General features: G+C 70.2%; 109 protein-coding genes and 4 tRNA genes (2 of these 113 cut by a window edge). 73 read left to right on the forward strand and 40 right to left on the reverse strand.

The window, feature by feature from the left end; genetic code table 11:
- Together SM116_RS07750 and def are read left to right on the forward strand one after the other, a co-directional pair.
- Positions 1–693, forward strand: partial view of a MinD/ParA family ATP-binding protein gene (locus SM116_RS07750; protein WP_320943870.1) — the 3' portion only. The gene continues 1,269 nt to the left of window position 1, outside the view; the window shows 693 of its 1,962 coding nt (coding positions 1,270–1,962); its start codon lies beyond the left edge, outside the window; its stop codon occupies positions 691–693.
- A 4-nt stretch (positions 694–697) separates the two neighbouring features.
- Positions 698–1,186, forward strand: coding sequence for a peptide deformylase (gene def, locus SM116_RS07755; protein WP_320943871.1), 489 nt, complete (start codon positions 698–700; stop codon positions 1,184–1,186).
- A 59-nt stretch (positions 1,187–1,245) separates the two neighbouring features.
- Here the strand turns inward: def and SM116_RS07760 are convergent, their stop codons facing one another.
- A complete protein-coding gene (locus tag SM116_RS07760) occupies positions 1,246–3,078 on the reverse strand; it encodes an AMP-dependent synthetase/ligase (RefSeq protein WP_320943872.1) in 1,833 nt (610 codons plus the stop codon).
- A 108-nt stretch (positions 3,079–3,186) separates the two neighbouring features.
- On the opposite strand from SM116_RS07760, the gene SM116_RS07765 reads away from it, so the two are divergent.
- The 3 genes from SM116_RS07765 to SM116_RS07775 are packed head-to-tail and all read left to right on the forward strand — an operon-like array spanning position 3,187 to position 6,248.
- The gene (locus tag SM116_RS07765; RefSeq protein ID WP_320943873.1) at positions 3,187–4,122 is read left to right on the forward strand and encodes an ROK family glucokinase; all 936 of its coding nucleotides are present in this window, start codon (positions 3,187–3,189) and stop codon (positions 4,120–4,122) included.
- A gap of 24 nt (positions 4,123–4,146) precedes the next feature.
- Positions 4,147–4,869, forward strand: a complete 723-nt coding sequence (locus SM116_RS07770; protein WP_320943874.1) for a lysophospholipid acyltransferase family protein — start codon at positions 4,147–4,149, stop codon at positions 4,867–4,869.
- Positions 4,870–4,910: 41 nt separating this feature from the next.
- Positions 4,911–6,248, forward strand: a complete 1,338-nt coding sequence (locus tag SM116_RS07775; RefSeq protein WP_320943875.1) for a class II 3-deoxy-7-phosphoheptulonate synthase — start codon at positions 4,911–4,913, stop codon at positions 6,246–6,248.
- Between the two features lie 42 nt (positions 6,249–6,290).
- Here SM116_RS07775 and pknB read toward each other — a convergent pair whose 3' ends face one another.
- Both pknB and SM116_RS07785 read right to left on the reverse strand, forming a co-directional pair.
- Positions 6,291–8,243 carry a Stk1 family PASTA domain-containing Ser/Thr kinase gene (gene pknB, locus SM116_RS07780; protein ID WP_320943876.1) on the reverse strand — a complete coding sequence of 651 codons (1,953 nt, stop codon included), beginning with the start codon at positions 8,241–8,243 and terminating at the stop codon, positions 6,291–6,293.
- 88 nt (positions 8,244–8,331) lie between these two features.
- On the reverse strand, positions 8,332–9,504 hold the full coding sequence (locus SM116_RS07785) for a muramidase family protein (RefSeq protein WP_320943877.1): 1,173 nt from the start codon (positions 9,502–9,504) through the stop codon (positions 8,332–8,334).
- A 149-nt stretch (positions 9,505–9,653) separates the two neighbouring features.
- Here SM116_RS07785 and SM116_RS07790 point away from each other — a divergent pair, with 149 nt between their 5' ends.
- Positions 9,654–10,004, forward strand: coding sequence for an Rv2175c family DNA-binding protein (locus tag SM116_RS07790; RefSeq protein ID WP_345136873.1), 351 nt, complete (start codon positions 9,654–9,656; stop codon positions 10,002–10,004).
- Between the two features lie 11 nt (positions 10,005–10,015).
- Here SM116_RS07790 and SM116_RS07795 read toward each other — a convergent pair whose 3' ends face one another.
- On the reverse strand, positions 10,016–11,095 hold the full coding sequence (locus tag SM116_RS07795) for a polyprenyl synthetase family protein (protein WP_320943878.1): 1,080 nt from the start codon (positions 11,093–11,095) through the stop codon (positions 10,016–10,018).
- Positions 11,096–11,161: 66 nt separating this feature from the next.
- Between SM116_RS07795 and SM116_RS07800 the strand changes: the two genes are divergently transcribed.
- From SM116_RS07800 to murG, 10 genes are all read left to right on the forward strand, one after another.
- Positions 11,162–11,530: a DUF3040 domain-containing protein gene (locus SM116_RS07800; protein WP_320943879.1), complete on the forward strand. Its 369-nt coding sequence runs from the start codon at positions 11,162–11,164 to the stop codon at positions 11,528–11,530.
- Between the two features lie 223 nt (positions 11,531–11,753).
- On the forward strand, positions 11,754–12,185 hold the full coding sequence (gene mraZ, locus SM116_RS07805; protein WP_320944128.1) for a division/cell wall cluster transcriptional repressor MraZ: 432 nt from the start codon (positions 11,754–11,756) through the stop codon (positions 12,183–12,185).
- Between the two features lie 101 nt (positions 12,186–12,286).
- Positions 12,287–13,258 carry a 16S rRNA (cytosine(1402)-N(4))-methyltransferase RsmH gene (gene rsmH / locus SM116_RS07810; protein ID WP_320943880.1) on the forward strand — a complete coding sequence of 324 codons (972 nt, stop codon included), beginning with the start codon at positions 12,287–12,289 and terminating at the stop codon, positions 13,256–13,258.
- On the forward strand, positions 13,255–13,875 hold the full coding sequence (ftsL, locus tag SM116_RS07815; RefSeq protein WP_320943881.1) for a cell division protein FtsL: 621 nt from the start codon (positions 13,255–13,257) through the stop codon (positions 13,873–13,875). Before rsmH ends, ftsL begins: the two co-directional genes overlap by 4 nt.
- 4 nt (positions 13,876–13,879) lie before the next feature.
- Positions 13,880–15,667 (forward strand): peptidoglycan D,D-transpeptidase FtsI family protein, encoded by a 1,788-nt coding sequence (locus SM116_RS07820; RefSeq protein WP_320943882.1) that lies wholly within the window; start codon positions 13,880–13,882, stop codon positions 15,665–15,667.
- Between the two features lie 24 nt (positions 15,668–15,691).
- On the forward strand, positions 15,692–17,104 hold the full coding sequence (locus SM116_RS07825) for a UDP-N-acetylmuramoyl-tripeptide--D-alanyl-D-alanine ligase (protein ID WP_320943883.1): 1,413 nt from the start codon (positions 15,692–15,694) through the stop codon (positions 17,102–17,104).
- Positions 17,101–18,204, forward strand: a complete 1,104-nt coding sequence (mraY, locus tag SM116_RS07830) for a phospho-N-acetylmuramoyl-pentapeptide-transferase (protein ID WP_320943884.1) — start codon at positions 17,101–17,103, stop codon at positions 18,202–18,204. Before SM116_RS07825 ends, mraY begins: the two co-directional genes overlap by 4 nt.
- The gene (murD, locus tag SM116_RS07835) at positions 18,201–19,778 is read left to right on the forward strand and encodes a UDP-N-acetylmuramoyl-L-alanine--D-glutamate ligase (RefSeq protein ID WP_320944129.1); all 1,578 of its coding nucleotides are present in this window, start codon (positions 18,201–18,203) and stop codon (positions 19,776–19,778) included. Before mraY ends, murD begins: the two co-directional genes overlap by 4 nt.
- Positions 19,741–20,988 carry a peptidoglycan glycosyltransferase FtsW gene (locus SM116_RS07840; RefSeq protein ID WP_320943885.1) on the forward strand — a complete coding sequence of 416 codons (1,248 nt, stop codon included), beginning with the start codon at positions 19,741–19,743 and terminating at the stop codon, positions 20,986–20,988. Before murD ends, SM116_RS07840 begins: the two co-directional genes overlap by 38 nt.
- 40 nt (positions 20,989–21,028) lie before the next feature.
- On the forward strand, positions 21,029–22,105 hold the full coding sequence (murG, locus tag SM116_RS07845; protein ID WP_320943886.1) for an undecaprenyldiphospho-muramoylpentapeptide beta-N-acetylglucosaminyltransferase: 1,077 nt from the start codon (positions 21,029–21,031) through the stop codon (positions 22,103–22,105).
- Between the two features lie 3 nt (positions 22,106–22,108).
- Here murG and SM116_RS07850 read toward each other — a convergent pair whose 3' ends face one another.
- Positions 22,109–22,480 carry a GntR family transcriptional regulator gene (locus SM116_RS07850; protein WP_320943887.1) on the reverse strand — a complete coding sequence of 124 codons (372 nt, stop codon included), beginning with the start codon at positions 22,478–22,480 and terminating at the stop codon, positions 22,109–22,111.
- 124 nt (positions 22,481–22,604) lie between these two features.
- Between SM116_RS07850 and murC the strand changes: the two genes are divergently transcribed.
- The 15 genes from murC to SM116_RS07925 all read left to right on the forward strand — a co-directional run bounded on the left by murC (position 22,605) and on the right by SM116_RS07925 (position 38,492).
- Positions 22,605–24,017 (forward strand): UDP-N-acetylmuramate--L-alanine ligase, encoded by a 1,413-nt coding sequence (gene murC / locus SM116_RS07855; RefSeq protein WP_320943888.1) that lies wholly within the window; start codon positions 22,605–22,607, stop codon positions 24,015–24,017.
- Between the two features lie 3 nt (positions 24,018–24,020).
- On the forward strand, positions 24,021–25,019 hold the full coding sequence (locus tag SM116_RS07860; RefSeq protein ID WP_320943889.1) for an FtsQ-type POTRA domain-containing protein: 999 nt from the start codon (positions 24,021–24,023) through the stop codon (positions 25,017–25,019).
- Between the two features lie 185 nt (positions 25,020–25,204).
- Entirely contained in the window at positions 25,205–26,371 is a 1,167-nt protein-coding gene (ftsZ, locus tag SM116_RS07865) for a cell division protein FtsZ (RefSeq protein ID WP_320943890.1), read from the forward strand.
- Positions 26,372–26,418: 47 nt separating this feature from the next.
- The gene (locus SM116_RS07870) at positions 26,419–27,105 is read left to right on the forward strand and encodes a YggS family pyridoxal phosphate-dependent enzyme (protein WP_320943891.1); all 687 of its coding nucleotides are present in this window, start codon (positions 26,419–26,421) and stop codon (positions 27,103–27,105) included.
- 33 nt (positions 27,106–27,138) lie between these two features.
- Positions 27,139–27,603: a cell division protein SepF gene (locus tag SM116_RS07875; RefSeq protein ID WP_320943892.1), complete on the forward strand. Its 465-nt coding sequence runs from the start codon at positions 27,139–27,141 to the stop codon at positions 27,601–27,603.
- A 19-nt stretch (positions 27,604–27,622) separates the two neighbouring features.
- Positions 27,623–27,922, forward strand: a complete 300-nt coding sequence (locus SM116_RS07880) for a YggT family protein (protein ID WP_320943893.1) — start codon at positions 27,623–27,625, stop codon at positions 27,920–27,922.
- Positions 27,923–28,011: 89 nt separating this feature from the next.
- Entirely contained in the window at positions 28,012–28,569 is a 558-nt protein-coding gene (locus SM116_RS07885) for a DivIVA domain-containing protein (protein ID WP_320943894.1), read from the forward strand.
- A gap of 9 nt (positions 28,570–28,578) precedes the next feature.
- Positions 28,579–29,148: a signal peptidase II gene (gene lspA, locus SM116_RS07890; protein ID WP_320943895.1), complete on the forward strand. Its 570-nt coding sequence runs from the start codon at positions 28,579–28,581 to the stop codon at positions 29,146–29,148.
- A gap of 1 nt (position 29,149) precedes the next feature.
- The gene (locus tag SM116_RS07895) at positions 29,150–30,070 is read left to right on the forward strand and encodes an RluA family pseudouridine synthase (RefSeq protein WP_320943896.1); all 921 of its coding nucleotides are present in this window, start codon (positions 29,150–29,152) and stop codon (positions 30,068–30,070) included.
- Positions 30,071–30,166: 96 nt separating this feature from the next.
- Entirely contained in the window at positions 30,167–33,637 is a 3,471-nt protein-coding gene (dnaE, locus tag SM116_RS07900; protein WP_425563277.1) for a DNA polymerase III subunit alpha, read from the forward strand.
- A 74-nt stretch (positions 33,638–33,711) separates the two neighbouring features.
- Positions 33,712–34,875: a hypothetical protein gene (locus tag SM116_RS07905; protein WP_320943898.1), complete on the forward strand. Its 1,164-nt coding sequence runs from the start codon at positions 33,712–33,714 to the stop codon at positions 34,873–34,875.
- Complete coding sequence (locus SM116_RS07910) at positions 34,868–35,641, forward strand: type 1 glutamine amidotransferase (RefSeq protein ID WP_320943899.1); 774 nt, start codon at positions 34,868–34,870, stop codon at positions 35,639–35,641. The genes SM116_RS07905 and SM116_RS07910 overlap by 8 nt, the downstream gene beginning before the upstream one ends.
- Before the next feature lie 17 nt (positions 35,642–35,658).
- The gene (gene hisD / locus SM116_RS07915; protein ID WP_320943900.1) at positions 35,659–36,960 is read left to right on the forward strand and encodes a histidinol dehydrogenase; all 1,302 of its coding nucleotides are present in this window, start codon (positions 35,659–35,661) and stop codon (positions 36,958–36,960) included.
- A 1-nt stretch (position 36,961) separates the two neighbouring features.
- A complete protein-coding gene (gene nrdR, locus SM116_RS07920) occupies positions 36,962–37,459 on the forward strand; it encodes a transcriptional regulator NrdR (RefSeq protein WP_320943901.1) in 498 nt (165 codons plus the stop codon).
- 10 nt (positions 37,460–37,469) lie between these two features.
- Positions 37,470–38,492 carry a quinone-dependent dihydroorotate dehydrogenase gene (locus SM116_RS07925; protein ID WP_320943902.1) on the forward strand — a complete coding sequence of 341 codons (1,023 nt, stop codon included), beginning with the start codon at positions 37,470–37,472 and terminating at the stop codon, positions 38,490–38,492.
- 12 nt (positions 38,493–38,504) lie between these two features.
- Here the strand turns inward: SM116_RS07925 and SM116_RS07930 are convergent, their stop codons facing one another.
- Positions 38,505–39,077, reverse strand: coding sequence for a DUF3043 domain-containing protein (locus SM116_RS07930; RefSeq protein ID WP_320943903.1), 573 nt, complete (start codon positions 39,075–39,077; stop codon positions 38,505–38,507).
- Between the two features lie 45 nt (positions 39,078–39,122).
- Here SM116_RS07930 and SM116_RS07935 point away from each other — a divergent pair, with 45 nt between their 5' ends.
- The 6 genes from SM116_RS07935 to SM116_RS07960 all read left to right on the forward strand — a co-directional run bounded on the left by SM116_RS07935 (position 39,123) and on the right by SM116_RS07960 (position 44,964).
- Entirely contained in the window at positions 39,123–40,517 is a 1,395-nt protein-coding gene (locus SM116_RS07935; RefSeq protein WP_320943904.1) for a dipeptidase, read from the forward strand.
- A 29-nt stretch (positions 40,518–40,546) separates the two neighbouring features.
- The gene (erpA, locus tag SM116_RS07940; protein ID WP_320943905.1) at positions 40,547–40,912 is read left to right on the forward strand and encodes an iron-sulfur cluster insertion protein ErpA; all 366 of its coding nucleotides are present in this window, start codon (positions 40,547–40,549) and stop codon (positions 40,910–40,912) included.
- Positions 40,913–41,068: 156 nt separating this feature from the next.
- Positions 41,069–41,968, forward strand: a complete 900-nt coding sequence (gene ctaC, locus SM116_RS07945) for an aa3-type cytochrome oxidase subunit II (protein WP_320943906.1) — start codon at positions 41,069–41,071, stop codon at positions 41,966–41,968.
- Between the two features lie 2 nt (positions 41,969–41,970).
- Positions 41,971–43,713: an aa3-type cytochrome oxidase subunit I gene (ctaD, locus tag SM116_RS07950; RefSeq protein ID WP_320943907.1), complete on the forward strand. Its 1,743-nt coding sequence runs from the start codon at positions 41,971–41,973 to the stop codon at positions 43,711–43,713.
- A complete protein-coding gene (locus SM116_RS07955) occupies positions 43,714–44,130 on the forward strand; it encodes a cytochrome c oxidase subunit 4 (protein ID WP_320943908.1) in 417 nt (138 codons plus the stop codon).
- A gap of 99 nt (positions 44,131–44,229) precedes the next feature.
- Positions 44,230–44,964 (forward strand): PP2C family protein-serine/threonine phosphatase, encoded by a 735-nt coding sequence (locus SM116_RS07960; protein ID WP_320943909.1) that lies wholly within the window; start codon positions 44,230–44,232, stop codon positions 44,962–44,964.
- A gap of 99 nt (positions 44,965–45,063) precedes the next feature.
- Here SM116_RS07960 and qcrB read toward each other — a convergent pair whose 3' ends face one another.
- The 4 genes from qcrB to ctaE are packed head-to-tail and all read right to left on the reverse strand — an operon-like array spanning position 45,064 to position 49,567.
- Positions 45,064–46,953 carry a cytochrome bc1 complex cytochrome b subunit gene (qcrB, locus tag SM116_RS07965; protein ID WP_320943910.1) on the reverse strand — a complete coding sequence of 630 codons (1,890 nt, stop codon included), beginning with the start codon at positions 46,951–46,953 and terminating at the stop codon, positions 45,064–45,066.
- A gap of 35 nt (positions 46,954–46,988) precedes the next feature.
- On the reverse strand, positions 46,989–48,068 hold the full coding sequence (qcrA, locus tag SM116_RS07970) for a cytochrome bc1 complex Rieske iron-sulfur subunit (protein WP_320943911.1): 1,080 nt from the start codon (positions 48,066–48,068) through the stop codon (positions 46,989–46,991).
- A 31-nt stretch (positions 48,069–48,099) separates the two neighbouring features.
- Positions 48,100–48,906 (reverse strand): cytochrome bc1 complex diheme cytochrome c subunit, encoded by an 807-nt coding sequence (gene qcrC, locus SM116_RS07975; protein WP_320943912.1) that lies wholly within the window; start codon positions 48,904–48,906, stop codon positions 48,100–48,102.
- Between the two features lie 19 nt (positions 48,907–48,925).
- A complete protein-coding gene (ctaE, locus tag SM116_RS07980) occupies positions 48,926–49,567 on the reverse strand; it encodes an aa3-type cytochrome oxidase subunit III (RefSeq protein WP_320943913.1) in 642 nt (213 codons plus the stop codon).
- A gap of 127 nt (positions 49,568–49,694) precedes the next feature.
- On the opposite strand from ctaE, the gene trpD reads away from it, so the two are divergent.
- The 3 genes from trpD (at position 49,695) to SM116_RS07995 (ending at position 52,468) form a co-directional block, all read left to right on the forward strand.
- Positions 49,695–50,756 carry an anthranilate phosphoribosyltransferase gene (trpD, locus tag SM116_RS07985; protein ID WP_320943914.1) on the forward strand — a complete coding sequence of 354 codons (1,062 nt, stop codon included), beginning with the start codon at positions 49,695–49,697 and terminating at the stop codon, positions 50,754–50,756.
- A gap of 128 nt (positions 50,757–50,884) precedes the next feature.
- A complete protein-coding gene (locus SM116_RS07990) occupies positions 50,885–51,403 on the forward strand; it encodes an aromatic ring-opening dioxygenase LigA (protein ID WP_320943915.1) in 519 nt (172 codons plus the stop codon).
- A gap of 6 nt (positions 51,404–51,409) precedes the next feature.
- Positions 51,410–52,468, forward strand: a complete 1,059-nt coding sequence (locus tag SM116_RS07995; protein WP_425563273.1) for a PHP domain-containing protein — start codon at positions 51,410–51,412, stop codon at positions 52,466–52,468.
- A gap of 15 nt (positions 52,469–52,483) precedes the next feature.
- Here the strand turns inward: SM116_RS07995 and SM116_RS08000 are convergent, their stop codons facing one another.
- From SM116_RS08000 to SM116_RS08015, 4 genes are all read right to left on the reverse strand, one after another.
- Positions 52,484–52,768: an SHOCT domain-containing protein gene (locus SM116_RS08000; RefSeq protein ID WP_320943916.1), complete on the reverse strand. Its 285-nt coding sequence runs from the start codon at positions 52,766–52,768 to the stop codon at positions 52,484–52,486.
- Between the two features lie 115 nt (positions 52,769–52,883).
- Complete coding sequence (locus tag SM116_RS08005; protein WP_320943917.1) at positions 52,884–53,537, reverse strand: response regulator transcription factor; 654 nt, start codon at positions 53,535–53,537, stop codon at positions 52,884–52,886.
- Complete coding sequence (locus SM116_RS08010; RefSeq protein WP_320943918.1) at positions 53,534–54,706, reverse strand: sensor histidine kinase; 1,173 nt, start codon at positions 54,704–54,706, stop codon at positions 53,534–53,536. Before SM116_RS08010 ends, SM116_RS08005 begins: the two co-directional genes overlap by 4 nt.
- A gap of 58 nt (positions 54,707–54,764) precedes the next feature.
- Positions 54,765–55,727 carry a 5'-3' exonuclease gene (locus SM116_RS08015; RefSeq protein WP_320943919.1) on the reverse strand — a complete coding sequence of 321 codons (963 nt, stop codon included), beginning with the start codon at positions 55,725–55,727 and terminating at the stop codon, positions 54,765–54,767.
- Positions 55,728–55,767: 40 nt separating this feature from the next.
- On the opposite strand from SM116_RS08015, the gene SM116_RS08020 reads away from it, so the two are divergent.
- The 3 genes from SM116_RS08020 to ligA are packed head-to-tail and all read left to right on the forward strand — an operon-like array spanning position 55,768 to position 59,691.
- Positions 55,768–56,178 carry a YchJ family protein gene (locus SM116_RS08020; protein ID WP_320943920.1) on the forward strand — a complete coding sequence of 137 codons (411 nt, stop codon included), beginning with the start codon at positions 55,768–55,770 and terminating at the stop codon, positions 56,176–56,178.
- A 36-nt stretch (positions 56,179–56,214) separates the two neighbouring features.
- Positions 56,215–57,327 (forward strand): tRNA 2-thiouridine(34) synthase MnmA, encoded by a 1,113-nt coding sequence (gene mnmA, locus SM116_RS08025; RefSeq protein ID WP_320943921.1) that lies wholly within the window; start codon positions 56,215–56,217, stop codon positions 57,325–57,327.
- A 42-nt stretch (positions 57,328–57,369) separates the two neighbouring features.
- A complete protein-coding gene (gene ligA / locus SM116_RS08030) occupies positions 57,370–59,691 on the forward strand; it encodes an NAD-dependent DNA ligase LigA (RefSeq protein ID WP_320943922.1) in 2,322 nt (773 codons plus the stop codon).
- A gap of 10 nt (positions 59,692–59,701) precedes the next feature.
- Here ligA and SM116_RS08035 read toward each other — a convergent pair whose 3' ends face one another.
- From SM116_RS08035 to SM116_RS08050, 4 genes are read right to left on the reverse strand one after another with little or no spacing between them, the layout of a single operon-like run.
- Positions 59,702–61,405: a long-chain-fatty-acid--CoA ligase gene (locus SM116_RS08035; protein WP_320943923.1), complete on the reverse strand. Its 1,704-nt coding sequence runs from the start codon at positions 61,403–61,405 to the stop codon at positions 59,702–59,704.
- Between the two features lie 53 nt (positions 61,406–61,458).
- On the reverse strand, positions 61,459–64,920 hold the full coding sequence (locus SM116_RS08040) for an error-prone DNA polymerase (RefSeq protein WP_320943924.1): 3,462 nt from the start codon (positions 64,918–64,920) through the stop codon (positions 61,459–61,461).
- 42 nt (positions 64,921–64,962) lie between these two features.
- A complete protein-coding gene (locus SM116_RS08045; RefSeq protein WP_320943925.1) occupies positions 64,963–66,492 on the reverse strand; it encodes a DNA polymerase Y family protein in 1,530 nt (509 codons plus the stop codon).
- 3 nt (positions 66,493–66,495) lie between these two features.
- A complete protein-coding gene (locus SM116_RS08050) occupies positions 66,496–67,194 on the reverse strand; it encodes a hypothetical protein (protein ID WP_320943926.1) in 699 nt (232 codons plus the stop codon).
- A gap of 118 nt (positions 67,195–67,312) precedes the next feature.
- Between SM116_RS08050 and gatC the strand changes: the two genes are divergently transcribed.
- The 6 genes from gatC to SM116_RS08080 are packed head-to-tail and all read left to right on the forward strand — an operon-like array spanning position 67,313 to position 72,908.
- Complete coding sequence (gatC, locus tag SM116_RS08055; RefSeq protein ID WP_320943927.1) at positions 67,313–67,612, forward strand: Asp-tRNA(Asn)/Glu-tRNA(Gln) amidotransferase subunit GatC; 300 nt, start codon at positions 67,313–67,315, stop codon at positions 67,610–67,612.
- Positions 67,609–69,129 carry an Asp-tRNA(Asn)/Glu-tRNA(Gln) amidotransferase subunit GatA gene (gene gatA / locus SM116_RS08060; protein WP_320943928.1) on the forward strand — a complete coding sequence of 507 codons (1,521 nt, stop codon included), beginning with the start codon at positions 67,609–67,611 and terminating at the stop codon, positions 69,127–69,129. Before gatC ends, gatA begins: the two co-directional genes overlap by 4 nt.
- Entirely contained in the window at positions 69,129–70,643 is a 1,515-nt protein-coding gene (gene gatB, locus SM116_RS08065) for an Asp-tRNA(Asn)/Glu-tRNA(Gln) amidotransferase subunit GatB (RefSeq protein ID WP_320943929.1), read from the forward strand. Before gatA ends, gatB begins: the two co-directional genes overlap by 1 nt.
- A 50-nt stretch (positions 70,644–70,693) precedes the next feature.
- Positions 70,694–71,956: a DNA polymerase IV gene (locus SM116_RS08070; protein ID WP_320943930.1), complete on the forward strand. Its 1,263-nt coding sequence runs from the start codon at positions 70,694–70,696 to the stop codon at positions 71,954–71,956.
- Positions 71,957–71,998: 42 nt separating this feature from the next.
- A complete protein-coding gene (locus tag SM116_RS08075) occupies positions 71,999–72,337 on the forward strand; it encodes a hypothetical protein (protein ID WP_320943931.1) in 339 nt (112 codons plus the stop codon).
- Positions 72,315–72,908 (forward strand): nucleoside/nucleotide kinase family protein, encoded by a 594-nt coding sequence (locus SM116_RS08080; protein WP_320943932.1) that lies wholly within the window; start codon positions 72,315–72,317, stop codon positions 72,906–72,908. The genes SM116_RS08075 and SM116_RS08080 overlap by 23 nt, the downstream gene beginning before the upstream one ends.
- Positions 72,909–72,928: 20 nt before the next feature.
- Here SM116_RS08080 and SM116_RS08085 read toward each other — a convergent pair whose 3' ends face one another.
- From SM116_RS08085 to yczE, 7 genes are all read right to left on the reverse strand, one after another.
- Complete coding sequence (locus SM116_RS08085) at positions 72,929–73,423, reverse strand: DUF2017 family protein (RefSeq protein ID WP_320943933.1); 495 nt, start codon at positions 73,421–73,423, stop codon at positions 72,929–72,931.
- Positions 73,420–73,710: an ATP-dependent Clp protease adapter ClpS gene (gene clpS / locus SM116_RS08090; RefSeq protein WP_320943934.1), complete on the reverse strand. Its 291-nt coding sequence runs from the start codon at positions 73,708–73,710 to the stop codon at positions 73,420–73,422. The genes SM116_RS08085 and clpS overlap by 4 nt, the downstream gene beginning before the upstream one ends.
- Positions 73,707–74,057, reverse strand: a complete 351-nt coding sequence (locus SM116_RS08095) for a metallopeptidase family protein (RefSeq protein ID WP_320943935.1) — start codon at positions 74,055–74,057, stop codon at positions 73,707–73,709. The genes clpS and SM116_RS08095 overlap by 4 nt, the downstream gene beginning before the upstream one ends.
- A 53-nt stretch (positions 74,058–74,110) precedes the next feature.
- Positions 74,111–74,186, reverse strand: a tRNA-His gene (locus tag SM116_RS08100).
- Between the two features lie 37 nt (positions 74,187–74,223).
- Positions 74,224–74,850, reverse strand: coding sequence for an oligoribonuclease (gene orn, locus SM116_RS08105; protein WP_320943936.1), 627 nt, complete (start codon positions 74,848–74,850; stop codon positions 74,224–74,226).
- A 62-nt stretch (positions 74,851–74,912) separates the two neighbouring features.
- Positions 74,913–74,985: transfer RNA gene (locus tag SM116_RS08110), tRNA-Arg, on the reverse strand.
- Positions 74,976–75,608 carry a membrane protein YczE gene (gene yczE, locus SM116_RS08115; protein WP_320943937.1) on the reverse strand — a complete coding sequence of 211 codons (633 nt, stop codon included), beginning with the start codon at positions 75,606–75,608 and terminating at the stop codon, positions 74,976–74,978. Before yczE ends, SM116_RS08110 begins: the two co-directional genes overlap by 10 nt.
- Positions 75,609–75,670: 62 nt before the next feature.
- On the opposite strand from yczE, the gene yczR reads away from it, so the two are divergent.
- Positions 75,671–77,101 carry a MocR-like transcription factor YczR gene (gene yczR / locus SM116_RS08120; protein WP_320943938.1) on the forward strand — a complete coding sequence of 477 codons (1,431 nt, stop codon included), beginning with the start codon at positions 75,671–75,673 and terminating at the stop codon, positions 77,099–77,101.
- Positions 77,102–77,123: 22 nt separating this feature from the next.
- Here the strand turns inward: yczR and SM116_RS08125 are convergent, their stop codons facing one another.
- Positions 77,124–77,384 carry a hypothetical protein gene (locus SM116_RS08125; protein WP_320944131.1) on the reverse strand — a complete coding sequence of 87 codons (261 nt, stop codon included), beginning with the start codon at positions 77,382–77,384 and terminating at the stop codon, positions 77,124–77,126.
- 234 nt (positions 77,385–77,618) lie between these two features.
- Here SM116_RS08125 and SM116_RS08130 point away from each other — a divergent pair, with 234 nt between their 5' ends.
- Genes SM116_RS08130 through SM116_RS08145 form a run of 4 tightly spaced genes read left to right on the forward strand, consistent with a single transcriptional unit; the run spans position 77,619 to position 81,003 of the window.
- Positions 77,619–78,194, forward strand: coding sequence for a single-stranded DNA-binding protein (locus SM116_RS08130; RefSeq protein WP_320943939.1), 576 nt, complete (start codon positions 77,619–77,621; stop codon positions 78,192–78,194).
- Positions 78,195–78,245: 51 nt separating this feature from the next.
- Positions 78,246–78,785 (forward strand): DUF6993 domain-containing protein, encoded by a 540-nt coding sequence (locus SM116_RS08135; RefSeq protein ID WP_320943940.1) that lies wholly within the window; start codon positions 78,246–78,248, stop codon positions 78,783–78,785.
- A 36-nt stretch (positions 78,786–78,821) separates the two neighbouring features.
- A complete protein-coding gene (ettA, locus tag SM116_RS08140; protein WP_320943941.1) occupies positions 78,822–80,501 on the forward strand; it encodes an energy-dependent translational throttle protein EttA in 1,680 nt (559 codons plus the stop codon).
- Positions 80,494–81,003, forward strand: coding sequence for an acyl-CoA thioesterase (locus SM116_RS08145; protein ID WP_320943942.1), 510 nt, complete (start codon positions 80,494–80,496; stop codon positions 81,001–81,003). The genes ettA and SM116_RS08145 overlap by 8 nt, the downstream gene beginning before the upstream one ends.
- 9 nt (positions 81,004–81,012) lie before the next feature.
- Here SM116_RS08145 and SM116_RS08150 read toward each other — a convergent pair whose 3' ends face one another.
- Complete coding sequence (locus SM116_RS08150; protein ID WP_320944132.1) at positions 81,013–81,861, reverse strand: acyl-CoA thioesterase; 849 nt, start codon at positions 81,859–81,861, stop codon at positions 81,013–81,015.
- Between the two features lie 101 nt (positions 81,862–81,962).
- On the opposite strand from SM116_RS08150, the gene SM116_RS08155 reads away from it, so the two are divergent.
- Positions 81,963–82,634: a DUF8185 domain-containing protein gene (locus SM116_RS08155; protein ID WP_320943943.1), complete on the forward strand. Its 672-nt coding sequence runs from the start codon at positions 81,963–81,965 to the stop codon at positions 82,632–82,634.
- A 76-nt stretch (positions 82,635–82,710) separates the two neighbouring features.
- A complete protein-coding gene (locus SM116_RS08160; protein WP_320943944.1) occupies positions 82,711–83,739 on the forward strand; it encodes a magnesium and cobalt transport protein CorA in 1,029 nt (342 codons plus the stop codon).
- Between the two features lie 43 nt (positions 83,740–83,782).
- Here SM116_RS08160 and SM116_RS08165 read toward each other — a convergent pair whose 3' ends face one another.
- The 6 genes from SM116_RS08165 to SM116_RS08190 form a co-directional block, all read right to left on the reverse strand.
- Complete coding sequence (locus SM116_RS08165; protein ID WP_320943945.1) at positions 83,783–85,447, reverse strand: FAD-binding dehydrogenase; 1,665 nt, start codon at positions 85,445–85,447, stop codon at positions 83,783–83,785.
- The gene (locus SM116_RS08170) at positions 85,444–85,878 is read right to left on the reverse strand and encodes a globin (RefSeq protein WP_320943946.1); all 435 of its coding nucleotides are present in this window, start codon (positions 85,876–85,878) and stop codon (positions 85,444–85,446) included. Before SM116_RS08170 ends, SM116_RS08165 begins: the two co-directional genes overlap by 4 nt.
- Positions 85,875–86,969, reverse strand: coding sequence for a mechanosensitive ion channel family protein (locus SM116_RS08175; RefSeq protein ID WP_320943947.1), 1,095 nt, complete (start codon positions 86,967–86,969; stop codon positions 85,875–85,877). The genes SM116_RS08170 and SM116_RS08175 overlap by 4 nt, the downstream gene beginning before the upstream one ends.
- An 83-nt stretch (positions 86,970–87,052) precedes the next feature.
- On the reverse strand, positions 87,053–89,629 hold the full coding sequence (gene pepN / locus SM116_RS08180) for an aminopeptidase N (protein WP_320943948.1): 2,577 nt from the start codon (positions 89,627–89,629) through the stop codon (positions 87,053–87,055).
- Between the two features lie 147 nt (positions 89,630–89,776).
- Entirely contained in the window at positions 89,777–91,417 is a 1,641-nt protein-coding gene (locus SM116_RS08185; RefSeq protein ID WP_320943949.1) for a SulP family inorganic anion transporter, read from the reverse strand.
- Positions 91,418–91,428: 11 nt separating this feature from the next.
- Positions 91,429–91,794 carry an ArsR/SmtB family transcription factor gene (locus SM116_RS08190; RefSeq protein ID WP_320943950.1) on the reverse strand — a complete coding sequence of 122 codons (366 nt, stop codon included), beginning with the start codon at positions 91,792–91,794 and terminating at the stop codon, positions 91,429–91,431.
- A gap of 55 nt (positions 91,795–91,849) precedes the next feature.
- On the opposite strand from SM116_RS08190, the gene SM116_RS08195 reads away from it, so the two are divergent.
- From SM116_RS08195 to SM116_RS08215, 5 genes are read left to right on the forward strand one after another with little or no spacing between them, the layout of a single operon-like run.
- A complete protein-coding gene (locus SM116_RS08195) occupies positions 91,850–92,389 on the forward strand; it encodes a ribose-5-phosphate isomerase (RefSeq protein ID WP_320943951.1) in 540 nt (179 codons plus the stop codon).
- Positions 92,389–93,402 (forward strand): Fpg/Nei family DNA glycosylase, encoded by a 1,014-nt coding sequence (locus tag SM116_RS08200; protein ID WP_320943952.1) that lies wholly within the window; start codon positions 92,389–92,391, stop codon positions 93,400–93,402. Before SM116_RS08195 ends, SM116_RS08200 begins: the two co-directional genes overlap by 1 nt.
- Positions 93,403–93,411: 9 nt before the next feature.
- On the forward strand, positions 93,412–94,056 hold the full coding sequence (locus tag SM116_RS08205; protein ID WP_320943953.1) for an FMN-binding negative transcriptional regulator: 645 nt from the start codon (positions 93,412–93,414) through the stop codon (positions 94,054–94,056).
- On the forward strand, positions 94,053–95,537 hold the full coding sequence (locus SM116_RS08210; RefSeq protein ID WP_320943954.1) for an amidohydrolase: 1,485 nt from the start codon (positions 94,053–94,055) through the stop codon (positions 95,535–95,537). Before SM116_RS08205 ends, SM116_RS08210 begins: the two co-directional genes overlap by 4 nt.
- Position 95,538: 1 nt before the next feature.
- Positions 95,539–96,216 (forward strand): GAP family protein, encoded by a 678-nt coding sequence (locus SM116_RS08215; RefSeq protein WP_320943955.1) that lies wholly within the window; start codon positions 95,539–95,541, stop codon positions 96,214–96,216.
- 35 nt (positions 96,217–96,251) lie between these two features.
- Here the strand turns inward: SM116_RS08215 and SM116_RS08220 are convergent, their stop codons facing one another.
- Entirely contained in the window at positions 96,252–96,737 is a 486-nt protein-coding gene (locus tag SM116_RS08220) for a Dps family protein (protein ID WP_320943956.1), read from the reverse strand.
- A gap of 119 nt (positions 96,738–96,856) precedes the next feature.
- On the opposite strand from SM116_RS08220, the gene SM116_RS08225 reads away from it, so the two are divergent.
- Positions 96,857–97,393 (forward strand): gamma carbonic anhydrase family protein, encoded by a 537-nt coding sequence (locus SM116_RS08225; RefSeq protein WP_320943957.1) that lies wholly within the window; start codon positions 96,857–96,859, stop codon positions 97,391–97,393.
- Between the two features lie 7 nt (positions 97,394–97,400).
- Here the strand turns inward: SM116_RS08225 and SM116_RS08230 are convergent, their stop codons facing one another.
- Positions 97,401–98,705, reverse strand: coding sequence for an MFS transporter (locus SM116_RS08230; RefSeq protein WP_430691821.1), 1,305 nt, complete (start codon positions 98,703–98,705; stop codon positions 97,401–97,403).
- Between the two features lie 150 nt (positions 98,706–98,855).
- On the opposite strand from SM116_RS08230, the gene SM116_RS08235 reads away from it, so the two are divergent.
- On the forward strand, positions 98,856–99,701 hold the full coding sequence (locus SM116_RS08235) for a LysR substrate-binding domain-containing protein (protein ID WP_320943959.1): 846 nt from the start codon (positions 98,856–98,858) through the stop codon (positions 99,699–99,701).
- 15 nt (positions 99,702–99,716) lie between these two features.
- Here the strand turns inward: SM116_RS08235 and SM116_RS08240 are convergent, their stop codons facing one another.
- Entirely contained in the window at positions 99,717–100,619 is a 903-nt protein-coding gene (locus SM116_RS08240) for an alpha/beta fold hydrolase (protein WP_320943960.1), read from the reverse strand.
- 103 nt (positions 100,620–100,722) lie between these two features.
- A tRNA-Gly gene (locus SM116_RS08245) sits at positions 100,723–100,796 on the reverse strand.
- Positions 100,797–100,946: 150 nt separating this feature from the next.
- On the opposite strand from SM116_RS08245, the gene SM116_RS08250 reads away from it, so the two are divergent.
- The 7 genes from SM116_RS08250 to SM116_RS08280 all read left to right on the forward strand — a co-directional run bounded on the left by SM116_RS08250 (position 100,947) and on the right by SM116_RS08280 (position 107,812).
- Positions 100,947–101,020: transfer RNA gene (locus SM116_RS08250), tRNA-Pro, on the forward strand.
- Between the two features lie 71 nt (positions 101,021–101,091).
- The gene (gene tig, locus SM116_RS08255) at positions 101,092–102,525 is read left to right on the forward strand and encodes a trigger factor (RefSeq protein ID WP_320943961.1); all 1,434 of its coding nucleotides are present in this window, start codon (positions 101,092–101,094) and stop codon (positions 102,523–102,525) included.
- Positions 102,526–102,678: 153 nt separating this feature from the next.
- Positions 102,679–103,263, forward strand: coding sequence for an ATP-dependent Clp protease proteolytic subunit (locus tag SM116_RS08260; protein WP_320943962.1), 585 nt, complete (start codon positions 102,679–102,681; stop codon positions 103,261–103,263).
- A gap of 28 nt (positions 103,264–103,291) precedes the next feature.
- Positions 103,292–104,011 carry an ATP-dependent Clp protease proteolytic subunit gene (locus SM116_RS08265; RefSeq protein ID WP_425563271.1) on the forward strand — a complete coding sequence of 240 codons (720 nt, stop codon included), beginning with the start codon at positions 103,292–103,294 and terminating at the stop codon, positions 104,009–104,011.
- A 152-nt stretch (positions 104,012–104,163) separates the two neighbouring features.
- Positions 104,164–105,432 (forward strand): ATP-dependent Clp protease ATP-binding subunit ClpX, encoded by a 1,269-nt coding sequence (gene clpX, locus SM116_RS08270; protein WP_320943963.1) that lies wholly within the window; start codon positions 104,164–104,166, stop codon positions 105,430–105,432.
- A gap of 4 nt (positions 105,433–105,436) precedes the next feature.
- Positions 105,437–106,639: a benzoate/H(+) symporter BenE family transporter gene (locus SM116_RS08275; protein ID WP_320943964.1), complete on the forward strand. Its 1,203-nt coding sequence runs from the start codon at positions 105,437–105,439 to the stop codon at positions 106,637–106,639.
- A gap of 42 nt (positions 106,640–106,681) precedes the next feature.
- Positions 106,682–107,812 carry an epoxide hydrolase family protein gene (locus SM116_RS08280; RefSeq protein WP_320943965.1) on the forward strand — a complete coding sequence of 377 codons (1,131 nt, stop codon included), beginning with the start codon at positions 106,682–106,684 and terminating at the stop codon, positions 107,810–107,812.
- 33 nt (positions 107,813–107,845) lie between these two features.
- Here SM116_RS08280 and SM116_RS08285 read toward each other — a convergent pair whose 3' ends face one another.
- Complete coding sequence (locus SM116_RS08285; protein ID WP_320943966.1) at positions 107,846–109,912, reverse strand: M3 family metallopeptidase; 2,067 nt, start codon at positions 109,910–109,912, stop codon at positions 107,846–107,848.
- Between the two features lie 94 nt (positions 109,913–110,006).
- On the opposite strand from SM116_RS08285, the gene SM116_RS08290 reads away from it, so the two are divergent.
- From SM116_RS08290 to SM116_RS08300, 3 genes are read left to right on the forward strand one after another with little or no spacing between them, the layout of a single operon-like run.
- Positions 110,007–110,678, forward strand: a complete 672-nt coding sequence (locus tag SM116_RS08290; protein ID WP_320943967.1) for a helix-turn-helix domain-containing protein — start codon at positions 110,007–110,009, stop codon at positions 110,676–110,678.
- Between the two features lies 1 nt (position 110,679).
- Positions 110,680–110,898, forward strand: a complete 219-nt coding sequence (locus tag SM116_RS08295; RefSeq protein WP_320943968.1) for a hypothetical protein — start codon at positions 110,680–110,682, stop codon at positions 110,896–110,898.
- Positions 110,895–112,223 (forward strand): MFS transporter, encoded by a 1,329-nt coding sequence (locus SM116_RS08300; protein WP_320943969.1) that lies wholly within the window; start codon positions 110,895–110,897, stop codon positions 112,221–112,223. Before SM116_RS08295 ends, SM116_RS08300 begins: the two co-directional genes overlap by 4 nt.
- Before the next feature lie 43 nt (positions 112,224–112,266).
- Here SM116_RS08300 and SM116_RS08305 read toward each other — a convergent pair whose 3' ends face one another.
- Complete coding sequence (locus SM116_RS08305; protein ID WP_320943970.1) at positions 112,267–112,506, reverse strand: hypothetical protein; 240 nt, start codon at positions 112,504–112,506, stop codon at positions 112,267–112,269.
- A 1-nt stretch (position 112,507) separates the two neighbouring features.
- A protein-coding gene (gene valS / locus SM116_RS08310) for a valine--tRNA ligase (protein WP_320944134.1) crosses the window boundary here: on the reverse strand, positions 112,508–112,851 show its 3' portion. The gene runs 2,242 nt beyond the window's last position; the window shows 344 of its 2,586 coding nt (coding positions 2,243–2,586); its start codon lies beyond the right edge, outside the window; the stop codon is at positions 112,508–112,510.

The raw sequence follows: 112,851 nt of genomic DNA on the forward strand, positions 1-112,851 counted from the left end.
CTCGGGATGGCGCTCGCCGACGCCCGCGACGACCGGGTGATCGCGATCGACGCCAACCCGGACCGGGGCACGCTGGCCGAGCGCATCGCGCGCACGAGCGGCCGGACGGTCCGCGACCTCGCACGCCTGAGCGGCGCGGTCAACGGCTTCAACGACATCTCGACGATCGTCGCCCGCGACGAGACGCGCCTCGACATCATCTCGTCGGATTCCGACCCGCACGTCTCCGAGGCGTTCAGCGACCACGACTACCGAGATGTCGCGGCCGTCGCCGCGCACTACTACTCGATCGTGCTCACCGACACCGGCACCGGCATCGTGCACTCCGTCATGGGGGCGACCCTCGACATGGCCGATGAGCTCGTCATAGTGGCCGGTCTGAGTGTCGACGAGGCGCGACTGGCGTCCGAGACCCTGACGTGGCTCGAGGCGAACGGCTTCGCCGACAAGGTGCGCCGCGCGGTCGTCGTCCTGAACAACGCGCGTCCCGGCTCGCCGCTCGTGCTCCCGAACGAGCTCGAGGCGCACTTCCGCTCGCGCGTGCGCGCCGTCGTGCGCATGCCCTACGACCCGCACATCGGCGCCGGCACCGCGATCTCGTACCGAGAGCTGCAGCCTGCGACGCGGGAGGCGGCGCGCCAGCTCGCGGCGACGATCATCGAGGGACTGCGTTCGCTCGACGCGGCGGCCTGACGCCATGGCGGTCCGCCCCATCCGTGTCTTCGGCGACCCCGTCCTGCGCTCGGCGAGCGCGCCCGTGGCGAGCATCGACGACGGCGTGCGCGCGCTCGTGCGCGACCTCGTCGACACCGTGGAGCTGCCGGGGCGTGCCGGAGTCGCGGCGCCGCAGATCGGCGTCGGCGTGCGCGCCTTCAGCTACAACATCGACGGCGACATCGGCTACGTGCTGAACCCCGTGCTCGTCGAGGTCGGCGGCGAGCCGACGCTGACGGGCGAGGGGTGCCTCTCCGTCCCGGGTCTGTGGCATGACGTGATGCGCTACCCCCACGCCAAGGTCATCGGCATCGATCTGGACGGCAACGAGGTCATCCTCGAGGGCGAAGGCCTGTTGGCGCAGGCGCTCCAGCACGAGACCGACCATCTCGACGGCAAGCTGTACCTCGACCGACTCGACCCCGAGCGCCGCCGCGTGGCGATGCGCGAGATCCGCGAGGCGAGCTGGTGACCACGCGCGAATGAGCGAACGGCGGTCGGCTCGGCCGACCGCCGTCCTCGTCGGCGGACTCAGCCGACGGCGTTGTTGGTCGTCTTGACCGGGACGTTGTAGAGCTCGTCGACGGCGCCCGAGTAGTCCGACAGGATCACGTGGCGCTTGATGCTCATCTTCGGCGTGAGGTGGCCGCTGGCCTCGGTCCACTGCGTCGGCAGGATCGTGAACTTGCGGATCGACTCGGCGCGCGACACGAGCTTGTTCCCCTCGTCGACGGCGCGCTGCACCTCGGCGCGGACCTGCGCATTGGTCGCACAGTCGTCGAGCGGCATATCGGCGGGCAGTCCGTTGTTGGCGAGCCACGTGGGAAGCATCTCGGCGTCGAGCGTCACGAGCGCGCCGATGAACGGTCGCTGATCACCGACGACGACGACCTGGCCGACGACCGGGTTCGCGCGGATCGCGTCCTCCAGCAGGGCGGGCGAGACGTTCTTCCCGCCGGCGGTGACGATGATCTCCTTCTTGCGACCGATGATCGTGAGGAAGCCCTCGTCGTCGAACGAGCCGAAGTCGCCGGTCCGGAACCATCCGTCGTCCATCGCGTCCGCGGTCGCGGCCTCGTTGTGCCAGTACTCGCGGAAGACGTTGATGCCGCGCACCTCGATCTCACCGTCCTCGGCGAGACGGATGCCGACGCCCGGCAGCACCGGACCGACGGTGCCGATCTTCGACTTGGTCGGCAGATTGACCGTCGCTGGCGCCGTGGTCTCGGTGAGGCCGTAGCCCTCGAGCACGGTGATGCCGAGCGAGTGGTAGAAGTGCCCCAGGCGCGCGCCGAGCGGCGCCGAGCCGGAGACCGCGTACGAGACGTTGCCGCCCATCGCCGCGCGCAGCGTCTTGTAGACGAGGCGATCGAAGAGAGCGAACCTGAGCTTGAGCATGAGCGGGATGCGGCGCCCCTCCTGCAGCCGGGTCGAGTGCTCGACCGCCGTGTTCGCCGCCGCGCGGAAGATCTTGCCCTTGCCGCCGGACTCCGCCTTCTGCTCGGCGGAGTTGTAGACCTTCTCGAACACGCGCGGGACCGCGAGCAGGAACGTCGGCTTGAACGAGCCGAGCGCGGGCAGCAGGCGGCTCGTGTCCGGCTGATGCCCGGTCTTCACGCCGGCGTGGATGGCGAGCACCGAGATGAACCGGGCGAAGACGTGCGCCGTCGTGATGAACAGGAGTGTCGAGGCGCCGGGCACCTGCACGACCTCGGACAGCGCGACCGCGGAGTTGCGCGAGAGCTCGACGAAGTTGGCGTGCGTGAGCACGCAGCCCTTCGGACGCCCGGTCGAGCCCGACGTGTAGATGAGGGTGGCGATGTCGGCACCGTTCGCGATGGTGCGGCGGCGCTCGATCTCGGCGTCGGGCACGTCCGTGCCGGCCGCGACGAGCTTCTCGAGCGCGCCGTCCGCCATCGACCACGTCGTGCGCAGAAGCGGAAGGTCGACGGCGGCCTCGGCGAGACGCTCGGCGTGCGACGGCAGCTCGGTCATGCACGCCACGGCGCCGGAGTCGGACAGGCACCACGTGATCTGCGCGGTGGAGCTCGTCTCGTAGATCGGCACCATCACCGCACCCGCGTAGAAGAGCCCGAAGTCGACGAGCGACCACTCGTAGGTCGTGCGGGCGATGAAGCCGACCTTGTCGCCGGGCTCGATCCCGGCAGCCGCGAACCCCTTGGCCAGCGCGATGACCTGCCGCTGGAACTCGGCGGCCGACACGTCCTTCCAGCCGTCGCCGTCCGGCACGGCGAACAGGGCCCGGTCCGGCGTCTCCTTCACCCGCTCGGAGAGCAGGTCGGTGATGTTGGCGCTCGGGTCGGCCGGGACGACAGCGGGCACTTCGAACTGGACGGCGCTCACTTCGGCAACTCCTTCGGTACCGCTCCATGCGGTGGCGTATCGAGTCTATGGCAGGCGCTCGGAGGCCCTGAGGCGGGCCGCCGACGGCCGCGCCACTAGACTTCAGCGGTGCTCACAGTCGGAATCGACATCGGCGGAACGAAGATCGCAGGAGGCGTCGTAGACGCAGGCGGCAGCATCCTGGAGAAGCTTCGCGTCGACACCCCTGCAGACCCGGATGCGCTGACGGATGCCGTGGCCGCCATGGTGCGCCACTTCGGCGAGCACCACGAGATCGCCGCCGTCGGCGTCGCTGCGGCCGGGTTCATCGACCGCGATCGGGCCGTCATCCTGCACGCCCCGAACATCGACTGGCACGACACCCCGCTGCGCGACCAGCTGCAGGACCGGCTGTCCATGCCGATCACGCTCGAGAACGACGCGAACGCGGCGGGGTGGGCCGAGTTCCGGTTCGGTGCCGGCCGCCGCACCCACGACATGGTGATGCTCACGATGGGAACGGGCGTCGGCGGTGCGATCGTCACGGGCGGCAAGCTCTTCCGCGGCGGCAACGGCATCGCCGGCGAGCTCGGCCACGTGCGGCACGTGCGCGACGGACTGCTGTGCGGCTGCGGTCAGCGCGGCTGCATCGAGATGTACGCATCCGGTCGCGCCCTGCAGCGCGAGGCGAACGAGATCGCGGATGCCGGCGGCATCGGCGCCCGCCTCGCCCAGGTCCGCGCGGAGAAGGGCGAGATCCCGGGCACCGCGGTCTCGCGGCTCGTGCTCGAGGACGACCCGGGTGCGATCGAGGCGATCACGCGCGTCGCGAGCGCGCTGGGCGAGGCCTGCGCGAGCTTCACCGCGGTGCTCGACCCCGAGCTGTTCGTGATCGGCGGGGGAGTGGCGCAGCTCGGCGACGCGCTGCTCGATCCCATGCGAGCCGCCTACGAGGAGACGCTGCCGGGCGCCGGCGAGCGCCCGAGCGCGTCGTTCGCGATCGCGCAGCTCGTCAACGACGCGGGGCTCATCGGGGTGGCGGACCTCGCCGCCCAGACCGACTGAGCAGACACCGAGCGGAGCACCGCCATGGCCTACTGGATCTTCAAGTACATCATCATCGGGCCGATCGTGAAGGCGATCTTCCGTCCGTGGATCGTGGGGCGGCGCAATGTCCCGGTGGAGGGCGCCGCGATCCTGGCCAGCAACCACCTGTCGTTCTCCGACTCGATCTTCCTTCCGCTCCTCATCGACCGCCCGATGGCGTTCCTCGCGAAGAGCGACTACTTCACCGGCAAGGGCATCAAGGGCTGGGCGACCCGGCTGTTCCTCGAGGGCACCGGTCAGCTGCCGATCGACCGCTCGGGCGGCAAGGCGTCGGAGGCGTCACTCAACGCGGGTCTGCAGGTGCTCGGCCGTGGTGAGCTGCTGGGGATCTACCCGGAGGGCACGCGCAGCCCCGACGGCAAGCTGTACCGCGGACGCGTGGGCATCGCGCGCATGGCGCTCGAGGCGCAGGTGCCCGTCGTCCCGGTCGTGATGGTCGACACCGGCGAGGTCATGCCGATCGGCAGGCGGGTGCCCCGCATCGGCCGCGTCGGGATCATCATCGGCGAGCCGATCGACTTCAGCCGCTTCCAGGGCATGGAGGGCGATCGGCACGTGCTGCGCTCCGTGACCGACGAGATCATGGTCGCGCTGCAGCGCCTGGGCGCGCAGGAGTACGAGGACGTGTACGCCTCCACAGTGAAGTCGCGCGCGACGGCGACGGCTTCGGCGACGCGCTCCCCGAGCACCGGGTCCGCGTCGTAGCACGGCGCTGGCGCCGGGTGTCTCCCCGATAGACTGGCCGGATGCTTCAGCAGCTGGATCCCCTCGACCACTGGCGCACTCTGCCCATCAAGCAGCAGCCGCAGTGGCCCGACGCCGATGCCGTCGCTGCCGTCTCCGCGGAGCTTGCGACGCTCCCGCCGCTGGTGTTCGCGGGCGAGGTGGACAACCTGCGCGACAAGCTCGCGCGCGCCGCATCCGGTCGCGCCTTCCTGCTGCAGGGCGGCGACTGCGCCGAGACGTTCGCCGGCGCCACGGCGGAGCAGATCCGCAACCGCATCAAGACCGTGCTGCAGATGGCCGTCGTGCTCACGTACGGCGCGTCGATGCCGATCGTGAAGATGGGCCGCATGGCGGGCCAGTTCGCCAAGCCCCGCTCGAGCGACACCGAGACGCGCGGCGACGTCACCCTTCCGGCGTACCGCGGCGACATCGTCAACGGATACGACTTCACCGAGGGCTCTCGCCGGGCCGACCCGGCGCGGCTGCTGAAGGGCTACCACACCGCCGCATCCACGATCAATCTGATCCGCGCGTTCACACAGGGCGGCTTCGCCGACCTGCGCGAGGTGCACTCGTGGAACCGGGGCTTCGCGCAGAACCCGGCGAACCAGCAGTACGAGCGCCTGGCAACCGAGATCGACCGTGCCATCAAGTTCATGGAGGCCGCAGGCGCCGACTTCGACGAGCTCAAGCGCGTCGAGTTCTACACGGGCCACGAGGGCCTGCTGATGGACTACGAGCGCCCGATGACGCGCATCGACTCGCGCACCGGCACGCCGTACAACACGTCGGCTCACTTCCTGTGGGTCGGCGAGCGCACACGCGAGCTCGACGGCGCGCACGTCGACTACTTCTCGAAGATCCGCAACCCCATCGGCGTGAAGCTGGGCCCTGCGACGTCGCCCGACACCGCCCTCGCCCTGATCGACAAGCTCGACCCCGAGCGCGAGCCCGGCCGCCTGACCTTCATCACGCGCATGGGGTCGGGCAAGATCCGCGACGCGCTTCCGCCCCTCCTGGAGGCGGTGAAGGATGCGGGCGCCACCCCGCTGTGGGTCACCGACCCCATGCACGGCAACGGCATCACGACGCCCACCGGCTACAAGACGCGTCGCTTCGACGACGTCGTGGACGAGGTGCGCGGGTTCTTCGAGGCGCACCGCGCCGTCGGCACGTTCCCGGGCGGCATCCACGTCGAGCTCACGGGCGACGACGTGACCGAGTGCCTCGGCGGCTCGGAGCAGATCGACGAGGCGACCCTCGCGACGCGCTACGAGTCGCTGTGCGACCCGCGCCTGAACCACATGCAGTCGCTCGAGCTCGCCTTCCTCGTGGCCGAGGAGCTCGAGAAGCGCTGAGTCCGGGCGCGCTCGCGGCGCGTTCCCCGCGATGGGGGAGGCTCAGTAGCCGCTCGACTTCACCTTCACGCTCGTGCCCGGCGGCACCTGGGTGCCCGCCTTCGGATCCGTCCCGTTCGCGGTGAAGAAGCCCCACAGGGCTTCGGGGATGGAGCTCTGCGGGTTGAGACCGGCCTTCGTCAGCGCCGCCATGGCCTTGTCGAGCGACTGTCCGGAGATGTCGGGGATCGCGATGGGCTGCGGGCCCTTCGAGACGATCAGGGTCACCGTCTCGCCGGGAGCCCAGTTGCCGCCGCCGTCGCGCGGTGCGACGCCGATGACCTTCTTCTTGTCGACCGTGCTGCTGTACTGCTCGGTCGTCTTGCCCGAGACCTTCAGCCCGACGCCCTCCAGCTCGCGCGTCGCGTCGTCGACGGTCTCGCCCGAGACGTCCGGGAGGCGCCCCGCCGACACCACGAGCGCGCCGGAGTCGCCTTCGTGGACCGTGCAGCCCTTCGAGCAGTCGATCGCCTTGCCGTCGGAGCGCTGCGTGATGGATGCCGACACCACGATGCCCTTGTCGGCATCCGTGAAGACCTGCGCATCCTGACCGACGCTGACCTTCGCGTCCTCGAGCACCGTGCGCGCCGCGTCCGAGCTCTGGCCCGCGAGCGCAGGGATGTCGTGCGGAGCCGGGCCCTTGGAGACGATGACGGCCACAGTCTTGTTCTTCGCCACGGGCGTGCCCGCTGCCGGGTCGGTGCCGATGACGATCCCGAGGGCGATCGCCTCGCTGTAGGCGTCCTGTTGGGTCGCCTTGAGCGACCGGTCTGCCAGTGTCGCCTGCGCCTGCGCGAAAGTCTGCCCCGAGACGGCCGGGACGGGGATGAGGGAGCCGGGGCCGGAGCCGAACCACCATCCTGCGGCCCCTGTCAGTGCGGCGGCCAGGACGACCAGCACGAGGATCCACGCGCCGCGGGCGGCACGCCGCTTCGTCGCTGTGCGCAGGCGTGAGGCGTTGTCGGCCTCGGGCATGGACGGCAGCGCCAGGGGGGCGGCGGGCAGGGCACCGGTGGCCGGCATGATCGCGGTCACGTCGGTGGAGTCCAGCCGCGCGACCGGAGTGGTCACCGCCGGGACGGCGAGCGTCCGTGCGACCTGGGCGCCGAGCCCGAGCTGGTCCTCGATCTCGCGGAGCCGGTCGAGCATGACGCCGGCGTCGGCCGGGCGATCGTCCGGGGCCTTCTCGGTCGCCCACAGCACGAGCTCGTCGAGCTGCTCGGGCACGCCGGGATTCTTCACGCTCGGCCGCGGCACCGAGTCCGTCGCATGCTGATACGCGATCTGCATCGGCTGCTCGCCCTTGTACGGCTGCTCGCCGGTGAGCATCTCGTAGAGCATGATGCCGAGCGCGTAGATGTCGCTCCGCGCATCCGCCGTGCCGCGCGTCACGAGCTCGGGCGCGAGGTACGCGATCGTGCCGAGCAGCAGCTGCCCGGTCGCGGTGTTGGCGCTCGTCGCCCGCGCGAGGCCGAAGTCACCGATCTTGATGCGGCCGTCCTCGGCGAGAAGGACGTTCTCGGGCTTGACGTCGCGGTGCACGATGCCGGCGCGGTGCGCGGCCGACAGGCCGGAGAGCACCGCATCCATGATCGTCACCGCCTGCGGCACGGTGAGCCGGCGCTGGTCGCGCAGCAGCTCGCGCAGGGTGATGCCCGGCAGGTACTCCATGACGAGGTACGCCATGTCCTCGTCCTGCCCCTGGTCGAAGACGTTGACGACGTGAGGATCGGCGAGGCGCGCCGCGGCGCGGGCCTCCTGGATGAAGCGCCCCTGGAAGACGGCGTCGTCGCTGAGGTGCCCATGCATGACCTTGAGCGCGACCCGGCGCTCGAGCCGGAGGTCGGTGGCCACGTACACGGTCGCCATCCCGCCGCGCGCGATGCGCGCGCGCACCCGGTACCGGCCGTCGACGAGGCGGCCGATCAGCGGGTCGAACGGCTGACTCGTGCTCACCCTGCGAGTCTACGGACGACCGGATGCGCGGCCGGGCAGCGCCTCGCCCGCAGGGGCCGGGATGCGGCAGGTCCTCAGGATCTGGCCGTCACCCGAGAGCGGCGAGCCAGCGGGCGGCGGGAGCCTCCCACGGCGCGTAGGCGTCGGGGTAGGCGGAGTTCTGCACCGCCTGGGCGGCCTGCGTGAACGTCATCGACTGCCAGCCCGGGACGTCGAGCAGGCCGCGGGTCGTGCTGCCGTTCGGGTCGCGGGGACCCCCGTAGAAGACGCGCGTCGAGCGCTCGGCATCCGCGATCTGGGCAGGAGTGCCCCATCCGTAGCTCGGACGCTGCTGGAACAGGCCGACCGAGTCGCGGTCGCCGTGGGCGAGGTTGCGGAGGGAGGACTCCTGCATCGCGGTGCCGAGGGCGATCGTGATGCCGCGATCGGACACTCCCAGCTGGCGGCCGACTCTGATGATGAGCTTCGCGTTCGCGATCTGCTCGGTGGTCAGGCCCGTGGGGCTCGGGATCGCCAGACGCTGCCCGGGATAGATGATCGACGAGCGGGAGAGGCCGTTGGCCGTGAGCACCGCGGCGACGGTCACTCCGAACCGGTTCGCGATGCCCGTGACGGTGTCGCCGGTGCGGACCGTCCACGTGGTCGCCGCAGGGGCGCGCGTGGGCGCCTGTGCCACCGGGGCCTGTGCCAGCGGGGCCTGTGCCACCGGGGCCTGTGCGGCGGCGGGCACCATGCGGCCCGGGATGGTGAGGCGCTGTCCGGGGTAGATGATCGACGACGCCGAGAGGCCGTTCGCCTGCAGCACGGCGGCGACGCTGACACCGAACGCCCGCGCGATGCGGGAGATCGTGTCGCCCTGGGCGATCGTGTAGGCGGCGGATGCGGGGGACGGCGACGATGCCGGCGGCGCGGCGGCCGGCGCGGCCCCTGGGGCCGAGAGCCGCAGGACACGGCCGGGCTGGATGACGCTGTTCCAGCCGAGCCCGTTCCACGACAGCAGGCTCGCCGTGTTCAGCCCGTACCTGCGCGCGATCGCGCTCACGGTGTCGCCCTGCTTCACGGTACAGGTCGCAGGAACGGCGGCCGCGGCCGCACGCGCCGTCGTCACCGGGTGGGCGGCGAGCCGCACGGCGACGTCGGTGTGAGGCTGTACGGCCCGCTCGACGGGAGCGGCATGCGCAGGCAGCGCGCTCAAGGTGAGCGCCAGCGAGCCGGCGATCGTGGTCGGCACCGCCACGGCGGCGCGAATCGGATTCCACACGGTTTCCCCCCGTTCGACCGGAATCAGGTCCTTGCCACCGTGTCATGCGGTGTGATTGATGTCAACCAGTGCTATTGGAGCGGTCGATGTGGTTTCTGTGACAGAAGTGGTGTCGACTCGACTCCCGGCGCAGGTGAGATAGTGGCTGTGTGACCGGATCGATCCCCGCACGCACAGAGACCGACTGGCTGACGATGCCCGACCTCGTGGAGGCCTTGGGCCAACCGCTGGGACGGGTCCGACGCCTCCTCGACGAGCACCACCTGGTCGGCAGCCGCCGCGACGGCACGTTCAAGGTTCCGGCCGTCTTCATCGTCGACGGGCATCCGCTCTCGTCGTTGCACGGCACGCTGATCGTGCTGCAGGACGCGGGGTTCGACGACGACGAGGCGATCGACTGGCTGCTCGAACCCGAGGACACGATCGGGATCTCGCCGATCGACGCCCTCCTGATGGGTCGCAAGAGCGAGGTCCGCCGCGTCGCTCGCGCGCTCGCCTGACAGCGTCCGCGTCAGGCGACCCGGACGGTGGATGCCCGCGCCAGATCGCGCAGCTCGCCGACCGCCGCGTTGTCGAGCCGAGCACCCGACAGCGCTCGGTCGGCCTCGCGCGCATAGTCGGCGATGAGCGCCTCGACCCGGTCGAGCGCACCCGTCTGGACGATGGTCTCCTGGAGCGAGGCGATCTGCTCGGCATCCAGCTCGGGATCGCCGAGCAGTTCGTCGAACACCCGCCGCGCGCCCGTCGGCATCGCCTCGCGTGCGAAGGCGACGAGCACGGTGCGCTTGCCCTCGCGCAGGTCGTCTCCCGACGGCTTCCCGGTGACCGCTTCGTCGCCGAAGACGCCGAGCACGTCGTCGCGGAGCTGATACGCCATCCCGAGCGGATGCCCGAAGGCCGAGAGCGCATCACGCTGCCCCGCATCCGCCCCGCCCAGCGCAGCGCCGATCAGCAGCGGCTGCTGGACGCTGTACCGGGCCGACTTCAGGGATGCCACGCGCAGCGCGCGCTCGGCGTGCCTGTCGTCGGGCTCGGTGCGGAACGCGGACTCCTCGGCGATGTCGAGGAACTGGCCGATCGTCACCTCCCGGCGCATGGTCGCATATTCCGCGCGCGCCGCGGAGGCGGTGTCGACGGATGCCTCGACCAGCCCCTCCTCGAAGAGATCGTCGCTCCACGCGACGAGCAGGTCGCCGAGCAGCACGGCGCCCGCGCGGCCGAAGGACTCGGCATCCCCCTCCCACGTCGCGGCCCGGTGATGGGTCTCGAGCGCCCGGTGCGCGGCGGGCTTGCCGCGCCGCGTGTCGGAGTTGTCGATCACGTCGTCGTGCACGAGAGCGGCGGCGTGGAACAGCTCCAGAGCGGCTGCCGCGGCGACGGCCGCCGGACTCGGCGGCGAGCCTGTGACGCACTGCCAGCCGGCGAGGAGGAAGCGGGCCCGAAGGCGCTTTCCGCCGGCGACGGATTCGGCTCCGGCAGCGGTGATCAGAACCGCTTCCGGCCCGAGCGGAACCGCGTGATCACGCTGAATCCGGAGGAAATTGTCGAGTCGCTGGGAAACCGCCGCGATCGCGTCCGGAGCAGGTGCCACGGGCCTAGCCTAATAAGGAATCGCGCGCGTAGAATCGTCGCACCCGGCACAACTCTAGGGGGATGAATGCCACTCTCCGAACAGGAGCAGCGTCTGCTCGACGAGATGGAACGGCATCTCATGCAGAACGACGCGGACGTCGTATCCGCGCAGCGCGACGGTCGCTCCCTCAGCTATCGCAACATCGTCTACGGCACGATCCTCGTGCTCGTCGGAATCGGCGGACTGCTCGGCGGTGTCGTGACGCAGCTCGTCATCGTCGGGGTGGTCGGCTTCGTCGCCATGCTCGCCGGCGTCATCCTCGCCGTGACTCCCATCCGCGCCGAGGCTCCCGAGGCCAAGAAGAAGAAGGAGCCGACGCCCAAGGGCTCGTCATCCGGATCGTTCATGGACCGCATGAACGACCGATGGGATCGACGCCAGGGCGATCACTGACTCCACTTTCCTCCACGTCTGCGACACCGGCCCTCGGGCCGGTGTTTTTTTGTGCCCTGACGCGGTTCCTCCGGCGGCGGCGAACACGCCGCGGGGGCTCATCGGCGCGCCCGGAGCGGGCCGAACCCTGAGAAAACGACGCGCGGGGGAGGCGAAGTGGAGGAAAGTGGAGTACGGTGGGGGAAAACCTCACGGGGGGCCGGACAAAGGGGGTGGTTTGGCGATGCTGTTGGGCACGCACACTCCCAAGCTCGATGACAAAGGCCGGGTGATCCTCCCCGCGAAGTTCCGCGACGACCTCGGCAAGGGCGTCGTCGTCACGCGAGGTCAGGAGCGCTGTCTGTACGTCTTCAGCACGGCGGAGTTCGAGCGCGTCCATGAGCGCATCCGCGAGGCTCCGCTGAGCAACAAGCAGGCACGCGACTTCATGCGCATGTTCCTCGCCGGCGCGAGCGCCGAGACCCCCGACGGCCAGAACCGCATCACCATCCCTCCGCAGCTTCGTCAGTACGCCGGGCTCGACCGCGAACTCGTGGTCACGGGCGTCGGGGCGCACGCGGAGATCTGGAACGCCGACGCGTGGAACGCCTACGCCGAGGAGAACGAATCCGGTTACGCAGAACTCGAGCAGGAGGTGATTCCGGGCCTGTTCTGATCCTGGGCTGTGATCTCCACCCGCTCACGCCCTGACGCCACTTCCCCGGCGCCAGGTCGGGACGGTGGGGGATCAGGGTTCAGGATCCCGCCCCGACGCCGATGAGCCTCCGCGACATCCACACCCCGGTCATGCTCGAGCGCTGCGTCGAGCTGCTCGCCCCCGCGCTCGAGCGCGACGACGCCGTGCTCGTCGACGCGACCCTCGGCATGGGCGGCCACACCGAGGCGTTCCTCGAGCGCTTCCCGCGCCTGCACGTGATCGGCCTCGACCGCGACACCGACGCCCTCCGCATCGCGGGGGAGCGGCTCGCCCCCTTCGCCGACCGCGTGACCTTCGTGCACACGGTCTACGACGGCATCGCCGACGCGGTCGCGGCCCACGCCCCGGGGGGACGGGTGGACGGCATCCTCTTCGATCTGGGCGTCTCGTCGCTGCAGCTCGACGTCGCCGATCGCGGCTTCGCGTACGCGCAGGATGCGCCGCTGGACATGCGCATGGATCAGACGACGGGGATGACGGCGGCCGACGTGCTCGCGACGTACGGCGAGGGCGACCTGCGCCGCATCTTCGAGCGCTACGGCGAGGAGAAGCTCGCCGGGCGGTACGCGCGGGCGATCATCGCCGCACGGGCGACGCAGCCGATCGAGCGCTCCGGCCAGCTCGTCGACATCCTGCAGGCGGCGACACCGGCTGCCGTCCAGAGGGCGGGTCACCCCGCCAAGCGCGTCTTCCAGGCTCTGCGCATCGAGGTCAACGCCGAGCTGACCGCGGTCGAGCGGGCGATCCCTGCGGCGCTCGGATCGCTGCGGGTCGGCGGGCGGATCGTCGTGCTGTCGTACCAGTCGCTGGAGGACCGCATCGTCAAGCGCGAGCTCGCGGATGCGTCGACGTCCACAGCACCGGCAGGACTGCCCTTCGAGCCACCGGAGCATGCGCCACGGTTCCGCCTGCTCGTGCGAGGAGCGGAGCTGGCGAGCGACGAGGAGCAGGCCCGCAACCCGCGGGCCAAGCCCGTGCGGCTGCGCGCGGCTGAACGAGTCAGAGACGAGCAGGCGGGGGAGGCATCATGACGATCGCGACGACCGCGGCGGCGGCGCGCACAGCGCCCGCGCCGCGGCGGGAGACCGGGCAGACGCGCCTCCGGGCGATCGAGAGCCGAGCGCGCCGCCGCCGGCCGCGCCTGGCGTACGCCCTCGTCGCCATCGCCGGTGTCCTCGCCATCGGCGCCGCGCAGATGACGCTCTCGATCATGACGACGCAGAGCTCCTTCGCCCTGTCGCAGCTGACACAGCAGCAGCGCACGCTGACCCTGCAGAAGCAGGTGCTCTACGACGACGTCGCCGGCCTCAGCTCGCCCCAGTACCTCGCGGCCAACGCATCCGCCCTCGGCATGATCGTCGCGGAATCACCGTCCTATCTGCGTCTCAGCGACGGCGCGGTGCTCGGAACCGGAGCGCCCGCGACGGGCGCCTCGAGCGTCGACGTCACCTCGCGCGGCTCGGTGCCCAACGCGCTCATCGCGAAGACGCCGCTCGTGACCGATCCCGCGGCGACGGTGGGAGGCGACACGTCCGCGGCGACGCCCGCGTCCGGCGCGGACGGCACGACGGCGACCGGCGCGACTCAGCCCGATCCGGCGACACCCCCGCCGCTGACCGACGGACTGCCGTCGCCGAGCACACACTGAAGCCATGACGACGAGAAGCACGCGAAGCCCCCGTCGCCGAACGGTCGTCGTCCTCGCCGTGGTCCTGGCCGTCCTCACCGGGTTCATCATCCGGCTCGTCGACATCCAGGTCGTCAACGCGCGCGAGCACATCGCCGACTCCATGTCCCTCGGCCTCGGCGACGCGAAGAAGCTGTACGGCACACGGGGATCGATCGTGGATGACTCGGGCACGACGCTGGCCACGAGCGTCCTGCAGTACGACTGCCAGCTCGATCCGAAGAATGCGGGCAAGGTCGAACGCCGCACTGCGGACGGCACCAAGGTCACCACGAGCTGGCCGGACGTCGCCGACGAGATCGGGGCGATCACGGGTCAGGCCGGCGCCGACGTGCAGAAGATCGTCGCGGATGCCAAGGCGATCGATCCGAACTCCCGCTTCGCGTACCTGAAGAAGGGGCTGTCGACCGAGCAGTACCGCAAGCTGATGGAGCTCGGCACGGGCTTCGTCGCGTGCGTGCCCGCGCAGAAGCGCGCCTATCCCAACGGCGCGGTGGCGGGCAACCTCCTCGGCTTCATGGGCACGGACGGCACCGCCCTCGGCGGACTCGAGCTCGCCGAGAACCAGTGCCTGACGGGCAAGGACGGCACACTGACCTTCGAGAAGGGCAAGGACGGCGTCATCATCCCGGGCACCGAGTCCGAGGTCCCGGCGGTCGACGGCGGCACCGTGAAGCTCACGATCGATTCCGACCTGCAGTGGTACATGTCGCAGCTGATCTCCGAGCAGGTGCAGGACACGCAGGCCGTGCGCGGCACGATCACCGTCGTCGACATCAAGACGGGCAAGATCAAGGCCGCGGCCGAGTATCCGACCGTCGACCCCAACGACGTGACCGCCTCGAAGCCCGACGACCGGCGCAGCCATATCTTCACCGACACGTTCGAGCCCGGCTCGACCTTCAAGGGCCTCACCGCGTCGTCCCTCATCGACGGCGCCGGACAGTCGCCCACCTCCACGGTGCAGGTGTCGGATCACATGCGGTTCGCCAACGGTGCGGTCGTGAGCGACGCCACGTCGCACGGGCTGGTCGACTACACGCTCGCCGGCGTCCTCATCGACTCGTCGAACGCCGGAATCTCCAAATTCAGCGAGCGGATCGACCCGAACCTCCGGTACGACTACCTGAAGAAGTTCGGGATCGGCACCGGCAGCGCTGTGGCCTTCCCCGGTCAGGCGAAGGGCCTCATCCACCCGGTGTCGAAATGGGACAACCAGATGCTGTACGACACCGCGTACGGCCAGGGCCTCACCACCACCGTGCCCGAGCTCATGAGCGCGTACACGGCCATCGTCGACGGCGGGATGAAGATGCCGCTGCGGCTCGTCGAATCGTGCACGAAGGCGGACGGCACCGTGGTGACCCCCGAGACGCCCGCGCCCACCCGCGTCATCTCCGCGCAGACCTCGGCCGAGATGCGCGAGATCCTCGAGAACGTCGCGATGCAGGCGTCGTACTCCAAGCTCGTCAAGATCCCCGGCTATCGCATCGCCACGAAGACCGGAACGGCGCAGCAGGTCGACCCGGGAACGGGCCGCTACCGCGCCGGCCTCTACTTCACCACGATGATCGGCTTCGCCCCGGCGGACGACCCCCAGTACCTGGTCGCGGTGACCCTCGATTCGCCCTCTACGGTAAGGTCGTCTTCGGCCAACGCCCCCGCGTTCCAGAAGGCGATGACGCAGGTCTTGAAGACTTACCGCGTCATGCCGTCGACGACGGCGCCGACCGTTCTGCCGAAGTTCGGCTGAACGGGGCGCCCGCCCCAGGAAGTCATGATCGCGCTCACCCTCACCGAGATCGCCGCGGCCGTCCGCGGCACCATCCGCCTCGCCGGCGACGACACCCCCGAGACGATCGTCTCCGGAGAGGTCGACACCGATTCGCGCGCGATCGCCCCCGGCGGGATCTTCGTCGCCAAGCCGGGCGAGACCACCGACGGGCACCTGTTCGTCGGCCGTGCGATCGAGGCGGGCGCCGTCCTCGCGATCGTGGAGCACCCGGTCGACGAAAGCGTCACGCAGATCGTCGTCGACGACGTCGTGGTCGCGCTCGCCGACCTCGCCCGTGACGTCGTCGCCCGCGTGCGCGCGCACGGGCGCCTGCGCGTCGTGGGGATCACCGGATCGAACGGCAAGACGACCACGAAGAACATGCTCGCCCGCATCCTGCAGGACGAGGGCGAGACGATCGCCCCGCGCGGCTCGTACAACAACGAGGTCGGTGCGCCGCTCACGATGCTGCGGGTGACGGATGCCACGGCCTTCCTCGTGAGCGAGTTCGGCGCGAGCGGCCCGGGCGAGATCGCGCGCCTCGCGGGACTCGTCACACCCGACATCGGCGTCGTCCTGATGGTCGGGATGGCGCACGCGGGCGGCTTCGGCGGCATCGAGGCGACGACCGTCGCGAAGTCCGAGCTGGTCCGCGCCGTCGGCGCGGGCGGCCTGGCGGTGCTCAACGCCGACGACGGCCGCGTCGCGTCCATGGCCGCGATCGCCGAGGAGCGCGGTGTGCGCGTCCGCTGGTTCGGCCAGGGCGCGTCGGCGGATGTCCGCGGGAGCGACATCGAGGTCACGGCATCCGGCACGCGCCTGACCGTCACCGCCGACGGCGAGAGCCTGCCGCTGCACCTGCGCGTGCTCGGGGCCCATCACGTCGGGAACGCCCTCGCGTCGATCGCCACCGCGACGGCTCTGGGCGTGTCCCTGGCGAACGCCGTCGCACGGCTCGAGACCGTCGAGCTCGCGGAGCGCTGGCGCATGCAGCCTCTGGGCTCCGACCGCGTGCGCATCATCAACGATGCGTACAACGCGAGCCCCGACTCCATGGCGGCGGCGCTGCGCACCCTGGCGCAGATCGTCGGCCCGGGCGAGCGCACTGTGGCGGTCCTCGGCGCGATGAGCGAGCTCGGCGAGTACGCGGGGGAGGAGCACGACCGGATCGGCGAGCTCGCGGTGCGCCTGCGCATCCAGCGCATCGTGATCGTCGGCACCGGCGCGCGGCGGATGTTCCTCGCCGCCGTCGGCGAGGGCTCGTGGGACGGCGAGGCCGTCTTCTTCGCCACCGCCGACGAGGCGTACGACTATCTGCTCGGAGAGCTGCGGGACGGCGACCGCGTCCTCGTGAAGTCGTCGAACTCCGCGGGGCTCCGCTTCCTGGGGGATCGTCTGGGAGAATCGTTCTCGTGAGGTCCATCCTTTCCGCAGCGGCGATCTCGCTCGCGTTCACGCTGTTCCTCACGCCGGTCTTCCTGCGCATCTTCCGCAAGTGGGGATGGGGGCAGGTCATCCGCACGCCGGAGGACATCCGCAACCCCAGCCACGGCGCCAAGCGCGGCACGCCCACGATGGGCGGCACGATCTTCATCGTCGGCACGATCGTCGGCTACGTCATCGGCTGCTACACGGGCAACAATCCGCCCACTCTCTCCGGATGGCTCGTCATCTGGATGATGGTCGGGTTCGGGGTCGTCGGCTTCATCGACGACTTCATGAAGCTTCGGCAGCAACGCAGCCTGGGCCTGAGCGGCTGGCGCAAGATCATCGGCCAGCTCATCGTGATCGTGCCGTTCGGCATCGTCGCGCTGAACTTCCCGAACCGGGACAACCAGACCCCGGCCTCGCCGTTCGTCTCCTTCTTCCGCGACATCCCCGCGCTCTACTTCTTCGCGGCGGGCGCCATCCTGGGCTGGATCCTCTACCTGCTGTGGATCTCGCTCATCGGCCTGGCCACCTCGAACGGTGTCAACCTCACCGACGGTCTCGACGGCCTCGCCGCCGGCAGCGGCGTCTTCGTGATCGGCGCTTACAGCCTCATCTCGTTCTGGCAGTGGAACGAGTCCTGCCGTCGCGCCAGTGCCGACATCTTCTCGGCGTGCTACTCGACACCCAATCCCTTCGACCTCGCCATCGTGTCGGCGTCGTTCGTCGGCGCGCTCGTCGGCTTCCTCTGGTGGAACTCGCCGAAGGCCGAGGTCTTCATGGGAGACGTCGGCTCGATGGCCATCGGCGGTGTGCTCGCCGCCATGGCCATCCTCACCCGCACCGAGCTCCTCCTCCTCGTCGTCGCGGGCGTCTACGTGATCGCCCCGGGCTCGGTCATCCTGCAGCGCGCCTACTTCAAGCTCACGCGAGGCAAGCGCATGTTCCTCATGAGCCCGTTCCATCACCACCTCGAGATGCGCGGCTGGCCGGAGGTCACGATCGTCGTGCGCATGTGGCTGATCGCCGGGATGCTGGCGGTCACGGGCGTCGGTCTCGTCTACGTCGAATGGCTGTCCGCCGTATGAGCCGGGAGGGGAACGCGGGAGGCCGCGCCGAGGAGGCCGCCGAGCGCCTCGACGCTCTGCGCAGCTGGTACGCGGACTGGCGCGGGCTCCGCGTCGCCGTGCTGGGACTGTCGATGACGGGCTTCGCCGCGGCGGACACTCTCGCCGAGCTCGGCGCCGACGTGTTCGTGGTCACGGAGTCGGCCGACCCCGAGTACGAGCGGCTGCTGCCCGTCATCGGCGCGAGGCTGCGCGTCGGAGCGCTGGACGCCGTCCCCGACGAGCTCGTCGCCTTCGACCCCGAGGTGGTCGTGGCGTCGCCGGGCTTCGCGCCGCACCATCCGGTCATCGAATGGACGCAGCGCGAGCACATCGCGCTGTGGGGCGATGTGGAGCTCGCATGGCGCGTGCGCGACAAGGTCGTGCGCGCCGACGGCAGCCCGGCCGAGTGGGTGCTGATCACGGGCACGAACGGCAAGACCACGACGACCCGGCTCGCCGCGACGATGATCGCGGCCGGTGGCAGGCGCGTCGCACCATGCGGCAACATCGGCGTGCCCGTGCTCGACGCCGTCCGCGATCCCGGCGGCTTCGACGTCCTCGTCGTCGAGCTCTCGAGCCACCAGCTCTGGTACCTCGGTCTGCAGACGGACGGCCCCGCCCCGCTCTCGCCGTGGGCGAGCGTGTGCCTCAACCTCGCGGACGACCACCTCGAGTGGCACGGCTCGGCCGAGGCGTATCGCGCAGCCAAGGCCGTCGTCTACGAGAACACGCGCATCGCGTGCGTCTACAACAAGGCGGATGCCGCGACCCGGCGCATGGTCGAAGACGCAGAAGTCGTCGAGGGGGCGCGAGCGATCGGGTTCGACCTCGGGGTCCCCGGTCCGAGCGACCTGGGGGTCGTCGAGGGCATCCTCGTCGATCGAGCCTTCCTCGAGGATCGCCGCACGAGCGCCCTCGAGCTCACGACGCTCGAGGACCTCGCGGCGCAGGGGCTCGCGGCGCCGCACGTCGTCGCGAACATCCTCGCAGCGGCCGCCCTCGCGCGTTCGCTCGACATCGAGCCGCACGCCATCCGCGCCGCCCTCGAGGACTTCCGCCTGGACCCCCACCGCATCGAGATCGTCGCCGTCGAGGCCGGCATCACCTGGGTGGACGACTCGAAGGCGACCAACCCGCACGCGGCCGCGTCGTCGCTCGCCGCGTATCCCGGCGCGGTCTGGGTCGTCGGGGGACTGCTCAAGGGCGTCGACATCTCGGAGCTCGTCGCCGACCGCGGGCCTTCCGCCAAGGCGGCGATCGTCATCGGGGTGGAGCGAGGCGACATCGTCGCGGCGTTCGCGCGACACGCGCCCGCGGTGCCCGTGTTCGAGGTCGACCACGGCGAGACTGAGGACGTCATGGCGCGGGTCGTCGAGCTCGCGTCCGGGATCGCGCAGGACGGCGACGTCGTCCTGCTGGCCCCGGCCGCAGCATCCTTCGACCAGTTCGCGTCGTACGCAGACCGCGGCCGGCGCTTCGCCGAGGCCGTGCGGGATCGAATCGGAGGGGGGACCGGTGACGACCACGACGACCCGGCCCACCCGTCCGGCTGACGCCTTCGACGCTCCTTCCGCCGATGCCCGTCGCGGCCTCGCCGCACGCATCTCGCTGGGGCGCGTGTTCGCTCCGGTGCCCGTGGAGTTCCTGCTGATCGCATCCACGGCGCTGCTGCTGACGACGTTCGGCCTCGTCATGATCCTCTCCGCCACCTCGGCGACGACCCCCTCGGCGCCGCTCGAGACGGTGATGAAGCAGGGCGTCTTCGCGATGATCGGCATCCCGCTGATGCTCATCGGCAGCCGCATGCCCGTGGCGTTCTGGAAGCGCATCGCGTGGCCCGCGCTCATCGTCGCCACCGTGCTGCAGCTGCTGGTGTTCACGCCGCTGGGCCACACGTTCGACGGCAACCGCAACTGGATCGTCGTCGCCGGCGTGCAGGCGCAGCCGGCGGAGTTCCTCAAGCTCGCCCTCGCGCTGTGGCTCGGGTTCGTCCTGTACCGCAAGCAGACGCTCCTCGGACTGTGGCGCCACGTGTACATCCCGGTCGTCCCCGTGGCCGCGGCGGTCATCGCGACCGTCATGGCCGGCAACGACCTGGGCACGGCGATGATCCTGACGCTCGTCGTCCTCGGTGCGCTCTTCTTCTCCGGTGTGCGCCTGCGGGTCTTCATCCTGCCGCTGCTCGCCGGTATCGGCTTCGTCGCGTTCTACGCGGTGAAGAGCCCCGACCGGATGCGGCGCATCCTGAGCTTCATGGACACCAGCTGCCTCGACACCTACTACAGCGACTGCTACCAGCCGCTGCACGGGATCTGGGCGCTCGCCGGCGGCGGACTGTTCGGCCTGGGCCTGGGCAACTCGAAGGAGAAGTACGGCTGGCTGCCCGCGGCATCCAGCGACTACGTGTTCGCGATCGTCGGCGAGGAGCTGGGGCTCATCGGATGCGCCGTGCTGCTCACGCTGTTCGCGATCTTCGCGGTCGGCGTCTTCCATATCATCCGCAAGACGAACGACCCCTTCGTGCGCATCGTCTCCGGCGGCATCGTCATCTGGATCGTCGGGCAGGCCCTCATCAACATCGCCGTGGTGCTGCGGCTGTTCCCCGTGCTCGGCATCCCGTTGCCCTTTGTCTCACAGGGCGGCACCTCGCTGCTCTCGGTGCTGATGGCGACCGGCGTGCTCCTCTCCTTCGCGCGCACGCTGCCGCGCAGGGAAGCCGTGCCGCAACGGCAGCCCGCGCGATCGCGCGCCGCCGCACGCTAGTCGCCCAGGAGCGTCGATCACGGCCCGATAGGGTCGGACGGTGACGACTTACCTCCTCGCCGGCGGCGGTACGGCCGGGCATGTGAACCCGCTCCTCGCGGTCGCGGACGGTCTGCGCGACCGGGATCCGGATGCCTCGGTGCTGGTGCTCGGCACGAAGGAGGGACTGGAGGCGCGACTCGTGCCCGAGCGCGGCTACGAGCTGCTGATCGTCGACAAGGTCCCTTTCCCGCGCCGGCCGGGTCGTGCGGCGGCGACCTTCCCGCGGCGCTACCGCACGGCCATCGCGCAGGTGCGCGACCACATCCGGACGCACGGCGTCGACGTCGTCATCGGCTTCGGCGGGTACGCGTCGGCGCCGGCATACGTCGCGGCGCGCCGCGAAGGCATCCCGTTCGTCGTGCACGAGGCGAACGCGAAGCCGGGTCTCGCGAACGTCCTGGGCGCGCGCAGCGCGGCTCGCGTGGGCGTCGCGTTCCCCGGCACGCGCCTGCGGGGCGCCCGCGTCGTCGGGATGCCGCTGCGCCGCGAGATCGTCGACCTCGATCTCGCCGCCGCGCGCGCGCAGGCGGCCGAGCACTTCGGGCTGGATGCGACGAGCCGCACCCTGCTCGTCTTCGGCGGCTCGCTGGGTGCGCAGCGCCTCAACGAGGCCTTCGCCGCATCCTGGCGGGACGTGCTGGATGCCGGGTGGCAGCTGCTGCACGTGACAGGGGAGCGGGCCGACCTCGCCGACCCGGAGGTCGCCGGCTATGCGATGCGGCGGTACGTCGACCGGATGGACCTCGCCTACGCCCTCGCCGACCTCATCGTGTCGCGCTCGGGAGCGGCGACCGTGAGCGAGATCTCGGCGCTCGGCATCCCCGCGGTGTTCGTGCCCTATGCCGTCGGCAACGGCGAGCAGGCGCTCAACGCGGCCGCCGAGGTGGAGGCGGGAGCGGCGATCATCCTGCCCGACGCCGCCTTCACCCCGGATCGCGTGCGGAGCGAGGTCGTTCCGCTGCTGCACGACGAGAAGCGGCTGGAGCGGATGCGGCAGGCCGCCGCCGGCGTCGGGACCCGGCGCGGCACGGAGAACGTCATCGAGCTCATCGACGAGGCGCTCGCGTCGCGGTAGCGATTACACGAGCTTCGCGGGGCCGGAGCGCAGCGCGGCTGCGGCGAGGGCGAGCGCTTCGTCGGCATCGAGGTGCAGGGTGCGGATCTGCTGCGCGAAGGCCTCCGCGGCCTGTCGTGCCTGCTCACGGACCGGGTCGTCGCCGCCGCGCACGAAGCTGCCGTTGCGGCCTCGCGTCTCGATGACCCCGGCGGTCTCGAGCTCGCGGTACGCGCGCGCCACGGTCCCGGGGGCGACGCCGAGCTCCTCGGCGAGCCGCCGCACCGTCGGCAGACGATCCCCGGGCGCAAGCTCGCCCGATGAGACCGCATCCGCGAGCTGCGCGCGCAGCTGCTCGAACGGCGGCGCACTCGAGGTCGCATCGATGACGATCACCCGGACACCTCCCTGTGCGCACGACGGATGCCTCCATGCTGCCGCATCGACGTGCCGGTGCGCCGCAGCGCGGCGGGCGCGCCGGGGCCGGCGCATCCCGACCCCGACCTAGACTCGTAGGGCCATGATCAGACCCGACCTGAGCCTTCCCATCCCCGACGAGATCCGTTCCGCGCACTTCATCGGCATCGGCGGCTCCGGCATGTCCGGCCTTGCCGGCATGTTCCTCGACCGCGGCATCGCGGTCTCCGGGTCGGACCGCGCCGACAGCGCGGCGCTGCAGGGCCTCGCGGCCCGCGGCGCCCGCGTGCACGTGGGCCACGACGCCGCCAACCTCGCCGACGCCGACACCGTCATCCACACGGGCGCGATCTGGCCGGAGAACCCTGAGTACGTCACCGCGAAGGAGCGGGGGATGCCGGTCATCCACCGTTCGCAGGCGCTCCACTGGCTGATCGGCGGACGTCGCCTCGTGTCCGTCGCAGGCGCCCACGGCAAGACGACCTCGACCGGCATGATCGTGACAGCCCTGAAGACCCTCGGCGCCGACCCGAACTTCGTCAACGGCGGCGTGATCTCCCAGCTCGGCGTCTCGAGCGGCAGCGGCTCGGACCCGCTGTTCGTCATCGAGGCCGACGAGTCCGACGGCACGTTCCTGCTGTACGACACGTCGATCGCCCTCATCACGAACGTCGACCCCGACCACCTCGACCACTACGGCAGCCACGACGCCTTCGTCGACGCGTTCGCCCGCTTCGGCGACGGGGCGCGCGAGGCCGTGGTGATCTCCGCGGACGACGCGGGCGCGATCGAGGTCACCAAGCGCATGACGCACCCGCGCATCGTGACGTTCGGCGAGGCCGAAGGTGCCGACGTGCGCGTGGTCGACATCCGCACCGACGGCCCGGTCTCGTTCGCCGTCGAATACGAGGGCCGACGCGTCGAGGCGCAGCTGCCCGTCCCCGGCGCGCACAACGCCGTCAACGCCACCGGCGCCGTCGCCGTGCTGCTCCTTCTCGGCCGGGGGCTCGAGGAGGCCGTCCGCGCGGTCGAGGAGTTCACGGGCACCATCCGCCGCTTCGAGCTGCACGGCGTGCAGCGCGGGGTCAGCGTCTTCGACGACTACGCGCACCACCCGACCGAGGTCGCCGCCGCTCTCGCCGCCGCGCGCACGGTGGTCGGCGACGGCCGGATCATCGCCATCCAGCAGCCCCACACGTACTCGCGCACCCAGCTGATGGCCGGTGAGTTCGCCGAGGTCCTCGAGAGCCACGCCGACCACACCGTGATGCTCGACGTCTACGGCGCGCGCGAGGACCCGATTCCGGGCGTCACGGGCGAGACGGTGGCCGCGCGCTTCGCCGACCCGTCGCACGTGCACTACGTGCCGGACTGGCAGGATGCCGCGGACTACACCGCGTCGATCGCCCGACCGGGCGACTACGTCATCACGCTCGGCTGCGGCAACGTGTACCAGATCATCCCGCAGGTGCTCGCGGCACTGGGCGACGGCGCGGACGCGGCGGACGAGGCCTAGCCCATGCAGCGCCCCACTCCGCTCCCGCCGCAGGCCGAGAAGCCGGCGCCGAGGAGCGCGGCCGAGGCGCCGACGCCGTCGAAGGCCCGCGCGTCGAAGGCGCGCGCAGCGAAGGGCGAGCTGCCGCCGGAGGAGCTCCGGACTGCGCAGGTCGGCGCCGAGCCGCTGGCCCCCGTCACCCCGATCTCGTCCGACGGCCATGACCCTGATCGGGCGGAGGGCGAAGCGGCGGATGCCTCTCCGATCGGCGTGCGGGACGTGTGGCGCGCAGCGCGTGCCCGCCGCAAGGCGCTGCGCGCCGAGGTGCGCCGCTTCACGGGCCGCCAGCGGCGCAGGCGCGCGCTGTGGATCGGGGCCGCGGCATCCATCGGCATCCTCGCCCTGGTGACCCTCGGCGCCGCGTACAGCCCGCTGTTCGCGGTCGAGCGCGTGGAGGTCGTCGGCACGTCGCAGTTGAAGGCGTCCGCGGTGGTCGACGCGCTGCAGGCCCAGATCGGCAAGCCCCTGCCGCTCGTCGACGAGAGCGCCGTGAAGGCCGCCCTCGTGCGCTTCCCCCTCGTGGAGTCGTACACGCTCGAGGCGCGGCCGCCGCACGAGCTCGTGGTGCGGATCGTCGAGCGCACGCCGGTGGGCGTCATCCAGGGACCGGCCGGATACACGCTGGTGGATGCGGCGGGCGTCGCCCTCTCGACCACCTCGACGGCGCCTCCGGGTGAGCCGATCGTCACGGTGCCCGGCGTGCACTCGTCGGCGTTCGCCTCGCTCGGCCAGGTGATGCGCGCCCTTCCGGCGGCCATCCGCACGCAGGTGACGGCGGCATCGGCCACGACGCCGGACGACGTCACGCTCACCCTCGGCGGCACGCGCACGCAGGTCGAATGGGGGAGCGCGGACCAGTCCGCACTCAAGGCGCTCGTGCTCGAGGAGGCCATGAAGGCGAAGCCGCCGGCATCCGTCAGCGCATACGACGTGTCGACTCCGACGTCCGTCGTCTTCCGCTGAGTCGTCGCGCCGAGCTCGTCCCTCCACCGGCGAACGCCGACTTGCGCGACACGCCCAGGCGAATGCGGGCCCCGCGAGGGGGTCCGCATACCTTCGAGATCAGGAATTGCATACCGGGCAATTCTTTAAACCTCTACGTGAGGTTGAAGGTTTAGGACGCGGTTCGGGACGATACGGAGGCCGGCATGAGCCAGAACCAGAACTACCTCGCGGTGATCAAGGTCGTCGGGGTCGGCGGCGGCGGCGTCAACGCCGTGAACCGCATGATCGACCTGGGGCTGCGCGGTGTCGAGTTCATCGCGATCAACACCGACGCGCAGGCCCTGCTCATGAGCGACGCCGACGTCAAGCTCGACGTCGGCCGGGAGCTCACACGCGGGCTCGGCGCCGGCGCCGATCCCGAGGTCGGTCGTCGCGCGGCGGAAGATCACGCGGAGGAGATCGAGGAGGCCCTCGCGGGCGCCGACATGGTCTTCGTCACGGCCGGCGAGGGCGGCGGCACGGGCACGGGCGGCGCACCGGTGGTCGCCCGCATCGCCAAGTCGATCGGCGCGCTGACGATCGGTGTGGTCACGAAGCCGTTCTCGTTCGAGGGCCGCCGCAGGCAGAGCCAGGCCGAAGCCGGCGTCGCGAAGCTGAAGGAAGAGGTCGACACCCTCATCGTCGTCCCGAACGACCGGCTGCTGCAGATCAGCGACCGCGGGATCTCCATGATCGAGGCGTTCGCCACGGCCGACCAGGTGCTCCTCGCCGGTGTCCAGGGCATCACCGACCTCATCACCACGCCCGGTCTCATCAACCTCGACTTCGCCGACGTCAAGTCGGTCATGCAGGGCGCCGGATCCGCACTCATGGGCATCGGATCCGCCCGCGGCGCGGATCGTGCGATCAAGGCCGCGGAACTGGCGGTCGAATCGCCGCTGCTCGAGGCCTCGATCGAGGGGGCGCACGGCGTGCTGCTGTCCATCCAGGGTGGATCGAACCTCGGCATCTTCGAGATCAACGACGCGGCTCAGCTGGTCAAGGAGGCCGCGCACCCCGAGGCGAACATCATCTTCGGCACGGTGATCGACGACACGCTCGGCGACGAGGTGCGCGTCACGGTCATCGCGGCCGGCTTCGACGGCGGTGAGCCCACCCTGCGGATCGACACGGTGCACGATGCGCGGCACGTCCCGTCCGCGTCGAGCGTCGCCGCGGCGATCGGCCAGAGCACGAGCGAGCCGACCGCCGAGATGGCCGAGCGCCAGGAGAAGATCGAGCGCGTCCCGGTCACCGTCAGCGTCCCGGAATCGGGCTACGAGTCGGCGTTCGGCGACGACGACCTCGACATCCCCGAATTCCTGAAGTAGCCCCGCGACAGGCTCGCGGACCGCTGGAGAAACGAGCTCTCATCACCATGGACGACCTCGCCGCGCGCCTCGCCGCGGTCGACGCCCGTATCGTCGACGCGGCGCGGGCGGCGGGTCGGGACCCGTCGGAGCTCACGCGCATCGTCGTGACGAAGTTCCACCCGGCGCAGCTCGTGGCGAGCCTCTACGATCTCGGCGTCCGCGACGTCGGCGAGAACCGCCAGCAGGAGCTCAGCGCGAAGAGCGTCGAGGTCGGGCCCCGCGAGGGGCTGACGTGGCACTTCATCGGGCAGGCGCAGACCAACAAGGCGCGTGCCGTGCGGGCCGCGGCATCCGTCGTCCACTCCGTCGATCGCGCACGTCTCGCGGACGCTCTCGACGCCGCCGCAGACGACGACTCGCCGATGCTCGACGTTCTGCTGCAGATCAACCTGACCGACGACCCGACCCGCGGCGGAGTCGCCCCCGGCGGCATCGAGGCGCTCGCCGAGCACGTGACGGGATGCCGCACCCTGCGTCTGCGCGGCGTCATGGCGGTCGCCCCGCTCGACGAGCCGCCGGCACCCGCCTTCGAGCGGCTCGCCGCGTACTCCGAGCGCGTGCGGGCCGTCCTTCCCGACGCATCCTGGATCTCCGCGGGCATGACCGGCGACTTCGTCGAGGCCATCGCCTGCGGTGCGACACACCTGCGGATCGGGTCCGCAATAACCGGACCGCGGCCCACCCGCGGTTAACCTCGGATCAGACGAGCAATCGGGAGGAATGCGATGTCGAACCCGCTGAAGAAGACCATGGTGTACCTGGGCCTGGCCGATGAAGAAGAGGCCTACGAGGAGCCGGCGCCCCAGCCTGCTCCGCGCAAGTCGACGACAGCGGTCGAGAAGCCCGCGGCGCCGGTGACGCCGATCCGCCGCCCCGAGGTCGTCCGCCAGCCGGTCGCCTCCGCGGTCAGCGAGATCCTCACCGTCCACCCCAAGCAGTACCGGGACGCGCAGGTCATCGCCGAGAATTTCCGCGACGGCATCCCGGTCATCATCAACCTCTCCCAGATGAGCGACTCGGATGCCCGTCGCCTGATCGACTTCGCCAGCGGGCTGTCGATGGGCCTGTACGGCCGCATCGAGCGGGTGACGAGCAAGGTTTTCCTGCTCTCGCCGGAGAACGTGGCCGTGTCCGGCGACGGCGCGGTCGCTCAGGCGGACGCCGAGGCGACGCCGTTCAGCCAGCCGTGACCCGCGGGCGGTAGCGTCTATGGTCGTGATCTCCCTCATCGCGACCGTCATCAATACGTTGCTCCTCATCTACGTGTTCGTGATGCTCGCGCGCATGGTCCTCGACTTCATGCCCATGCTCAACCGTGAATGGCGTCCCCGCGGCGCCGGCCTCATCGCGGCTGAGCTCGTCTACACCGTGACGGACCCCCCGATCCGTCTCTTCCGCCGCTTCATCCCGCCGTTGCGGCTGGGCCCGGTCGCGTTCGACCTGGCCTTCAGCCTGACGCTGCTCCTGTGCTTCATCCTCATCGGGGTGACGCGCTCCCTCGCGGGGTGAAAGAGCGGCAGGTATGCTTTCTTGGGCGAGCCGACATCCGGTTCGCCACCCCAGACATCGGCCAGCCCCGAGCCCCGAAAGAGGAAACCATGGCATTGACTCCGGATGACGTCGTCACCAAGCAGTTCCAGCACGTTCGCTTCAAGGAGGGCTTCGACCCGGACGAGGTCGATGACTTCCTCGACGAGATCGTCGTGGAGTGGCGCAAGACCATCGCGGAGAACGACGAGCTGAAGGCCAGGGTCTCCTCGCTCGAGTCGGGCGCCTCGAGCGCGCCGGCCGTCGCCGCGGCTCCGCAGGCCTCCGTCAACGAGGGCCAGCCCGCGGCCGCGAGCGCCGGCATCATCGAGCTCGCGCAGCGCCTGCACGACGAGCACATCGCCGAGGGCAAGGCGAAGCGCGACCAGCTCATCTCCGATGCGCAGACGCAGGCGTCCCAGATCGTCTCCGAGGCCGAGGCCCGGGGTCGTGAAGAGCTCGCCCGCCTCGACCGCGAGCGCGCCACGCTCGAGGGCCGCATCACGGAACTGCGCCAGTTCGAGCGCGACTACCGCGGGCAGCTGCGCTCCTTCATCGAGGGCCACCTGCGCGACCTCGAGACCTCCTCGCCCTCGGGTCAGGCACCGGTCTCTGCCATCGGTCTGTAAGCCGGTCCGTTGACCGGTCGAGCTCCGATCAGCAAGGCGGCGGCCGGCATCACCATCGCGATCCTCGCGGTGCTGGTGCTGGCCGCCGATCAGTTGGCCAAGTTCTGGGCCATCCACAACCTCCCTCCGGAGGAGCCGGTGCACATCATCGGCGACTTCCTGATCTTCTTCCTCATCCGCAACTCCGGTGCCGCTTTCTCGATGGGCGCCGGCGTGACGTGGATCTTCACGATCGCGCTGACCGTCGTCGCGGCGGTGATCATCGTGCTCGCTCTGCGCATCCGCTCCCGCGCCTGGGCGATCGTGCTCGGACTGCTCCTCGGCGGCGTGCTGGGCAATCTGTCCGATCGCCTGTTCCGCGAGCCCGGCTTCGGCGTCGGCCACGTCGTCGACTTCATCTCGACCCCGTGGATGATGCCGGCCATCTACAACGTCGCGGACATGTTCATCGTCACCATGATGATCAGCGTCGCGATCCTCATCGTGATCGGCCTGCGCCTGGACGGCACGCGCGATCGACGCGCCGCGCAGAGCGAGGACGACGAGGATGCCGAGCATCCCGCCGTCCCGAAGGACTGAGGTGGAATCCCGCAGCCTCCCCGTGCCGGACGGGCTGGACGGTGTTCGCGTGGACGCGGCGCTGGCCAAGATGCTCGGGTTCTCGCGCACGTTCGCCGCAGAGGTGGCCGACGAAGGCGGGGTGACGCTCGATGGTCGCACACTGTCGAAGTCCGACAAGCTGCGTGCGGGCGGATGGCTCGACGTCTCGTGGACGCCGAAGCGCGAGCCGGAGGTGGTCCCGCTCGAAGTCCCCGACCTCGGCATCGTGTTCGACGACGACGAGATCGTCGTCGTCGACAAGCCGGCCGGCGTGGCGGCGCACCCGTCGCTCGGCTGGGACGGTCCGACCGTGCTCGGCGCGCTGGTCGCTGCCGGCTTCCGCATCGCGACGAGCGGTGCGGCCGAGCGGCAGGGGATCGTGCACCGGCTCGACGTGGGCACGAGCGGCCTCATGGTGGTCGCCAAGACCGAGCGGGCCTATACGGTCCTCAAACGCGCGTTCAAGGAGCGCGAGGTGGAGAAGATCTACCACGCCGTCGTGCAGGGGCATCCCGATCCGCTCGCCGGCACGATCGACGCGCCGATCGGCCGGCATCCCACCCACTCGTGGAAGTTCGCCGTCACGCCCGCGGGCAAGGACTCGGTCACGCACTACGAGACCCTCGAGGCCTTCCCGGGGGCGTCGCTCCTCGAGATCCATCTCGAGACCGGTCGCACGCATCAGATCCGCGTGCACATGGCGGCGCACCGCCACCCCTGCGTCGGCGACCCGCTCTACGGCGGCGACCCCACGCTGTCGGCGCGGCTGGGACTGACCCGCCAGTGGCTGCACGCGCACCAGCTCTCGTTCGCGCACCCCCGGACCGGCCAATGGCAGACGTTCGTCTCGGACTACCCGCCCGATCTCGCTCATGCGCTCGAGGTGCTGCGGGGCGACTGACGCACTCCGACGGCCGAGCGTGGGGGAGCCCCCTCCTAGACTCGATCCGTGGCATCCGATTCCTTCGTTCACCTGCACGTGCACAGCGAGTATTCGATGCTCGACGGAGCGGCCCGTATCGGGCCGATGGTGCAGGAGGCGGTCGCACAGGGGATGCCCGCGATCGCCGTCACCGACCACGGCAACACCTTCGCCGCGTACGAGTTCTACAAGACGGCGAAGGATGCCGGCATCAAGCCGATCATCGGCATCGAGGCGTACGTGACCCCGGGCACGCATCGCTCCGACAAGTCGCGCGTGCGGTGGGGCACGCCGGAGCAGAACGACGACGACGTCTCGGGCTCGGGCGCCTACACGCACATGACACTGCTGTCCGAGACCACGCAGGGCATGCACAACCTGTTCCGGCTCTCGTCGTACGCGAGCCTCGAGGGCTACTACTTCAAGCCGCGTATGGACCGCGAGCTGCTGCAGACCTACAGCGCGGGGCTCATCGCCACGACCGGGTGCCCGTCGGGCGAGGTCCAGACGCGTCTGCGCCTCGGCCAGTACGACGCCGCGCGCGCGGCCGCCGCCGAATTCCAGGACATCTTCGGCAAGGACAACTACTTCGCCGAGATCATGGACCACGGCCTGTCGATCGAGCGCCGCGTCATGACGGATCTCCTGAAGATCGCGAAGGACCTCGACATCCCGCTCGTCGCGACCAACGATCTCCACTACACGCATCAGCACGATGCGAACAGCCACGCCGCGCTCCTGTGCGTGCAGTCCGGGTCCACCCTCGACGACCCGAAGCGGTTCAAGTTCGACGGCGACGGCTACTACGTCAAGACACCGGCCGAGATGCGTCAGGTGTTCCGCGACCACCCGGATGCATGCGACTCGACGCTGCTCATCGCCGAGCGCTGCGACATCGAGTTCAACACGAGCGCGAACTACATGCCGCGCTACCCCGTGCCCGAGGGCGAGACCGAGGAGTCGTGGTTCATCAAGGAGGTCGAGAAGGGCCTCCACCACCGCTACCCGAACGGCATCCCGGACGAGGTCCGCGCGCAGGCCGAGTACGAGTGCGGCGTCATCGTGCAGATGGGGTTCCCCGGCTACTTCCTCGTCGTCGCCGACTTCATCAACTGGGCGAAGGACAACGGCATCCGCGTCGGTCCCGGCCGCGGCTCGGGGGCGGGCTCCATGGCCGCCTACGCCATGAAGATCACCGACCTCGACCCGCTGCAGCACGGCCTCATCTTCGAGCGCTTCCTCAACCCCGACCGCGTCTCGATGCCGGACTTCGACGTCGACTTCGACGACCGCCGGCGTGCCGAAGTGATCGCCTACGTCACCGACAAGTACGGCGACGACCGCGTCGCGCAGATCGTCACGTACGGGACGATCAAGGCGAAGCAGGCGCTGAAGGATGCCGGTCGCGTCCTCGGCTTCCCCTTCAGCATGGGCGAGAAGCTCACGAAGGCCATGCCCCCCGCCGTCATGGGCAAGGACATGCCGCTCGAGGGCATGTTCGACCCGAACCACCCGCGCTACAAGGAGGCCGTCGAGTTCCGCACGGTCATCGAGACCGACCCCGAGGCGAAGACCGTCTTCGACACCGCGGTCGGGCTCGAGAACCTGAAGCGCCAGTGGGGCGTGCACGCTGCCGGCGTCATCATGTCGAGCGATCCGCTGATCGACATCATCCCGATCATGCGCCGCGAGCAGGACGGCCAGATCGTCACGCAGTTCGACTACCCGGCGTGCGAGTCGCTGGGCCTCATCAAGATGGACTTCCTGGGGCTGCGCAACCTCACGATCATCAACGACGCGCTCGACAACATCGCGGCCAACCGCGGCCACCCGCTGGTGCTCGAGGACCTCCCGCTCGATGACCAGGAGTCCTACGACCTGTTGACGCGCGGCGACACGCTCGGCGTGTTCCAGCTGGACGGCGGCCCGATGCGCTCCCTCCTGCGCCTCATGAAGCCCGACAACTTCGAGGACGTGTCGGCCGTCATCGCGCTGTACCGCCCGGGGCCGATGGGGGCGAACTCGCACATCAACTACGCGCTGCGCAAGAACGGGCAGCAGCCGATCACGCCGATCCATCCGGAGTTCGCCGAGTCGCTCAAGGAGATCCTCGACATCAGCTACGGCCTGATCATCTATCAGGAGCAGGTCATGGCGATCGCGCAGAAGGTCGCGGGATTCAGTCTCGGCCAGGCCGACATCCTCCGCCGCGCGATGGGCAAGAAGAAGAAGTCCGAGCTCGACAAGCAGTACGAGGGCTTCCGCCAGGGCATGGTCGACCGCGGCTACAGCGAGCCTGCGATCGAGGCGCTGTGGGAGATCCTCCTGCCGTTCTCGGACTACGCCTTCAACAAGGCGCACTCCGCGGCCTACGGTCTCGTGTCGTACTGGACGGCCTACCTCAAGGCGCACTATCCCGCCGAGTACATGGCAGCCCTGCTCACGAGCGTCGGCGACTCCAAGGACAAGATGGCGGTGTACCTCAACGAGTGCCGGCGCATGGGCATCAGGGTCCTGCCGCCGGACGTCGGCCAGTCCATCCGGTACTTCGCGGCCGTCGGCGAGGACATCCGCTTCGGCCTCGGGGCCGTGCGCAACGTAGGCGCGAACGTCGTCGATGCGATCGTCGAGGCGCGGGCCGATGCGGCCTTCACCTCGTTCCACGACTTCCTCTCGAAGGTGCCGGTGCACGTCGCCAACAAGCGCACCGTCGAGTCGCTCATCAAGGCCGGTGCCTTCGACTCGCTCGGCGACACGCGGCGCGCCCTCATGGAGATCCACGAGGACGCGACCGAGCAGGCGGTGCTCGACAAGCGCCGCGAGGCGAACGGCGAGGTCGGCTTCGACTTCGACAGCCTGTGGGGCGACGACGAGCCGCAGCGGGCCGCGAAGGTGCCCGAGCGTCCGGAGTGGACGAAGAAGGACAAGCTCGCCTTCGAGCGCGAGATGCTCGGCCTGTACGTGTCCGACCACCCTCTGGCCGGACTCGAGGTGCCGCTCGCCAAACACGCCTCCACGAGCATCCACGACCTCCTCGCCAATGAGGACATCGGCGACGGCGAGCAGGTGACGATCGCCGGGCTTGTGACGAGCGTCCAGCACCGCGTGGCCAAGACGAGCGGCAACCCGTACGGCATGATCACGATCGAGGACTTCGACGGAGAGATCACCGTGATGTTCATGGGCAAGACCTACACCGAGTTCCAGACGATGCTGCAGGCCGACAGCATCCTCGTCGTCCGGGGACGTGTCTCGCGGCGCGACGACGGCATGAATCTGCACGCGCAGTCGGCGTTCGCTCCCGATCTCGGGGCGATGGATGCGTCGGGCCCCCTCATCCTCGTGATGCCGGAGCATCGCGCGACGGAGGCGGTGGTCACCGAGCTCGCCGGCGTGCTGTCACGGCACCGCGGATCGACCGAGGTGACACTGCGACTGCACCGCGGATCGACCGCGAAGGTCTTCGAAGTGCCCATGCCGGTGACGATCTCGGCAGACCTCTTCGGCGATCTCAAGGGTCTGCTGGGACCTCAGTGTCTCGGCTGAGGCCACGCGACCTCGCTGGGTAGTATCGGACGCACCGCGCGGTCGCCCCACCCGCGCAGACGGAAGGAACGCACGTGACCGACACCGACCGCCCCGAGAACGAGAGCACCGCCGACAGCCGCGCCGACCAGGCGGGCACTCTGGCAGAGCCCCCCGCCGAGCGGACGACGGACACCGGCGCGCTCAGGTCGACGCGATCGAACTCGTACGGCGCGACAGGAGCCGCCGGAAGCGTCGAGACGACGAGTGCAGAGCCGACTGGCGCAGAGCCGACTGGCGCAGAGCCGACGCATGCGGGGCCGACGCATGCGGGGGAAGGAGCTTCCGACGCTTCCGCCGCGACCGAGACGGACCTCGGCGAGACGGGAGACGTCGCCGTCCCGCCGCACTACGGGATCGGCCCGTTCTCCGTCCGCGAGATCACGCTCGGCATCGTATGGATCTTCGCCTTCATCGTCTCGTTCTTCCACCTCATCGGCGACCGCTCGGTCTGGACGAACGGGCTGGAGTGGATCATCACGATCGGGCTGCCCACCGCGGCGGTGTTCCTCATCGTGCTGCGCCGCCTCTCGCCGACCGGTATCCGGCGCGTGGGCTCCCTCGGCATCGACCAGTTCGCCTCGGTCGTCTTCTCCGTCTCCCTCCTCCTGTGGCTGCAGTACATCTGGGAGACGGTCTCCATCGCCGTCGCCGGCGGGGGCTGGGTGCGATCGTGGGTGATGTGGGTCGAGGCCGTGCTCATGCTCGGCGGCGTCGTCCTGACGGTGGCCGCGAAGTGGCTGCCGGTGCTCGGCGACGACTTCCAGTACCGCGAGCCGGTCGTGGCACAGCCGTCGGCGCGTCCGATCCGGGAGCTGACGCCGCGCCCGGTCGTGGCACGCCCGCCTCGCGCACCGCGTCCCGCGAAGGTGAAGCACGACCTTCCCGTCGAGGCCATCCTTCCGCTCGCCGACGAGCCCGCCGAGCCGGCGGCCGCCACGACCCGGACCGAGGCCGTGCGCGACGACGCGGTGCAGACCGATGCCGAGACGGTCGCGGTACCCGTCGCACATCAGGCGTTCTGGGCCCTCTCCCCGGTCGAGCGCGACGTGGTCGACGAGCACGGCGTCCCGCTCTTCCGCATCGGCCCGACCGCGTGGGCTCTCGTGATCGAGGACCGCGGATCGACCTTCGTCGTGCGCAACGACGACGGCCGTGTGGGCTACCTGCGCGACATCTCCGGCGTCACGCGTGGCTGACGCGCTGCGTGGGGGCGACTCTCTGCGCGTCCTCGTCGTCGAACACGAGGCCGACGCGGGACTGGGGCTGATCGGCGAGCGCCTCCAGGCCGCCGACGTCGACGTCCACGTCGTCGGACCCGATGCGAGGTCCGACGTCCCCACGAGCGCGAGCGGGTTCGACGGCGTCGTGGTCCTGGGCGGCACGCCCGGTCCGCTCGAGGACGAGCGCGCACCCTGGCTCGGTCCGACGCGCGAGCTCATGCGTTCGACTCTCGATGCCGGCATCCCTCTGCTCGGCGTGTGCCTCGGCGCACAGCTGCTCGCGGTCGTCGCCGGCGGTCACGTGGCCGAGGCTGCTCGTGGGGGAGAGGTCGGCTTGAGCGCGGTGCGGATGACGGATGCCGCGGCCTCCGATCCGCTCCTGCACGATCTGCCGGACGACCTGCGCACGCTCCAGTGGCACTTCCTCGAGGTGCGCGAGCTGCCCTCAGGATCCGTGTCGCTCTGCACGAGCGAGCGCTGCTCGAACCAGGCGTTCCGGGTCGGCGAGAGCGCGTGGGGCCTGCAGTTCCACCTGGAGGCGACCACCCGCACGGCCGTCGACTGGACGGCGACGGGCACCGCCGACCTCGCCACCGTGGGCCTCACCGCCGACCAGGTCGTCTCCGACGTGCACGCGGCGGAGGATGACCTCCGGGCGACATGGTCGGTCGTGGCCGACCGGTGGATCGACGTCGTGCGCGAGTCCGCCCGGGCCCAGGAACGGGCGGCCCCGAGGTCCTGAGCCGGTAGCCTGGCAGGATGCTCCGCACCATCGACCTTCGCGGCCGCACGCTGTCCGCGGCCGAGTGGCTGACCATCGTCCCGCGCGCCGAGGCGGCGCGCGATCAGGCCCTCACCGCTGCGGCGCAGATCGTCCATGACGTCGCCGCGCGCGGAGAGGAAGCGCTCCGCGAGCAGGCCGAGCGCTTCGACGGAGCGTCAGGGCACGACATCCGCGTCCCGGCCGAACAGCTCGACGAGGCGCTCGAGGCGCTGGCGCCCGACGTGCGTGCGGCCCTCGAGGAGGCGATCCTCCGCGTCCGCGCGGCCTCGGCCGTGCAGGTCCCGGCGCCCGCGGTCACCGAGCTCGCACCCGGCGCGATCGTCGAGCAGCGCTGGCAGCCGGTCCGTCGGGCCGGCGTCTATGTCCCTGGCGGGAAGGCGGTCTATCCGTCGAGCGTCGTCATGAACGTCGTGCCGGCGCAGGTCGCCGGCGTCACCCAGGTGGCGTTGGCCTCCCCGCCGCAGCGCGAGCACGGCGGACGCGTCCACCCGGTCATCCTCGCCGCAGCCCGGCTCCTCGGCGTGACCGAGGTGTACGCGATGGGCGGCGCCGGCGCGATCGGCGCCTTCGCGTACGGCGTCCGCAGCCTCGGGCTGGACCCCGTCGACGTGGTCTCGGGGCCGGGCAACAACTTCGTCGCGGCCGCCAAGCGCGCCGTCGCAGGAAGGGTGGGGACGGATGCCGAGGCCGGCGCCACGGAGATCCTCGTCGTCGCGGACGCTTCGGCGGATCCCGACCTCGTCGCAGCCGACCTCGTGAGCCAGGCGGAGCATGACGAGCAGGCCTCGGCGGTCCTCGTCACCGACAGTCCCGAGCTCGCGGTCGAGGTCGACCGGCGCACGGCGGCGCGCGCGGCGACCACGCACAACGGCGCACGTGCGCAGGAGGCGCTCGTGGGCCCGCAGTCCGCGATCGTCCTCGTCGACGACATCGATGCCGCGATCGCGTTCAGCAACGCCTACGCGCCCGAGCACCTGGAGCTTCACCTCGAGAATCCGCGCACCGACGAGTTCGTCAACGCCGGTGCCCTGTTCGTGGGCGCCTACGCTCCCGTGAGCCTCGGCGACTACCTCGCCGGCAGCAACCACGTCCTGCCCACCGGAGGACAGGCGCGCTACTGCGCGGGACTGTCCGCCGCGACGTTCCTGCGACCGCAGCAGGTCATCAGCTACGATCGCGACGCGCTGGCCGCGGTCCGCGACGCCATCGTGACCCTCGCGAACACCGAGGAGCTGCCCGCGCACGGTGAAGCCGTTGCGGCGCGATTCGAGGTCTGACATGCACTGTCCTTTCTGCCGTCATCCCGACTCCCGCGTGATCGACTCGCGCACGAGCGACGACGGGCTCAGCATCCGCCGCCGTCGCCAGTGCCCGGAGTGCGGCGGACGCTTCTCGACGATCGAGACTGCGAGCCTCAATGTCATCAAGCGGTCGGGCGTCGTCGAGCCGTTCAGCCGCGAGAAGGTGATGTCGGGGGTTCGCAAGGCCTGCCAGGGGCGTCCCGTGACGGAGGGCGACCTGGCGGTCCTGGCCCAGACGGTCGAGGAGGCCGTGCGTCAGACCGGGTCGTCCCAGGTCGACACGAACGAGATCGGCCTCGCCATCCTCGGCCCGCTCCGCGAGCTCGACGAGGTCGCCTACCTGCGATTCGCCAGCGTTTACCAGGCGTTCGAGTCGCTCGACGATTTCGAGGCGTCGATCGCCCAGCTGCGTGCCGATCACGCCGACAAGGCCGCCGCGACCGCCGAATCGTCGGGGGATGCCGCCTCCCGGTAGCCTGGCGGGGATGTATCCCCTGTTCTTCCGCACCGTCCTGTCGCGCCTGGACCCGGAGTTCGCGCACCACGCCGCGATGCTCGTCATCCGGATCGCGGGAGTCCCGCCGTTCGCCTGGATCGCCCGCGCGCTGACGGCGCCGGCGCCGGAGCTGCGCACCGAGGCGCTCGGTCTGAGCTTCCCGTCGCCGTTCGGGGTCGCGGCCGGCTTCGACAAGAACGTCGTCGGCGTGAAAGGTCTCGCGGCCCTCGGGTTCGGCCACGTCGAGATCGGCACCGTGACCGCGATCCCGCAGCCCGGCAACCCGAAGCCCCGGCTGTTCCGCCTCATCCCGGATCGCGCCGTCGTCAACCGGATGGGCTTCAACAACGAGGGAGCGCAGGCCGCCGCCCGCCGTCTCCAGAAGCTGCGCCGGCGCGATCGCGACGTCGTCATCGGCGTGAACATCGGCAAGAGCCGCGTCGTCGAGGTCGCCGACGCGGCGGCCGACTACGTGCGCAGCGCCACGCTGCTGGCGCCGCTGGCCGACTACCTCGTGGTCAACGTGTCGTCACCGAACACGCCCGGGCTCCGTGGTCTGCAGGCGGTCGAGACGCTCCGTCCGCTGCTGACGGCGGTGAAGAATGCCGCGGGCCGTACTCCGCTTCTGGTCAAGATCGCGCCCGACCTGCCCGACGACGAGATCACGGCCATCGCCCTGCTCGCGGTCGATCTCGGCCTCGCCGGCATCATCGCCACCAACACGACGATCTCCCGCGAGGGACTGGCGACCGATCCGGCGATCGTGGCGGCAGCGGGGGAGGGCGGACTGTCGGGCGCACCTCTCAAGAAGCGCTCGCTCGCCGTGCTGAAGCTTGTTCGGTCGACGGTGCCGGAGGGCTTCGCCGTCGTGTCGGTCGGCGGCGTCGAAACCGCCGCCGACGTGCAGGAGCGGCTGGATGCCGGTGCCGACCTCGTGCAGGGCTACACGGCGTTCCTCTACCGCGGCCCGCTCTGGGGTCGCCAGATCAACCGCGCACTCGCGGTGCGCTGAGCGCCGGGCGGGTCAGGCCGGGTACTGGCCGCGGCGCACCTGCGGCTTCGGCAGTCGCATGAAGCGCATCTGGATGGAGCGCATCGCTCCGTACCAGCCGAGGCCCTTCTCGAGCTTCGTCGCGCCGAACTTCGCCTTGGCGGCGCTCTTGATGCGCATCGACGTGATGATCATGTCGCCGATGACGAAGAAGATGAAGATCCACAGGCCCACGAACGACCAGTACTGCATGCCGCCGACCGGAACGAACGTGAGCACGATCACGAGCACCATCGCCGGCATGACGATCTCGCCGAGGTGCCAGCCCGCGTCGACGAAATCGCGCGCGAAGCGGCGCTGCGGACCCTTGTCGCGAGCAGGCAGGTACTTCTCCTCGCCGGAGGCCATGCCGAGGCGCGCCTTGTCGCGCTGGCGGGCCAGATCCGCGCGAGCGGCGGCCTTCGCCTCCTTCGTGTCCGGCACCAGAGGCCGCTTGCGCGCCGCCTCCTGCTCCGCGCGGGACGGCGTCGGCCGACCCTTCCCGCCGGGTGCGCCGGCGTCGCCGGCAGGTGCGTCGTGCGGTGCGGGTGCGGGTGTCTTGGCCACTGTGATCCTCGGAACGTCGGACGGGGTTCCCTTAAGATTACCGGCATGACCTCTGAGCTGTCCCGACGGGAGGCGATCCGCGAGGCAGCGGCCGCCGGCATCCCCGCCGCCCTCGCCGATCTCGGCACCCTCGTCCGCATCCCGTCCATCGCGTGGCCCGCGTTCGACCAGACCCAGGTGCGCCGGAGCGCCGACGCCGTCGCTGCGCTGGTCGAGCAGACCGGGGTCTTCGACTCGGTCGAGGTGAAGACCGCGGCCATCCCCGGGACCGACGAGGTCGGCCAGCCGGCCGTGCTCGCCCGTCGCGTCGCGCGCAACGGCCGTCCGACCGTTCTGCTGTATGCGCACCACGACGTCCAGCCGACGGGGGACGACGCCCTGTGGGACACCCCGCCGTTCGAGCCCACGGTCCGGGACGGGCGGCTGTACGGTCGTGGCGCCGCCGACGACAAGGCCGGTGTCATGGCGCACATCGCCGCGATCCGTGCACTCGTGGAGGCCGTCGGCGCCGACTTCGACCTCGGCATCTCGATGTTCATCGAGGGCGAGGAGGAGCACGGCTCGCGCTCGTTCGGGCAGTTCCTGGCCGACAACGCGGACGCCCTGCGCAGCGACGTCATCGTCGTCGCGGACTCGGGCAACTGGGATGACGTCACCCCGGCGCTCACCGTCTCGCTCCGCGGCAACGCGCGCTTCACCATGACGGTGCGCACGCTCGAGCACGCGTCGCACTCCGGCATGTTCGGTGGTGCGGTGCCGGACGCGATGATGGCGGCGGTCACACTCCTCGCCACGCTGTGGGACGAGCACGGCGCGGTCGCGGTGCCGGGTCTCACCGAGCGGGATGCCGAGACCCCGCAGTACACGGAGGAGACGCTGCGCTCCGAGGCGGGTCTACCCGACGGAGTCAGCGCGATCGGCACGGGCACCATCCTCAGCCGCATCTGGAACAAGCCGTCGATCACCATCACGGGCATCGACCACACCTCGGTGGCAGCGGCGTCCAACACGCTGGCGCCGGAGGTCTCCGTCGTCATCAGCGCCCGCATCGCCCCGGGGCAGCGCGCCCGCGACGCCTACGAGGCGATCGAGGCGCACCTGCGCGCCCGCGCGCCGTGGGGTGCGCAGCTCGAGTTCTCGGACATCGACTGCGGCGACGGGTTCCTGGTCGACTCCGGCGGCTGGGCGGTGGCAGACGCGCGCGAGGCGCTCGCCGAGGGGTACGGCGCCGACTCCGTCGACGTCGGCGTGGGCGGGTCGATCCCCTTCATCGCCGATCTCGTCCGCGAGTTCCCCGGCGCGCAGATCCTCGTCACCGGCGTGGAGGACCCGCACACGCGGGCGCACAGTCCGAACGAGTCCCTGCACATCGACACGTTCCGTCACGCGGTCCTCGCCGAGGCGCTCCTCCTGGAGAGCCTCGACGCGCGCGGGGCGTAGACTCGAAGCATCCCGTCAGAAGGAGCATCATGACCGATACAGCCCTGTCGACCGACCAGACCGCCAGCGCCCACGGCGTCCTGCTCACCGATGCCGCCTCGGCGAAGGTCAAGAGCCTCCTCGAGCAGGAGGGGCGAGACGACCTCCGTCTGCGCGTCGCCGTGCAGCCGGGTGGATGCTCGGGCCTGATCTACCAGCTCTACTTCGACGAGCGCTATCTCGACGGCGACAAGACGGTCGATTTCGACGGCGTCGAGGTCATCGTCGACGACATGAGCGTGCCCTACCTCGACGGCGCGACGATCGACTTCAAGGACACGATCTCGGAGCAGGGGTTCACGATCGACAACCCCAACGCCTCGGGAAGCTGCGCTTGTGGAGACAGCTTCCACTGATCGCGCATCGAGACACCGGCCGCTCGGGGCCGGTGTCTTCGCGCGCCCGGGAAACCGGGCCCGCGACCTCTCACCGGCTGGGCAAATGACCGGAATGCGGTGAGAGGTTGCCCTAGACTGACGAAGGTAACTTCCCTGTTTCCGGAAAGGTGCACCGTGCACTCGAAACGACGCCTCCGCTGGGCCGTCATCCCCCTCGGGATCGCAACGGCAGTCACCCTCGCGGGATGCTCGCCCACCGAACTTCACGGCTTCCTGCCCGGCTTCGATGCGTCCGGCGTGCCTACGACGAACCGCACCGATATGGTGGCGAGCCTGTGGGTCAACTCGTGGATCGTGCTGCTCGGCGTCGGCATCATCACGTGGGGCCTGATGCTGTGGGCGATGGTCGCCTACCGGCGCCGCAAGGGCCAGGTCGGGCTCCCGGTGCAGCTGCGCTACAACATGCCGATCGAGATCTTCTACACGATCGTGCCGTTCATCCTCATCCTCGGCATGTTCGCCTTCACGGCACGCGACCAGGCCACGATCGAGACGGTCGACGAGCATCCCGACGTGTCGATCATCGCGATCGCGAAGCAGTGGGCGTGGGACTTCCAGTACAACGGCACGCAGTCGGATCACTCGGACGCCGTGTGGTCCATGGGCGTGCAGGCGCAGCCGCGAGCGTCCGACGGCAACTACGACCAGTCGAAGCTTCCGACCCTGTACCTGCCGGTGAACAAGACGGTGCGCATCGACCTCCAGTCGCGCGACGTCATCCACTCGTTCTGGATCATCGACTTCCTCTACAAGAAGGACATGTACATCGGCCGCGACAACTCGTGGTCCTTCACGCCGACGCGTGAGGGCACGTACGCCGGCAAGTGCGCCGAGCTCTGCGGCGAATACCACTCGGCGATGCTCTTCAATGTGAAGGTCGTCAGCGAGGCGGAGTACCAGCAGCACCTCTCCGACCTGCGCGACGCGGGCCAGACCGGTGACATCACCGATGCGTACGACCGGCTGAACAATGTTCCCGGCACGGACGCGACCAACCTCGAGGGAGGTAAGTGACCATGGCGACGACGCTTCCGCTGCAGGAGTCCCAGGGCCGCCCGACGACCCTTCCGCCGCGCCAGGCGGCTCTGCTGAGCTCGACGCGCGTCGGACAGAAGGGCAACATCGTCGTCAAGTGGATCACCTCCACTGACCACAAGACGATCGGGTACATGTACCTGATCGCCTCGGTGCTGTTCTTCATGCTGGGCGGCGTGATGGCCCTGATCATCCGCGCCGAGCTCTTCGAGCCGGGGATGCAGATCATCCCGACGAAGGAGCAGTACAACCAGCTGTTCACGATGCACGGCACGATCATGCTGCTCATGTTCGCGACGCCGCTGTTCGCGGGCTTCGCGAACGCGATCCTGCCGCTGCAGATCGGCGCGCCCGACGTCGCGTTCCCGCGACTGAACGCCTTCGCGTTCTGGCTGTTCCTCTTCGGCTCGACGATCGCCGTCGCCGGCTTCCTCACTCCGCAGGGCGCGGCGGGCTTCGGATGGTTCGCCTATCAGCCATTGGCGAGCGCGACCTTCTCCCCGGGCGCTGGTGGAAACCTCTGGATGCTCGGTCTGGGCATGAGCGGCTTCGGTACCATCCTCGGCGCCGTGAACTTCATCACGACGGTCATCACGATGCGCGCGCCCGGCATGACCATGTGGCGTATGCCGATCTTCTCCTGGAACGCGCTCATCACGAGCATCCTGGTCCTAATGGCGTTCCCGGTCCTGGCGGCCGCCCTCCTCGCTGCGGCAGCCGACCGTGTGCTCGGCTCGCACATCTACGACCCGCACAACGGCGGCGTCCTCCTGTGGGAGCACCTGTTCTGGTTCTTCGGCCACCCCGAGGTGTACATCATCGCGCTGCCGTTCTTCGGCATCGTCTCCGAGGTGTTCCCCGTCTTCAGCCGGAAGCCCATCTTCGGATACAAGACCCTCGTCTATGCGACGATCTCGATCGCTGCCCTTTCGGTCGCGGTGTGGGCCCACCACATGTACGTCACCGGCGCCGTGCTGCTGCCCTTCTTCGCGCTGATGACGATGCTGATCGCCGTGCCGACGGGCGTGAAGATCTTCAACTGGATCGGCACGATGTGGCGAGGATCGGTCACGTTCGAGACACCGATGGTGTTCGCGCTCGGCTTCCTGGTCTCCTTCGTGTTCGGTGGCCTGACCGGTGTGATCCTCGCCGCTCCGCCGCTCGACTTCCACCTGTCCGACTCGTACTTCGTCGTCGCCCACTTCCACTACGTGGTGTTCGGCACGGTCGTGTTCGCCATGTTCGCCGGCTTCTACTTCTGGTGGCCGAAGTGGACGGGGCGCATGCTCAACGAGCGACTCGGCATGATCCACTTCTGGATGCTGTTCATCGGCTTCCACATGACGTTCCTCATCCAGCACTGGCTGGGTGTCGACGGGATGCCCCGCCGCTACGCGGACTATGCCGCATCCGACGGCTTCACGTGGATGAACCAGGTCTCGACGATCGGCGCGATGCTTCTCGGGGCATCCATGATCCCGTTCCTGCTGAACGTGTGGATCACTGCGCGCAAGGCACCGCGGGTGACGGTCAACGACCCGTGGGGATACGGCGCGTCGCTGGAGTGGGCGACGTCGTGCCCGCCACCGCGGCACAACTTCACGTCGATCCCGCGCATCCGCAGCGAGCGTCCCGCGTTCGACCTGAACCACCCGGAGGCAGCCGAGTACCCGGTGTCCGCCGAAACCCACGAGACTGTGGTCGTCGCAGGAGAGGCGAAGTAGATGCGCACCAACACCGGCCTCTGGTGGATCCTCTGCGCCTTCTTCCTCATCGTCGCGGCGCTGTACACGGGATGGAACATCCTCGAGCATGGCGAGCCCGAGTGGGTCGGCACTGTCGCCCTGCTGTTCACGGCTCTCATGTCCGCGCTGATCGCGTTCTACATGCAGCGCGTGCACCGCGCCCAGGGCGGTGAGCTGCCCGAGGACGTGCTCACGGCCGACATCGACGACGGCGACCCCGAGCTCGGCGAGTTCTCGCCCTGGTCGTGGTGGCCCATCGTGCTCGCATCGGCGGCTGCCCTCGGCATGATCGGCCTGGCGGTCGGCACGTGGATGATGCCCATCGGGATCGCCGTGTTCGTCGTGGCCATCGTGGGATGGGTCTACGAGTACTACCGCGGGTACTTCGCTCGCTGAGGTCGACCGCTGCGACTCATCGCAGCGGCCGCCTCTGACGCCGGCCGCTTCCGCTCCGAGAACCAGGACGCCGCTTTCACGGCATCCTGGGGAGCGGGAGTGGCCGATGGCGTTGGGGGCGGACCGGCGGGCGATCTCGCGTCTGCGGCCTTCTTGAGGCGCCTCGCGGCCGCGCACGTCGACGTGCGCGACGAGGACGACCTCGCCGAGCGCCTCCGCGGCGCGAACTGGGATCTACGGGCCCACGTCTGGCGCGACCCGTCGCTCGAGGGCATGGCCACGACCTTCACCGGCATCGTGGTCGCACGGGGCGGCCACGTTCTGATCGGCCATTCCGGCGACTCGCGGGCCTACCGGCTCCGCGCCGGGGTTGCGACGCGTGAGACGCGCGACGACTCGCTGGTGCAGAGTCTCGTCGACCACGGCCTGCTGGCGCCGGAGGCGGCTGCATCCCATCCCCGTCGCAACATCGTCACCGCTTCGATGACCGGGGCTGAGGACGATCATGTGACCGTCGGACGCGCGGACGCCGCGGTGGGCGACCGGTGGCTGTTCTGCAGCGACGGACTCACGGACTACGTGCCCGAGGAGCGGATCTTCGCGACGCTCGCGCGCCCGCTCAAGCCTGCGCGTGTCGCCGCAGAGCTCGTCGCGATCGCACTAGCGGCCCCGACGCGCGACAACGTCACGGTGGTGGTGTGCGACATCGCCGACGGCGACGCGGACGCGGGGGAGCGGCCTGTGTTCTACGGGGCGGCCGCCGGCCTCTTCGCGGAGGAGCTGGAGGAGCTCGACGACGATGTCGATGACGACGCGGGCGATACGCGCGGCTGACCGCGGAGGCTGACGCCTCCAGCGACGAGCAGCGGAAACGAGATGCCCCATTCCGACCCTGCGGTCGGAACGGGGCATCTGTGCGTTCTCCGTGCCGTCCTACGGCTTGTCGCGAGTGTCCTCATCGCCGTCGACCTCTGCCGCTGCGGACGGCTCGGGGGACGAGACCGCGTCCGTGTCGGACGCCGGGTTCGGCTCGCTGTCGGACGCAGCGCGGACATCGCGGTCGCCGTTTCGAGGCGCGTTCTGGTCGGTCGCCAGCACGCTCGTCGGACGGACCGGGATCTCACCGCTCTTCGATGTGTCCACGGGACGCAGCGGCGCGTCGGGGAAGCCCGCCCGCGTGTGCGCGCCCTGGATCTCCGCCGCCTCGGTCTCGGCCATCTCATCCAGCTCTTCGTGCTGGTGGTGCGTGTGCGCCTCCAGCTCCGCCTGCGTGAGGGGGATGAGACGGTCCTCGAAGAACCAGCGCGACATTCCGGAACGCAGCTGCTCGTGCCACGGGATCCGGCCCTTTGCGTTCGGACGGACGATGAGCGGCTCGTTGATCTCGAAGTCGGCCAGCTTGAAGCGCTCGTACTCGTCGACGGGCTGGTGGACCTCGATGTACTCGCCGCCGGGGAGGCGGACGATGCGACCCGACTCGTAGCCGTGCAGGACGATCTCGCGGTCCTTCTTCTGCAGACCGATCGCGATGCGCTTGGCGACGAAGTAGCCGATGATCGGTCCGACGATGAGGAGGATCTGCAGCGCGTGGATGACGCCCTCCATCGTCAGCGAGAAGTGCGTGGCGATGATGTCGGAGGATGCCGCGGCCCACAGCACCGCGTAGAAGATGACGCCGGCCACGCCGATCGCGGTGCGCGTCGGAGCGTTGCGCGGACGCTGCGCGATGTGGTGCTCGCGCTTGTCGCCGGTCACCCAGCCCTCGATGAAGGGATAGATGAGCACGAGGACGATGAACAGGCCGATCACACCGAGCGGGATCAGGATGTTGAAGGACCACGTGTGATCCAGCCATACGAACTCGAGGTGAGGTGGCACGAGACGCAGCGCGCCGTCGGCGAAGCCGATGTACCAGTCGGGCTGCGTACCGGCCGAGACCGGGGACGGGTCGTACGGGCCGTAGTTCCAGATCGGGTTGATCGTGAACAGCGAAGCGATGAGCACGATCACGCCGAAGGTGATGAAGAAGAAGCCGCCCATCTTCGACATGTAGATCGGCATCATCGGGTAGCCCACGACGTTGCTGTTGCGGCGACCGGGTCCGGCGAACTGCGTGTGCTTGTTGATCACCATCAGCATCAGGTGCAGCACGAGCAGACCGACGAGGATCGCCGGGAGCAGCAGGATGTGGAGAGTGTACAGACGCCCCACGATGGCGGTGCCCGGGAACTCTCCGCCGAACAGCAGGAACGACGTCCACGTGCCGATCACCGGGATCCCGAGGATCATGCCCTCGATGATGCGCAGGCCGTTGCCCGAGAGCAGGTCGTCCGGCAGCGAGTAGCCCGTGAAGCCCTCGGCCATCGCCAGGATGAACAGGATGAAGCCGATCACCCAGTTCAGCTCGCGCGGCTTCCGGAACGCGCCCGTGAAGAAGATGCGCAGCATGTGCACGCCGATGCCCGCGACGAATGTCAGCGCCGCCCAGTGGTGGATCTGACGGACGAGCAGGCCGCCGCGGATGTCGAACGACAGGTTCAGCGTGGAGTCCAGCGCCGCCGACATCTCGACCCCGCGCATCGGGATGAAGGTTCCCGTGTAGTGCGTCGTGACCATCGAGGCCTGGAAGAAGAACGTCAGGAACGTTCCCGAGAGCAGGACGGCCACGAAGCTCCACAGCGCGATCTCGCCGAGCATGAACGACCAGTGGTCGGGGAAGATCTTGCGGCCGAGCTCCTTCACGAAGCCGGAGAGGCTCGTGCGCTCGTCGATGTAATTGGAGGCCCAGCCGACGAAGCTACCGCCGAGGGGCTTCTCCTTCACCTCTTCCTGCGAAGGGGAGGGTGCGGTTGCGGTACTCAATGGCGCTCCCAGAAGCTCGGGCCGACGGGTTCGTGGAAGTCGCTCCGGGCGACCAGGTAGCCCTCGGAGTCGACGGTGATCGGAAGCTGCGGCAGCGGACGGGCCGCCGGGCCGAAGATGACCGCGGCTTCGTGGGTGATGTCGAACTGCGACTGGTGGCAGGGGCACAGCAGATGGTGCGTCTGCTGCTCGTATAGAGCCACCGGGCAGCCGACGTGCGTGCACACCTTGGAGTAGGCGACGATTCCGTCGTAGGCCCAGTCCTCCTTGCCGGGGGAGGGATGCAGCTGGTCCTGCGGCAGGCGCATCAGCAGAACGATGGCCTTGGCCTTCTGCTCGAGGTAGCCCTCGCTGTGGCTGATGGCCGCGAGGTCCTCGGGGATCACGTGGAACGCCGAGCCGAGCGTGACGTCGGACGCCTTGATCGGGGTGCCGCTCGGGTCGTGCGCCAGGCGGCTCCCCTCCTTCCACATCGTGTGGCTCAGGAGGTAGACGGGGTTGCCGGCGTTGGGGCGCTCGGGCGTGTCCTCGGGTGCGAGGCCGCGGAACAGCGTGATTCCGGGTGCGATCGAGGCGACGACGGCGGCGATCAGCGAGTTGCGGATCACGGCGCGGCGGCCGAATCCGGACTCCTCGTTGGCGAGCGCGAAGGCCTCGACGGCCGCCTCGCGCGTGGTGTCGCGACCGCGCGTCGCGTGACGGGGCTCGATGTACTCCTTGTCCGACATGATCGCCTTGGACCAGTGGATGGCGCCGATACCGAGAGCCAGGAGCGCCAGGGCGATGCCGAGGCCGATGAAGAGGTTGTTGTTGCGGATCGCGACGGGCTGGCCGTCCTCGATCGGGAACAGCATGTAGGCGGCGATGGCCCAGATGCTTCCGGCGACCGACAGGTAGAACAGCGTGTAGACCGTGCGCACCGCGCGCTTCATGGCGGCGGGATCGCTGTCTGTCACCCGCTCGCGGTGCTGCGGCAGCTCGGGGTTCTGCACGGGGTCGGTCACCGCGACAGCGAGTCCCGGAGACGGCTGCCACGAAGCTCTCTCGTGCTCGAGCGGGTCGTCCTCGTGTGACATGGTGCTCCTCGTACGTTCCTTTAGCTAGAGATCAGTTGGACTTCGCCGTGATCCACACGGTGATGGCGATCAGAGCGCCGATGCCGAAGATCCAGATGAAGAGGCCCTCGGAGACGGGGCCGAGATTGCCGAGGTCGAAGCCTCCGGGCGAGTTGTTCTTCTGCAGGTACAGGATCGCCGAGATGATGTTGCGCTTCTGATCCGGTGTGAGGTTCATGTCGCTGAACACCGGCATGTTCTGCGGGCCCGTGACCATGGCCGCGTACATGTTGAGCGGAGTCGTCTTGTCGAGCGACGGCGCGAACTTGCCCTCGGTGAGCGCGCCACCGGCGGCGGCCACGTTGTGGCACATCGCGCAGTTGATGCGGAACAGCTCGGCGCCCTCGGCGACGTTGCCCTTGCCGTCGATGATCTCGGCGGAAGGATAGGTCGGGCCGGGCGCGACCGACTGGACGTACGCCGCGATGGCATTGATCTGCTCGGTGGTGAACTGCGGGGGCTTGGCCGGCGCCTGCGGTCCCTGCATCTGCAGCGGCATGCGACCGGTCGACACCTGGAAGTGCACCGCGAGCTCGCCGACACCGTAGAGCGACGGGCCGTTGACGGTGCCCTGGAGGTCGAGACCGTGACAGGTCGCGCAGTTCGCCTGGAAGAGCTTCTTGCCGTCCTCGACGGTGCTGGCGCTCACCGCGGTCTTCGACCCGTCGTCGGTCGCGGCCATCGCCGCGGACGCACCGGCGTAGATGCCGCCGGTCAACAGGAGACCCGCTCCGATGAGTGCGGCGGTGGCGACTCGGCTACGGCGTCCGATCTGGCGGCGCTTCTTCTCTCGTGCCATGGGGGTTTGCAGCTCCGCTCTATCGGATGAAGTAGATGACGGCGAACAGGGCGATCCACACCACGTCGACGAAGTGCCAGTAGTACGACACGACGATCGCGGTGGTCATCTCCTTGCGGCCGAAGTTCCGGACGGCGTAGGCGCGGCCGATCACCAGCAGGAATGCGATGAGGCCGCCCGTCACGTGGAGGGCGTGGAAGCCGGTGGTCAGGTAGAACGCGGAGGCGTACGCGTTCGCCTGGATGGGCATGCCCTCCATGACCAGCTGCGAGTACTCCCACACCTGGCCGGAGACGAAGATGGCGCCCATGGCGAACGTCAGGTAGAACCAGGGGACCATCCCCCAACGGCTCCAGCGCTTGTTGCTCGGCACCGTGTACGGCTGGAAGCGCTCCGCGGCGAAGACGCCCATCTGGCACGTCACGGAGGACAGCACGAGGATGACGGTGTTCACGAACGCGTAGGGCACGTTCAGGTGCTGGGTCATCTCGGCCCACAGGCCGGGCGACGTGCTGCGCAGTGTGAAGTAGATCGCGAAGAGACCGGCGAAGAACATCACTTCGCTGCCGAGCCAGACGATCGTGCCGACGGCCACCGGGTCGGGCCTCTTCACGGTGCGCAGGGCCTGGTTGTAAGTAGCGGGGGTCGTCACATTCCCCATTATTGCTGAATTCGCGGCAGGAGTTTCGCATCAGCGACCTCGATTTCCGGCCCATGTGAAGTTAGGGGAACCTAAGACGAGACCGAGAGAACGCCCCGAATCGCCCGGCTGGATAGGATCGGTGCTCGTGACCGATCTGTACGCGTGGCCCGACATCCTGTCAGCGCTGCTGGAGCGCCGCGATCTGAGCGTCTCCGAGTCCACGTGGGCGATGCGTCAGGTCATGGAGGGCGCGGCGACGCCCTCGCAGCTCGCGGGTTTCCTGGTGGCCCTTCGCGCCAAGGGCGAGACGGTCGACGAGGTCGTCGGGTTCCGCGACGCGATCCTCGAAGCGGCGCGGCCGCTGCCGGTCCCGGCCGGCGTCCTCGACATCGTCGGCACCGGTGGCGACCGCTTCGGCACGGTGAACGTCTCGACGATGTCGGCGATCGTGGCCGCTGCATCCGGCATCCCCGTCGTCAAGCACGGGAACAAGGCGGCGAGCTCGTCGTCGGGGTCGTCCGACGTCCTCCGCGAGCTCGGCGTCGAGCTGATGCTCGAGCCGGAGGCCGTGGCCGAGGTGCTCGAGCGCACCGGTATCACCTTCGTCTTCGCCTCGGCCTTCCACCCCGGCTTCGGGCACGCCGGACCGACGCGCGCCGAGCTCGGGGTCCCGACGGTCTTCAACTTCCTCGGCCCGTTGTGCAATCCCGCCCGCGCCGAGGCCAATGCCGTCGGCGTCGCCCAGATGGACCGTGTGCCGCTCATCACGGGCGTCTTCCGCACACGCGGCGCGACGGCCCTGGTCTTCCGCGGCGACGACGGACTCGATGAACTGACGACCACGGGGCACAGCCGGATGTGGGAGGTCAGCCTCGGCGACATCCACGAGCACGACATCGACCCGCGGGATCTCGGCATCCGTCTCGCCCGCATCGACGAGCTGATCGGCGGCTCGCCCGCGCAGAACGCCGACGTGGTGCGCCGCACGGTCGCCGGCGAGGAGGGCGCGGTGCGGGACATCGTGCTCCTGAACGCCGCGGCCGGGATCGTCGCCTACCAGCTGTTCCGCGAGCCGGCGCTCGTGCAGCGGCCCATCCTCGAGCGACTCGCCGAGGCGAAGGATGCCGCGGCCGCGGCGATCGACGGCGGTGCCGCCGCCCGCAAGCTCGAGGAGTGGGTCGCCGCGACGCGCGAGCTCGCCGTCTGATCTCCGACGGCCCGGCACGTGGTGTCAGGTCTTCGGCGCACGCTAGCGTGAGCACCAGCCGGCCGACGGCAGCCGGCAACACGACGCGGGCATGCCGTGGTGTGCTCGCATTGCATCCAGGAGGACCCATGTCGGAATCCACCGCAGTAGGGCAGGGCGCAGCACGGACCACACCGGTCGAAGGGTCCGTCGCGCCGCCCGCGCGCAGCCTCGGGCTCGTCAAGACCGTCGGCGTCATCGGCATCATCGCGGGCATCTTCATGATCGTCGCCGGCGTGATCGCCTATGCGGCGGTGTCCAACGAGCTGCGCGCCGAGAAGATCATCGTGTCCGACGACGCCGCGGCCTTCGCCGGCCAGCCCGTCGCGGGTCCCTTCACGGCCTACGCCCAGGCCGAGGTCATCCAGAAGCACGCCCTCGCCTCGTCGGGCGGCAAGACGTATGCGGAGCTGAGCTCGGACGACCCCGCGCGCCAGACGATGATGACGGCATCCTTCCTGCGCGCGTCGCTGTTCACGTCGGTGGTCGCCTTCGGGGTCGCCGCGCTCGTGGTGGGGCTCGGCATCCTGTTCGTCCTCTTCGGGTGGGGACTGCACCGGACGGCGTCCGCCCCGGTGATCGTGAAGCCCGCAGTCCTCGCACCCTGACTCCGCATGGCGGAAGAGGATCAGGCGCTGACGCCGCTCGCCGCGCTCGAGGAGATCGCGTTCCTCCTCGAGCGCGAGCGGGCGTCGCGCTATCGCTCGAAGGCATTCCGCGCGGCCGCGGCCGCGATCACCGGTCTGACCGACGAGCAGCTGCGGGACACCGCATCCCTCCGACGTCGCAAGGGCATCGGCGACTCGACCTTCGCGGTGATCCAGCAGGCCCTCGACGGGCAGGTGCCCGCGTATCTCGTCCAGCTGCGCGAGGCGGCCGGTGTCGAGGCGCCGACAGCGGGGGCCGGACTGCGGGCGAAACTGCGGGGCGACCTCCACAGCCACAGCGAATGGTCCGACGGTCTCACGCCCATCGACAGCATGGTCGAGGCCGCTCGCGTCCTGGGGCACGAGTACGTCGCCCTCACCGACCACTCGCCTCGGCTGCGGGTCGCGAACGGGCTGTCGGTGGAACGGCTGCAGGAGCAGCGGGAGGTCGTCGCCGGCATCAATGCGTCATCGCCGGCGGGCTTCACGCTTCTGACCGGCATCGAGGTGGACATCCTCGAGGACGGCGGGTTGGATCAGACCCCGGAGATGCTCGACGCGCTCGACGTCGTCGTCGCGTCGGCGCATTCGAAGCTGCGGATGGAGCGCGCTCCCATGACGCGCAGGCTGGTGGCCGCGGCATCCAGTCCGCACGTCGACGTCCTGGGCCACGTGACCGGCCGGCTCGTCGAGGGCAGCCGCGGCACGCGCCCGCAGTCGACGTTCGATGCCCGCGCGGTCTTCGAGTCGTGCGCGGCGCACGGTGTGGCGGTGGAGATCAACTCGCGCCCGGAGCGGCAGGATCCGCCGGATGAGCTGATCGCGCTCGCGCTCGAGCTCGGGTGCCTGTTCTCCATCGACTCGGATGCGCATGCCCCCGGTCAGCTCTCTTTGATCGACCACGGCGCCGCCCGCGCGGTGAAGCTGGGGGTGCCGCCGGAGCGCATCGTCACGACCTGGCCGCTCGACCGGCTGCGGGCCTGGACGGCACGCCCGCGCGATGCAGGCGGCTCAGAGGGATTCTGAACCGCCCGCATCGGATCACGCCCCCGCAGTCGAATTGGCGCGCAGGACCTCGAGGCGCTTGCGGTACTCGACCTCGTCGATGTCGCCCTGCGCGTACCGCTCGCCGAGGGTCGCCTCGGCCTGCCGGGACGGATTGCTGCGGCTCATCGCGGCGGTGCGCCAGCGACGGCCGAAGACCGCGAACAGGATCACGAAGAGGACGATCCAGAACAGCGGGATGAAGAGGAACCACCACCCGAACCCGATCCACGGGCCGGCGAAGTGGGCGGCCGCGAGCGAGGCGGCGAGTGAGGTGGACATGGGACTCCCTTCTCCTGCGCGGCGGTCGCTGCAGGATGCCTCCAGCCAACGCCGCCGGGAGCTGCGGCACATCGTCCGCGGGGAGTGATCTCGCCTGCTCCGCGCGGAGTACGCTCTACTGCCAGCCGGGGGCGACGAGGCCCGACTCGTACGCGAGCACGACGAGCTGCACCCGATCGCGGGCCTGCAGCTTCTGCATGATGCGCGAGACGTGGGTCTTCGCGGTCAGCGGTGAGAGGAACAGGCGTCCGGCGATCTCGTCGTTGGTGAGGCCCTGGGCGACCAGCCGCAGTACCTCCGTCTCACGGTCGGTGAGCCCCACGGGTGCGGGAGAGACCCGCAGGCCGGTCGCCGCGCGGCTGAGGAGCGTGCGGGTCACGCTCGGCGAGAGCAGCGCATCGCCCTGCGCGACCACCCGGACGGACCGGATGAGATCGACCGGCTCGGTGTCCTTGACGAGGAAGCCGGATGCGCCGGCCCGGATCGCACGGGCGACGTACTCGTCGAGCTCGAACGTCGTCACGATGACGACCCGCACGCCCTGGAGCGCCGCATCCGCGGCGATCTGCTCGGTGGCCCAGAGTCCGTCGCCGTCCGGCATGCGGATGTCGACGAGGGCCACGTCGACCTGGGTCTCGTGCAACGCGCGCAACAGCTCCTCGCCGCCGGATGCCTCGGCCACGACCTCGATGTCGGGCTCGGCATCCAGGAGCGCCCGGAATCCGGCGCGCACGAGCTGGTGGTCGTCGGCCAGGGCGACGCGGATCATGACACGCCGTTCCAGGGGAGCCGCGCGGTGACGACCGTGCCCCCGCGCGCGCCCTCCGTCAGCTGCGCGGTGCCGTCGAGCAGGGCTGCGCGCTCGCGGATGCCGCGGATGCCGGCGCCCTCCGTGGCGTCCTGCATTCCCATGCCGTCGTCGGCGACGGTGACGACGAGGTCGTCTCCTTCGCGCTGGAGCGTGATCGTCGCCGTCGACGCGGCGCTGTGCCGCACGACGTTCGTCAGCGCCTCCTGTGCGATGCGGTAGGCCGTCGTCTGGACGGTCGAGGGCGGGAGGTCGCCGGCGAGTCGATCGTCGAGCTCCACGGTGAGGCCGAGACCCGTGCGCTGCGCGGCGAGTCGCTCGAGATCGGGCAGCTGGGGGGCGGGCGTCAGCGGCGCCGTCTGCGGGAACCGCTCGTCGCCGCGCAGGAACGACAGGACGCCGCGGACCTCGTCGAGGCCGGTTGCGCTCAGCCCGCGGATGTTGGCCAGGGCCTCGCGGGCCTTCTCCGGCTCCCGGTCGAAGAGGTGCAGACCCATGCCGGCCTGGACGGAGATCTGACTGAGGGAATGCGCGAGCACGTCGTGCAGCTCGCGTGCGATGCGCTCGCGCTCCTCGCGCTCCGTCGTGCGACGGCGTTCCGCGAGCTGGGCCCGGTAGGCGTCGGCGCGGTCGCTGCGCCGGCGGATGCCCTCTCCGATGCCGAAGCACAGCGCCAGGACGGCGGTCGTCCCGACGACGCGCAGCGGATGCCAGTCGATGCCGACGGCGGCGCCGACGCCGACCGCGATGAGCCAGCCCGCACCGACCGCGATGAGAGCCCACGCGCGGGCTCTGCGCACGACCGCGCCGACGATCGCGAAGGCGACGGAGATGTACGGCGGCCCCCAGGACGGCGGAATGAAGACCGCGGTGACGGCCAGTGCGGTCACCACCGCGACGGTGGGCCCGGGGAACGCACGCGCCGCGAGGAGCACGAGGGCGGATGCCGTCGCCAGTGCGATGCTCGCCGCTGCCGCGAGCGGGCGGGTATGCGAGAAGACTGCGATGATGATGGTCGGGGGCACCTGGATGAGCAGGGCCAGGAAGACGGGGACGTACAGCGTCACTCCGGGCGGCGGACGGAACCGGCCGGTCCCCGCGGTCTCGTGGGTCCAGGCGGCATCCGGCATGCGCTCGATGCTACGCCCGGCTTTCCGAGCGTTCGCCGTGCCCGCGGAGGCAACGCCGCTACTCCCGCGGGAGTACCGGCGTCTCGTCGGCGATGCCCGCAACGCCGGCGAAGGCGTCGAGCAGCCGTGCCAGGGCGGAGCCGAAGCCGCCGCGCTCGGCGAGGGCAGCGGCGTCCCTCCGCTCCTGGGCGTCGAGCGCCCGGATGCGGGCGTCGGGCACGTCGAGGTCGAGGTCGCGGACCACGCCGACGACGGTCGGTGCGACCTCGAGGTAGGGGAGGGAGGCGCGGATCTTCGCCTGGATGCCCGCGGACATGCCGGTGCCCGCCTCCGCCGCGGCGATGATGCCGGCGAGGTCGCCGTGGGCGTTGAGCAGGGTGGCCGCAGACTTCTCACCGACGCCGGGGACGCCGGGAAGGCCGTCGGAGGTGTCGCCCCGCAGCGTCGCGAAGTCCGCGTACTGCGAGGCATGCACTCCGTACTTGGTGAGCACGACGGCGTCGGTCACGTTCTCGAGGTTGCTCATGCCGCGTGCGGTGTAGACGATCCGCACGTCGCGCTCGTCATCCACCAGCTGGAACAGGTCGCGGTCGCCCGTCACCACGTCCACCGGCAGGGTGGAGCGGGTCGCGAGCGTGCCGATGACGTCGTCCGCCTCGTGCTCGGCGGCTCCGACGATCGCGATCCCCGCGGCGGTCAGAGCCTCGCGGATGCGGGGGACCTGCGCCACGAGCGGATCGGGGACCTCCTCCACATCGGGTCCGACCTCGACGACCTCGACGACGCGGTGCGCCTTGTAGCTGGGGATGAGGTCGACCCGCCACTGCGGCCGCCAGTCGTCGTCCCAGCATGCGACGAGGTGCGTCGGCTCGTACAGGGTCACGAGCTTCGCGATGATGTCCAGGAAGCCGCGCACGGCGTTCACGGGCGTGCCGTCGGGCGCCTTCACCGTGTCGGGGACGCCGTAGAAGGCGCGGAAGTAGAGTGACGCGGAGTCGAGCAGCATGAGGCGTTCGGCCATGCCGTCATCTTGGCATGCGCCCTCGACATAAGGTCGGTGCATGTCCTTCGGAGCCCGGTTCGCCGCTCCCGCGCCCGGCGACGCGTGTCCGTGCGGCAGCGGGGAGGCGTTCGACGCGTGCTGCGGTCCGCTGCTCGCGGGGCAGCCGGCGCCCACGGCCGAGCGGCTCATGCGGTCGCGCTACACGGCGTTCGCGACGGGGGATGTCGACCACCTCGCTCGCACGTGGCATCCGCGTACCCGGCCGACGCAGCTCGACCTCGATCCAGACCAGCGGTGGACGGGCCTGCGCATCCTCACGACCGTCGCCGGCGGCGAAGACGACGCGGACGGGATCGTCGCCTTCGAGGCCTCGTGGGCCGAAGGCGGCGAACGGGGGACGCTGCGGGAGCGCAGTCGCTTCTCTCGCAGGGGCGGGCGCTGGGTCTACGTCGACGGCGACGTCGGGTAGGGCCTGCTGTCAGGAGGGCGCTCGTAGACTGAGGGCATGAGGATCCTGGCGGCGATGAGCGGCGGTGTCGATTCCGCCGTCGCGGCCGCGCGGGCCGTCGAGGCGGGACACGACGTCGTCGGCGTGCACCTCGCGCTGTCGCGCGCGGGCGGGACGCTGCGCACCGGCAGCCGCGGCTGCTGCACGATCGAGGACGCGATGGACGCCCGTCGCGCCGCCGACCGCCTCGGCATCCCCTTCTATGTGTGGGACTTCTCGGAGCGCTTCCGCGATGACGTCATCGAGGATTTCGTCTCCGAGTACAAGGCCGGCCGCACGCCCAACCCCTGCATGCGCTGCAACGAGCGCATCAAGTTCGCGGCGCTCCTCGAGCGTGCGGTCGAGCTCGGCTTCGACGCCGTCTGCACCGGCCACTACGCCTCGCTCGTGGAGACGCCGGACGGCCTCGAGTTGCACCGCGCGTCGGACGCCGCGAAGGACCAGTCGTACGTCCTCGGCGTGCTGACCGCCGAGCAGCTCGCACACACCTACTTCCCACTCGGAGCGACGCCGTCCAAGGCCCTCGTCCGCGCGGAGGCCGAGTCGCGCGGCCTGTCGGTGGCGCACAAGCCGGACAGCCACGACATCTGCTTCATCCCGGACGGCGACACGCGCGGGTGGCTCGCCGAGAGGGTGGGCGCCGAGACGGGCGACATCGTGGATGCGTCGGGGGCCGTCGTCGGCTCACACGACGGCGCGCACGCCTACACGGTGGGACAGCGACGCGGACTGCGCCTCGGCGTGCCGGCTCCGGACGGCAAGCCGCGGTTCGTGCTCGAGGTGCGACCGGTGACGAACACCGTGGTCGTCGGTCCCAAGGATGCACTCGCGATCGGCGAGATCTCCGGGGAGCGCTTCAGCTGGGCCGGACGCGCGCCGGAGGCGGCCGAGTTGAGGTGCGACGTGCAGATCCGCGCGCACGCCGATCCCGTCCCGGCACGGGCGGAGGTTCGCGACGGGTCCGTAACCGTGTGGCCCGAGACCCCGTTCGAGGGAGTCGCGCCCGGCCAGACCGCTGTGCTCTACGACGGCACGCGCGTGGTCGGCCAGTTCACCATCGACCGGACGGTCTCGGCCCTCCCCGCGGCGACCCTGTCCGCCGGCGTGTGAGGCGCCCGCATCCCTGTCGGTGCCCGCTCCTAGACTGACGGGGTGACGGATGCCCCAATCACCGAACTTCTGGAGCTGAGCCTCGACGAGGCGCGTGCCGAGGCCGCCGGTCTCACCGAGCGGATCATCCAGGCGCGGGATGCGTACTACGGTCGCGACACCCTGGTCGTCGACGACGCGGAGTACGACGGGTGGATGCACCGCCTCGAGGCGATCGAGCGGATCTACCCCGAGCTGCAGGGCCAGGACTCGCCCACGCTCACCGTCGGCGCCGCGGAGAACACGCAGTTCGCCCCGGTCGAGCACGCCGAGCGGATGCTGAGTCTCGACAACGTGTTCTCACCCGAAGAGCTGCGGGAGTGGTGTGTCAAGGCGCAGGCGTCCGCCGGTGCACGGGTGCGGTGGCTGACCGAGCTCAAGATCGACGGCCTCGCGATCAGCCTCCGCTACGAGAACGGCGTCCTGACCTCCGCGGCGACGCGCGGCGACGGCCGTGTGGGCGAGGACGTCACCGTCAACGCCCTCCGGGTGGCCGGCATCCCGCAGCGCCTGAGCGGAACCGGTCATCCGTCGATCGTCGAGGTGCGCGGCGAGGTCTTCATCCCCGTCGCCGCGTTCGATCGGCTCAACGCGTTCCAGGCCGAGCTGCGCGAGCGGGTGGTCGAGGAGGCGCGAGCGCGAGGCAGGGGATTCGACGAGACGAAGGCCCTGATCAGCGCGGAGCGACGGTTCCCGTCGTTCGCGAATCCGCGCAACGCCGCGAGCGGAGGTCTGCGCCAGCAGCTGGACAAGAAGGACGGCCTCGAACTCGAAGCCGGCCGGGCCCGGCTGGAGTCGCTGCGGCTGTTCGTGCACGGCATCGGCGCCTGGGCGAGCCCGCCGGTCGCCTCGCAGAGCGAGGTGTACGGACTGCTCGCGGGATGGGGACTGCCCACGAGCCCGTATTTCCGCACGAGCGACGACATCGACGGCGTCCTCGACTTCGTCGCGTACTACGGCGAGCACCGCCACGACGTCGAGCACGAGATCGACGGCATCGTCGTGAAGGTCGACGATCTCGCGCTGCACGACGAGCTCGGCGCCACGAGCCGCGCGCCGCGCTGGGCGATCGCGTACAAGTACCCGCCGGAGCAGGTCAACACCAAGCTCCTCGACATCGTCGTCTCGGTCGGCCGGACCGGCCGCGCGACCCCGTACGCCGTGATGGCGCCGGCACGGGTGGCGGGCTCGGTCGTCCGGCAGGCGACGCTGCACAATCAGGACGTCGTCCGGGCGAAGGGGGTGCTCATCGGCGACACCGTCGTGCTGCGCAAGGCGGGCGATGTCATCCCGGAGATCCTCGGTCCGGTCGTCGAGCTGCGCGACGGCAGCGAGCGCGAGTTCGTGATGCCCGCGAACTGCCCGGTGTGCGGCTTCCCCCTGCGCCCGGCCAAGGAGGGCGACATCGACCTGCGCTGCCCGAACGCCCGCTCGTGCCCGGCGCAGGTTCAGGGCCGCGTCGAGCACATCGGCTCGCGCGGCGCACTCGACATCGAGGTGCTCGGCGAGGTGACCGCGGCCGCCCTCACGCAGGCGGAGCCGCCGTCGGTCGCGCCCCTGGAGACGGAGGCGGGCCTGTTCTCCCTGTCGATGGACGACATCGTCCCGATCTCGGTCGTCGTGCGGGATTCAGAGACCGGCGAGATGAAGGTTGACGAGCTCACCGGCGCGCCCGTGCGGCGGACCCCGTTCCGACGCAACCCGACGGCCGCCGAGAAGAAGCAGGGGATCGAGGGTCCGCAGCCCTCGGCCGCTGCCGTCAAACTCCTGGCCGAACTCGAGAAGGCGAAGACGAAGGAGCTGTGGCGCCTGCTCGTCGCGCTCAACATCCGTCACGTCGGCCCGGTCGCGGCGCGCGCCCTCGCGCAGTGGTTCGGCTCGCTCGACGCGATCCGCGCCGCCGATCGCGACCAACTGGCCGAGGTCGAAGGCGTCGGCGGGATCATCGCGGACTCGCTGATCGAGTGGTTCGACGTCGACTGGCACCGCGAGATCGTCGACCGATGGACTGCTGCCGGCGTCCAGTGGGCCACTCCGGGCCATCCGGGTCCGGGTGCGGCGGTCGCCTCGGGCGGCGTCCTCGAGGGGCTCACCGTGGTCGCGACGGGCTCACTGGACGGCTACACGCGCGAGGGAGCGCAGGAGGCCATCATCCAAGCCGGCGGCAAGGCCGCGTCGAGCGTGTCGAAGAAGACGGACTTCGTGGCTGCCGGCCCCGGTGCGGGCTCCAAGCTCGCGAAGGCTGAAGAGCTCGGTGTGCGGATCCTGGATGCTGCGCAATTCCACGTGCTCGTCACCCAGGGGCCGCAGGCGCTCGACTCCTAGGAGGTCGCCGTCAGGAGCCGGTGGTCAGCTGCAGCAGTGATTCCCGCACCTGGCGGCGCAGCACCTTGCCGATGAGCGAGGTCGGCAGCTCGTCGACGACGAAGATGCGGCGCGGCACCTTGTACGGGGTCAGGATGCTGCGGGCGAAGGCGCGGATCGCCTCGACGTCGGGTTCGCCGACGCCGGGGGCGAGGACCACGGCCGCGACGACCTCCTCGCCGGAGCGCTCGCTCGGCAAGCCCACGACCGCGGCATCCTCGACATCCGGATGCTGGCGCAAGACGTTCTCGACCTCGGTCGGCGCGACGTTGAAGCCGCCCGTGATGATGAGCTCCTTGATACGGTCGACGATCCGGACGAAACCGGCCTCGTCGATCGTCACGATGTCGCCGGTGCGGTACCAGCCGTCCGTGAACGAGGCCTCGGTCTCCTCCGGCTTGCCGTAGTAGCCGCCGAAAACCTGCGGTCCGCGCACCACGAGTTCGCCGGGGGCGCCGGGTGCGACATCCTTCGTCGGCTCGTCGGGGTCGACGACCCGGCACTCCGTGCCGGGCAGCGGCAGGCCGACGGTGCCCGGCACCCGGTTGTCAGCCACCGGGTTGGCCATCAGAACCGGCGAGCACTCGGAGAGGCCGTAGCCCTCGACGAGGTAGCCGCCGGTGGCGGCTTCGAACGGGACGACGAGCTCATGCGGCAGCGCCATGGCACCCGAGATCGCGACCTCGGTGCCCCGCAGCGACACGCCCTGCTCCTGCGCAGCCCGGAGGAGGCGCTCGGCGATCGGCGGCACCAGGGGGAGGAAGGTCGCCGGATGCTTCTTGGTCACGGCAAGGACCATGTCCGGATCGAACCGCGGGAAGAGCACGAGCCGCGCACCCATCGACATTGCGAACGTCAGGCACAGGGTGAGTCCGTAGGCGTGGAACATCGGCAGGACCGCGTAGACGACGCATCCGTTGCCCCGCACGATCTGGGGAACCCACGCGCGTGCCTGCGCGGCGTTGGAGAGCAGGTTCCGGTGGGTGAGCGCCGCGCCCTTCGGGGTTCCCGTCGTGCCGCTCGTGTACTGGATGATCGCGAGGTCGTCGGTGGCGGGCTTCGGATGCGTCGCCGGCAGCGGGTCGGAGCGGAGCAGCGTCTCCCATTCGACCGTTCCCGAGACCCTCTCGTGGAGTGCCGCCCGCGACTCGCGCGCCTTGGCGATCGGCAGGCGCAGGGCCAGGCGCGTGCCGAACGGCATCGCCGTGGTGACGTCGACCGAGATGAGGTTAGTGACGGCGAGATCCGCGGGGAAGTCCTGGACGGACTTGACGACCTTGCTCCAGACGATCGCGGTCTTGGCGCCGTGGTCCTCGAACTGCTTGCGCAGCTCGCGCGGAGTGTAGAGCGGATTGTGCTCGATCACGATGGCGCCGAGGCGCAGGATCGCGTAGAACGCGACGATGTGCTGCGGGCAGTTGGGCAGCACGATCGCGACCGTGTCGCCATGGCCGACGCCGAGAGCGCGCAGTCCCGCTGCGGCCCGGTCGATCTGCTCCTGCATGCGGCGGTATGTCGTCTCGGCGCCGAAGAACTGCAGGGCCGGCGCATCCGGATAGTCGCGGACGGATGCGGCGACGATGTCGATGAGCGAGCCGGAGACGGGCTCCAGGTCGGCGGGGACGCCGTCGGCGTAGCTGGCGATCCATGGCCGGGGCGGGTCGTAGTCGGTCACGCGCTCAGCCTACGGGTCGGTCAGGGTTGCGGTGAGGGTGCCGTCTGTCGACCTCAGTGGAAGTCGCGGGAGGCATGGCGCACACCGACCTGCAGGTCCTCGAAGCCGTCGGCGAGGAGATTCGTCACCCCCTCGGGAGAGCGCTCGAGCATCCCTCGGACGATCAGCGCATGGGAGTCGCGGACGACGCGACGGTGGCGGGTCCACACCCCCATCGAGCAGATGACGTTGATGAGCCCGTGCTCGTCCTCGAGGTTGAGGAAGGTGATGCCGGACGCCGTGGCCGGCCGCTGCCGGTGCGTCACGAGTCCCGCCACCTCGATGCGTCTGCCGGTCTCCGCGGTCCGCAGGGCCGCAGAGGGGAGCACGCCGCGCTCGTCCAGTGCAGGACGGAAGTGCGCGATCGGATGGTCGTCGGTCGACACCCCGGTCGCCCACAGGTCGTCGGCGAGCACCTCGAAGCTCGTCGGGTCGGGGAAGAGCGGTGGCTGCACGGACACAGCGGTGCCGGGGAGCAGCTCCGGCCGCTCCTGTGCGGCCGATCCTGCGAGCCAGATCGCCTCGCGGCGGGTCAGGCCGAAGCAGTCGAAGGCCCCGGCGGTCGCCAGCGCCTCGAGCTGGGCAGCCGTGGCGCCGGTGCGTCGCGCCAGGTCGTTCAGGTCGAGGTAATGGCCGTGCGCCTCCCGTTCGGCCACGATGCGCTCCGCTGTCGCCGTTCCCACGCCTTTCACCCCGGCGAGGCCGAGCCGCACGGCGAAGGCGCTGTCCCGGCGATGCGAGGCGGACACGTCGGGAGCGCTCCGGTCGAAGTCGCCGATCGGAGGCTGGTCGCGCTCCAGGCAGGAGTCGAGCCCTGGACCTGCGCCCCCTCCGCGCGGCGCGCCGGCGCTGTGCGGAGCGAGGGTGGGGCCGGGACGGCCGCCGTCGGCGAGCGCCTCCATTCCGTCGAGCGCGCCGGACAGGCGCAGGTCCGGTCGCAGCACCTCGACACCGTGCCGCCGCGCGTCGGCGACGAGGGTCGCCGCGGAGTAGAACCCCATCGGCTGGGCGCGCAGGAGTCCGGTGAGGAATGCGGCGGGGTAGTGCAGCTTGATCCACGAGCTCGCGTACACGAGCAGGGCAAACGACAGCGAGTGCGACTCGGCGAAGCCGAAGTTCGCGAACGCCTGGATGCGGGTGTAGATCGCATCGGCCTCGGCATCCGTCAGATCATGCCGCTTCATGCCGGCGTAGAGCTTCGCCTTCAGGGACTCGATCCGCTCGACCCCGCGCTTCGATCCCATCGCGCGGCGGAGGAGATCCGCATCCTCTCCGCTGAGATCGCCGATCACCATGCCCATCTGCATGAGCTGCTCCTGGAAGATCGGGATGCCGCGGGTGCGCTCGAGCACCGGCTTGAGGTCTTCGTGCGGATAGGTGACCGGCTCCTGACCGAGTTTGCGGCGCACGAACGGGTGCACGGCGCCGCCCTGGATCGGACCGGGGCGGATGAGCGCGATCTGGATCACGAGCTCGTAGTACTCGCGCGGCTGCAGCCGGGGGAGAAGACCCATCTGGGCTCGCGACTCCACCTGGAAGACGCCGATGGAGTCGGCGCGGCACAGCATGTCGTAGACGGCAGGCTCCTCCTTCGGGATCTCGTCGAGCCCCCACGTCTCGCCGGTGGTCTCGCGGATCAGATCGAAGCAGTGCTGCAGGGCGGACAGCATCCCGAGGCCCAGCAGGTCGAACTTCACGAGGCCCATCCAGGCGGAGTCGTCCTTGTCCCACTGGATGATGGTGCGGTCCTTCATACGGGCGTGCTCGATGGGGACGACCTCGCCGACCGGACGGTCGGTGAGCACCATGCCGCCGGAGTGGATGCCGAGGTGCCGCGGTGCCTTCAGCAGCTCGCCGGCGTACTCGATGACCTGGGCGGGGATGTCGTGCGACGCATCCGTCGACAGCGACGCACCCCACCGCTCGACCTGCTTCGACCAGGCGTCCTGCTGGCCGGGGGAGTAGCCGAGGGCTCGGGCGACGTCGCGCACCGCGTTCTTCGGCCGGTACTGGATGACGTTCGCGACCTGGGCGGAGCGCTCGCGCCCGTACCTGCGGTACACCCACTGGATGATCTCCTCCCGGCGATCGGAGTCGAAGTCGACATCGATGTCCGGCTCCTCGTCGCGCAGCGCGGAGAGGAAGCGCTCGAAGGGCAGGTTGTACTTGATGGGGTCGACCGCGGTGATGCGCAGCAGGTAGCAGACGGCGCTGGATGCGGCGGACCCCCGCCCCTGGCACAGGATGCCGAGCCGTCGCGCCTCGGCGACGATGTCGTGGACGATGAGGAAATAGCCGGGGAAGTCCTTCTGCTCGATGACGTCGAGCTCGTGGGCGATCCGCTTGCGGCCGTCGTCGTCGAGGCGCGGGTAGCGCTCGGGCACGGCGTCCCAGACGAGCGTGCGCAGGTACGACATCGGCGTGTGGCCCTCGGGCACCTCCTGTTTCGGAAGGGCCGGGCGGGCGCGGGCGAGCGGGAACGCGAGCTCCTCGGCGAGCTCGACGGTGCGTGCGACGGCACCCGGATAGAGGGCGAACAGCGCGGTCATCTCCGCGCCGGAGCGCAGGTGCGCACCGCCGTGGGCGGGAAGCCAGCCGTCGAGGTCGTCCATGCTGCGGCGGGCGCGGATGGCGGCGACCACGCTCGCCAGGCGGGTGCGGTCGGGGGTGGCGTAGTGGACGTTCCCCGACGCGAGGACGGGCAGGCCGCGGTCGGCGGCGAGTCCCGCCAGGATGTCGTTGCTCCGGTCGTCGAGGGGGTCGCCGTGCGCGAACAGCTCGATGTAGACGCCGTCGCGCCCGAACAGTGCTGTCAGCTGGTCGAGCGCGTGCGCGGCGGCATCCGGCCCCGACTCGTGCAGTGCGCGACGGACCGGGCCCTTGCGGCATCCCGTGAGCACGGCCCAGTGCCCGCGCCCGCTGTCGGACAGGTCGCCCAGATCATAGAGCGGTCGCCCCTTCTCCCGGCCCCGCAGCTGTGCGCGCGTGATGGCGCCGGACAGACGGTGATACCCCTCCTCGCCTCTCGCGAGCACGAGCAGGTGCGTCCCGACGGGGTCGGGCTCGCCGCCCCGCGACGGGCTCGGGGATCCGTCCAGATCGCCGAGGGACAGCTCGGCGCCGTAGACCGTCCGGACCTGGCGCGACTCCGCCGCCTCGGCGAAGCGGGATGCTCCGTAGAAGCCGTCGTGGTCGGTGATCGCCAGCGCGCTGAGCCCCAGGCGCTCGGCCTCCTCGATGAGCTCCTCGGGGGAGGAGACGCCGTCGAGGAACGAGTACGTGGAATGGGCGTGCAGCTCCGCGTACGGCACGGCGTCGTCGGGACGCTCGATCCGGGGAGCCACGTACGGTCCGCGCTTGCGGCTCCAGGCCGGACTGTCGCCGCCGTCCGCATAGGCGGGCGTGGAGTTCGGCCGAGTGCCGCTGAGGGCGTGCTCCAGCTCGGACCAGGAGATCGGAGGATTGTTGAAGCCCATCAGTCGCCCCTGGGCGAGCTCGGGGACCAGGAATGCCGGCTCTCAGTCATACCGGCCTTCTGCCCACCAGCGGCCGTCCTCCCGGACGAGCAGCCACGCGTTCTGCTCGTCGTCCAGCACCTGGAAGCGCTCGGCGCGGCGACGGCGCGTGGCATCCCACTCCCGTTCCTTGATCGGCCAGGGGCCGGTCCAGGCGACGACGGTGTTCGTCGTCCCGTCGGTCAGGAGCACGTCGGGAGCGGAGTTCAGGATGCCGCGGTCGTCGACCTCCACGGGACCGCCGTCCGCCGCACGGACCTCGACGGGCACCGGGCGGGGGAAGACCGTCGTGGGCCGCGGCCGGGGGAGGGATCCTGGCCAGGGCCTGCTGCGCACCTCGGGCGACGGACCCCGATCCCCCCATGGCACGAGCACCTGCCGTTCCGCGAGCCATCTGCCACCGCCGATCGCGGGGGTCACGACACCGGTGTGCCCGAGCAGGGCCTGCACGCGGGACAGCGCGTGGTGCAGCCGCTCGTCGCTGCCGCGGCCGAAGAGGCCGGGCTGATGGCGGTTCGCCGCATCCACCGCCTCCGGCGCGATCTGCACGCGCGCGACCCGCGCGGACAGGCCCGCGCCCTCCAGCTGCCAGCGCACCCGGTCGACGATCTCCGCCGCCGAGAAGCAGGCGGGATGCTGCCACACGCGCTCGGAGCGGCCGCCCTCCTCGTCTGTGAGCTCGATGCGCACCTCCGTGCAGACGAGGCCGGCGACATCCACCGCGGCGATGTACGCCTCCGCGGTCGTCCTGACCGCGAACGCCACCTGATCCGCGGAGTCGAGCGGCGGCTCGAACGCGATCGCCCGCTCGAGCTCCGGCGGTGGGGGACTCGGCGTCACGGGGCTGGAGTCTGCGCCTCCGGCGAGGGCCCGCAGGCGCACGCCCCGCTCGCCGAGGCGCGCCTGCACCTGGGTCTCGTCGAACGCGGCGAACGCGGCGAGCGTGCGCACGCCGAGCCGGATGAGGAGGTCTGCGAGGTCGGGGTCGTCGAGCTCCGTCACCGACAGCGGTGCGAGGAACGGCGCGGAGGCGCCGGGAGGGATGACCCGCACCCGGTCGTCTCCGCCCGCACGACGTGCCGCCTGCTCCGCGGTGAACAGGCCGTCGGCGACGCCGCCGCGCACCTCGGCGAATCCGAGCCCGGCGTGCACCTCCCGCAGCACGCGCACGGCCTCGCGCTCGCCGCCGTAGTAGCGGGCCGGGCCGCGTGCGCGGAGCGCGCACAGCCCGGGCCGCACGACGTGGACGCCCGGCGCCCTCTCCTCGACGGCGCGGATGACGGGGAGGTATTCGCGGTGGTCTCGGGCGAGGTCCTCGGGGACGATGCGGAGCTCGGGGCAGCGGGCCTGCGCATCCCTCCGCCGCCGCCCGACCTGGACGCCTTCCGCGCGTGCCGCGGGCGAGCAGGCCATCACGGTGTTGCCGTGGACGATCGCGATCGGCGGTGCGGCGGCTCCACTCGCTCCGTCGCCGATCGAACGGAGGTACGCCATCACGGGCCAGTCCGGGACCTCGAGCACGATGCTGCGCATGACTCACCCCACCGCCGAGAGAGGTGCCGGGATGCGCGGTGCGTCGGCGATCACCGGGGAGAGGCCGACCATGGCACCCTCCGGCCCGGGCAGCTGCATCCGTGCGCGCCGGGGGACGGGAGAGCGACGGCCCACGACGCTGACCGTCACCTCGCGCGCGGCGAGCAGCCCGTGGCCGTCCTCGAGCCCGGACCACACCGGGCTCTCCACCTCCAGGACGGCATGCGCATCCGGCCACGCCCCGGTCACCAGCAGCACCCCGCCGCGATCGCGCAGCCGGGCGCTCAGGCGCGATGCCTCGGCGGGACGGATGCCGGACCCCGGCCGCACGCCGATGACCGGCACCACCTCGGCGAGCGCCGAGACGACGGACAGCCAGCGCGGACCGGGCTCGGCGACCAGTGCCAGGCGGTCGAGCGCGATGCCGTAGTCCTCCGCGGCTTCGACCCCCAGCGCCGGATGCCCGACGATCGCGCACCACGATCCCGCCTGCGAGGGCGCGGCCAGCATCGCCAGCAGAAGGCTCGAGGATGCTTCGGGCAGCGCGTACACCGACCCGCGGCGCAGCCCGGGCTCGGGCAGGATTCCGGCGAGCGCCGACGGCGCCGGAAGGACGGGGACGTCGGCCTGCCGCCGTTCCACGCGCGCGAGCCGAGCGCGCAGCTGCGCGAGGTCGGCGGGGGCGGGGCGGGTGAGTGCCATGCATCGAGAGTAGAACGAAGGTACGACATTGACAATGCGGCAGAGGACCGTTCATCAGTCCTTCGATGCGAAGGCGGACCGTATGAAGCGTGTCCACCCCGCCCCATAGACTTGAGCGGTGTCTGAAATCACCCCCGATCTCGTGCGCCATCTCGGTGTGCTCGCCCGGATCCAGCTGAGCGATGCCGAGGTCGAGCGCCTCACCGGCCAGCTCGACGTGATCGTCTCGAACATCGCGAAGGTGTCCGAGGTCGCCACCCCGGACGTCCCCGCCACGAGCCATCCCGTCGCCCTGGAGAACGTGTTCCGCCCCGACGTCCCGGGCGACACGCTCACGGTCGCCCAGGCGCTGCAGAACGCCCCCGACGCCGCCGACGGCCGATTCCGCGTGACCGCGATCCTGGGAGAAGAGCAGTGACCGACCTCACCCGACTTTCCGCCGCGGCTCTGGCCGAGAAGCTCGCCGCCCGCGAGGTGTCGAGCGTCGAGGCCACGCAGGCGCACCTCGACCGCATCGCGGCTGTGGATGCCGACATCCACGCCTTCCTCCACGTCAATGACGGCGCGCTCGCGGTCGCCGCCGAGATCGACCGCCGCCGGGCGGCGGGTGAGCAGCTCCACGCGCTCGCCGGCGTCCCGCTCGCGATCAAGGACGTGCTGGTCACGACCGACATGCCCTCCACGAGCGGATCGAAGATCCTCGAGGGCTACATGTCGCCCTACGACGCGACCGTCGTCGCCCGCTCGCGGGCCGCGGGGCTCGTGCCCCTCGGCAAGACCAACATGGACGAGTTCGCGATGGGCTCCTCCACCGAGCACTCGGCGTACGGCCCCACGCACAACCCGTGGGACCTCGATCGCATCCCCGGCGGTTCCGGCGGCGGCTCCGCCGCGGCCGTGGCATCCTTCGAGGCTCCGCTCGCCCTCGGCTCCGACACCGGCGGCTCCATCCGCCAGCCCGCGCACGTGACCGGCACGGTCGGCGTCAAGCCGACGTACGGCGGCGTCAGCCGCTACGGGGCCATCGCCCTCGCCTCGAGCCTCGACCAGGTCGGCCCCGTCACGCGCTCCGTGCTCGACGCCGGGCTCCTGCACGACGTCATCGGCGGCCATGACGAGCACGACTCCACGTCTCTCGAGGAGCACTGGCCGTCGTTCGCCGCCGCCGCCCGCGAGGGCGCCCGAGGCGACGTGCTCAAGGGACTGAGGGTCGGGGTCATCCGCGAGCTTCCGGATGCCGGCTTCCAGGCGGGCGTCTCGTCGTCGTTCCGCGAAGCCCTCGCCGCGATGGAGGCGCAGGGCGCCGAGATCGTCGAGATCAGCGCGCCCCACTTCGAGTACGGCGTCGCGGCCTACTACCTGATCCTCCCGGCCGAGGCGTCCAGCAACCTGGCGAAGTTCGACTCGGTGCGCTTCGGCCTCCGCGTCGACCTGCCCGGCGGCACCGTCGAGGACGTCATGGCCGCGACCCGCGATGCGGGCTTCGGCGACGAGGTCAAGCGCCGCGTCATCCTCGGCACCTACGCGCTGTCGGCGGGATACTACGACGCGTACTACGGCTCGGCCCAGAAGGTCCGCACCCTCATCCAGCGTGACTTCGATGCCGCTTTCGCGCAGGTCGACGTCATCGCGACGCCCTCGGCGCCCACGACCGCGTTCCGCCTCGGCGAGAAGATCGACGACCCGATGCAGATGTACCTCAACGACGTGACGACGATCCCGGCGAACCTCGCCGGCGTCCCCGGCATCTCGGTGCCGTCCGGGCTGGCCGCCGAGGACGGTCTGCCCGTCGGCATCCAGTTCCTCGCGCCCGTCCGCGAGGACGCGCGCCTGTATCGGGTGGGTGCGGCGCTCGAGGCGATCCTCGAAGACCGTTGGGGCGGCCCCCTGCTGGACCGGGCCCCGGTGCTCACTGCGAACGGAGGGTCCCGCTGATGGCGAAGGACGCGCTGATGGACTTCGACGAGGCGCTCGAGCAGTTCGAGCCCGTCCTCGGCTTCGAGGTGCACGTCGAGCTCAACACCGAGACCAAGATGTTCTCGGCCGCCCCGAACCCGGCGCATCCGGCGCAGCACGACGCGGCGCCGAACACGCTGGTCGCGCCCGTCGACATGGGCCTTCCCGGCGCCCTGCCGGTCGTCAACGAGCAGGCCGTGCGCTACTCGATCAGCCTGGGGCTCGCGCTCGGATGCTCGATCGCGCCCTCGAGCCGCTTCGCCCGGAAGAACTACTTCTACCCGGATCTCGGCAAGAACTACCAGATCTCGCAGTACGACGAGCCCATCGCCTTCGAGGGCGAGGTCGAGATCGAACTGGAGGACGGCACACTCTTCCAGGTGCCGATCGAGCGGGCGCACATGGAAGAGGATGCCGGCAAGCTGACGCACATCGGCGGCTCCACCGGACGCATCCAGGGCGCGGAGTACTCGCTTGTCGACTACAACCGCGCGGGCGTGCCGCTCGTCGAGATCGTGACGAAGCCGATCTTCGGTGCCGAGGGACGCGCGCCGAAGCTTGCCGCCGCGTACGTCCGCGCCATCCGTGAGATCGTGATCTCGCTCGGCATCTCCGAGGCCCGCATGGAGCGAGGCAACCTGCGCTGCGACGCCAATGTGTCGCTCCGGCCGCGCGGCCAGGAGAAGCTCGGCACCCGCACCGAGACGAAGAACGTCAACTCGATGCGCTCCGTGGAGCGCGCCGTCCGCTACGAGATCCAGCGCCAGGCCGCGATCCTCGCTGCCGGCGGCACGATCATCCAGGAGACGCGCCACTGGCACGAGGACACCGGCACGACGTCGCCCGGTCGCCCGAAGTCCGACGCCGACGACTACCGCTACTTCCCGGAGCCGGATCTGCTGCCGGTGGCTCCTGCGCCCGAGCTGATCGAGGAGCTGCGCGCGGCCCTTCCCGAGCAGCCCGCTGTGCGCCGACGCCGTCTGAAGGCCGAATGGGGCTTCACCGACCTCGAGTTCCAGGACGTCGCGAACGGCGGTCTGCTCGAGGTCGTCCAGGCGACGGTCGCGGCGGGCGCCACGCCCGCAGCCGCCCGCAAGTGGTGGACCGGCGAGATCAGCCGCGTCGCGAACGAGCAGCAGCGCGACGCGTCCGACCTCGTCACTCCCGAGAGCGTGGCCCGGTTGCAGGGTCTCGTCGAGGCGGGCACGCTCACCGACAAGCTCGCCCGCCAGGTGCTCGAGGGCATGATCGCGGGCGAGGGCTCGCCGCAGGAGATCGTGGATGCGCGCGGCCTGGCGGTCGTGTCGGACGACGGAGCGCTCATCGCCGCGATCGACGATGCGCTCGCAGCTCAGCCGGACGTGCTCGAGAAGATCCGCGACGGCAAGGTGCAGGCCGCCGGCGCGGTGATCGGCGCGGTGATGAAGGCGATGCGGGGTCAGGCGGACGCGGCGCGCGTGCGCGAGCTCGTCCTGGAGCGCGCGCAGCAGTAGCGGGGGCGCCGGCGCGGCCGCGTGTCGGTCGTGCGGGAGAGAATCGGACCATGGGACGTGGCGACGGATCGGGACGCATCGTCTCGCCGGAGGACGCGGACGACACGGATACCGGCATCCTGCATGTCGACATGGATGCGTTCTACGCATCGGTGGAGATCCTCGACGACCCGTCCCTGCGGGGCAAGCCGATCGTCGTCGGTGCGCCCGAGGGGCGCAGCGTGGTCTCCAGCGCGTCGTACGAGGCACGCAGGTTCGGCGTGCGCTCGGCGATGCCGGTCTCACAGGCGCTGCGGCTGTGCCCGACCGCGATCGTCGTGCAGCCGCACTTCGACCGCTACGTCGAGCTGTCGCGGCGGGTGATGGACATCTTCCGGTCCGTCACGCCGCTCGTCGAGCCGCTGTCGATCGACGAGGCGTTCCTCGACGTGCGGGGAGCCCGCCGGCTGTGGGGCAGTCCGGGACACATCGCCCGGATGCTGCGCGCCCGCGTGCTCGATGAGACCGGTCTGACCTGCAGCATCGGGGTGGCGGCCACCAAGCATGTGGCGAAGATGGCCTCCACGATCAGCAAGCCCGATGGACTGCTGATCGTGCCGGGGGCCGACACGCAGGCGTTCCTCGCCGCCCGCCCGGTCCGTGCGCTATGGGGCGTCGGACCGAAGTCCGCCGAGGCGCTGGAGGGTCGCGGCATCCACACGGTGGCCGATGTGCTCGCGACACCCCGGGCGGTGCTCGACCGCGCCCTCGGGCCGGCGATGGGCGACCGGATCTGGCACCTCGCCCGTGGCATCGATCCGCGGGAAGTGGACACGCAGCGGATCGAGAAGAGCGTCGGTCACGAGGAGACCTTCCACGAGGACGTCTCGGATGCCGCGATCCTGCGATCCGAGCTGCGGCGGCTGGCGGACCGTGTCGGCGCACGGCTGCGCCAGGGTGGATGGGAGGCGAGGACCGTTGCTCTCAAACTGCGGTTCGCCGACTTCACGACGATCAGCCGGTCGCAGACGCTGCCCGAGCCCACGTCGGTGAGCCAGCGGATCGGAGCGGCGGCGGTCGAGCTCTTCGACTCCGTCGACCGCTATCTGCCGGTGCGGCTCATCGGCGTGCGCGGCGAGCGGCTGCAGATCGCCGAGGCCGGCGGCCTCGCGCTGTGGGACGACGACGAGGACTGGCGACGCGTCGAGGATGCGCTGGACGGTGCGACGGCGCGGTTCGGCCGGGGTGCCGTGACGCGCGCGACCCACCTCGGCCCGTCACGGGGCGGCGGGTCGCTGCCCTCCCATCCCCGGCCGCCGGAGCCCAGACCGTGACGGGCCACCCCGCGGCGGGCCTCAGCGGGGTACCGTGGACGCATGCCCAATCTCGCACTCGATCTCGGTCGGCAGGCAACGGACTTCGGCGTGAAGAGCGCCTACGGGGAGCGGCAGGACGTCGACGGCGTCACCGTCATCCCCGTGGCGATCTCCTGGTCAGGCTTCGGCGGCGGCTCGGATGAGGCCGGCAACGGCGGAGGCGGCGGGGGCGGCTACGCCATCCCCGTCGGCGCCTACCTCGGCAGCGGCGGCAGCGTCCGGTTCGAGCCGAATCCCATCGCCCTCCTCGCGGTCGCCGTGCCGTTCCTGTTCGTCGCCGGCTTCGCCATCAGCCGTGCCGGCCGTGCGTTCAGCCGTGTCATCCGCGCCTTCAAGTAGGAATCCCGACCCGGTCCAGATCGCGCTGGATGCCGCCGCATCCACCCTCGTCGACGCCGTCCGCTCGGTGTCGGCGTCGAATCCCGTGGTGCTCATCGACGGGCGCAGCGGTGCCGGCAAGACGAGCCTGGCCCGCGAGCTCGTCGCCCGCTGGCCCTTGCGAGGGCCTGTGCAGTACGTGGCGCTCGATTCGCTCTACCCAGGCTGGGACGGCCTGGCGGACGGCGTCGAGGCGGCTCGTGAGCTGATCCTCGCCCCGCACGCACGGGGGCTGGTCGGCACGTGGCAGCGATGGGCGTGGGATGCCGACGCCTATGCCGAGGCGCACGCCGTGGATCCCGCGCTTCCGCTTGTGGTCGAGGGATGCGGCATCCTCACGGCCCGCACGAGCCGGCTGAGCGACATCCGCGTGTGGCTGGAGTCGCCGGAGTCCTCCCGCAAGCATCGCGCGCTCACGCGCGACGGTGACGCGTTCCGCCCGCATTGGACGCGCTGGGCCGAGCAGGAGGAGCGTCACCTCACGCGCGATGAGCCCGCGGGGCTCGCGACGCACGTGTTCCGCATCCCCTGACCGGACGCGCGTGCGGGGGTTCACCCCTCCCGCGAGTCGACCTCCCGGACGAGCGCGTCCAGGCGGTAGCCGAGCCAGTCGTAGATCGCGAAACGCGGGTCCTCGTCGTCGTGATCGTCCTCGGTGGTGATGCCGAGGCGCTCCGCCAGCACGAGCCGCAGAGCGGCGAGCGCGCGAAGCCACGACGCCAAGTCGTCCACCGTGAGCCGCAGAGAGACGATGTCGAGCGAGTTGTCCTCGGTGAGGGCGTCGGGGTCGGCGCCCGCGTTCGTCAGTCCTGCGAGGACCACGCGAGCGTCGCCGCGACGGCGATCGAGAAGGTCCGCTTGGGTCATGGAGCGGAAGTCGGCGGATGCGTCGCCGTCCTCCGGGTAGGCGTCGGGCGTCAGGCGGTGCACCGCCGGGTCCGTCGAGTCGCCGGGGGGCGACGCATCCAGCACGTCGAGGAACTGGCCGACGAGCCCCATGAGGTGCGCGGCCTCGATCCGGCTCATGTCCACCGTGAGATCGCTCATCCCGCCCTCCGCACCGTGGCCCACAGGCCGTAGTCGTGCATCGCCTGCGTGTGCAGCTCCATCTGCTCGCGGGCGCCCTCGGCGACCACCGCGTGGCCGTCGTTGTGCACGGCGAGCATGAGGCGCGTCGCCTCGGGCGTCGAGTAGCCGAAGTACGTCCGGAAGACGTGCACGACGTACGACATCAGGTTCACCGGGTCGTTCCACACCACCGTCTGCCAGGGCGACGACGCCAGGTCTGCGAGCTCGATCTCCTCCCGGACATCCGGAACCGCGCGGGGACTCATGCCCACCCCAGTTCGTGGAGGCGCTCGTCGTCGATGCCGTAGAAGTGGCCGATCTCGTGGACGAGCGTCGTGTGCACCTCATCGCGCAGCTCGTCTTCGTCGTCGCACGCGCTCAGATGCGGTTCGCGGTACACGATGATGCGGTCGGGCAGTTCGCCCATACCGTAGCGGTCGCGTTCGGTCAGGGCGAGGCCGTCGTACAAGCCGAGGAGGTCGAGGCTGCCGTCTTCGGGACGATCCTCGACGACGAAGACGACGTTGTCGAGGCCGTCGACCATGTCGTCCGGGAGCTGGTCGAGCTCGTCGATCACGAGCGCCTCGAAGGTCTCGGCATCCATCTCCACCATGCGGCGCTCATTCGCTTCTTACGCGAACGGGGCGCCTGCGCGCCCCGTTCGATTGGGGTGAGTAACGGGACTTGAACCCGCGACCCCCTGGACCACAACCAGGTGCTCTACCAACTGAGCTATACCCACCATGCAGCCCGCTCGCGCGGGCAGCCAAACGATTCTCTCACATCTGCGGAGCGTACGACGACACCGCCGCATCGGCGGCAGCGCGTGCCGTTTCGCTCGTCGGCCCGGGCTGCGGGACGAACACCGCCTGGCGGTAATACGCGAGCTCGCGGATGGATTCGCGGATGTCGGCGAGGGCGCGGTGGCCGCCCTCCTTGACCGGCGCGTGGATGTACGCGCGCGGGAACCACCGGCGGGAGAGCTCCTTGACGCTCGACACATCGATGTTGCGATAGTGCAGCCACCGGTCGACGCGGGGCATGTACTTCGCGAGGAACATGCGGTCCGTCCCGATGGTGTTGCCGGCCAGCGGGGCCTTGCCCTCGGTGACGACGAAGCGCTGGATGTACTCGAGCACCTGGAACTCGGCATCCGCTGTCGTGACGCCGTGCGGGATCTCGTCGAGGAGTCCCGAGGTGCGGTGCATGTTCGTGACGAAGTCGCTCATGTTCGCGAGTGCCGAGGCATCGGGCTTGATCACGATCTGGAAGCCGTCATCGAGAGGTCTCAGCTCGAAGTCCGTCACGATGACCGCGATCTCCACGAGCTCGTCGATCTCCGGATCGAGGCCCGTCATCTCGCAGTCGATCCAGACGAGCCGGTCGTTCTCGGAGGTTCCCACCATGGGCCCATACTAACGACGGCGCAGGACACGGCGGCGGGGCGGCCGCGCGATGGCGGATGCGGCCCCCCAGAGGTGATTCGAACACCTGACCGGCGGATTAGAAGGCCGCTGCTCTATCCACTGAGCTACTGGGGGAGAGGTCCTTCCAGGCTACCTTCCACCCCGGCCGGGCGACGACCCCACCGCCGGCGCGAGTCGAAGAGCGGCAATGCGACGTGCACGAGCGGTCCGATCCCCAGCGCGAAGATGACGGTGCCGATGCCGACCGTGCCGCCCAGGAACCATCCCGCGATGAGGACGGTCGACTCGACACTCAGCCGGCACGCCCAGATCGGCCAGCCGAAGCGCGCGTGCATCCCCGTCATGAGTCCGTCCCGTGGCCCGGGCCCGAAGTGCGCCCCGATGTACAGGCCGCTCGCGACGGCGACGAGGACCACACCGGTCAGGAGCATGGCGACCTGGGCGGGCAGGCCGGATGCCACGGGCACCACGGTCACCGTCAGCTGGATGAACGTGCCGACGAGCAGGATGTTCAGGACTGTTCCGAGGCCGGGCTTCTGCCGCAGCGGGATCCACAGCAGCAGGACGAGCAGACCGATGATGTTCGTGATCCAGCCGATGCCGATGCCGGTGTGCACCGAGACGCCCTGCGCGAAGACGGTCCAGGGGTCGAGTCCGAGACCTGCCTGCACGCACAGGCCGTCCGCGAAGCCGTAGAGGGCGAGGCCGACGAGCAGCTGGATCACACGACGCGTCATGGGGACAATCCAATCGCATGACTGGCCTGGTCATTGCGGTCCAATTCACATAACGTGGATGCATGGACTCCCGGTTGTCAGCCCGTGCCCTCGCGATGCAGCTCGGCGGGTGGCGCACGCGCGAGCCGGCCTACGAGGCCCTTGCCGACGGCATCCGCGTGCTCTGCCTGGACGGCAGGATCGCACCGCGCACCGCACTTCCGGCAGAGCGCGAGCTCGCGATCGCGCTGCACGTGAGCCGCACGACGATCGCCACCGCGTACCGGAGTCTGCGGGACTCCGGTCACATCGAGAGCGTCCGCGGCTCCGGCAGCGTCACTCTGCCAGGAGCCCGATCGGGCGGCGCGGCCGCTCTCGGCGCACGCGAGGGAGACCTCGACCTGCAGCAGGCGTGCCCACCGGCCTGGCCGGGCCTCGGCGGCGTCGTGTCCGACGTGATGGCCTCGGCCACGTCGCTCCTGGGGCGGCACGGGTACGACATCGTCGGCAGCGCGGGCCTGCGCCGGGCGATCGCCGATCGCTACACCCGCTCGGGTGTGCCCACCACGCCCGACGAGGTCATGGTCACCCCCGGCGCCCAGAGCGGGATCCACCTGCTCGCGTCCCTGCTCGTCTCGCGCGGCGATCGCGCCGTGATCGAGACGCCGACATATCCGCATGCCGCTGAGGCGCTGCGCCGAGCCGGTGCCCGTCTGGTGCCTGTGCCGGTGTCGGCCGAGTCCGGCTGGGACATCGACCGGGCGACGCAGGCGTTCGCTCGCACCCTGCCCACGGTCGCCTACCTGATGCCGGACTTCCAGAACCCCACAGGCAGCTCGATGGACGCGGGGGAGCGCGAGGCGATCATCGGCGCGGCCGCGCGGTCGGGAACCGTCCTGCTCATCGACGAGACGACCGCCGACCTCGACATCGACCGCGGCCCGCTGCTCCCGCCCTTCGGCGCCGCAGAGCGGGGAGTGGAGCTCGTTCGCATCGGCTCGCTCGGCAAGACGGCATGGGGCGGGCTGCGCGTCGGGTGGATCCGTGCGGATGCGTCGCTCATCCGTCGCCTCGCGGCGCTCCGTTCGGCGCACGACCTGGGCACCCCGGAGCTCGAACAGGCGATCGCGCAGCGCCTCGTCGAGTCGCTCGACCTCATCCTCCCGCAGCGTTCCGATCTGCTCCGCGCGGGCCGGGACACGGCCGTCGCCGCGCTCGCCAAGCGGCTTCCGACATGGGACGTGCCGCGCCCGGGGGGTGGGGTCGCCTTGTGGATCGGGCTGGATGCGCCGCTCAGCACGAGTCTCGTGCTCGACGCCCGCGCCGCTGGACTCCTGCTGTCGGCCGGACCTCTGTTCGGCGTCGACGGCGGCCACGACGCCCGCCTGCGGCTGCCGTACACCGTCCCGCCCGCCGATCTCGAGCGCGCTGTCGCGATCCTCGCCGACAGCTGGGAGCGCGTCCGCGACGGAGCGCCCGCCGACCTCGTCGGCCGGCTCGAATCGGTGGTCTGATCGGGCTCATCGCCCGGTCGGGTCAACGCGAGTACCGCAGCGCGGCGACCGCGTCGTCGGCCGACCAGAACAGCCCGACGTCCCGGAAGACGCGCGTCGGCGCATGGAATCGCTGTGCTCGATAGCGGATGCCGGCCGGCGACGCATCCGTCGTCACATGACCGAGGGCTCGGCCCGCGGCATCCACCATGCGCCAGCGTCCCTGCGCCACATGAACGGCGCGGACGCCGACGCTCCGCTCGAGCGCCAAGGTCTCATCGGGAAGAATCGCCCGTTCGATCATCGTGGTCACAGTAACCCCCTCATCAATAGAAGATAAATTCGACCTCCGACATTCCCGCCCTGCTGTCGCGTGGGTCTCCTCCCCAGCGATGGCGCGGCGTGTCGTTCTCCACGCATCGCCCGCCGTCCTTCGCCGACCGAGGATCCGGGACGCACAGTTGACCCAGCTCCGGCGCCCGAACGGGCACGGGGCGCCGGAGCATCCGGGGATGGTCCCCGGAGGAAGGACTGCGTCATGGACACCATCACCATCACGGGCAACGTCGCCACGGCCCCCGAACGGCGGACGACGGCGAGCGGCATCCCGGTCACGACGTTCCGCGTGGCCGCGGGGCAGAGGAGATTCGACAAGGAGAGCGAGAAATGGGTGGAGTCGGCGACCAACTGGTACACCGTGTCCGCCTTCCGAGCCCTGGGCGAGCACGCCTACATGTCGCTGCACCGCGGTGAGCGCGTGATCGTCACGGGTCGCCTTCGCCTGCGCGACTGGGAGACGCCGACCAAGCGCGGAACGAGCGCCGAGATCGACGCAGACGCGGTGGGGCACGACCTGCTCTGGGGCACGTCGGTCTTCCGGCGGTTCGAGCAGAGCGGGAGCAGTGAGTCCCGCGCGAACGAGAGCTGGTCGGTGGCGTCCGTGCCCGCCGAGGCGGGCAAGGACGATGACGGCTGGAACGCGCCGGGACTCGCCCCGGCCGAGACCGAAGACGACGTCGACGCGGAGGAGGCCCGCCGCCGCCTCGACGAGCTCCTGCCGGAGACGGATCGGGCGCTCGCGCTCGCGGGCGTCTCCGAGGAGGCTCCCTTCTGATCCTCGCGACGGTCGCGGTGGGCGAGCAGGCGGCGTACGTAGACTCGTGCCGTGCCCACCGCGACCGCCCACCGCGCGCCCCAGACCCGGCGGCGGATGCGGGGCACGGTCGTCGTCGCCGTCGTGCTGTTCGCCGGCATCCTCGCAGGCTGCGCACCGGGCGATGCCGCCGCGACGGGCACCGGGGCGGGACAATCGACGGCCGGCAGGTCGGGCGGCTCCAGCGGGTCAGATGGTGCTGTCTCCCCGAAGCCCGCTGCCACGTTCGTCGGCGACGGCACAGCCGAGCAGAATCTGCCCATCTTCACCCGGACCGTCGAGCAGGTGTGGGCCTCGCCGCAGAAGGCGCGGGGGAGGGCCTACATCGACGCACTGGCGGCCGTGGGCTTCGACAAGAGCGCCATGCAGGTGACCAACGACAACTCCACAGTGGGAAACCCCGCGGAGAGCATCGAGTTCTCCGTCCGCGTGGGCGATCACTGCCTCGTCGGCCAGGTGGGACCGGCGATCGGCGATCCGGTCAGCACCGTCCTCCCCGTCCTCGCCGGCGGGACGTGCCTTCTGGGGCACACGCGACCGATCAACTGGTGAGACCGGCTTCTGGCCTCCCCGTAGACTGGACCGGTTATGGCTGAGTACATCTACCAGATGGTTCGCGCCCGCAAGTCCGTGGGCGACAAGCTGATCCTCGACGACGTCACGATGGCGTTCCTGCCCGGAGCGAAGATCGGCATGGTCGGCCCGAACGGAGCCGGTAAGTCGACGATCATCAAGATCATGGCGGGTCTCGACCAGCCGTCCAACGGCGATGCGAAGCTCACACCGGGGTTCAGCGTGGGCATCCTCATGCAGGAGCCGGAGCTGGACGAGACGAAGACGGTCCTGGAGAACATCCAGGACGGCATCGCGATCAAGGCGAAGGTCGACCGCTTCAACGAGATCTCCGGACTCATGTCCGATCCCGATGCCGACTTCGACGCGCTCCTGGCCGAGATGGGGCAGCTCCAGGAGGAGATCGACGCGGCCGACGCGTGGGACCTCGACTCCCAGCTGGACCAGGCGATGGATGCGCTGCGCACGCCCCCGGGCGACGCCGAGGTCTCGAACCTCTCCGGTGGCGAGAGGCGCCGCGTCGCCCTCACCAAACTCCTGCTGCAGAAGCCGGACCTGCTGCTGCTGGACGAGCCCACCAACCACCTCGACGCCGAGAGCGTGCTCTGGCTCGAGCAGCACCTGCAGAAGTACGCGGGCGCGGTCATCGCCATCACCCACGACCGGTACTTCCTCGACAACGTCGCGGAGTGGATCGCCGAGGTCGACCGCGGCCGGCTGATCGGCTACGAGGGCAACTACTCGACCTACCTCGAGAAGAAGGCCGAGCGCCTCCAGGTGCAGGGCAAGAAGGACGCCAAGCTCGCGAAGCGGCTGTCCGAGGAGCTCGACTGGGTGCGCTCGAACGCGAAGGGCCGTCAGGCCAAATCGAAGGCGCGCCTCGCGCGCTACGAGGAGATGGCGGCGGAGGCCGAGCGCACGCGGAAGCTCGACTTCGAGGAGATCCAGATCCCGCCGGGGCCTCGCCTCGGCAGCATCGTCATCGAGGCCAAGAAGCTGGAGAAGGGCTTCGACGGCCGCTCCCTCATCGACGGCCTGAGCTTCAGCCTCCCGCCGAACGGCATCGTGGGCGTGATCGGTCCCAACGGCGTCGGCAAGACCACGCTCTTCAAGACCATCGTCGGTCTCGAGCCGCTGGACGGCGGCGATCTGAAGATCGGCGAGACGGTCAAGATCAGCTATGTCGACCAGTCCCGCTCGAACATCGACCCCGGGAGGACGCTGTGGGAGGTCGTGTCCGACGGACTCGACATCATCACCGTCGGCAAGACGGAGATCCCCTCGCGCGCCTATGTCTCGAAGTTCGGCTTCAAGGGGCCGGACCAGCAGAAGAAGGCCGGTGTCCTCTCCGGCGGCGAGCGCAACCGCCTGAACCTCGCGCTGACGCTGAAGGAGGGTGGCAACCTGCTGCTCCTCGACGAGCCGACGAACGACCTCGACGTCGAGACGCTGCAGTCGCTCGAGAACGCCCTGCTCGAGTTCCCCGGCTGCGCCGTGGTCATCACGCACGACCGGTGGTTCCTCGACCGCATCGCCACGCACATCCTCGCCTACGAGGGCACCGACGAGCAGCCCGACAAGTGGTACTGGTTCGAGGGAAACTTCGAGGCCTACGAGCAGAACAAGATCGAGCGACTGGGTCCGGAGGCGGCGCGCCCGCACCGCACGGCCTACCGCAAGCTCACTCGTGACTGAGCAGCCCGAGGACGCCGGCGCCCGGCGACTGCACATCCCCATCCACCTGCGGTGGGGCGACCTCGACGCGTTCAATCACGTGAACAACACGTCGATGCTGAAGCTGCTCGAAGAGGCGCGCGTGCGGATCTTCTGGCTGCCCGAGCCCGGCGAGGAGGCGCCGCCGACGGCGGTGCTGAGCTCCGGATTGGCGTCCGGCGTCCTGACCCTGATCGCCCGGCAGGAGATCGAGTACCTCGCGCCGGTGCCGTACCAGCGGCACCCGCTCGACGTGCAGCTCTGGTTCGGCAAAGTCGGCGGGTCGAGCATCGACGTGTGCTACGAGGTCTACAGCCCGCGGGAGACGGCCGGCGAGAACGGGCAGACGCTCTATGCCCGAGCCGTCACGACGGTGGTGAAGGTGGATGCCGCGACGGGCCGTCCCCTACGACTCTCGCCCGAGGAGCGGGCCGCCTGGCGCCCGTACGAGGGATCGCCGGTCGCGTTCACCCACCGCGGCTGACGCCCGGCGTCAGGAGACGCCGGGCACCCGGATCGTGATCTCCTGCGCCACGCTCGCGAGCAGCTCGCCCGTCTCGGCGTAGATCCGACCCTGCGCGAGGCCGCGGCCGCCCCGCGCGGAGGGCGACTCCTGCACGTACAGGAGCCAGTCGTCGACGCGGCCGGGCCGATGCCACCACATGGCGTGATCGAGACTCGCGACCTTGAGGCCGGGAGTCGCCCACGAGACACCGTGCGCCCGCAGGATCGACTCCTGGATGGTCAGATCGCTGAGGTACGCGAGCGCGGCGCGATGCAGCGCCGGGTCGTCGGGCAGCGGCCGGCGTGCCCGCATCCACACGGCCTGCCGCGGCACGTGCTCGCCGTGCACGCTCACGTAGATCGGCGAGGGGACGTGTCGCAGATCGACCGGGAGGTCGCGGTAGAACCGTTTGGACATCGGGTGGAGGCCGGTCAGCGTGTCCTCGACGGCGGGGAGCTCGCGCGGGGCGGGAATGTCCGTGGGCATGGGCTTCTGGTGTTCGAGACCCGGGTCGACGTCCTGGAAGGACGCGATCATCGAGAAGATCGGCACGCCGCCCTGGTACGCCTGCGTGCGACGGGTCGAGAAGGATCTCCCGTCGTGGATGCGGTCGACCGAGAAGGTGATTCCCTGGCTCGCATCGCCGGGCCTCAGGAAGTAGCCGTGCATGCTGTGCCCGATGCGGTCCTCCGCGACGGTGCGGGATGCCGCGACCATCGACTGCGCGAGCACCTGGCCGCCGTAGACGCGGCCGAGCGGCATCGACTGCGAGACTCCGGTGAAGATGTCCTCGGTCGTGCGGGCGTCGGATGCGGCGAGATCGAGCACCTCGAGCATGGACGAGACCGGGTCGATCGCGGGCGCTTCGCCGTCATCCGATGTCACGTGAGCCTCCGTCTCGCGACGCAGGCGGTCGCACGCTTGGTAGTTTAGGGCGGATGTCCGAGCGCCTTTTCTTCCCCGACCCGCTCGCCGCGACCGACCTGCTGACCTTCGCCGGGCGCGCCGCGCGGCTCGGCGACGGCGCGGTGCGCCTCACCGCAGCCGCCGGCACGCTGGCCACGACCGCGGCTCCGCTTGCGCCGCGCGGGCTCTTCGACACGACGCCCACGGTGCTCGGCCTGCGGGCGCTGGCGGTGGATCCGGAGCTCGAATGCGACCTCGTGGTCGAGGCGTCCGCGCTGCGGCCGGCGCCGGACTCCGCGAACGTGGTGGTGCTGCCGGAGACGGCGCTCGCGCCCGCGTGGGCCGGCATCCAGCCCCCGCGCTCCGGATGGGAGCACCGCGGCGAGATCGCAGCCGCGCAGCTGGCCGCACGGGCGCAGTGGGGCATCGCGGCGGTCGCCGAGTCGGTGCCGACGGATGCGGGCGAGGATGCGGTGCGCGCGGTCCGCGCGCAAGTGTGGGGTCAGGCCGACGACACCCTCCTCGGGCTGCCGATCGGCGTCGCGTTCGCCGCCTTCGCCCTCGGCTTCATCGGAGGATCGGAGCAGGCGCCGGTGTTCGCCTCCGGTCCCTGGACGCGCATCGCGCTCGCGCGCGGGCACGTGATCGTTCGCGGACCCATGGTCAGCGGGCTCACCGCGGTGCGTCCGACGGGGCGTGCCTGAGGCCGAGCCGGGGACGCACCGGTCGCGCGCGCATGTCGTGCGGTCGGCACCGACGCGACGATGGAAGACTCGACGGATGACGGTCATCGACAACGCGATCTACGTCGACGGTCGGCGCGTCGACACGCCGCCGACCCTCGACGCGACGTTCGACGCGCTCGAGCAGCACGGCGGATTCGCCTGGATCGGGCTGTACCGGCCGGATGCCGGCGAACTCGATCTCGTCGCCGACGAGTTCGGCTTGCATGCCCTCGCCGTGGAGGATGCGCTCAGCGGCCATCAGCGCGCCAAGCTCGAGCGGTACGGGGACACGCTGTTCGCAGTGCTGCGGCCGGCGCGCTACCTGGATGAGACGGAGAAGGTCGAGTTCGGCGAACTGCACCTATTCGTGGGTGCGAACTTCATCGTCGCCGTCCGCCACGCGGAATCCCCGCACCTGGGTCAGGTTCGCCATCGACTCGAGGCCTCGCCCGACCTGCTGGCGCGGGGCCCGCTCGGCGTGTTCTATGCGATCGTCGATCAGGTGGTCGACGACTACGAGCCGGTGCTCGAGGGCCTCGAGAACGATGTGGACGAGATCGAGGAGCAGCTCTTCTCCGGGGATGCGGCGGTCCCGCGTCGCATCTACGACCTGTCGGGCGAGGTGATGGAGTTCCAGCGGGCGACGAAGCCGCTCGTGCAGATGATGACCGCCGTGCGAGCAGAGCTCGAGGACCGCGGGAAGGACGACGAGGTCGCCCTCGAGCTGCGCCGGTCGCTGCGCGACGTGCTCGACCATGTCCTCCGGGTCGTGGAGAAGGCGGGAGAGATCCGTGAGACGCTGCAGAATGCCCTCGCGGTGAATGCGACCCTGGTCGCGCAGCGTCAGAACGACGAGACCCAGCGCCTCACCGAGGCGAGCCTCGCGCAGACCGTGCAGACGAAGAAGATCTCCAGCTGGGCGGCGATCATCTTCGCGCCGAGCCTCATCACCGGCATCTACGGCATGAACTTCCACTACATGCCCGAACTCGCCCTTCCGTGGGGCTACCCCGCGGCGCTCCTGCTCATGTTCGCGTTCGGATTCGGCCTGTATCGGGTGTTCAAGAAGCGCAACTGGCTCTGAGCGTCGTCAGATCGCAGCGGTGAGCCGCGGCGGGGGCCGCCGGCTACAGGGCGGCAGCGACGGCGCGGCCCGCCGCGCGTCCGGAGAAGAGGCAGCCGCCCAGGAACGTGCCCTCGAGTGCACGATACCCGTGGACTCCGCCGCCCCCGAACCCGGCGGCCTCGCCTGCCGCGTACAGGCCGGGAACCGGCTGCCCATCGGCGCCGAGGGCCCGACCCGACAGGTCGGTCTCGATGCCGCCCAGCGACTTGCGCGTCAGCACGTGCAGCTTCACGGCGATGAGCGGACCGGCCTCCGGATCGAGGATGCGGTGCGGCGCCGCCGTGCGGATGAGCTTGTCACCGCGGTACGACCGGGCCGATCGCAGCATCGCGATCTGCGCATCCTTCGTGAAGTCGTTGTCCATCTCGCGGTCGCGCCCCTCGACCTCGCGCCGCACCTGCTCGGCGTCGAGCGCGTCGCCCCCGGGGAGCGCCCGCATCCCCTCGATCAGCTCGTCGAGCGAGTCCCGCACGACGAAGTCCGCACCTTTGTCGAGGAAGGCCTGCACCGGGCCGGAGGCTCCCTTGCCGAGCCGGGACTTCATGAGCAGCGGCACGTCCTTGCCGGTCAGGTCGGGGTTCTGCTCGCTGCCGGAGAGTGTGAACTCCTTCTCGACGATGCGCTGCGACAGCACGAACCAGGAGTGGTCGTGCCCGGTCGTGCGCAGGTGCTCCAGCGTGCCGAGCGTGTCGAAGCCGGGGAAGAGCGGCACGGGCAGGCGCTTGCCGGTGGCATCCAGCCAGATCGACGAGGGACCGGGCAGGATGCGGATGCCGTGGCCCGGCCACACCGGATCCCAGTTCTGGATGCCCTCGACGTAGTGCCACATCCGGTCGCCGTTGATGAGGCGGGCACCGGCGGCGGCCGCCGGGTCCTGCATCGAGCCGTCCACATACGCCGGCACACCGGTCACCATCTCGGCGGGCGGCGTGCCGAGGCTCGCCGGCCAGTTGCGCCGCACGAGGTCGTGGTTGCCGCCGATGCCGCCCGAGGAGATGATCGTCGCGCCCGCCGCGACGATGAAGCTGTCGACGACCTCACGCGAGCTTGCCACTGCGCGCGCCGCCCCCGAAGGGGAGAGCACGTCCCCGGAGGCCCCGGTGACCGTCCCGCCCACCGTCGTCAGGGAGGTCACCCGGTGCCGCGGGAGGATCGTGAGCCGGCCACTGAGCTCGGCCTCCTCCACGGCCATGCGGAAGGGGGCGACGATCCCCGGGCCGGTGCCCCACGTGATATGGAAGCGAGGCACCGAGTTGCCCGGCCCGAGGGCCGTGTAGCCGCCGCGCTCGGCCCACCCGACGACGGGGAAGAACCCGACGCCCTTCTGCCGCAGCCACGACCGCTTCTCGCCGCTCGCGAAGGCGAGGTACGCCTCCGCCCATGCCTTCGGCCAGCGGTCGTCATCCCGGTCGAATCCCGCCGTGGCGAACCAGTCCTGCCGGGCGAGTTCGTACGAGTCGCGGATGCCCATGCGGCGCTGCTCGGGCGAGTCGACGAAGAAGAGGCCGCCGAACGACCACCAGGCCTGCCCGCCGAGGTTGGTCCGCGGCTCCTGGTCGACGATGACCACGGTCTTGCCCGCGGCTACGGCCTCGCCCGCGGCGACCAGCCCTGCGAGGCCCCAGCCGATCACGAGCACGTCGGCGGAGTAGGAGGTGGTTGTCATCGGGCGGGTCCTTCGAAGGTGTTGACCATGGCGAAAGCGGCGCGCTGCAGATAATCCCACAGCGTCGTCTCGTGGAGGGGAGCGAGGTCGAGCTCGTCGACGGCGTGCCGCATGTGCCCGAGCCACCGGTCGCGGGCGTCGGGGTCGACATGGAAGGGCATGTGCCGCATGCGCAGACGCGGGTGGCCGCGCTGCTCGCTGTAGGTCGTGGGGCCGCCCCAGTACTGCTCGAGGAACATCGTCAGACGATGTGCGGCCGGCCCGAGGTCCTCCTCGGGATACATGGGCCGCAGGACCTCGTCCTCCGCGACACCCGCGTAGAACGTGTCGACCAGGCGTACGAAGGTGTCGTGGCCGCCCACCTCCTCGTAGAACGTGATCGGCTCCCTGGGCCGGGGCGAGACGGCGGGGGGTGCGGAGTCTTCCGTCATGTCGTCGCGTCCTCCTCGGGTGGCTTCTTCTTCGCCGTGCTCTTGGGCGGCGGGGTGCGCTTCGCCTTCCATACGACGTCCTCGGGCTTTCCCGCGCCCGTCACCGCGACGGGTTTGGTCTTCGGCGGGTTGGCCCCGCGCACGCGGCTCGCCGCCTCGAAGCCCGAGAGGGTGATGGAGTTCAGCTGCGGCAGCTTCAGCCCCAGCTCGTCGATGGCGTGCTTCAGACGCATCCGGAGCTCGCGGGCGACATCGTCCTTGGCGCCGGCCCGCGTCTTCATGACGAGACGGATGACGAGCGCATCGCCGGTCACCGATTCGAGGCCCCAGATCTCGGGCTCCTCGATGACGCGCGTGCGCCACTTGGGATCCTTCGCGATGGACCGCGCCGCATCCAGCATCGTCTTCTCGACGTCGTCGATGTCGGCATCCACCGGCACCGCCAGGTCGACGATCACCCGCGACCAGCCGAGCGACATGTTGCCGATGCGCAGGATCTCGCCGTTGCGCACGTACCAGAGCGTGCCGTTGACGTCGCGCACCTGCGTGATGCGCACGCTCACCGACTCCACGATGCCCGTCGCGAGGCCCACGTCCACGACGTCGCCGATGCCGATCTGGTCCTCCGCGACGATGAAGATGCCGTTGAGGACGTCCTTGACGATGTTCTGCGCGCCGAAGCCGAGACCGGCGCCGATCGCGGCCGTGAGAAGCGTGAGAGACCCGAGCGCGTTCGGCGCGAGGATGTTCACGGTCAGCAGGAGCGCGACGATCACGGCCGCCACATTCACGATGTTCTTGAGGATCGACCCCAGCGTGCGCGTGCGCTGGACGAGGCGGACCGATGCGAGCGGCGAGCGCTCGAGCGCCTGGGTGTCGTCGACGTTCGCCTTGGACTTGGCACCGTTGACGATGCGGCTGACGACGCGCCGGATGACGACGTGCAGGATCCAGACGATGATGAGCGTTCCGACGATGATGCCGATCACCGCGGCGAGGTTCACACCGACGTTCAACAGGACCTGCCAGATCTGGTCCCAGAAGGTCGGGTCGGTGATTGCCGGCGTGCTGATGAAGGGAAGAAGACGCATCGGGTCCAGCCTAACGATCGGCCCTCGGAGTCAGCGCAGACGACGGATGCCTCGCCCGGGCAGGGCGAGGCATCCGTCATGCGTCACTGGGCGTCGCGCTCCTGCACCGAGAGCGCGCGCTCCACGCCGGCCAGGTTCTCGCCGACGAGGCGGCGCAGGGCCGCCGGAGCGTCCTTGTGCGCGGTCAGCCACGAGCGCGTCGCGTCGCGGAGGGCGACGTTGGCGAGGGCGGCAGGGTAGAGCCCGGTGATGAGGTACTGCGCGATCTGGTAGGTGCGCGACTCCCACACCGGCAGCAGCATGTCGAAGTAGGGCTGGACGAACTCGGCGAGCAGGTCGCGCGATGCCGGGTTCACGAACCCGAGCGCAGCCGAGCGGACCACCGTGTTCGGCAGCTCGTCGTTGTCGACGAGGCTCGCCCACGCGGCGCGTTTCGCCTCGAGCGTCGGGAGGGCGGCCTTCGCCTGCGCGGCGAACTCGCCGCCCTTGGCCGTGTTGTCCTCGGCGAGCGCCGCGTCGATCTCGTCCGCGCTCACGAGCCCGCCCGCGGCCAGGGAGACGAGCAGCTGCCAGGACAGGTCGGTGTCGATCTCGAGTCCGTCGAACGTCAGCTCGCCCTCGCGCACGCGGCGCACGCGGTCCCACTGCGCGGGGGTGGATGCGGATGCCGCGAACGACGTCACCAGCTGCAGCTGGCTGTCGCTGCCGGCCCCCGCCGCCGTGGCGAGCTCCCACAGGCGCTCGGCGACGGCCGCACGGGTCGCCTCGCGCCGCTCCGGCGCGACGTACGAGCTCGCCGCCAGCAGGAGCTGGCCCAGGGTCGTGCGCACCGTCGTGGACTCGGTCTCGCTGCCGATGTTGCGCAGCACGAGGTCGATGTAGTCGCTGGCAGCGGACTCGGCATCCCTCGTCTGATCCCACGCCGCCCCCCAGACCAGCGAGCGCGCGAGCGGGTTCGAGATCTTGGCGAGGTGCGCGATGGCGGTCTTGAGCGAGCGGTCGTCGAGGCGGATCTTCGCGTACGCGAGGTCGTCGTCGTTCAGGAGCACGAGGTCGGGCCGGACCATACCCTTGAGCTCGGCGACGTCGGTGCGGTCGCCGTCGACGTCGATCTCGATGCGCTGCACCCGCACGAGGGCGTCGCCGCGCAGGCTGTAGAAGCCGACGCCGAGCCGATGCGGACGGATCGTCGGGTAGTCGGCCGGAGCGGTCTGGACGATCGCGAACCGCGAGATCACGGTCCCTGAGCCTGTCGAAGCGTCGCCGGCCTCGTCGATCACGGGCGAGAGCGTGTTGACCCCGGCCGTCTCGAGCCACTTGCGCGACCAGGTGGACAGGTCGCGGCCGCTCGTCGCCTCCAACTCGGCGAGCAGGTCGCTGAGCTCCGTGTTGCCCCACTGGTGCTTGCGGAAGTACGCGCCGACGCCCGCGAAGAACGCGTCGATCCCGACCCATGCGGCCAGCTGCTTGAGCACCGAGCCGCCCTTGGCATACGTGATGCCGTCGAAGTTGACCTGCACGTCTTCGAGATCGTTGATCGTCGCGACGACGGGATGCGTGGAGGGCAGCTGATCCTGACGGTACGCCCAGGTCTTCTCCATCGCGTTGAACGTCGTCCACGCCTCGGTCCACTCGGTCGCTTCGGCGGTGGCGATGGTGGATGCCCACTCCGCGAACGACTCGTTCAGCCAGAGGTCGTTCCACCACTTCATCGTGACCAGGTCGCCGAACCACATGTGGGCGAGCTCGTGGAGGATGGTGACGACCCGGCGCTCCTTGACGGCATCCGTCACCTTGCTGCGGAAGACGTACGTCTCGGTGAACGTCACCGCTCCTGCGTTCTCCATCGCTCCGGCGTTGAACTCGGGGACGAAGAGCTGGTCGTACTTGGCGAACGGGTAGGCGACGCCGAACTTCTCCTCGAAGTACGCGAAGCCCTGGCGGGTCTTCTCGAAGATGTAGTCGGCGTCGAGGTGCTGCCACAGGCTCTTGCGGCCGTAGACGCCGAGCGGGATGACGCGTCCCGACGCGCTCGTCAGCTCCGAGAAGGTCGCCTCGTACGGACCGGCGATGAGCGCCGTGATGTACGACGAGATGCGGGGCGTGCGTTCGAAGGCCCACGTCGCCGATCCGTCGCCGTGCTTCTTCGGCTCGGGCGTCGGGGAGTTGGACACGACCTTCCACGGCTCCGGAGCGGTGACGGTGAACCGGAAGCCGGCCTTGAGGTCGGGCTGCTCGAAGACCGCGAACACGCGCCGCGAGTCGGGCACCTCGAACTGCGAGTAGAGGTACACCTCGTCGTCGACCGGGTCGACGAAGCGGTGCAGACCCTCGCCGGTGTTCGTGTACAGGCAGTCGGCGTCGACGACGAGCTCGTTGCGCTCGGCCAGGCCGCGCAGCGCGATGCGCGAGTCGGCGAAGACGTCGGCCGGGTCGAGAGCGGCGCCGTTCAGCGTGATCGAGCGCACCTCGCGCGCGATGAGGTCGATGAAGGTGTCCGAGCCGGGCACGGCGGCGAAGCGGACGGTCGTGTGCGAACCGAACACCTCGGCGCCCCGGGTCAGGTCGAGCACGACGTCGTACTCGAGCCCTTCGGTCGACGGATCGACGACGGCGCGTCGCTCCTGCGCTTCGATGCGGGTGAGGTTCTCTCCAGGCACTGCTCTTGCTCCCGTTGCGTGTGGGGGAATGCCGCGGACGAGCGCTGGTGGCGCCGGCGACAACCGTTCTAGCCTATGGTCTTCGGGCTCCGCCGCGGCATCGCCCCACGCCCTGTCGGTCCGCGCCGTGGACGCGCCCGGCACCGGCTAGGACAGGGCTGCCCTGTGCACGTGCGATCGGGCGTGGACGATGGCGCTGTCGAGGTCGTCGAAGAGATGATTCTGGTGGCGCAGGGAGCCGAGTACTCCGACGGTGCGGAACAGCTCCTCATGCCCCGGCTGCACGCCTTTGATGAGCACCGTCACACCCCGCCGCTCGAGCGCGGTGACGATGTCGGTGAGCACGCGTGCCCCCGTCGCGTCGACCAGTTCGAGCTTCGACATGCGCAGCACGACGACGGAGACGCCGGTGAGACCGGTCACCGTCTCGTACACCCGATCGGCCGCGGCGAAGAAGAGCGGGCCGTCGATGCGGATCACCGCGATGTGCTCGTCACCCGCCGCGGCGGGTCCGGTCAGGGGCTCCCGGTGGACCCCGGTCGACCGAGCGAGGCCGCGGAGCGCGAACACGCCGGCGCACGCGACGCCGATGATCACGGCGACGATGAGATCCACCGAGACGGTGACGATCGCCGTCGCGACGAAGGCCACGGCATCCGCTCGCGTCGATCGCATGATGGTGCGGACCGTGCCCGCGTGCACCATGCGGGTCGCGGTCACCATGAGCACCCCGGCGAGCGCGGCGAGCGGGATGCGTCCGACCGGGCCCGCGGCGAACAGCACGATCGACAGCAGGACGACTGCGTGCGTGATCGATGCGAGCCGCGAGCGGCCGCCCGAGCGGATGTTCACCGCCGTGCGGGCGATCGCCCCGGTGGCCGGCATCCCGCCGAACAGCCCCGAGGCGACCGACGCGAGACCCTGACCGACGAGTTCGCGATCCGGATCGTAGGGACCGGTGTCCGCGAGGGATGCGGCGACCCGCGCGGACAGTAGCGACTCGATCGCGGCGAGTGCCGCCACCGTGAGGGCCGGTGCCGCCAGCGACACGAGCGTCGCCGCATCCATCCGGGGCAGCGCGGGGGCCGGGAGCGTCGCCGGCAGGGCTCCGATGGTCGCGAGCGGCGCGGAGAGCAGGGAGGCGGCCACGGCGACGAGCACGATGCCGATGAGGGAGCCGGGCAGGGATCGGTGCACGCGCGGAGCCAGAAGCATGGCGGCCGCCACCACGGCGACGGCGCCGACCGACCATGCCAGATAGCGCCAGTCGGCGCTCGCGATGGACTGGATCGCGGCGATGGCCGCGTTCGAACTCCGTGTGCCGGAGGGCGCGCCATGCGGCGAGGTGAGGAGCGGCACCTGCTGCAGGAAGATGATGACCGCGATGCCGAGGGTGAAGCCCTCGATGACCGGCCACGGGATGAACGAGACGAGCCGGCCGAGCCGCAGGACGCCGGCGGCGATCACGATGACGCCGGCAGCCACGCTGACCAGCGCGACGGCCCCGACGCCGTGGGCGGCGACGATGGGCCCGAGCACGACGACCATCGCGCCCGTCGGTCCGGAGACCTGCACGTTCGATCCCCCGAAGACGGCTGCGACGAGTCCCGCGACGATGGCGGTGACGAGTCCCGCCTCCGCGCCCGCGCCGGAGCTCACGCCGAATCCGAGGGCGAGGGGAAGCGCGACGACGCCGACGGTGAGTCCGGCCAGCAGGTCGCCGCGCCACGTGCGACGCGCGGTGCGGTAGTCGGCGAGGTTCGGCAGCAGGGCGCGCGCGGCGCGCATCACCGAGCCGCTCATGCGGAGGGCGGCAGGGCGGGGAGTGCGAGGGCGTCGTCGAGGCGTGCACCGTCGGACTGCAGGATGCCGAGCAGCAGCGCGCGCGCCACGGCCAGCAGCTCGGCGACCCGCGGATCCGCGAGCCGGTAGTACACGTGGCTCGCCCGCCTCTCGGACTCGACCAGGCGATGCCGGCGGAGCACCGCCAGGTGCTGGGAGAGATGGGAGGCCTCCAGGCCCGTCTCGTCCTGCAGCTCCGCGACGCTCACTTCGGGGGATGCCGACAGAAGCTCGAGGATGCGGATGCGGAAGGGGTGCGCGAGGCCTTTGAAGAGTCCCGCCTTGACCTCGTAGAGCGGACGCTGACGCTGACTGAATGGCATGATGAAATCATCATATCGTCGCCCGGCCGAATCGGCTCCTCTCTAGGATTGACGCATGCGCATCCACATCGCGACCGATCACGCCGGCCTCGAGTTCTCCACCCAGCTGCAGCGCCACCTCGCCGATCAGGGGCATGAGGTCATCGACCACGGTCCGATCGAGTACGACGCGCTGGATGACTACCCCGCCTTCTGCATCCGAGCGGCGCAAGCCGTGATCGCCGACCAGTCCGCGGGCATGGACGCGCTCGGAGTCGTCTTCGGCGGCTCGGGCAACGGCGAGCAGATCGCCGCGAACAAGGTGCGCGGCATCCGTGCGGCTCTCGTGTGGAACCAGTCGACGGCCGAGCTCGCCCGCCAGCACAACGACGCGAACGTCATCGCCATCGGCGCGCGCCAGCACACGCTCGAGGAGGCGCTGTCATTCATCGACACGTTCATCGCCACCCCGTTCAGCGACGAGGAGCGCCACATCCGGCGCATCGGCCAGATCGCGGCCTTCGAGACCGACGGCTCGCTCGAGCCCGACCCGCGTGCGGTCGCCCCGAACGTCATCGCAGACGACGAGAGCGGCTTCGACCCCGAGGCCGGCTGATGCCCGAGGGGCATTCCGTCCATCGCATCGCCCGGCAGTTCGACCGCAACTTCGTGGGCCGGCGTGTGTCGGCATCCAGTCCCCAGGGTCGGTTCGTCGAGGGCGCGGCCACCCTGGACGGCCGCGAGGCCGAGTCGGTGCGCGCGGTCGGCAAGCAGATGTTCCTCGAGTTCGAGGGCGACGTCTGGCTGCGCGTGCACCTGGGCATGTACGGGGCATGGGACTTCGCCGGCGAGATCATCGTCGATCCCACGATCGCCTCGGCCAACGGCCGCATGGGCCAGACGAATCAGCGCGGTACCGTCCTGAACGCGGACGACCACGACGACGCCATCATGGATGCCGCGGGCGAGAACTCACTGTCCTCCATCGGCGCGCCGCGCCGCGCCCGCGTGCATGTGCGCATGTCCGAGCAGACCACCGGACTCGCCGACGAGGGCGAGGACTGGCCTCCGCCCGTCGTCGGGCAGGTGCGCCTGCGCCTCCTCACCGAGAGCACGTGCGCCGACCTGCGCGGACCCACGGCCTGCGAGCTCCAGACGCCCGACGAGGTCGTCGCGACGATCGCCAAGCTCGGACCCGACCCCCTCGTCGACGATCCCGAAGAGGGGGAGGAGCGCTTCACGCAGGTCGTGCGGCGCAAGCCGACGCCCATCGGCCTCCTCCTGATGGACCAGAGCGTCGTCAGCGGCATCGGCAACGTCTACCGTGCCGAGCTGCTCTACCGCGCGCGCCTCGACCCGCACACGCCGGGCAGGGACGTGCCCGAGGAGACCGTGCGGCAGCTGTGGCGCGACTGGTCGCGCCTGCTGCGCATCGGCGTGGAGACCGGCCAGATGATGACGATGGACGAGCTCTCGCCCGAGGACTGGCGCAAGGCGATGGCGAGCCGCGACGACCGCCACTGGGTCTATCGCCGCGCCGGACTCCCGTGCCGCACGTGCGGCACCTCGATCGTGCTCGAGGAGATGGGCGCCCGCAAGCTGTACTGGTGCCCCTCGTGTCAGGAATAGCCTGACATCATGCGTCAGAATCCGAGCTTCGCGATGACGGATGTCGGCGAGCTGCGTCGCCTCATCGCCCGCAACCCGTGGGCCACTCTCGTGAGCGCCGCGCCCGACGGACTCGTCGCATCGCACTACGCCGTGCTCCTCGACGACGGCCGCGACGACCTCACGATCGTCGGACACGTCGGCCGGCCGGACGACCTGCTCCACGGCCTCGGCGAGCGGGAGCTCATGGTGATCTTCCAAGGCCCGCACGGCTACGTCTCTCCCGGCTGGTACGGCGATGCCGCCGGCGTCCCGACGTGGAACTTCGCGTCCGTGCATCTGTCGGGCGTCCCCGAGCTGCTCACGACCGAGGAGAACCTCCAGGTGCTCGACCGACTGGTGGCCCACTTCGAGTCGCCGCGGGACGACCCCCGCCTCCTGTGGGAACGGCCGAACGACGCCGCGTACGTGGAGCGCCTCGAGAAGGGCACGATCGGATTCCGGCTGACCCCGACGAAGGTCGTCGCGAAGCGCAAGCTCAGCCAGAACAAGACGCCCGAGGTCGTCGAGTCGGTGATCCTCGAGCTCGAGGGCACGGGTCCGTACTCGAACCCCGCGCTCGCGGCCGAGATGCGACGAGCGCACGACGCCATGGCCGCGGCCCGGAACTCATGACCGCGACGATCCGCGGCGCGCATCTTCGCGGGCCGGGAACCGAGCTGCTGCCGGACGCGGGGCCGTTCGATGTGTTCCTCGACGACGGGATCATCGTCGACATCGCGCCCGTCGGGGCCTTGCGCCCTCGCGGCGACACGATCGACGCCGACGGCCGATTCCTCATCCCCGGGCTGTGGGACCACCACGTGCACACCACGCAGTGGGCACTGGCCGCGCAGCGCGCGGACCTCGATGGCACAGTCTCTCCGGCCGACGCGGCGCGGCGGGTGGCGGCATCCCCGGTCCTTCCGGACGGGAGGCGCGTGGGCGCCGGCTACCGCGACGCGCTGTGGCACGAGCCGCCCACCGTGGCGCTGCTCGACGAGCTCACCGGCGACACCCCGACGTATCTGCTGAACGCCGATGCGCACAGCATGTGGCTGAACTCCGCGGCGCAGCGCCGCGAGGGCGTCGCGACGGGCGCCGACGGCATCCTGCGCGAAGAGCCGGCCTTCGCCGTGTCCAAGCTGCTCAACGCGGTCGAGCCCGAGGTCGCCGACCGCCTCGTCGCTCGGATGGCGAAGGATGCGGCCACCCGCGGCATCGTCGGGATCGTCGACCTCGACATGGCCTGGAACGAGGAGTCGTGGGCCCGGCGGCTCGCCGGGGGCTTCGACACGCTGCGCGTGGAGTTCGGCGTGTACCCCGACCTGCTCCCGCGCGCGATCGCCGAGGGTCTGCGCACCGGCGACCCCGTGCGGGGGTCGGGCTCCGACCTCGTGCGGGTCGGACCGCTGAAGGTCATCACCGACGGATCCCTCGGCACCCGCACAGCGGCGGCCCGCAACGCGTACCCGGATGATGCCGCGAACCATGGCGTCCTCACCGTCCACCCCGGCGAGCTCGTCGGGCTGCTGACCGAGGCGACGGCCGCCGGTCTGCGCTGCGCGGTCCACGCGATCGGCGATGTGGCGAACTCGCACGCCCTCGACGCCTTCGCCGCCACGGGCGCGTGGGGGACGATCGAGCACGCCCAGCTGGTCGCCCATGCCGACATCCCGCGCTTCGCCCGCCTCGGCATCGCCGCGAGCATCCAGCCGGCCCACGCCCTGGACGACCGCGAGATGGCGGACGTCCTGTGGGCCGGTCAGACCTCGCTCGCGTACCCGCTCCAGTCGTTCGTCGACGCGGGCGCGGCACTCGTGTTCGGCTCCGACGCGCCGGTGTCACCGCTCGACCCGTGGGCCGCGATGGCGGCGGCGGTGTACCGGACACGCGACGACCGCCCCGCGTGGCATCCAGAGGAGGCGGTGGATGCGGCGACCGCCCTCGCCGCGTCCACGCACGCGGGTTCGGCGGCCCCGGACGCCCTGTCGCCGGGCGCCGTGGCGGACCTGGCGCTCTGCGATGCGGATCCGCTCACGGCGGACGAGCCGGCGCTGCGCAGGATGCGCGTCTCCGCGACGCTCGTCGCCGGTCGGCTCACCCACGGGGCGTGACATGCTCCCGGTGATCGTCTACTCGCTTCCGCTCGCGCTCATCGTCTGGTTCAGCCCGACGCGCATCATGGCGGCGACTCTGATGCTCTTCTCGAGTCGGGCCCGTTCGGTCGCGGGCGCTTACGCGCTGGGGTGGGTCGTGGGCATCACCGTCTGCGTCGCCGCCTTCACCCTGGGCGCGACCCTGGCGAGCGCCATGCTCTCGTCGACGGCCTCGAAGAACGGCGGCGCACTCCTCGATCTCCTCGTGGGCATCGCCATGATCGCGCTGTCGGCTGTGGCGTGGAGGGCCCGTCCGCGCCCGGGCGCCGAGCGGCATCCCGAGCGCCTCAATCGCATGATCGAGCGTCTCACCCCGCTGTCGGCGCTCGGACTCGGCCTCGCGGTGTCGATCCTGAGTCCGACGCACCTGCTGGCGATCGCGTCGTTCAGCGCGGGGATCGCCGGGTCGGGCATGTCCGCCGCCGATCAGATCGCGGTGGCGGTCATCTTCATCGTGCTGTGCACGAGCTCGATCACCGTTCCCGTCGGGGTGGCCATCGTCGATCCCGAACGATCCGAGGCGCCGCTGCGCCGCCTGCACGGCTGGCTCTCCGATCACGGTCAGACCGTGCTCGTGGTCCTGTTCCTCGTGATCGGCGTCATCTTCCTCGCAAAGGGGATCGCCGCCGTCTCCTGACGCGGCGATCCCGGCTCGAGCGAGCCGGATTCGCGCTATTCGGCCAGGTGGGCGAAGAGGAACCAGCGGTCCTTCTCGAGCCCCTGCTTGATGCCGATCGCCACATCCTGGCTCGTGAGGTCGATCTCGTCGAGCCCGTCGATGGCGGCCTGCAGGTCGGCGAGCACGACGTCGATGTCGTCGATGACCGCCCGGATCATGTCGTCCCACTGCGCGAACCCGCCGCCGACGGCGCTGGGCTTCGCCTTCGCGGCGACCGTGGACAGGCGCGCGTCGACGGGGAGCCCGAGGGCGACGATCCGCTCCGCCGCCTCATCCGCCCAGCCCTGAGCGTGCGTGACGAGACTGTCGAGCAGTTCGTGGATGGCGATGAAGTTCGCTCCTCGCACATTCCAGTGCGCCTGCTTGCCGTTGACGACGAGCGCCTCCATGCCGATCACGACCGGTGCGAGGAACTGCGCCGAGCCGGTGGCCACGGCGGGGTCGACGGCTGCTGCGGGGGTGGTCTCGGTCTGGCTCATGCGCTTCTCCCATCGGTTTCGTCCTGTGTCGTGTCAACGCTACTGAGCGCGGCGAATTCCGCAAGGAATGTCGGCGCACCCCGCACCGCCGGCGTGGACGTTCGTGAGAGAGTCGGGTCATGACGATCGCCGACGGTGCCTCGGTCCTCTCGGTGTCGGGCAAGACGCCCGTCATCGCTCCTTCCGCCTTCCTCGCCGCCGGGGCGCGGGTGATCGGAGACGTGCGCATGGCCGAGGGATCCAGCGTCTGGTACAACGCGGTGCTGCGGGCGGACGGCGACTCGATCACGGTCGGGGCGGGCAGCAACCTGCAGGACAACGTGTCGGTGCATGTCGACCGCGGCAAGCCCGTCGTCATCGGCGAGAACGTGTCGGTCGGGCACAATGCCGTCGTGCACGGCTGCACGATCGAGGACGGCTCGCTCGTCGGCATGGGCGCCGTCGTCCTCAACGGCGCGGTGATCGGCGCCGGCTCCCTGGTCGCCGGGGGAGCGGTCGTGCTGGAGGGATCGGTCATCCCGCCCGGCTCGCTCGTCGCCGGCGTCCCCGCGAAGGTGCGTCGGGAGCTGAGCGAGGACGAGCGCGCCGCATTGGTCCGCAACGCCGAGACGTATCGCGCGCACCTGGCCGACCACGCGGGCGCGACGCCCGCCTGAGCGATCGTCAGCGCGCGCAGGTGGAGTCTGTCGCGGGAGCCACGAGCCGCAGCGATGGCAGTCGGCCGTCTCGGCACAGCGTGAGGCGCAGGTGGCCCCGCATCATCACCACGATCGCGATCGCGAGGGCGGCGGCGAGCGGCACGATCCCGGACACGGCCATCCCGGCCTCCGGTCCGACGCGCTCCACGATGAATCCCATCAGCGGGCCACCGAGGGCCTGCCCGCCGAGCTGCACGAGGATGTAGAGCGCCATCACGCGTCCGCGGACGCCGAGGTTCGTCGACTGCTGCACGAGCGAGTTCGCGCTCGTGAGGAACAGCAGGCTCGCCGCCCCGCCGGCCGTGATGAGGAGGGCGAAGACCACGAGCCCCGGGGCGAGCGCGGTCGTCGCCTGCACGACGCCGAGGACGGCCGCACCCCCGACCACGAGCCGCAGGCTGACCGAGAGCCGGCGCGTGGAGAGCACGGCGCCGGTCAGTGCGCCGACGGCGACGAGCGCGTTGAAGAGCCCGTAGCCTGCGGCGCCGACCTTGAAGACGTCGTTCGCGTAGGCGGCGAGCAGCACGGGCATCGTGTACGCGAAGAACGCCACGGCGCCGAGCATCACGATGGTGAAAAGGATCGCCGGCTTGCGGCCCACGTAGCGCAGACCCTCCGTCAGCTGCCCCTTCGCCCGCGGCCGCACCGGCGTGTGGTGCAGGGTCGAGGCATCCATCAGCGCCAGCGAGAGCACCACGAGTGCGCAGGCCGCCGCGTTGATCGCGAACGCCCAGCCGCTTCCGACGGCGGTGATCGCGAGCCCGCCGATCGCCGGCCCGATCAGCGCACCGAGCTGGAAGGTCGAGGAGTTGAGGCTGATCGCATTGCGCAGGAGCTTGGGCCCGACGATCTCGTTGACGAAGACCTGACGCGCCGGGTTGTCGACGACGGTGACGAATCCGCCGAGCAGCGCCAGCGCCCAGATGTGCCACACCTGCACCGTGCCGGACAGCACGAGCACCGCGAGGACGGCAGAGATCAGAGCCGCCGTCGTCTGCGTGATCATCAGCAGCAGCCGCTTGGAGTACCGATCCGCGATGACCCCGCCCAGCAGGCCGAACAGGAGCATCGGCGCGAACTGCATCGCGACCGTGATCCCGACGGCCGCAACGCTTCCGGACAGCTGCAGCACGAGCCAGTCCTGGGTCACGCGCTGCATGCCCAGCGCCGTGGTGGCGACGATCTGCCCGCCGGCGTAGAGCCGGTAGTTCGCGACTCGGAGCGAGACGAAGGTGTCGCGCCAGCGCGGGCGCGTGGTCATGACGGGGATGGGAGTGGTCTGCAGCGATTCGTCGGTCGATGTCACAGGAGTTCCGTATGCAGTCGGCGGTGGATGCGGGTCCACGCTAAAGGCGCGGCATCCATTCGCGCGACCAATTGGGCCTATAACTCCCATTGGCTATCCCAATAGGCTGGGGTCATGTTCGACCCCGAGCTGCTCGCCACCTTCGTCGCCGTCGCCGAGACGGGCAGCTTCACCCGTGCCGCGGAGCGCGTCGGCCTCAGCCAGCCCACGGTCAGCCAGCACGTGCAGCGCCTCGAGGCGGCGGCCCGCCGCAACCTCGTCGATCGCGACACCAGGCGGCTGCGGCTCACCGACAACGGGGATGCGATGCTCGGCTTCGCGCGCACGATCCTCGCGGCGCACGCCGCCGCCGACACCTACTTCGCGGGCACGGCCATGCGCGGCCGGCTGCGGTTCGGCGTCGCCGACGATCTCGCGATCACGCAGCTGCCCAGCATCCTGCGCGACTTCCGTCAGGCATATCCGCAGATCAACCTGGAGCTGACCGTCGGGCAGTCAACGCCCCTGGATCGCCGGCTGAAGGCGGGACAGCTCGATCTCATCTTCATCAAGCAGGCGCAGGGCGAGGGCGAGGGCGACCGGGTCAGCAGCGACGCCCTCGTCTGGATGGGGCTCGCGCGCACCGAGCTCGCGCCGGATGCGCCGGTGCCGCTCATCGCCTATCAGGACCCGAGCGTCAGCCGCCGCATGGCGATCGATGCGCTCGAGGCCGCGGGGCGCGTCTGGCGGATCACGTGCAACACGCGCGAGGTCAACGGCGTCCTCGCCGCTGTGCGGGCAGGTCTCGGGGTCGCTCCGTTCCCACGATCGCTCATCCCCGACGACCTCGTCACGGTGACGAACCGGCTCGGGCTTCCGGCGCTCGGAGAGGTGGAGTTCACGCTGCGGGTGGGGCCGCGTGCTCCTGCCGAGCCGACGGCCGCGCTGACGCGCGCCATCATGGGCCGCAGGCTGCATTGAGCAGCGGGGGAGCGGTCAACCCTGAATCGGAGGATGGTTCTTGCCGCGGTGCACCTCGTAGAGGCGCACGTGTCCGGGCCACAGCGGATCGTTCTCGATCGGCTTGTCGTCCATGAAACTGCGGATGACATGCGCCAGCTGATCGGGGTGGCTGAAGTTGATCGCGTGCGCCGCGCCCTCCAGCAGCACCACGAGCACGTGGCTGTCGGTCTGGCTGGCGATCTCGTCGACGCGGTGGGCGTGGGGCAGGAGCGGGTCGCGCTGGCCGAGGACGACGAGCGTCGGCAGGCGCATCTCCAGCAGTCGCTGGAGCGTCGGGTACTGCGTCAGCGACCGGAACATCCGCATCGTGCTCGGCACGCCGAAGCGGACGTAGTCCGGCACGGCGACGCGGGCCATCCGCACGGGCTCGCGCGGCGCATCCGCGGACAGCTGGCGGATGGCCCGCCGCAGCGGCTGGTTGAACACGCCGCCGGCAGGGGAGACCAGGACCGCCCGGTCGATGCGGTCGGGGTAGCGGTGGGCGAACTCGACGATGACGGGGCATCCCATCGAGTTGCCGACGAGCGTCGCCTTCTCCACGCCGCGGTCGTCGAAGAAATCGACGGCTGCCTGCGCGAGATCCGGGATGTCGAGCATGTCCTTGCGCTTGCCGCTGCGGCCGAAACCGGGCAGGTCGGGCACATAGGTGTGGAACTCGTCGGCGAGACGCTCGGCGGTCGGCAGGAGATACCGGCCGGACAGCCCGAAGCCGTGGATGTGCGCCATCACCCGGGGGTCCTGCGGCACGACCGGCGACTCCCGATAGAAGACGTCGACGCCGTCGATGCGCGTCCACTTCTCGGTCAGACCGGAGGCGGGCTTGCGCGGCAGCCTCCGCGGCTGCCCAGGGCGGGACGCGGACTGCGGACTGGTCATGGCGGCTCCCCCGAGCGACATGGACGATGGCTTCACAGTCTGCCGCGGGAAGCCTCGCGTGCACCAGAGGCGCACCCGGCGAAGGCGGGGGAGAGGGATGTTGTGGAGGGGCGGACGGGAATCGAACCCGCGTAATCAGTTTGGAAGACTGAGGCTCTACCATTGAGCTACCGCCCCGCAGGCGCGCACGCGCACCGCCGACGAGTCTACTGGATGCGGACGCATGCCCTCGACGCGGGCGCCCCGGGCGCCGCCGCGCAGGCACCACTCGGCGTCGTCGGCTAGACTTGCGGGGGCCGATTCCGCGTACGCGCGCGTATGCATGCCCGGGGCGTAGCTCAGCTTGGTAGAGCGCCCGCTTTGGGAGCGGGAGGCCGCAGGTTCAAATCCTGTCGCCCCGACACAACCGGCCCCACAGACCCCGACTCAGCCGCCGCGCTCGCGTGCGGGAATCAGAGGAGAACGAACAGGTATGGTCACCAGCACCGTCGAGCAGCTGACCCCCACGCGGGTGAAGCTCCACATCACGGTCACCCCGGACGAGCTGAAGCCCAGCATCGAGCACGCGTACGAGCACATCGCGCAGGACGTGCAGATCCCCGGCTTCCGCAAGGGCAAGGTGCCCGCTCCGATCATCAATCAGCGCATCGGCCGCGGCGCCGTCCTGGAGCACGCGGTCAGCGACGGCCTGGACAACTTCTACCGCGAGGCGATGGAGGCCCACGACGTGCGCGCCGTCGGGCGCCCGAGCGCCGACGTCATCGAGTGGCCCAGCGACAAGGACTTCTCGGGCGACCTCAAGGTCGAGGTCGAGGTGGACGTCCGCCCCGAGTTCGAGCTGCCGGACTACGAGGGCACGACCGTCACGGTCGACGCCGTCCCGGTCGATGAGGCCGCGGTCGACGCCGAGCTCGACCGCCTGCGCGCGCGATTCGGCACCCTGGTGACCGTCGACCGCCCCGCATCCACCGGCGACTTCGTCGAGCTCGACCTCGTCGCCACGATCGAGGACGCCGAGATCGACCGCGCCGAGGGCGTCTCGTACGAGGTCGGCTCGGGCGAGCTGCTCGAGGGCATCGACGAGGCCATCGACTCGCTCACCGCGGGAGAGGACACGACGTTCCGCTCGACGCTCATCGGCGGCGACCACGCCGGCGAAGAGGCCGAGGTGTCGGTCACGGTCAAGGCGGTCAAGGAGCGCGAGCTGCCCGAGGCCGACGACGACTTCGCGCAGATCGCGAGCGAGTTCGACACCATCGCCGAGCTCCGTGAGAGCCTCGTCGAGCGCGTCGGCGAGCAGAGCGTCTTCGCCCAGGCGTCGGCCGCCCGCGACAAGTTCATCGAGCAGTTGCTCGAGCAGGTCGACATCCCCGTGCCGCCGCAGCTGGTCGAGGACGAGGTGCACAACCACCTCGAGTCCGAGGGCCGCCTCGAGGACGACGAGCACCGCGCCGAGGTCACCGAGGCGAGCGAGAAGCAGTTCCGCACGCAGATGCTGCTCGACAAGATCGCCGAGCGCCACGCGGTGCAGGTGTCGCAGGACGAGCTGACGCAGTACATCGTGCAGTCCGCCGCCCAGTACGGCATGGCTCCGCAGGACTTCATCAACGCGCTGCAGGAGGGCAACCAGCTGCCGGCGATCGTCGGCGAGGTCGCCCGCAACAAGGCCCTCGCGGTCGCCCTGGGCACCGTCAACGTCGTCGACACCGACGGCAAGGCGGTCGACCTGACGGGCTTCGTCGGCTCGGCCGACGAGACCGAGGCGGAGGCCGAGGAGGAGGTCGTCGAGGAGGCGCAGGAGCTCGCAGACGCCGCGGCCGAGGCCGACGAGATCGTCGCCGCCGAGGAGGCCGCCGAGGCCACCCCCGCGAAGACCAAGAAGTCGCGCGCCAAGAAGGCCGAGTAACGACTCGAGAACGAGAGGGTGGATGCGACGAGCATCCACCCTCTCGTCGTCTGAGGGCGTCGTCGTCGGGCTCCACTCTGCCCAGGGCGAACACGGGCGGGTCGCCCGCGCCACGCCGGTAGATTCGAAGCCACGTAACGAACGGGAGCTCTCATGGCTGAACCCCTTGTCGCAACCAGTGTGTTCGACAGGCTGCTGAAGGACCGCATCATCTGGCTCGGATCGGAGGTGCGGGACGACAACGCGAACGAGATCTGCGCCAAGATCCTGCTGCTTGCGGCGGAGGACCCGCAGAAGGACATCTACCTCTACGTCAACTCGCCGGGCGGCTCCATCACCGCAGGCATGGCGATCTACGACACCATGCAGTTCGTGCCGAACGACATCGTCACGGTGGGCATCGGCATGGCGGCATCCATGGGTCAGCTGCTGCTGACCGCCGGCACCAAGGGCAAGCGCTACATCACGCCGAACGCCCGCGTGCTCCTGCACCAGCCCCACGGCGGCTTCGGCGGCACGGCGAGCGACATCCAGACGCAGGCGCAGCTGATCCTCGACATGAAGAAGCGGCTCGCCGAGATCACCGCGTCGCAGACCGGCAAGACGGTGGAGCAGATCAACGCCGACGGCGATCGCGACCGCTGGTTCACCGCGCAGGAGGCGCTCGAGTACGGATTCGTGGACCACATCCGCGAGTCGGCCGTCGACGTCATCGGCGGCGGCGGAACCAACCAGTAAGGCGACGAGGGAAAGAGAGACACAGGGAATGAACACTCCGACCTTCGGAATGCCCAGCAGCGCCCACTGGGGCTCCGCCCCAGACCCCCGGCTCGCGGGCGCGCGCCACCAGGGCCTGCAGATGCCGAACAGCCGCTACATCCTGCCGCAGTTCGAGGAGCGCACCGCCTACGGGTTCAAGCGCCAGGACCCGTACAACAAGCTGTTCGAGGATCGCGTGATCTTCCTCGGCGTGCAGGTCGACGACGCGTCGGCCGATGACGTCATGGCCCAGCTGCTCGTCCTCGAGAGCCAGGACCCCGACCGCGACATCATCATGTACATCAACTCGCCCGGCGGATCGTTCACCGCCATGACCGCGATCTACGACACCATGCAGTACGTGTCGCCGCAGATCCAGACGGTCGTCCTGGGGCAGGCCGCGTCGGCCGCCGCCGTGCTGCTCGCCGCCGGTGCGCCGGGCAAGCGCCTCGCACTGCCGAACGCGCGCATCCTGATCCACCAGCCGGCGATGGGCGAGGCGGGTCACGGGCAGGCCTCTGACATCGAGATCCAGGCGAACGAGATCATGCGCATGCGCACGTGGCTCGAGGAGACGCTGTCCCAGCACTCCAGCCACCCGCTCGAGGATGTCCACCGCGACATCGACCGCGACAAGATCCTGTCGGCGGCCGAGGCGGTCGAGTACGGCCTGGTCGACCAGGTCCTGACCACCCGCAAGCGCGGACAGGCAGCCATCTCCTCCTGATCCGGGAGCGCGACGGGGCATCCGGCACATCGTCCACAGGCTGGGCGCAATCCGGCCGGATGTCCCCGTCAGCGGATAGGCTCGGAATCGATCGGCACTCCGAGTGTCGAGACCGATCGGCATCTCGGATGCCGTAACCGGAGGGGGAGCCCATGGCACGCATCGGTGAGAGCGCCGACCTGTTCAAGTGCTCCTTCTGCGGCAAGAGCCAGAAGCAGGTCCAGCAGCTGATCGCGGGCCCCGGCGTGTACATCTGCGACGAGTGCGTCGAGCTGTGCAACGAGATCATCGAAGAGCGGATGGCGGAGTCCGGCTCGGGCATCGTGTCCGACTTCGACCTCCCGAAGCCGCGTGAGATCTTCTCCTTCCTCGAGGAGTACGTGGTCGGCCAGGACGACGCCAAGCGCGCACTGTCGGTCGCCGTCTACAACCACTACAAGCGCGTGCGGGCGCACGGCACGATCCAGTCCGCCGAGCAGCGCGCCGATGAGATCGAGATCGCCAAGAGCAACATCCTGCTGCTCGGGCCCACCGGCTGCGGCAAGACGTATCTGGCACAGACTCTCGCGAAGCGGCTCAACGTGCCTTTCGCGGTCGCCGACGCCACCGCGCTCACGGAGGCGGGGTACGTGGGGGAGGATGTCGAGAACATCCTCCTGAAGCTCCTGCAGGCGGCGGACTTCGACACCAAGCGCGCCGAGACCGGCATCATCTACATCGACGAGGTCGACAAGATCGCCCGCAAGGCGGAGAACCCTTCGATCACGCGCGACGTCTCGGGAGAGGGCGTCCAGCAGGCGCTCCTGAAGATCCTCGAGGGCACGGTGGCCTCGGTGCCTCCGCAGGGCGGCCGCAAGCACCCGCACCAGGAATTCATCCAGATCGACACGACGAACGTCCTGTTCATCGTGGCCGGGGCGTTCGCAGGGCTCGAGGACATCATCTCCGCGCGTGTCGGAAAGCACGGCGTGGGATTCGGCGCGTCGCTGCACCGCAAGGACGAGGACCTCAACCTCTTCAGCGAAGTGCAGCCGGAGGACCTCCACAAGTTCGGGCTGATCCCGGAGTTCATCGGTCGCCTTCCGGTGGTCGCCTCGGTCTCGCCGCTCCACCGAGAGGCGCTCATGGAGATCCTCACCGAGCCCAAGAACGCGCTGGTCAAGCAGTACCAGCGCATGTTCGAGCTCGACGGCGTGACGCTCGAGTTCGACCACGAGGCGCTCGAGGGCATCGCCGAACTCGCCGTCGCCCGCAAGACGGGTGCGCGCGGACTCCGAGCCATCCTCGAGGACGTGCTCGGCCCGATCATGTTCGAGATCCCCTCCACCGAGGACGTCGACAAGGTCATCGTGACGCGCGCCTCCGTCGACGAGGGCGCCCCGCCGACGCTGGTCCTGCGTCAGAAGCGCAAGAGCGCCTGAACGCGTGAGGGACGACCGGCCGGCCGGAGCAGCCTCCGGCGGATCGATCGCGCATCCGGTCCTGGCCGGCGTCGTCGGATCGGTCACCGGATTCGCGTCCTCCTTCGCGCTCGTCCTCGCGGGTGCGGGCGCCGTCGGGGCGACGACCGCCCAGGCTGCCTCAGGCCTGCTCGCTCTGTGCGTCATGCAGGGCGCCCTGGCCATCGTGCTCTCGCTCACGGCACGTCTGCCCATCTCCATCGCGTGGTCGACGCCCGGGTCCGCCGTGCTGATCACGGCGGGCGTGCTCACCCACGACTTCGGCGTCGCCGTCGCGGCGTTCCTCGTCGCGGGTCTGCTCATCGCGCTCACGGGACTGTGGCCGTGGCTCGCCCGACAGATGACCCGCATCCCGGCGCCCATCGCGAGTGCGATGCTGGCCGGCATCCTGCTTCCCATCTGCATCTCGCCCGTGCAGGCTGCCGTCCAGCTGCCGCTGCTCGCGCTGCCGCCGATCATCGTCTGGCTCGTGCTGTCGCGCTTCGCGCCGCGCTGGGCGGTGCCCGCGGCGGTGGCGGTCACCGCCGTGGCCGTCGTCGTCGCGGCAGGTCCCGACTGGGCGGCCCACGCCTCCTTCGCGCCGCGCATCGAGCTCGTCGCTCCGGTGTTCGCCCCGCTCGTGGTCGTGTCGCTGGCCGTCCCGCTCTACCTCGTAACGATGGCGGGGCAGAACATCGCCGGATTCACGGTGCTGCGCACCTACGGCTACGAGCCGGTGCCCGCACGCCTCATCCTGACGTCCACGGGGCTCGCCAGCGCCGCCATCTCGGCGTTCGGAGCACAGACGATCAACCTCTCGGCCTTGTCCGCCGCCATCATGGTCGGCGACCAGCACACCCCGAAGGACCGTCGGTGGATCGCCACCGTCACCGCAGGCTGCTGCTACATCCTGCTCGGGCTCGGGGCGGGCGTCGCCGGCGCCCTCGTCTCTGCGAGCCCCCCGATCCTCATCGAATCCGTCGCCGGGCTCGCACTCCTGGGTGCCCTCATCACGGCGATCACAGGTGCGCTCGCCGATCCGGCCGGACGGCTCGTCGCCATCGGCACATTCGTGACCGTCGCCTCCGGGATCGTGGTCGCGGGGCTCGGCTCCGCCTTCTGGGGGCTCGTGGTCGGCGGTGTCATGTGGCTCGTGCTGCGCGCGGGACGGCGGCCCTCCCCGGCGTGATCGGCCTGCCGCGGTGTCGCACCCCGTGCGTAGCGTGGCGGGATGCCGACGCCTGTGGCCCAGCCCTTCTCGATCGACGTCCCCGACGAGGTCCTGGCGGACCTGCGAGACCGGCTCGCGCGCACGCGCCTGCTGCCGGACTCTCCGGGCAAGCCGGCATCGGGAATGTCCGCGGCCTATCTCGCCGAGCTCATCGCCTCCTGGCGGCAGTTCGACTGGCGAGCGCGGGAGAGGTGGCTGAACGAGCATCCGCAGTATCTCGTCGACCTCGGCGACGTGACCGTGCACTTCACCCACCTGCGTTCCGCCCGGGACGACGCGCCCGTGCTCCTCGTCATGCACGGCTGGCCGCACACCTTCGCTCTGCAGCTCGCATTCGCAGATCTGCTGACCGACTTCCACGTCGTCGTGCCGAGCCTGCCCGGGTTCGCGTTCTCCTCGCCGTACCGGTCGGGACTCCTGCACAACCTGCGCCTCGCCGAGACCATGCACCGCCTGATGACGGACGTGCTCGGGTACGACCGCTACCTCACCTATGGCGAGGACGTGACCGCAGACGTCAACGACCTGCTGGCGGCGACGCATCCCGAATCGGTGCGGGGCGTGATCGTCACCCACGCGCACTTCCCGACCATGGCAGAGCGCGCGAACCTCGACGATCCGCCGGCGATCGCGTTCTTCGAACGGCTCGACGCCGAGCGCTATGCGATGAGCGGGTACGCGCACGAGCAGGGGACGCGCCCCGACACTCTGGCCATCGGCCTGAACGACTCGCCCGCCGGGCTGCTGGGATGGATCACCGAGAAGCTCGTGGAGTGGAGCGACACGCCCGAGGGCGATCCGCGGGGAGTCGAGCGCCGCATCGCGCGCGAGCGGATCCTCACCGAGGCGACGATCTACTGGGTGACGCAGACCATCGCGTCGTCGTTCCGGCCCTACTTCGAGGCGCGTGCCGAGCCGCCGATCCCGCCCGTGGCGATTCCGGCATCCGTGCACATCCAGCGGCACGAGCGCGACAACCCGGAGAGCGTGGCCCGTGCGTTCTACCGCGATCTGCGCACCTTCGAGCGCCTCGACGAGGGCGGGCATTTCGCCGTCGCCGAGGTGCCTGCGGCGATGGCGGAGCGCACCCGGGCGTTCGCGCGCGAGCTCGGACTGCTTGCTGTCGTGTAGAGGCGGGCCGGGATCCCGGCCCGCCTGCCGGTGTCAGCCGTCGAGCCCGCGGCGCTTCAGGAGCGGCTGGATGTCGGCGTCCCTCCCGCGGAAGTCCCGGTAGGCCTCGAGCGGGTCTTTCGAGCCGCCCACCCCGAGCAGGCGCCGGCGGAACCGGTCGCCGTTCTCGCGGGTGAGTCCGCCGTTCTCGCCGAACCACTCGACGGTGTCGGCATCCAGCACCTCGCTCCAGATGTAGGAGTAGTAGCCGGCGCTGTACCCGCCGGAGAACACGTGCGCGAAGTACGTCGACGAGTACCGGGTGGGCACGGCGGGGTTCGCGAGTCCGATGTCGGCGAGGGCGGATGCCTCGAACTCGGCGACATCCAGGTCCGCCGCCGCTTGCGGGGCGGTCAGCGAGTGCCAGGCCTGGTCGAGCCATGCCGCCGCGAGGTATTCGCTCGTCGCGAAGCCCTGGTTGAACGTCTCGGAGGCGTGCAGCTTCTCGACGATCTCGGCGGGCAGCGGCTCGCCGGTCTCGATGTGCCGGGCGTAGCGGTCGAGGATCTCCGGCCAGTAGATCCACATCTCGTTGACCTGGCTCGGGAACTCCACGAAGTCGCGGAACACCGCCGTCCCGGCGAAGTGCGGGTAGGTGACGGTCGCGAACAGGCCGTGCAGCGCGTGCCCGAACTCATGGAAGAGCGTCGTCACCTCGTCGAGCGTGAGGAGGGTCGGCGTGCCGGGGGCCGGCTTCGGCACGTTGAGGTTGTTCACGACGACGGGCTTGCTGCCGCGCAGGTGCGACTGGTCGACGATCGAGTTCATCCACGCGCCGCCCCGCTTCGTGTCGCGGGTGTACAGGTCGAGGATGTAGAGGCCGACGGCGGAGCCATCCTCGTCGAACACCTCGAAGACCCGGGCGTCGGGGTGGTACGCAGGCAGGTCGGGCCGCTCGACGAACGTCACGCCGTACAGGCGGTGCGCGGCCTCGAATACCCCGTCGCGCAGGACGCGCTCGGCCTCGAACCACGGGCGCAGCGCCGCGCGATCCAGGTCGTAGCGGGCCGCGCGAACGCGCTCGGTGTAGAACGCCCAATCGTGCGCCTCGAGGGTGAACGACTCGCCGTCGCCGTCGATGACCGCCTGGAGCGCCGCCTGCTCGCGCCGCGCGTTCTCCGCGGCCGGAACCGCCAGGCGGCGCAGCAGCGCGTGCACGGCCTGTGGCGATCCCGCAGTCTCGTCGGAGGTGATGTAGCCCGCGTGCGTGTCGTAGCCGAGCAGGGCGGCGCGCTGGGCGCGCAGACGGGAGATCTCGCGCAGGGTCGCGCGGTTGTCGTTCTCGTTGCCGCGCGAGGCGCGGGAGCGGGATGCCTCGAGCAGCCGGCGCCGGCTCTCCCGGTTCGTGAGCGACGACAGGTAGGGGTGACCCGTGAAGAGGGTGAGCGTCACGACGTATCGTCCGTCGAGCCCGCGGTCCGCGGCCGCCTGCGCCGCCGCGGAGATCTCGCCCTCGGTCAGTCCGTCGAGCTCGGACACGTCGTCGAAGACGACCGCGAGGTCGTTGGTGTCGGCGAGCAGGTTCTTCTCGAACGTCGTCGTGAGCACGGAGAGGCGGCTGTTCAGCTCGGTCAGCGTGGCCTTGGCCGCGTCGTCGAGCGCCGCTCCGGCATGCGACATCTCGCGGTGCCTGCGCTCGACGAGGTAGCGCTGCTCGGGCGTCAGGTCGACCTCGTCACGTCGGTCGTGGATCGTCTGGATCCGCTCGTAGAGGGCGCTGTCGAGCTGGATGGCGTCACTGTGCGCCGACATGAGCGGTGCGAGCTGCTCCTCGATCGCCTGGATCTCGTCCGTGGCGTCGGCGGATGACACGGTGTAGAAGGCGCGTTCCACGCGATCCAGCAGCGCGCCGCTGCGCTCGAGCGCCTCGATGGTGTTCTCGAACGTCGGCTCGGAGCCGGCGCCGGTGATGCGGGCCACCTCGTCCAGGTGCTCGGCGAACGCGGCCTCGAACGCCGGCAGGTAGTGCTCGGGACGGATGTCGCCGTAGGGCGGGAGGCCGTAGGGGAGCGGGGTCGGTGCGAGAAGGGGGTTGGGAGAGGTGGCAGCGGCATCCGTCATCCCTCCAGCGTAGACAGACGCTCGGAGTCGTCGCAAACAATCCGTTGCAAAGAAACACTTGCAAAGGATGAGATGCAAAGCTATCTTTGTACCCATGAGCGAGGACGAACCGCAGGGAGTCGGGGAACAGCGCCCGGAGCGCGCCGAGCGCGCCGAGCGCGCCGAGCGCGCAGAGCACTCCGAGCGCCCGGAGCGCGCAGAGCGCGTGCTGGATGCCGGCGCCCTCCGTGCGCTCGCGCACCCCCTGCGCGTGCAGATCTACGACATCATCAGCCAGTACGGACCGCAGACGGCCAGCACCCTGGCGGCGATGACGGGGGAGTCGTCGGGAGCCACGAGCTACCACCTGCGCGCGCTGGCGAAGCACGACCTCATCCGCGAGGTCGAAGGGCGAGGAACGGCGCGCGAGCGCTGGTGGGAACGACCGCGCGGCTCCATCTCGTTCACCAACCCGGAAGCGATGAAGACGCCCTCCGGCCGTGCGGCGACGCAGGTGGTCATGACGGAGTTCCTCAACCGGCGCCATCAGCAGCTCATGCAGTACGTCGGCCGCGGGCTCATGACCGACACGGAGGAGTGGCACGACGGCGCCATGATCTCCACCGCGACCGCCCAGCTCACGCCCGAGCAGCTCGAGGACCTGACCGAGCGCATCCAGGCGATCATCAACGAGACCGTCGAGAAGTACCGCACCCAGGACGTCGAGGGAGCACGGAACATCACCATCCGCGCCGACGTCTTCCCGCTGCCCGAGGAAGGACACTGAGATGAGCACCGTCACCGTTCGCACTGTTTCCACCCGTGCCGCCGCACCCACGGCGCTGGAGCGCCTTCTCCTCGACGGCGCGGCCGCCCTGGAAGGCATCGCCATGCGTCACATGCAGCGCCGGCAGCGCTCGGCCGCCGTCGAGCGCCGCCGTGCGCGGGACGCCGAGACGCGACGCGACGCCCAGGCCGCCGGCAACCTCTCCCTCCTGCCGCGATGACGACGGCGACCGCGCCCCGGACCAAGCTCGGGCGGGCGTTCGGGGAGCTCTGGACGGCTGCCGCGTTCAGCAACCTCGCCGACGGCATCGGACGCACCGCCGTCCCTCTCATCGCGACGACGCTCACGGACGACCCGTTCCTGATCTCGGTGCTCGGCGCGCTCGCGTTCCTGCCGTGGCTGATCTTCGGACTGCCGGCCGGCATGATCGTCGACCGCTTCGACCGCCGCATCGTGATGGCTGTCGCCAATACGGTGCGCGCCGCCGCCGCCCTCGCGCTCGCGGTGTTCACCGTCACCGGCACGCTGTCGATCTGGGCGCTGTTCGCCGGCACGCTCGTCTTCGGCCTCGGCGAGACGCTCTTCGATAACGCCACCAACGCTGTCATCCCGGGCGTGGTCACCCGGCAGCAGCTGGACAGGGCGAACGGATGGATGCAGGCCGCCCAGGTCACGATCGACAGCTTCATCGCCACCCCCATCGGTGGTGTGCTGTTCGGCGTGGCGCTCGCCCTGCCGCTGTGGATCGGCGGAGCCGCGTACCTGGTGCCGATCGTCCTCGCGCTCATGCTTCCCGCCGCGGCCGCCCGCTCGCTGCGGGCACCTGCCGAGCGGGAGCGGGTGACGGTGCCCGATCCGGATGCGCCGGATCTCGAGGTCTCCGTCATCGCCGAGCCGGTCGCCACGCCGATCGCGCAGAACTCGGTGTCGGCGCGCGAGGCGGTGCGCTTCCTCTGGAGCCATCACTATCTGCGGGCGATGGTGCTCTTCACCTCCGTCGTCGGCTGCTGCCTGTCGTTCGCGCAGGCCGCCACCATCCTGTTCTTCCTCGATGTGCACCACGTCGCCCCGCCCGCCATCGGCTTCGTCACGGCCGGCATCGGAATCGGGGCACTCGTCGGGTCGATCATCGCCTCGCGGTTCGTCGCCCGCTTCGGGCGCGGCCCGGTGATGGTCGCCGCGAACGTGATCGTCGCGGTGTCGTCCGTGCTCACCGGGCTCGCCCCGAACCTGTACGGGGCGATCGCGGCGTACGCGCTCATGGCCTTCGCCGTCTCGATCTGGAACGTGCCGTGGGGAGCCCTGCGCCAGCAGATCGTGCCGCCGCACATGTTCGGGCGCGTGCTCGGCATCGTCCGGATGCTGACCTGGGGGCTGTTCCCGATCGCGACGCTGCTCGGCGGGCTCGTCTCGCGGGCGAGCCTTCAGCTGCCGTTCATCATCTCCGGCGTCATCGTGGCCATCGCGACGCTGCTCGCGCTCAAGCTGCTCATCGCGGGCACACGTCGGGCGGGCGCCGAGGTGGGAGACCCCGCGGCGGCATGACGTGCGTCTGCCGGGCGGTCATGCCGGTCGATGCCCGCACCGTTCAGGCGAACTCGTCCTCGTCGTCGTGCCGGACGACCACGGCACCGTCGCGGTCGATCGTGACGATGACGCCGCTGTCGAGCTCGGCCACCGGCCGGCCTTCGAGCCAGGTGAGCGTCCAGCGCGGAGGAGGGTTGCCGGGGGGAAGGTCGGCCTCGACCGCCGCGAGCTGCTCGTGGAGGGATGCGGGGACGGCCGCCGGCGGCTGGTCTCCGGCGGTCCAGCGGGTGCCGAGCTGCATGTCAGGCCTCCGTCACGGGCTCGGGCGCGAGCTCGATCTCGGCGACCGCGATGCTGTCCGCCTCGATGTAGTCCACGGCGCGGATGCGGCCGACCGCCCGCAGGTCGCCCTCCGCGAGGCGCAGGCGCTCGATCGCGTCGGCCGGCGCTGCGATCACCACGCGGGCGACCGGCGTCTTCTGGGATGCCTTGGCCTCGGTCTTCGCCCGGCGAACGCCGATGAGCGCCTCGCCGACGGTCGAGAGGATCGCGGGGTCGCCCGCATCCTCCTCGGGGGCCACGGGCCACGGCGCCGTGTGCACGGAGCCGTCGTTGAACCACGACCAGGACTCCTCGGCCGCGAACG

Origin of the sequence: Microbacterium rhizosphaerae (assembly GCF_034120055.1) — a bacterium.
Lineage (GTDB): Bacteria > Actinomycetota > Actinomycetes > Actinomycetales > Microbacteriaceae > Microbacterium > Microbacterium rhizosphaerae.

What these genes read in the sequence shown, in the direction of transcription:
- def (WP_320943871.1), top strand. Translation starts at nt 698, where the DNA reads ATGGCGGTCCGCCCCATCCGTGTCTTCGGCGACCCCGTCCTGCGCTCG.
- SM116_RS07770 (WP_320943874.1), top strand. Translation starts at nt 4,147, where the DNA reads ATGGCCTACTGGATCTTCAAGTACATCATCATCGGGCCGATCGTGAAG.
- SM116_RS07775 (WP_320943875.1), top strand. Translation starts at nt 4,911, where the DNA reads ATGCTTCAGCAGCTGGATCCCCTCGACCACTGGCGCACTCTGCCCATC.
- SM116_RS07800 (WP_320943879.1), top strand. Translation starts at nt 11,162, where the DNA reads ATGCCACTCTCCGAACAGGAGCAGCGTCTGCTCGACGAGATGGAACGG.
- mraZ (WP_320944128.1), top strand. Translation starts at nt 11,754, where the DNA reads ATGCTGTTGGGCACGCACACTCCCAAGCTCGATGACAAAGGCCGGGTG.
- rsmH (WP_320943880.1), top strand. Translation starts at nt 12,287, where the DNA reads ATGAGCCTCCGCGACATCCACACCCCGGTCATGCTCGAGCGCTGCGTC.
- ftsL (WP_320943881.1), top strand. Translation starts at nt 13,255, where the DNA reads ATGACGATCGCGACGACCGCGGCGGCGGCGCGCACAGCGCCCGCGCCG.
- SM116_RS07820 (WP_320943882.1), top strand. Translation starts at nt 13,880, where the DNA reads ATGACGACGAGAAGCACGCGAAGCCCCCGTCGCCGAACGGTCGTCGTC.
- SM116_RS07825 (WP_320943883.1), top strand. Translation starts at nt 15,692, where the DNA reads ATGATCGCGCTCACCCTCACCGAGATCGCCGCGGCCGTCCGCGGCACC.
- murD (WP_320944129.1), top strand. Translation starts at nt 18,201, where the DNA reads ATGAGCCGGGAGGGGAACGCGGGAGGCCGCGCCGAGGAGGCCGCCGAG.
- murC (WP_320943888.1), top strand. Translation starts at nt 22,605, where the DNA reads ATGATCAGACCCGACCTGAGCCTTCCCATCCCCGACGAGATCCGTTCC.
- SM116_RS07860 (WP_320943889.1), top strand. Translation starts at nt 24,021, where the DNA reads ATGCAGCGCCCCACTCCGCTCCCGCCGCAGGCCGAGAAGCCGGCGCCG.
- ftsZ (WP_320943890.1), top strand. Translation starts at nt 25,205, where the DNA reads ATGAGCCAGAACCAGAACTACCTCGCGGTGATCAAGGTCGTCGGGGTC.
- SM116_RS07870 (WP_320943891.1), top strand. Translation starts at nt 26,419, where the DNA reads ATGGACGACCTCGCCGCGCGCCTCGCCGCGGTCGACGCCCGTATCGTC.
- SM116_RS07875 (WP_320943892.1), top strand. Translation starts at nt 27,139, where the DNA reads ATGTCGAACCCGCTGAAGAAGACCATGGTGTACCTGGGCCTGGCCGAT.
- SM116_RS07880 (WP_320943893.1), top strand. Translation starts at nt 27,623, where the DNA reads ATGGTCGTGATCTCCCTCATCGCGACCGTCATCAATACGTTGCTCCTC.
- SM116_RS07885 (WP_320943894.1), top strand. Translation starts at nt 28,012, where the DNA reads ATGGCATTGACTCCGGATGACGTCGTCACCAAGCAGTTCCAGCACGTT.
- dnaE (WP_425563277.1), top strand. Translation starts at nt 30,167, where the DNA reads ATGCTCGACGGAGCGGCCCGTATCGGGCCGATGGTGCAGGAGGCGGTC.
- hisD (WP_320943900.1), top strand. Translation starts at nt 35,659, where the DNA reads ATGCTCCGCACCATCGACCTTCGCGGCCGCACGCTGTCCGCGGCCGAG.
- nrdR (WP_320943901.1), top strand. Translation starts at nt 36,962, where the DNA reads ATGCACTGTCCTTTCTGCCGTCATCCCGACTCCCGCGTGATCGACTCG.
- SM116_RS07925 (WP_320943902.1), top strand. Translation starts at nt 37,470, where the DNA reads ATGTATCCCCTGTTCTTCCGCACCGTCCTGTCGCGCCTGGACCCGGAG.
- SM116_RS07935 (WP_320943904.1), top strand. Translation starts at nt 39,123, where the DNA reads ATGACCTCTGAGCTGTCCCGACGGGAGGCGATCCGCGAGGCAGCGGCC.
- erpA (WP_320943905.1), top strand. Translation starts at nt 40,547, where the DNA reads ATGACCGATACAGCCCTGTCGACCGACCAGACCGCCAGCGCCCACGGC.
- ctaD (WP_320943907.1), top strand. Translation starts at nt 41,971, where the DNA reads ATGGCGACGACGCTTCCGCTGCAGGAGTCCCAGGGCCGCCCGACGACC.
- SM116_RS07955 (WP_320943908.1), top strand. Translation starts at nt 43,714, where the DNA reads ATGCGCACCAACACCGGCCTCTGGTGGATCCTCTGCGCCTTCTTCCTC.
- qcrA (WP_320943911.1), bottom strand. Translation starts at nt 48,068, where the DNA reads ATGTCACACGAGGACGACCCGCTCGAGCACGAGAGAGCTTCGTGGCAG.
- qcrC (WP_320943912.1), bottom strand. Translation starts at nt 48,906, where the DNA reads ATGGCACGAGAGAAGAAGCGCCGCCAGATCGGACGCCGTAGCCGAGTC.
- ctaE (WP_320943913.1), bottom strand. Translation starts at nt 49,567, where the DNA reads ATGGGGAATGTGACGACCCCCGCTACTTACAACCAGGCCCTGCGCACC.
- SM116_RS07990 (WP_320943915.1), top strand. Translation starts at nt 50,885, where the DNA reads ATGTCGGAATCCACCGCAGTAGGGCAGGGCGCAGCACGGACCACACCG.
- SM116_RS07995 (WP_425563273.1), top strand. Translation starts at nt 51,410, where the DNA reads ATGGCGGAAGAGGATCAGGCGCTGACGCCGCTCGCCGCGCTCGAGGAG.
- SM116_RS08000 (WP_320943916.1), bottom strand. Translation starts at nt 52,768, where the DNA reads ATGTCCACCTCACTCGCCGCCTCGCTCGCGGCCGCCCACTTCGCCGGC.
- SM116_RS08005 (WP_320943917.1), bottom strand. Translation starts at nt 53,537, where the DNA reads ATGATCCGCGTCGCCCTGGCCGACGACCACCAGCTCGTGCGCGCCGGA.
- SM116_RS08010 (WP_320943918.1), bottom strand. Translation starts at nt 54,706, where the DNA reads ATGCCGGATGCCGCCTGGACCCACGAGACCGCGGGGACCGGCCGGTTC.
- SM116_RS08015 (WP_320943919.1), bottom strand. Translation starts at nt 55,727, where the DNA reads ATGGCCGAACGCCTCATGCTGCTCGACTCCGCGTCACTCTACTTCCGC.
- SM116_RS08020 (WP_320943920.1), top strand. Translation starts at nt 55,768, where the DNA reads ATGTCCTTCGGAGCCCGGTTCGCCGCTCCCGCGCCCGGCGACGCGTGT.
- mnmA (WP_320943921.1), top strand. Translation starts at nt 56,215, where the DNA reads ATGAGGATCCTGGCGGCGATGAGCGGCGGTGTCGATTCCGCCGTCGCG.
- SM116_RS08040 (WP_320943924.1), bottom strand. Translation starts at nt 64,920, where the DNA reads ATGGGCTTCAACAATCCTCCGATCTCCTGGTCCGAGCTGGAGCACGCC.
- SM116_RS08045 (WP_320943925.1), bottom strand. Translation starts at nt 66,492, where the DNA reads ATGCGCAGCATCGTGCTCGAGGTCCCGGACTGGCCCGTGATGGCGTAC.
- SM116_RS08050 (WP_320943926.1), bottom strand. Translation starts at nt 67,194, where the DNA reads ATGGCACTCACCCGCCCCGCCCCCGCCGACCTCGCGCAGCTGCGCGCT.
- gatB (WP_320943929.1), top strand. Translation starts at nt 69,129, where the DNA reads ATGGCGAAGGACGCGCTGATGGACTTCGACGAGGCGCTCGAGCAGTTC.
- SM116_RS08070 (WP_320943930.1), top strand. Translation starts at nt 70,694, where the DNA reads ATGGGACGTGGCGACGGATCGGGACGCATCGTCTCGCCGGAGGACGCG.
- SM116_RS08075 (WP_320943931.1), top strand. Translation starts at nt 71,999, where the DNA reads ATGCCCAATCTCGCACTCGATCTCGGTCGGCAGGCAACGGACTTCGGC.
- SM116_RS08085 (WP_320943933.1), bottom strand. Translation starts at nt 73,423, where the DNA reads ATGAGCGATCTCACGGTGGACATGAGCCGGATCGAGGCCGCGCACCTC.
- clpS (WP_320943934.1), bottom strand. Translation starts at nt 73,710, where the DNA reads ATGAGTCCCCGCGCGGTTCCGGATGTCCGGGAGGAGATCGAGCTCGCA.
- SM116_RS08095 (WP_320943935.1), bottom strand. Translation starts at nt 74,057, where the DNA reads ATGGTGGAGATGGATGCCGAGACCTTCGAGGCGCTCGTGATCGACGAG.
- orn (WP_320943936.1), bottom strand. Translation starts at nt 74,850, where the DNA reads ATGGTGGGAACCTCCGAGAACGACCGGCTCGTCTGGATCGACTGCGAG.
- yczE (WP_320943937.1), bottom strand. Translation starts at nt 75,608, where the DNA reads ATGACGCGTCGTGTGATCCAGCTGCTCGTCGGCCTCGCCCTCTACGGC.
- yczR (WP_320943938.1), top strand. Translation starts at nt 75,671, where the DNA reads ATGGACTCCCGGTTGTCAGCCCGTGCCCTCGCGATGCAGCTCGGCGGG.
- SM116_RS08125 (WP_320944131.1), bottom strand. Translation starts at nt 77,384, where the DNA reads ATGATCGAACGGGCGATTCTTCCCGATGAGACCTTGGCGCTCGAGCGG.
- SM116_RS08130 (WP_320943939.1), top strand. Translation starts at nt 77,619, where the DNA reads ATGGACACCATCACCATCACGGGCAACGTCGCCACGGCCCCCGAACGG.
- ettA (WP_320943941.1), top strand. Translation starts at nt 78,822, where the DNA reads ATGGCTGAGTACATCTACCAGATGGTTCGCGCCCGCAAGTCCGTGGGC.
- SM116_RS08150 (WP_320944132.1), bottom strand. Translation starts at nt 81,861, where the DNA reads ATGCTCGAGGTGCTCGATCTCGCCGCATCCGACGCCCGCACGACCGAG.
- SM116_RS08155 (WP_320943943.1), top strand. Translation starts at nt 81,963, where the DNA reads ATGTCCGAGCGCCTTTTCTTCCCCGACCCGCTCGCCGCGACCGACCTG.
- SM116_RS08160 (WP_320943944.1), top strand. Translation starts at nt 82,711, where the DNA reads ATGACGGTCATCGACAACGCGATCTACGTCGACGGTCGGCGCGTCGAC.
- SM116_RS08165 (WP_320943945.1), bottom strand. Translation starts at nt 85,447, where the DNA reads ATGACAACCACCTCCTACTCCGCCGACGTGCTCGTGATCGGCTGGGGC.
- SM116_RS08170 (WP_320943946.1), bottom strand. Translation starts at nt 85,878, where the DNA reads ATGACGGAAGACTCCGCACCCCCCGCCGTCTCGCCCCGGCCCAGGGAG.
- SM116_RS08175 (WP_320943947.1), bottom strand. Translation starts at nt 86,969, where the DNA reads ATGCGTCTTCTTCCCTTCATCAGCACGCCGGCAATCACCGACCCGACC.
- SM116_RS08185 (WP_320943949.1), bottom strand. Translation starts at nt 91,417, where the DNA reads ATGCGCGCCGCGCGCGCCCTGCTGCCGAACCTCGCCGACTACCGCACC.
- SM116_RS08190 (WP_320943950.1), bottom strand. Translation starts at nt 91,794, where the DNA reads ATGCCATTCAGTCAGCGTCAGCGTCCGCTCTACGAGGTCAAGGCGGGA.
- SM116_RS08195 (WP_320943951.1), top strand. Translation starts at nt 91,850, where the DNA reads ATGCGCATCCACATCGCGACCGATCACGCCGGCCTCGAGTTCTCCACC.
- SM116_RS08200 (WP_320943952.1), top strand. Translation starts at nt 92,389, where the DNA reads ATGCCCGAGGGGCATTCCGTCCATCGCATCGCCCGGCAGTTCGACCGC.
- SM116_RS08205 (WP_320943953.1), top strand. Translation starts at nt 93,412, where the DNA reads ATGCGTCAGAATCCGAGCTTCGCGATGACGGATGTCGGCGAGCTGCGT.
- SM116_RS08210 (WP_320943954.1), top strand. Translation starts at nt 94,053, where the DNA reads ATGACCGCGACGATCCGCGGCGCGCATCTTCGCGGGCCGGGAACCGAG.
- SM116_RS08215 (WP_320943955.1), top strand. Translation starts at nt 95,539, where the DNA reads ATGCTCCCGGTGATCGTCTACTCGCTTCCGCTCGCGCTCATCGTCTGG.
- SM116_RS08220 (WP_320943956.1), bottom strand. Translation starts at nt 96,737, where the DNA reads ATGAGCCAGACCGAGACCACCCCCGCAGCAGCCGTCGACCCCGCCGTG.
- SM116_RS08225 (WP_320943957.1), top strand. Translation starts at nt 96,857, where the DNA reads ATGACGATCGCCGACGGTGCCTCGGTCCTCTCGGTGTCGGGCAAGACG.
- SM116_RS08235 (WP_320943959.1), top strand. Translation starts at nt 98,856, where the DNA reads ATGTTCGACCCCGAGCTGCTCGCCACCTTCGTCGCCGTCGCCGAGACG.
- SM116_RS08240 (WP_320943960.1), bottom strand. Translation starts at nt 100,619, where the DNA reads ATGACCAGTCCGCAGTCCGCGTCCCGCCCTGGGCAGCCGCGGAGGCTG.
- tig (WP_320943961.1), top strand. Translation starts at nt 101,092, where the DNA reads ATGGTCACCAGCACCGTCGAGCAGCTGACCCCCACGCGGGTGAAGCTC.
- SM116_RS08260 (WP_320943962.1), top strand. Translation starts at nt 102,679, where the DNA reads ATGGCTGAACCCCTTGTCGCAACCAGTGTGTTCGACAGGCTGCTGAAG.
- SM116_RS08265 (WP_425563271.1), top strand. Translation starts at nt 103,292, where the DNA reads ATGAACACTCCGACCTTCGGAATGCCCAGCAGCGCCCACTGGGGCTCC.
- clpX (WP_320943963.1), top strand. Translation starts at nt 104,164, where the DNA reads ATGGCACGCATCGGTGAGAGCGCCGACCTGTTCAAGTGCTCCTTCTGC.
- SM116_RS08280 (WP_320943965.1), top strand. Translation starts at nt 106,682, where the DNA reads ATGCCGACGCCTGTGGCCCAGCCCTTCTCGATCGACGTCCCCGACGAG.
- SM116_RS08285 (WP_320943966.1), bottom strand. Translation starts at nt 109,912, where the DNA reads ATGACGGATGCCGCTGCCACCTCTCCCAACCCCCTTCTCGCACCGACC.
- SM116_RS08290 (WP_320943967.1), top strand. Translation starts at nt 110,007, where the DNA reads ATGAGCGAGGACGAACCGCAGGGAGTCGGGGAACAGCGCCCGGAGCGC.
- SM116_RS08295 (WP_320943968.1), top strand. Translation starts at nt 110,680, where the DNA reads ATGAGCACCGTCACCGTTCGCACTGTTTCCACCCGTGCCGCCGCACCC.
- SM116_RS08300 (WP_320943969.1), top strand. Translation starts at nt 110,895, where the DNA reads ATGACGACGGCGACCGCGCCCCGGACCAAGCTCGGGCGGGCGTTCGGG.
- SM116_RS08305 (WP_320943970.1), bottom strand. Translation starts at nt 112,506, where the DNA reads ATGCAGCTCGGCACCCGCTGGACCGCCGGAGACCAGCCGCCGGCGGCC.